Source organism: Psychrobacter sp. 1Y1 (assembly GCF_051847395.2).
Lineage (GTDB): Bacteria > Pseudomonadota > Gammaproteobacteria > Pseudomonadales > Moraxellaceae > Psychrobacter.
In genome coordinates, this window is the sequence record NZ_JBPYDF020000001.1 from 57,672 (window position 1) to 173,014 (window position 115,343).

The 115,343-nt window shown below is 43.4% G+C and carries 76 protein-coding genes, 9 tRNA genes, 9 rRNA genes and 1 pseudogene (2 of these 95 cut by a window edge); 40 read left to right on the top strand and 55 right to left on the bottom strand.

Annotated features, from left to right (window positions below):
- A protein-coding gene (murD, locus tag ACS8FA_RS14245) for a UDP-N-acetylmuramoyl-L-alanine--D-glutamate ligase (protein WP_439264416.1) crosses the window boundary here: on the bottom strand, positions 1-302 show its 5' portion. Its footprint begins 1,123 nt before the window's first position; the window shows 302 of its 1,425 coding nt (coding positions 1-302); it begins with the start codon at positions 300-302; its stop codon lies off the left edge, out of view.
- Between the two features lie 708 nt (positions 303-1,010).
- Here murD and ACS8FA_RS14250 point away from each other — a divergent pair.
- The 4 genes from ACS8FA_RS14250 to amtB all read left to right on the top strand — a co-directional run bounded on the left by ACS8FA_RS14250 (position 1,011) and on the right by amtB (position 5,726).
- Positions 1,011-2,510, top strand: coding sequence for a SulP family inorganic anion transporter (locus ACS8FA_RS14250; protein ID WP_439264414.1), 1,500 nt, complete (start codon positions 1,011-1,013; stop codon positions 2,508-2,510).
- 174 nt (positions 2,511-2,684) lie between these two features.
- The gene (locus ACS8FA_RS14255; RefSeq protein ID WP_057762029.1) at positions 2,685-3,539 is read left to right on the top strand and encodes a universal stress protein; all 855 of its coding nucleotides are present in this window, start codon (positions 2,685-2,687) and stop codon (positions 3,537-3,539) included.
- Between the two features lie 479 nt (positions 3,540-4,018).
- Positions 4,019-4,357 (top strand): P-II family nitrogen regulator, encoded by a 339-nt coding sequence (locus ACS8FA_RS14260; protein ID WP_010197981.1) that lies wholly within the window; start codon positions 4,019-4,021, stop codon positions 4,355-4,357.
- A 106-nt stretch (positions 4,358-4,463) separates the two neighbouring features.
- Positions 4,464-5,726 (top strand): ammonium transporter AmtB, encoded by a 1,263-nt coding sequence (gene amtB / locus ACS8FA_RS14265; protein WP_057762031.1) that lies wholly within the window; start codon positions 4,464-4,466, stop codon positions 5,724-5,726.
- A 201-nt stretch (positions 5,727-5,927) separates the two neighbouring features.
- Here amtB and ACS8FA_RS14270 read toward each other — a convergent pair whose 3' ends face one another.
- The 3 genes from ACS8FA_RS14270 to ACS8FA_RS14280 all read right to left on the bottom strand — a co-directional run bounded on the left by ACS8FA_RS14270 (position 5,928) and on the right by ACS8FA_RS14280 (position 7,753).
- On the bottom strand, positions 5,928-6,311 hold the full coding sequence (locus ACS8FA_RS14270; protein ID WP_261869150.1) for a DUF2147 domain-containing protein: 384 nt from the start codon (positions 6,309-6,311) through the stop codon (positions 5,928-5,930).
- Between the two features lie 261 nt (positions 6,312-6,572).
- Entirely contained in the window at positions 6,573-6,836 is a 264-nt protein-coding gene (locus ACS8FA_RS14275; protein WP_057762038.1) for a hypothetical protein, read from the bottom strand.
- Between the two features lie 71 nt (positions 6,837-6,907).
- A complete protein-coding gene (locus tag ACS8FA_RS14280; protein ID WP_201579519.1) occupies positions 6,908-7,753 on the bottom strand; it encodes a DNA/RNA non-specific endonuclease in 846 nt (281 codons plus the stop codon).
- A gap of 177 nt (positions 7,754-7,930) precedes the next feature.
- Between ACS8FA_RS14280 and ACS8FA_RS14285 the strand changes: the two genes are divergently transcribed.
- Together ACS8FA_RS14285 and ACS8FA_RS14290 are read left to right on the top strand one after the other, a co-directional pair.
- Positions 7,931-8,021 (top strand) — tRNA-Ser (locus ACS8FA_RS14285).
- Between the two features lie 283 nt (positions 8,022-8,304).
- Positions 8,305-9,666 (top strand): tyrosine-type recombinase/integrase, encoded by a 1,362-nt coding sequence (locus tag ACS8FA_RS14290; protein ID WP_439264410.1) that lies wholly within the window; start codon positions 8,305-8,307, stop codon positions 9,664-9,666.
- A 33-nt stretch (positions 9,667-9,699) separates the two neighbouring features.
- Here ACS8FA_RS14290 and ACS8FA_RS14295 read toward each other — a convergent pair whose 3' ends face one another.
- A complete protein-coding gene (locus ACS8FA_RS14295; protein WP_439264408.1) occupies positions 9,700-10,788 on the bottom strand; it encodes a hypothetical protein in 1,089 nt (362 codons plus the stop codon).
- Between the two features lie 482 nt (positions 10,789-11,270).
- Here ACS8FA_RS14295 and ACS8FA_RS14300 point away from each other — a divergent pair, with 482 nt between their 5' ends.
- The 8 genes from ACS8FA_RS14300 to ACS8FA_RS14335 all read left to right on the top strand — a co-directional run bounded on the left by ACS8FA_RS14300 (position 11,271) and on the right by ACS8FA_RS14335 (position 19,976).
- Complete coding sequence (locus ACS8FA_RS14300; protein WP_439264406.1) at positions 11,271-12,149, top strand: YagK/YfjJ domain-containing protein; 879 nt, start codon at positions 11,271-11,273, stop codon at positions 12,147-12,149.
- A 161-nt stretch (positions 12,150-12,310) separates the two neighbouring features.
- Positions 12,311-12,592: a hypothetical protein gene (locus ACS8FA_RS14305; protein ID WP_439264404.1), complete on the top strand. Its 282-nt coding sequence runs from the start codon at positions 12,311-12,313 to the stop codon at positions 12,590-12,592.
- A gap of 49 nt (positions 12,593-12,641) precedes the next feature.
- Positions 12,642-13,634 carry a DUF932 domain-containing protein gene (locus ACS8FA_RS14310; RefSeq protein ID WP_439264402.1) on the top strand — a complete coding sequence of 331 codons (993 nt, stop codon included), beginning with the start codon at positions 12,642-12,644 and terminating at the stop codon, positions 13,632-13,634.
- Between the two features lie 115 nt (positions 13,635-13,749).
- A complete protein-coding gene (locus tag ACS8FA_RS14315) occupies positions 13,750-14,817 on the top strand; it encodes a YqaJ viral recombinase family nuclease (protein WP_439264401.1) in 1,068 nt (355 codons plus the stop codon).
- A gap of 123 nt (positions 14,818-14,940) precedes the next feature.
- Entirely contained in the window at positions 14,941-15,852 is a 912-nt protein-coding gene (locus ACS8FA_RS14320; RefSeq protein WP_439264399.1) for a recombination directionality factor, read from the top strand.
- A gap of 158 nt (positions 15,853-16,010) precedes the next feature.
- Complete coding sequence (locus tag ACS8FA_RS14325; protein WP_439264398.1) at positions 16,011-16,271, top strand: helix-turn-helix transcriptional regulator; 261 nt, start codon at positions 16,011-16,013, stop codon at positions 16,269-16,271.
- Between the two features lie 211 nt (positions 16,272-16,482).
- A complete protein-coding gene (locus ACS8FA_RS14330; protein WP_439264396.1) occupies positions 16,483-17,448 on the top strand; it encodes an AAA family ATPase in 966 nt (321 codons plus the stop codon).
- Positions 17,449-17,459: 11 nt separating this feature from the next.
- Positions 17,460-19,976, top strand: a complete 2,517-nt coding sequence (locus tag ACS8FA_RS14335; RefSeq protein WP_439264395.1) for a S8 family peptidase — start codon at positions 17,460-17,462, stop codon at positions 19,974-19,976.
- Positions 19,977-20,156: 180 nt separating this feature from the next.
- On the opposite strand, the gene ACS8FA_RS14340 is transcribed toward ACS8FA_RS14335, so the two are convergent.
- The 7 genes from ACS8FA_RS14340 to ACS8FA_RS14370 all read right to left on the bottom strand — a co-directional run bounded on the left by ACS8FA_RS14340 (position 20,157) and on the right by ACS8FA_RS14370 (position 31,325).
- Entirely contained in the window at positions 20,157-20,954 is a 798-nt protein-coding gene (locus ACS8FA_RS14340; RefSeq protein WP_439264393.1) for a M48 family metallopeptidase, read from the bottom strand.
- Between the two features lie 6 nt (positions 20,955-20,960).
- The gene (locus ACS8FA_RS14345; RefSeq protein ID WP_439264391.1) at positions 20,961-24,326 is read right to left on the bottom strand and encodes a type I restriction endonuclease subunit R; all 3,366 of its coding nucleotides are present in this window, start codon (positions 24,324-24,326) and stop codon (positions 20,961-20,963) included.
- A gap of 203 nt (positions 24,327-24,529) precedes the next feature.
- Entirely contained in the window at positions 24,530-24,901 is a 372-nt protein-coding gene (locus tag ACS8FA_RS14350) for a hypothetical protein (RefSeq protein ID WP_439264389.1), read from the bottom strand.
- A 148-nt stretch (positions 24,902-25,049) separates the two neighbouring features.
- A complete protein-coding gene (locus ACS8FA_RS14355; RefSeq protein WP_439264387.1) occupies positions 25,050-26,441 on the bottom strand; it encodes a KAP family NTPase in 1,392 nt (463 codons plus the stop codon).
- Positions 26,441-27,607, bottom strand: coding sequence for a restriction endonuclease subunit S (locus ACS8FA_RS14360; protein WP_439264385.1), 1,167 nt, complete (start codon positions 27,605-27,607; stop codon positions 26,441-26,443). Before ACS8FA_RS14360 ends, ACS8FA_RS14355 begins: the two co-directional genes overlap by 1 nt.
- Positions 27,597-29,132, bottom strand: coding sequence for a type I restriction-modification system subunit M (locus tag ACS8FA_RS14365; RefSeq protein WP_439264383.1), 1,536 nt, complete (start codon positions 29,130-29,132; stop codon positions 27,597-27,599). The genes ACS8FA_RS14360 and ACS8FA_RS14365 overlap by 11 nt, the downstream gene beginning before the upstream one ends.
- 1,128 nt (positions 29,133-30,260) lie before the next feature.
- The gene (locus ACS8FA_RS14370; protein WP_439264381.1) at positions 30,261-31,325 is read right to left on the bottom strand and encodes a helix-turn-helix transcriptional regulator; all 1,065 of its coding nucleotides are present in this window, start codon (positions 31,323-31,325) and stop codon (positions 30,261-30,263) included.
- 256 nt (positions 31,326-31,581) lie between these two features.
- Here ACS8FA_RS14370 and ACS8FA_RS14375 point away from each other — a divergent pair, with 256 nt between their 5' ends.
- The 6 genes from ACS8FA_RS14375 (at position 31,582) to ACS8FA_RS14400 (ending at position 40,965) form a co-directional block, all read left to right on the top strand.
- On the top strand, positions 31,582-33,276 hold the full coding sequence (locus ACS8FA_RS14375; protein WP_439264380.1) for a GMC family oxidoreductase: 1,695 nt from the start codon (positions 31,582-31,584) through the stop codon (positions 33,274-33,276).
- A 100-nt stretch (positions 33,277-33,376) separates the two neighbouring features.
- Positions 33,377-35,413, top strand: coding sequence for an alkyl/aryl-sulfatase (locus tag ACS8FA_RS14380; RefSeq protein WP_439264378.1), 2,037 nt, complete (start codon positions 33,377-33,379; stop codon positions 35,411-35,413).
- Positions 35,414-35,500: 87 nt separating this feature from the next.
- Positions 35,501-36,958 (top strand): coniferyl aldehyde dehydrogenase, encoded by a 1,458-nt coding sequence (locus ACS8FA_RS14385; protein ID WP_439264376.1) that lies wholly within the window; start codon positions 35,501-35,503, stop codon positions 36,956-36,958.
- Between the two features lie 175 nt (positions 36,959-37,133).
- Complete coding sequence (locus ACS8FA_RS14390; protein ID WP_439264375.1) at positions 37,134-38,762, top strand: long-chain fatty acid--CoA ligase; 1,629 nt, start codon at positions 37,134-37,136, stop codon at positions 38,760-38,762.
- A gap of 436 nt (positions 38,763-39,198) precedes the next feature.
- A complete protein-coding gene (locus ACS8FA_RS14395) occupies positions 39,199-39,414 on the top strand; it encodes an integrase core domain-containing protein (protein WP_439264373.1) in 216 nt (71 codons plus the stop codon).
- 831 nt (positions 39,415-40,245) lie between these two features.
- A complete protein-coding gene (locus ACS8FA_RS14400) occupies positions 40,246-40,965 on the top strand; it encodes a hypothetical protein (RefSeq protein WP_439264371.1) in 720 nt (239 codons plus the stop codon).
- Between the two features lie 94 nt (positions 40,966-41,059).
- On the opposite strand, the gene ACS8FA_RS14405 is transcribed toward ACS8FA_RS14400, so the two are convergent.
- The 8 genes from ACS8FA_RS14405 to rsmH all read right to left on the bottom strand — a co-directional run bounded on the left by ACS8FA_RS14405 (position 41,060) and on the right by rsmH (position 51,360).
- A complete protein-coding gene (locus ACS8FA_RS14405) occupies positions 41,060-41,371 on the bottom strand; it encodes a hypothetical protein (protein ID WP_439264369.1) in 312 nt (103 codons plus the stop codon).
- A 433-nt stretch (positions 41,372-41,804) separates the two neighbouring features.
- On the bottom strand, positions 41,805-42,752 hold the full coding sequence (locus tag ACS8FA_RS14410; RefSeq protein WP_439264515.1) for a putative RNA methyltransferase: 948 nt from the start codon (positions 42,750-42,752) through the stop codon (positions 41,805-41,807).
- A 139-nt stretch (positions 42,753-42,891) separates the two neighbouring features.
- Positions 42,892-44,010: a phospho-N-acetylmuramoyl-pentapeptide-transferase gene (mraY, locus tag ACS8FA_RS14415; RefSeq protein WP_101205970.1), complete on the bottom strand. Its 1,119-nt coding sequence runs from the start codon at positions 44,008-44,010 to the stop codon at positions 42,892-42,894.
- Between the two features lie 3 nt (positions 44,011-44,013).
- Entirely contained in the window at positions 44,014-45,462 is a 1,449-nt protein-coding gene (locus ACS8FA_RS14420; RefSeq protein ID WP_439264367.1) for a UDP-N-acetylmuramoyl-tripeptide--D-alanyl-D-alanine ligase, read from the bottom strand.
- Positions 45,463-45,544: 82 nt separating this feature from the next.
- Positions 45,545-47,260 (bottom strand): UDP-N-acetylmuramoyl-L-alanyl-D-glutamate--2,6-diaminopimelate ligase, encoded by a 1,716-nt coding sequence (locus tag ACS8FA_RS14425; protein ID WP_439264366.1) that lies wholly within the window; start codon positions 47,258-47,260, stop codon positions 45,545-45,547.
- A gap of 66 nt (positions 47,261-47,326) precedes the next feature.
- Positions 47,327-49,417, bottom strand: coding sequence for a peptidoglycan D,D-transpeptidase FtsI family protein (locus tag ACS8FA_RS14430; RefSeq protein WP_439264364.1), 2,091 nt, complete (start codon positions 49,415-49,417; stop codon positions 47,327-47,329).
- The gene (locus ACS8FA_RS14435) at positions 49,414-49,896 is read right to left on the bottom strand and encodes a cell division protein FtsL (protein WP_439264362.1); all 483 of its coding nucleotides are present in this window, start codon (positions 49,894-49,896) and stop codon (positions 49,414-49,416) included. Before ACS8FA_RS14435 ends, ACS8FA_RS14430 begins: the two co-directional genes overlap by 4 nt.
- 411 nt (positions 49,897-50,307) lie before the next feature.
- Positions 50,308-51,360 carry a 16S rRNA (cytosine(1402)-N(4))-methyltransferase RsmH gene (rsmH, locus tag ACS8FA_RS14440; protein ID WP_414559490.1) on the bottom strand — a complete coding sequence of 351 codons (1,053 nt, stop codon included), beginning with the start codon at positions 51,358-51,360 and terminating at the stop codon, positions 50,308-50,310.
- Positions 51,361-51,724: 364 nt separating this feature from the next.
- On the opposite strand from rsmH, the gene gltX reads away from it, so the two are divergent.
- The 6 genes from gltX (at position 51,725) to ACS8FA_RS14470 (ending at position 55,761) form a co-directional block, all read left to right on the top strand.
- Entirely contained in the window at positions 51,725-53,248 is a 1,524-nt protein-coding gene (gene gltX / locus ACS8FA_RS14445) for a glutamate--tRNA ligase (RefSeq protein WP_414559489.1), read from the top strand.
- A gap of 153 nt (positions 53,249-53,401) precedes the next feature.
- A complete protein-coding gene (locus ACS8FA_RS14450; protein WP_439264360.1) occupies positions 53,402-53,911 on the top strand; it encodes a hypothetical protein in 510 nt (169 codons plus the stop codon).
- 116 nt (positions 53,912-54,027) lie between these two features.
- Positions 54,028-54,393, top strand: coding sequence for a hypothetical protein (locus tag ACS8FA_RS14455; protein WP_439264358.1), 366 nt, complete (start codon positions 54,028-54,030; stop codon positions 54,391-54,393).
- Positions 54,394-54,515: 122 nt separating this feature from the next.
- Positions 54,516-54,591: transfer RNA gene (locus ACS8FA_RS14460), tRNA-Ala, on the top strand.
- A gap of 148 nt (positions 54,592-54,739) precedes the next feature.
- A tRNA-Glu gene (locus ACS8FA_RS14465) sits at positions 54,740-54,815 on the top strand.
- Positions 54,816-55,107: 292 nt separating this feature from the next.
- Positions 55,108-55,761, top strand: coding sequence for a LysE family translocator (locus ACS8FA_RS14470; RefSeq protein ID WP_439264356.1), 654 nt, complete (start codon positions 55,108-55,110; stop codon positions 55,759-55,761).
- 100 nt (positions 55,762-55,861) lie between these two features.
- Here the strand turns inward: ACS8FA_RS14470 and ACS8FA_RS14475 are convergent, their stop codons facing one another.
- Together ACS8FA_RS14475 and ACS8FA_RS14480 are read right to left on the bottom strand one after the other, a co-directional pair.
- Complete coding sequence (locus tag ACS8FA_RS14475) at positions 55,862-58,699, bottom strand: aconitate hydratase (protein WP_439264354.1); 2,838 nt, start codon at positions 58,697-58,699, stop codon at positions 55,862-55,864.
- A gap of 296 nt (positions 58,700-58,995) precedes the next feature.
- Positions 58,996-60,075 (bottom strand): DUF3025 domain-containing protein, encoded by a 1,080-nt coding sequence (locus ACS8FA_RS14480; RefSeq protein ID WP_439264352.1) that lies wholly within the window; start codon positions 60,073-60,075, stop codon positions 58,996-58,998.
- A 126-nt stretch (positions 60,076-60,201) separates the two neighbouring features.
- Here ACS8FA_RS14480 and ACS8FA_RS14485 point away from each other — a divergent pair, with 126 nt between their 5' ends.
- A complete protein-coding gene (locus tag ACS8FA_RS14485; protein ID WP_439264350.1) occupies positions 60,202-60,918 on the top strand; it encodes a metal-dependent hydrolase in 717 nt (238 codons plus the stop codon).
- Positions 60,919-60,977: 59 nt separating this feature from the next.
- Positions 60,978-61,571, top strand: a complete 594-nt coding sequence (locus ACS8FA_RS14490) for a YchJ family protein (RefSeq protein ID WP_439264348.1) — start codon at positions 60,978-60,980, stop codon at positions 61,569-61,571.
- A 3-nt stretch (positions 61,572-61,574) separates the two neighbouring features.
- On the opposite strand, the gene ACS8FA_RS14495 is transcribed toward ACS8FA_RS14490, so the two are convergent.
- The 5 genes from ACS8FA_RS14495 to ACS8FA_RS14515 all read right to left on the bottom strand — a co-directional run bounded on the left by ACS8FA_RS14495 (position 61,575) and on the right by ACS8FA_RS14515 (position 65,714).
- Positions 61,575-62,042, bottom strand: a complete 468-nt coding sequence (locus ACS8FA_RS14495; RefSeq protein WP_238050553.1) for a type II toxin-antitoxin system VapC family toxin — start codon at positions 62,040-62,042, stop codon at positions 61,575-61,577.
- The gene (locus ACS8FA_RS14500) at positions 62,039-63,154 is read right to left on the bottom strand and encodes an AAA family ATPase (protein WP_439264346.1); all 1,116 of its coding nucleotides are present in this window, start codon (positions 63,152-63,154) and stop codon (positions 62,039-62,041) included. Before ACS8FA_RS14500 ends, ACS8FA_RS14495 begins: the two co-directional genes overlap by 4 nt.
- A gap of 73 nt (positions 63,155-63,227) precedes the next feature.
- Positions 63,228-64,148: a class II glutamine amidotransferase gene (locus ACS8FA_RS14505; RefSeq protein ID WP_057762068.1), complete on the bottom strand. Its 921-nt coding sequence runs from the start codon at positions 64,146-64,148 to the stop codon at positions 63,228-63,230.
- Positions 64,149-64,478 carry a hypothetical protein gene (locus ACS8FA_RS14510; protein WP_439264343.1) on the bottom strand — a complete coding sequence of 110 codons (330 nt, stop codon included), beginning with the start codon at positions 64,476-64,478 and terminating at the stop codon, positions 64,149-64,151.
- A 72-nt stretch (positions 64,479-64,550) separates the two neighbouring features.
- The gene (locus tag ACS8FA_RS14515; RefSeq protein ID WP_439264341.1) at positions 64,551-65,714 is read right to left on the bottom strand and encodes a homoserine kinase; all 1,164 of its coding nucleotides are present in this window, start codon (positions 65,712-65,714) and stop codon (positions 64,551-64,553) included.
- Between the two features lie 185 nt (positions 65,715-65,899).
- Between ACS8FA_RS14515 and hisF the strand changes: the two genes are divergently transcribed.
- The 7 genes from hisF (at position 65,900) to glmS (ending at position 73,677) form a co-directional block, all read left to right on the top strand.
- Positions 65,900-66,682, top strand: coding sequence for an imidazole glycerol phosphate synthase subunit HisF (gene hisF / locus ACS8FA_RS14520; RefSeq protein WP_439264340.1), 783 nt, complete (start codon positions 65,900-65,902; stop codon positions 66,680-66,682).
- Positions 66,683-66,867: 185 nt separating this feature from the next.
- Positions 66,868-67,389, top strand: coding sequence for a 6,7-dimethyl-8-ribityllumazine synthase (ribH, locus tag ACS8FA_RS14525; RefSeq protein ID WP_439264338.1), 522 nt, complete (start codon positions 66,868-66,870; stop codon positions 67,387-67,389).
- A 216-nt stretch (positions 67,390-67,605) separates the two neighbouring features.
- Complete coding sequence (nusB, locus tag ACS8FA_RS14530; RefSeq protein WP_439264336.1) at positions 67,606-68,442, top strand: transcription antitermination factor NusB; 837 nt, start codon at positions 67,606-67,608, stop codon at positions 68,440-68,442.
- 8 nt (positions 68,443-68,450) lie between these two features.
- The gene (thiL, locus tag ACS8FA_RS14535) at positions 68,451-69,482 is read left to right on the top strand and encodes a thiamine-phosphate kinase (RefSeq protein WP_439264335.1); all 1,032 of its coding nucleotides are present in this window, start codon (positions 68,451-68,453) and stop codon (positions 69,480-69,482) included.
- Between the two features lie 3 nt (positions 69,483-69,485).
- Positions 69,486-70,067 (top strand): phosphatidylglycerophosphatase A family protein, encoded by a 582-nt coding sequence (locus ACS8FA_RS14540; RefSeq protein WP_439264333.1) that lies wholly within the window; start codon positions 69,486-69,488, stop codon positions 70,065-70,067.
- Between the two features lie 206 nt (positions 70,068-70,273).
- Positions 70,274-71,650 carry a bifunctional UDP-N-acetylglucosamine diphosphorylase/glucosamine-1-phosphate N-acetyltransferase GlmU gene (gene glmU / locus ACS8FA_RS14545; protein WP_439264331.1) on the top strand — a complete coding sequence of 459 codons (1,377 nt, stop codon included), beginning with the start codon at positions 70,274-70,276 and terminating at the stop codon, positions 71,648-71,650.
- 182 nt (positions 71,651-71,832) lie between these two features.
- Positions 71,833-73,677, top strand: coding sequence for a glutamine--fructose-6-phosphate transaminase (isomerizing) (glmS, locus tag ACS8FA_RS14550; protein WP_439264329.1), 1,845 nt, complete (start codon positions 71,833-71,835; stop codon positions 73,675-73,677).
- A gap of 303 nt (positions 73,678-73,980) precedes the next feature.
- On the opposite strand, the gene ACS8FA_RS14555 is transcribed toward glmS, so the two are convergent.
- From ACS8FA_RS14555 to recG, 7 genes and pseudogenes are all read right to left on the bottom strand, one after another.
- Complete coding sequence (locus ACS8FA_RS14555) at positions 73,981-74,511, bottom strand: zinc-binding dehydrogenase (protein WP_228706743.1); 531 nt, start codon at positions 74,509-74,511, stop codon at positions 73,981-73,983.
- Between the two features lie 75 nt (positions 74,512-74,586).
- Positions 74,587-74,808: pseudogene (locus ACS8FA_RS14560) on the bottom strand (alcohol dehydrogenase catalytic domain-containing protein); the annotation flags it as partial.
- A 563-nt stretch (positions 74,809-75,371) separates the two neighbouring features.
- Positions 75,372-76,307: a DMT family transporter gene (locus ACS8FA_RS14565; protein ID WP_439264327.1), complete on the bottom strand. Its 936-nt coding sequence runs from the start codon at positions 76,305-76,307 to the stop codon at positions 75,372-75,374.
- An 89-nt stretch (positions 76,308-76,396) separates the two neighbouring features.
- The gene (locus ACS8FA_RS14570) at positions 76,397-77,107 is read right to left on the bottom strand and encodes a helix-turn-helix domain-containing protein (protein WP_439264325.1); all 711 of its coding nucleotides are present in this window, start codon (positions 77,105-77,107) and stop codon (positions 76,397-76,399) included.
- Between the two features lie 132 nt (positions 77,108-77,239).
- Positions 77,240-80,329 (bottom strand): efflux RND transporter permease subunit, encoded by a 3,090-nt coding sequence (locus ACS8FA_RS14575; protein ID WP_439264323.1) that lies wholly within the window; start codon positions 80,327-80,329, stop codon positions 77,240-77,242.
- Complete coding sequence (locus tag ACS8FA_RS14580; RefSeq protein WP_439264321.1) at positions 80,326-81,618, bottom strand: efflux RND transporter periplasmic adaptor subunit; 1,293 nt, start codon at positions 81,616-81,618, stop codon at positions 80,326-80,328. Before ACS8FA_RS14580 ends, ACS8FA_RS14575 begins: the two co-directional genes overlap by 4 nt.
- Before the next feature lie 531 nt (positions 81,619-82,149).
- Entirely contained in the window at positions 82,150-84,501 is a 2,352-nt protein-coding gene (gene recG / locus ACS8FA_RS14585; protein WP_439264319.1) for an ATP-dependent DNA helicase RecG, read from the bottom strand.
- Between the two features lie 280 nt (positions 84,502-84,781).
- Between recG and ACS8FA_RS14590 the strand changes: the two genes are divergently transcribed.
- The gene (locus ACS8FA_RS14590) at positions 84,782-85,786 is read left to right on the top strand and encodes a patatin-like phospholipase family protein (RefSeq protein WP_439264317.1); all 1,005 of its coding nucleotides are present in this window, start codon (positions 84,782-84,784) and stop codon (positions 85,784-85,786) included.
- Between the two features lie 234 nt (positions 85,787-86,020).
- On the opposite strand, the gene ACS8FA_RS14595 is transcribed toward ACS8FA_RS14590, so the two are convergent.
- Positions 86,021-86,608 carry a hypothetical protein gene (locus tag ACS8FA_RS14595; RefSeq protein ID WP_179799601.1) on the bottom strand — a complete coding sequence of 196 codons (588 nt, stop codon included), beginning with the start codon at positions 86,606-86,608 and terminating at the stop codon, positions 86,021-86,023.
- Between the two features lie 398 nt (positions 86,609-87,006).
- Here ACS8FA_RS14595 and argA point away from each other — a divergent pair, with 398 nt between their 5' ends.
- Entirely contained in the window at positions 87,007-88,329 is a 1,323-nt protein-coding gene (gene argA / locus ACS8FA_RS14600; protein WP_057762129.1) for an amino-acid N-acetyltransferase, read from the top strand.
- A gap of 134 nt (positions 88,330-88,463) precedes the next feature.
- Here argA and ACS8FA_RS14605 read toward each other — a convergent pair whose 3' ends face one another.
- Positions 88,464-89,195: an FKBP-type peptidyl-prolyl cis-trans isomerase gene (locus ACS8FA_RS14605; protein ID WP_439264315.1), complete on the bottom strand. Its 732-nt coding sequence runs from the start codon at positions 89,193-89,195 to the stop codon at positions 88,464-88,466.
- Between the two features lie 456 nt (positions 89,196-89,651).
- Between ACS8FA_RS14605 and ACS8FA_RS14610 the strand changes: the two genes are divergently transcribed.
- A complete protein-coding gene (locus ACS8FA_RS14610; RefSeq protein ID WP_439264314.1) occupies positions 89,652-91,316 on the top strand; it encodes a mechanosensitive ion channel in 1,665 nt (554 codons plus the stop codon).
- Positions 91,317-91,444: 128 nt separating this feature from the next.
- Here the strand turns inward: ACS8FA_RS14610 and ACS8FA_RS14615 are convergent, their stop codons facing one another.
- Positions 91,445-92,896, bottom strand: a complete 1,452-nt coding sequence (locus ACS8FA_RS14615) for a hypothetical protein (protein WP_439264312.1) — start codon at positions 92,894-92,896, stop codon at positions 91,445-91,447.
- Positions 92,897-93,194: 298 nt separating this feature from the next.
- Here ACS8FA_RS14615 and budC point away from each other — a divergent pair, with 298 nt between their 5' ends.
- Positions 93,195-93,977: a meso-2,3-butanediol dehydrogenase gene (gene budC / locus ACS8FA_RS14620; protein WP_179799604.1), complete on the top strand. Its 783-nt coding sequence runs from the start codon at positions 93,195-93,197 to the stop codon at positions 93,975-93,977.
- A 179-nt stretch (positions 93,978-94,156) separates the two neighbouring features.
- Here the strand turns inward: budC and ACS8FA_RS14625 are convergent, their stop codons facing one another.
- The 3 genes from ACS8FA_RS14625 to ACS8FA_RS14635 form a co-directional block, all read right to left on the bottom strand.
- Positions 94,157-94,852, bottom strand: a complete 696-nt coding sequence (locus ACS8FA_RS14625) for a lysophospholipid acyltransferase family protein (protein WP_439264310.1) — start codon at positions 94,850-94,852, stop codon at positions 94,157-94,159.
- Positions 94,853-95,017: 165 nt separating this feature from the next.
- A complete protein-coding gene (parE, locus tag ACS8FA_RS14630; protein WP_102092137.1) occupies positions 95,018-96,904 on the bottom strand; it encodes a DNA topoisomerase IV subunit B in 1,887 nt (628 codons plus the stop codon).
- A 122-nt stretch (positions 96,905-97,026) separates the two neighbouring features.
- Positions 97,027-97,683: a YqiA/YcfP family alpha/beta fold hydrolase gene (locus ACS8FA_RS14635; RefSeq protein ID WP_439264307.1), complete on the bottom strand. Its 657-nt coding sequence runs from the start codon at positions 97,681-97,683 to the stop codon at positions 97,027-97,029.
- Between the two features lie 187 nt (positions 97,684-97,870).
- Between ACS8FA_RS14635 and ACS8FA_RS14640 the strand changes: the two genes are divergently transcribed.
- Positions 97,871-98,131 (top strand): DUF1289 domain-containing protein, encoded by a 261-nt coding sequence (locus ACS8FA_RS14640; protein ID WP_394125003.1) that lies wholly within the window; start codon positions 97,871-97,873, stop codon positions 98,129-98,131.
- Between the two features lie 572 nt (positions 98,132-98,703).
- Here the strand turns inward: ACS8FA_RS14640 and rrf (ACS8FA_RS14645) are convergent.
- The 15 genes from rrf (ACS8FA_RS14645) to ACS8FA_RS14715 form a co-directional block, all read right to left on the bottom strand.
- Positions 98,704-98,817, bottom strand: a 5S ribosomal RNA gene (gene rrf, locus ACS8FA_RS14645).
- A gap of 190 nt (positions 98,818-99,007) precedes the next feature.
- Positions 99,008-101,863 (bottom strand): 23S ribosomal RNA (locus ACS8FA_RS14650).
- A gap of 348 nt (positions 101,864-102,211) precedes the next feature.
- Positions 102,212-102,287, bottom strand: a tRNA-Ala gene (locus tag ACS8FA_RS14655).
- 9 nt (positions 102,288-102,296) lie between these two features.
- Positions 102,297-102,373, bottom strand: a tRNA-Ile gene (locus ACS8FA_RS14660).
- A gap of 75 nt (positions 102,374-102,448) precedes the next feature.
- Positions 102,449-103,987: ribosomal RNA gene (locus ACS8FA_RS14665) — 16S ribosomal RNA — on the bottom strand.
- A 707-nt stretch (positions 103,988-104,694) separates the two neighbouring features.
- Positions 104,695-104,808 (bottom strand): 5S ribosomal RNA (gene rrf, locus ACS8FA_RS14670).
- A 190-nt stretch (positions 104,809-104,998) separates the two neighbouring features.
- Positions 104,999-107,854: ribosomal RNA gene (locus tag ACS8FA_RS14675) — 23S ribosomal RNA — on the bottom strand.
- Between the two features lie 348 nt (positions 107,855-108,202).
- Positions 108,203-108,278 (bottom strand) — tRNA-Ala (locus ACS8FA_RS14680).
- 9 nt (positions 108,279-108,287) lie between these two features.
- A tRNA-Ile gene (locus ACS8FA_RS14685) sits at positions 108,288-108,364 on the bottom strand.
- A 75-nt stretch (positions 108,365-108,439) separates the two neighbouring features.
- Positions 108,440-109,978, bottom strand: a 16S ribosomal RNA gene (locus tag ACS8FA_RS14690).
- 709 nt (positions 109,979-110,687) lie between these two features.
- A 5S ribosomal RNA gene (rrf, locus tag ACS8FA_RS14695) occupies positions 110,688-110,801 on the bottom strand.
- A gap of 190 nt (positions 110,802-110,991) precedes the next feature.
- A 23S ribosomal RNA gene (locus ACS8FA_RS14700) occupies positions 110,992-113,847 on the bottom strand.
- Positions 113,848-114,195: 348 nt separating this feature from the next.
- Positions 114,196-114,271 (bottom strand) — tRNA-Ala (locus tag ACS8FA_RS14705).
- A 9-nt stretch (positions 114,272-114,280) separates the two neighbouring features.
- Positions 114,281-114,357, bottom strand: a tRNA-Ile gene (locus ACS8FA_RS14710).
- A gap of 75 nt (positions 114,358-114,432) precedes the next feature.
- Positions 114,433-115,343 (bottom strand): 16S ribosomal RNA (locus tag ACS8FA_RS14715); it runs 628 nt beyond the window's last position.
- Together the 16S, 23S and 5S rRNA genes with 6 tRNA genes alongside form the textbook arrangement of a ribosomal RNA operon.

Here is a 115,343-nt window from a genome sequence, read left to right on the forward strand (position 1 = left end):
GGAATATTGGCTTGGCGAGCAGCAGCCACAGCGGCAGTCTCAAGAGAAATACCTGGGCTAATAATAATACGTGCCGCTTGCTGTAATAAATCGGCATCTATCTCACCAAACTGACGAATCTCAATCTCGGCTGGCAACTGATCGGCCAATTTAGGGGTAACTTGAGCATCAGTGACTGCGACTTGATAGCCTTGCTTGGCCAGATAATGCGCGACTGACAATCCAGACTGCCCCAAACCCACCACGACTTGTAGACCACTACCCTTATGAAGTAAGGCTTCTGTTGCTATGTTAGTGGTCATATCTATTCCTTCTATTAAACGAGAAAAATTGCATCAAATAAGTCTGCTGTATAGCGACTCTAATCAACGCCGCTAAGATGTGCAGCATCTTAACGCCATCGTTCAGATTTCGGTACTGATTTTTTATGAGTTTATGCTATTATTCGCCTGTTTTTATATTAAGTGGCTAATGCTATAATAGTCAGCTTGATTAATATTTATCAGTATTTTGCTGAGCACATTGCTCAAGCATTTTAGTTTAGCATGTTGTCACATTTATCGCGCTATTGTCACGCCTATTCATTAACGATTCTCGTTGTGATAAGGGTGTATCAGACAATTTTGATAGTTTGACGAGTGATATATCACCTTCTACTACAGCAAGTGATTGCTGACTCTATATATTATTGTAGGTACATCTATCTAGTCGCCTATTTTAAGCAATCTTTTAAAAAATATTTTTAGGTAATTTACTGCCCTTATCATCGTATTGATTATTGATGAGCGTATTTTTGATACCAAAAAAATCAGTAGATATCTTGGTTATTAGTTAGATACTTTGGTTATTAGTTAGATATTTTGGTTATTAATTTCTCACAATCCAACACAGCAACATGACCTAGTGCATGTTGAAGTAAAAGAAAAATGAATAGCTATTATTAGCGACGCGATCATTTTATAAATGAGTAATGATTACTTTTTTTGCCTCTAACCCTATGTAGTTTACTTATGACATCTTTTATTGATAACTTGCGTGACGAGTGGTTTTCCAATGTTCGCGGTGACGTTTTATCGGGTTTGGTTGTAGCCCTAGCCCTTATTCCAGAAGCCATTGCCTTTTCTATTATCGCTGGTGTTGATCCAAAGGTTGGCTTATATGCCTCATTTTGTATTGCGGTAGTGATCAGTTTTGTGGGTGGTCGTCCAGGTATGATTTCGGCAGCGACTGGCGCGATGGCACTGGTCATGGTCGACTTGGTTGCTGACCATGGTCTGCAATATTTGCTTGCCGCAACTTTGCTTTGTGGTGCCATTCAGGTCGTGATGGGCATTTTAAAGCTTGGTAATCTGATGCGCTTTGTCTCCCGCTCAGTGGTTATCGGTTTCGTCAACGCCCTAGCAATATTGATTTTTGCTGCGCAATTACCAGAACTGAACCCAATGACTGAGCGTGTTGGCATGACCGTTTATATCATGACGGCAGCTGGTTTGGCGATTATTTATCTGTTTCCACTTATTCCTAAAATCGGTCGCATCGTTCCTTCGCCGCTTATTTGTATTATAGGTTTGACCGCTGTTGCAATGTATATGAACCTTGATATTCGCAACGTTGGCAGCATGGGTGATTTGCCAGATTCATTGCCAGTATTTTTGTTGCCTGACATTCCATTAAACCTAAATACCTTGTTGATTATTGCACCATACTCTATCGCGCTTGCCATCGTCGGTCTTTTAGAGTCTATGATGACAGCAACGATCGTCGATGAATTGACCGATACACCAAGTGATAAAAACAAAGAGTGTCGTGGTCAAGGTATGGCTAACGTCGTGTCAGGTTTCTTTGGTGGTATGGCAGGCTGTGCGATGATTGGCCAATCAATGATCAACGTCAAATCGGGTGGTCGTACGCGTCTATCTACTTTGATGGCCGGTGTCGTGCTTCTTATTATGGTCGTGTTCTTGAGCAAATGGGTCAGTCAAATTCCAATGGCAGCCTTGGTTGCAGTCATGATTATGGTATCGATTGGTACATTTAACTGGCAGTCTATTCGCGAGTTTAAGACGCATCCAATGTCGTTTAATATCGTAATGCTGGCGACTGTATTGACTACCGTCTTTACTCACAACTTGGCTTACGGTGTCGGCGTAGGTGTCTTACTATCTGCCTTGGCATTTGCTAATAAGATTGGTCAATTCCTAACCATCTTTAGTGAATATGATGACAGCAGCAATACCCGCTACTATTATGTTCAAGGGCAGGTATTCTTTGCCTCGACCACCCAGTTCTTGCATAGTTTCGATACCAAAGAGGCTGTAGATAGTATTCAGATTGATGTGAGCCAAGCACATTTTTGGGATGTCAGCGCTGTTGATACCTTAGACAAGCTAGTGATGCGCTTGCAACGTGAAGGCATTGATGTCAAAGTGGTAGGACTCAACAATGCGAGTCGAACACTGATTGATCGCTTCTCTGTTCATGACCGCCGAGACATTGGCTTGTTAGACTAAGCGACACTGCTAAGCGAATCTACGCGGTTGCCATATGGCTGTATTATTAGTCCATGGCTGATGTATCGGATATTAATAGACAGTTATATTGGTAAAAGGGTTGGATGTATTTTGCATACGCCAACCCTAAACTAAGATAGCAGATTTTTATTATTAAAATGATGTGGTCGTTTTATGAGTAATTTAAAACCAGATAGTGTGATTGCTTGCTTGGACTGTCCTGATCATGTTCAAGCGGTACTAGAGGCCAGTATGTGGGCTTCTATTCGCCTGCGCGCGCCTGTTGGCTTATTGCACTCGATGCCAAGCTTGCAGCAAAAAGCCGCTATTAATTATTCTGGTTGCCTCAATATTGATGACGAAAACGCTTTGCTCGAACAGTTCACATCTAAAGAGCATCTGAGCAACTGTGAACTAAAAGCGCAGGGGCGACTGCTATTATCTCAAGCAACCTCATATTGTGAGCAGCAACGCCATAAGCTAAAGACATACACACTGCATCGTCATGAGAACCTCAACCAAAGCATTGATTACGTCGATGACAAAGCACAAATGATCGTTATAGGTCATCATGTCACCTGCAAATCAACACTAAGTCAACTCATTCGAGTCAGTCACTGCCCCATTTTGGTGACACATGCACCATTTTTGCCCCCTACTACTGCTTTATTTGCGTTTGATAACAGTCCAACGTGCCATAAACTACTAAATTGGCTGTGTAAAACGCCACTGGTGCGTGCACTAACGGTTCATATCGTGATGGTTGGCAAGGAAACTTCTGATAACTGTGATGCGTTGCGTGAAGCCTACGCCAAGCTCAAACAGGCGGGTATCAAATCCAAAAAGACATTGCTAGATTGCCGTGATGTCGCGGCAGCTTTGAACTACTATCAAAACCAACATGATATCGGTTTACTTATGACTGGGGCTTTTGGCCAATCTCGTTTACGCGAATTACTACAAGGTAGCGATACAAAAAAGCTATTGGTCAGCACAAAAACTCCTTATCTACTATTTCCTAAAGCCTAACGACGTATATATAAACACGCCCAAACCCTTTATCTATCTAAGCCCAGGGGTCTGACTACTATGTTAGGCTCTGCCGCTTACCTCTATTCTCTCTCTACCTTCCCGCCATTCACCTTTGATACGCTTGCATGAAAAGGCCAAGCGAACGACCAAACTCAAGTTAGCAAATCGTCACATGAAATAAAGGGATAGCCTCCCCAAGCACTCAAAAAGTTGGTTATAATAAAGTTTTCGTTAACCAAATGCTAAAGATTGATTCACCTTTATTATGCTTGTAGCGATGGCTCTAATCGTTGCATCGTAGCCCATACTCTATGTTACTACTGTTATTACTTTTTAATGAACAACGCCAATTCTACCTCCCCCCTTGAGTAGGTTGGCACAGTTCTTGAATAACTTACAGTAAGCAAGGCAGAGATATGATGATGCACCATAGTACTTCTATCAATCTGCGGCATCACACAAATAAGGAATTTTTTATGAAGCTAATCACTGCGATCTTAAAACCGTTTAAGCTCGACGACGTGCGTGAAGCGCTTTCCGACATCGGTGTTAAAGGTGTCACTGTCACTGAAGTCAAAGGTTTCGGTCGTCAAAAAGGTCATACAGAGCTCTATCGCGGCGCAGAATACGTGGTGGACTTTTTACCTAAAGTAAAAGTCGAAGTCGCTGTGATCGACGAGATGGTTGAGCCTGCTATCGAGGCAATCACTCGTATCGCTAGCACTGGTAAGATTGGTGATGGCAAGATTTTCGTCACTGCACTTGAGCAAGTTATCCGCATCCGTACGGGTGAAACGGGACCTGACGCTATCTAAATTTGAAGACCTACCTACGGGCATAAACTTATAGGTACAGACTCTTACAGCATTTTATCTATCGGTAATGCCGATATCTATATTATAAATTCAAGGGGGAATTTAAATGGAAAGTCAAATCTTTGAGCTCCAATATGCGCTCGATACGTTTTACTTTTTGATATGTGGTGCGTTGGTCATGTGGATGGCAGCAGGCTTCACTATGTTAGAGGCCGGACTGGTCCGATCAAAAAATACAGTCGAAATCTTAACCAAAAACGTCGCACTATTTGCAACGGCTAGTATCATGTATATGGTATGCGGCTATGCGATTATGTATGGTGGCGATCTATTCTTAAGCGGAATTGCAGGCGGTGATACGTTAGTAGAAGACGCCTTAGCAGCCTCTGCTGAAAACGGCTTCGGTGGCGACTCTGTCTACTCTGCCGCATCAGACTTTTTCTTCCAAGTGGTCTTTGTAGCGACCTGTATGTCAATCGTATCAGGTGCCGTTGCTGAGCGCATGAAACTGTGGTCATTCTTGTTATTCGCTGTGGTCATGACTGGTGTTATCTACCCACTAGAAGGTAGCTGGACATGGGGCGGCAACGATGTCTTTGGCCTATTCAACCTAGGCGACATGGGCTTCTCCGACTTTGCAGGCTCTGGCATCGTGCATATGGCAGGTGCAGCAGCAGCTCTAGCAGGTGTATTGCTCTTAGGCTCACGTAAAGGTAAATATGGCCCTAATGGAGAGATACGCGCTATTCCTGGTGCTAACCTACCGTTGGCAGCACTCGGTACACTAATCTTGTGGATGGGTTGGTTCGGTTTCAACGGTGGTTCAGTGCTTAAATTAGGCGACATCGCTAGTGCTAATGCTGTTGCAATGGTATTTTTGAACACTAATGCTGCTGCTGCTGGTGGTGCTGTCGGTGCCTTAATCTTAGCCCGCATCATCTTTGGTAAAGCGGATCTAACCATGCTCCTAAACGGTGCACTAGCTGGTCTAGTAGCCATTACTGCTGAGCCTTCAACCCCTTCTGCATTACAAGCCACTATCTTTGGTGTTATCGCCGGTATCATTGTAGTGTTATCAATCTTAGCCTTAGACAAAATCAAGATTGATGATCCAGTGGGTGCAATCTCAGTTCACGGTGTGGTCGGTCTATTTGGTCTGCTAATTGTACCTATCACTAACCCAGCATCTACCTTTATCGGTCAGATTGTGGGTGCTGCAACCATCTTTGCTTGGGTATTCATTGCCAGCCTAGTGGTGTGGTCTATCATCAAGCTGGTTATCGGTCTACGTATCTCTGAAGAAGACGAGTACGAAGGTGCTGATATTGCAGAATGTGGTATGGAAGCTTATCCAGAATTTATAAGATAAGCGCCTTTCAAGTAAGCTAAAGACTGCTTTTAAATGCGCTGATACTACCTACTGTAGTATCAGCGTTTATAATTTTAGTGTTTAAAGATCTCCCCTATTGAATATATAAAATATAAGCTTGAATCTAAAACGTAAAAAATCCCGCGAGACCTTTCGGTAACGCGGGATTTTTATGTATTACGCTAAAACTAACTCTTTAGTTTATTTCTTTTTCCACTCTTGACTACGAGAGAATGGGCCAATATAGCCTTTTAGCTTCAACGTGTTGCCGCTTAAGCTTGCAGTCATACGATAGTCTTTGCCTTTTTCAGGGTCAGTAATCGTACCACCACTATATTTACCACCACCATCAGCTTGTAGACCTTTAATAATGGTCGTACCAACGTGCTTTTTGCCTTTAGCTGAGTTAGTAGCAATAAGAGTACCGGTCAACACACCATTTGACTCAGTGATTTTTACCGTACCTTTTGGCTTGCCTTCATCATATGTCTGCCAAGTAGTGTTGGCTAATGGGTCAGCGGCGAATGCCATGCTAGCAATACCAATACCAGCAACTGCTAAAGTGGTCTTTGTAAATAATTTCATAGATTGACTCCCTTCATACAATGATTACTCGAAACGTTATGTTTCTGTTGTCCTATGCTTATCCTTTGCTAGAACCTTTCATTACGAGCTTTACGGTTTCGACCTTTTTAAATGATAGTTACCATTACAACTTATAAGCTTTTAGTTAAAGATTCGAGCGACACAAGCGATGTCTTAACTCATTATAAGCAATTTTTAGGTTTTGCCTAGTAATTTTTTTACAGTTTCTTATTTCTATAAAAATAAAACCATATCAAAGACTTATAGGAAAGGATTGTCGATATCTTTATCTAATTGGTCATCATTTTCCTTTGACTTAGCATCGTTCTTACTATATAGATTTTTATCTGCAAATGCTTGTACGATTTTCTCCGACAGCTCATGTAGCTGTTGGGCTTGCTCGTATCCCAACTCGTCAAAAGTGAGATCAATATCACCATATATAATAATCTTGTCTTTTTGATTTTCAATGACAAGATCACCAATCTGCATGCTTTGATGGTCGTTGGCGAATGGCTCAATCATTTGATTATCCTTATTATCAGTAACATTTTATTTTTTTCGAAATGAGGTTATTTTTGGGTCTTACTGCCAAATTAAGCCTGCAACTGTGCAATCAACCATTCTAAAATAGCCCACACAAACAGCATCCACTCAGGCTCTTCTACTGGCGCCTCGGGAGTATCTGAGCTCTCACCTGCTTTCAATGGTAAATCAAATGCTTGAGATTTGGACTGACTATCTAGCATAGGTAATACATCGATGCCAATCTCAGTGGTCAGCTCATCGATACTGATCACATCGATGCGTTCTGACTCATCATTTGGTGCGTAATACACGCCTGCTTGATTGGTTGCTGGGATATATACCGCTTTGAAGAAGTGACTAGGCACAAGGACACGGTTAGCAAGCTGCTTTGTCTTTTTATTGGTAAATGCCACACCTGTGATGGTATACACCTCACCGTATTGCTGCGTTAAATACCGAGTGGCAGACTCAATATTACGCCAAATGTAGCGATTGTTACGTGGTGACTGCGGAGCGATATTGGCTAAACTAAAACTATCATACTGCTGGCTGCGATTGGCCATATTGGCATTGGGTGCCAAATGCCCTCGATCATAGCCAGAGCCTGAATAATCGGATAATGAGGCTCGTGCTGACTTTGGCAGTTTACTCTCTTCGTGAAAGCTATCTTCACGATCGATCTGCTTAGCTTGTTGTAGACGTGTGCGATCGAGATGCTCTGCTGACCAAAGCGGTGTACGCGATACCCCCGAGTACATGACCGCAAAGCCATCCATGCATAGCGCTTGTGTGTCTTTTTTTAGCTTGGTATTGGTAAATTCAGGATAAACACCCCCATAAAAAGACTGGCTACACTGGGTCAAATCATCAGCGTGTGCTTGGGTAATACCCGTCGCGACAAGCAATACTGCCATCAGTGCACTATTCTTACATCCGTACTTAAGCCTACTAAAACTTATCATTCAACTTTCAACCATTTATACTTGCCGTTACATACTTGCTATCCTAGCAGGCGCTTGCCAATAAAGAAAGATAGCGCGCAAGTCGTGACATTCTAAATGGTATCCGCTATACTTAGGCGTTCAAAAAACGGTGAAGTGGGTGAGTGGCTGAAACCGCACGCCTGGAAAGTGTGTATACGTTCATAGCGTATCGAGGGTTCGAATCCCTCCTTCACCGCCAATCTTATAAAACCTTAGTTTTCCTACCTCTTCCCATATATTCCTATATATACCTGTAACCCTTTATAAATAACGCGTCTAGCGTTTTTTTTATGCCTAACGTTTTCCTAATCCATCCGAACATAACCCACCTATCCCATGGCTTGTGTTGGTCTATCTGTTGGTCTATGATTTCATTAGACCTCAAAAAGACCAACATTTAGGCTTTATAATTCAGCTTTAGACCAACGTATTTGTTGTATCGCCTGAATTATATAGCTTACCACCATAGGGAATAGACCAACATGTTAAGCGATAGTAAGATCCGCAAGCTTAAACCCAGTGAGAAATGTACACCTTCGTGTCCTGACAAATATAGTGATCAGCAAGGGCTACAGCTTTTGGTACGTAATACAGGCACAAAGACATGGATAAGCGCCTATCGCTTTGATGGTAAGCAGACTCGCCTCACACTTGGCACTTACCCCATCATGTCACTTGCTGAAGCCAGACAAGCCAATACTGAGATTAAGGCGCTATTAGCAGATGGTATCGATCCAAAAAATAAAAAGCGTCAGGATAAGCTTGCTAATATCCACGCGCAAAAATTCAATGATTACGCGTTAGACTGGCTCGCTGAGCGTAAGCGTAACGTTAAGCTTCGTACTTATCAGCAAGACTATAACCGTATGCATAAAGACGTGCTGCCACACTTTGAAGGCATTGCACTAAAAGACGTGAGCTTTGAAGATTGTCGATCGATGGCAGATGAGATCGAAAAGCGTGTGAACAAAGACGGTGAACCGCCACGCGAGGTAACCAGACGTACTATCGATTTGGTTGCTAATGTTTTAAGACGTGCCAAACGTGAGCGCATCATTGAGCAAAACCCAATCGATGACCTAAAGGAACTCTACCCTAAAGCCAAAAGCCAGCACATGAAGCATGTAGACATCCATGAGCTGCCTGCCCTACTCCAAGCCATCGAGGGCTATCATGGTCATGATCAAACTCGCTTAGGTATGAAGTTTTTGGCTTATTCGTTTTGCCGAACCATTGAGCTACGTATGATGAAATGGTCACATATCGATTTTGCGAATCGCTTATGGCGTGTTGATATCGATAATCTTAAGATTGCGCGTAAGCACGTCGTACCGCTATCAGATCAAATGCTGGCAGTATTAGAAGAGATGAAAGCAATCACAGGGAAATATGAATATGTGTTTTACCACACGGGTATGCATCAGCCGTATAGTGAAGAGTTTATTAATAACGCGCTCGATATCTTGGGTTACGCAGGCAAACAGACAGGTCACGGCTTTCGCCATATCGCCTCAACCAATCTAAACGAACTTGGCTATATGGGCGATGCGATCGAAAAGCAGATGGCTCATGATAAAAAAAGCAGCATTCGCGCGGTTTATAACCACGCGCAGCATTTAGAAGAGCGCCGTAAAATTATGCAAGTTTGGGCAGACTTTTTAGACTTGCTAAGAGATAAAGGTGAGGTAGTAGACTTTCGAACTGCTAGGCAGCAGATTGAAAATTCATTGGATAGAAAAAAGCCTACTACCTTAGAAGATGCTGATAAAAAAGACCTGATTGAAGCACTTATTAGTAAAGGCCTCACTATAGATGAACTAAATGCTTTAGTAAGCATTAACTAAGGGCAAGTTAAGTATCCATGATGCCAACACAGCTTATTCATCGCTTCCTAAAATCTGATTGTATGTATCTTCAATAGCACTATTAATAAATTTGTTTGGGGTTTGTTTAGCATTTTTAGCTAATGCATGTAGCCGTTTTCGATTTTTATCACTGATAGTAAGAACAAGCTTCGCTTTAGAATTACTCGAATCCTGATTTAGCGTCTCCCAAGCTTTCTTCATGTTTTTTATCACATGACCTCTTTCTGTATTCCCTTTACTTTGTGTATCCTCATCTTTAGGATTAGCTTTAAAGCTTGATGCAAGTTCTAAGCATCTAACATCCGAGTTCTCTCTGTTTGACAACCTATCAAGGCTTGCAAGTATCAAATCATATTTATCCCTGACACAATCAGGAAAAAAAATATCCCTGAGGATGATGTATGGACGCTTAACATTATCGAGATAATTATAAGCCCATTCTATCTGTTCCTTGTTAGAAACATTGAGCCACTTCATATCTTTCTCATCAGTACGGTTTTTTAAATAACTATTTTTTACAGAAAGGATGTGAACAGTTCTCCACTCTCCTCTTCTAAAATCAATTCGCTCATAATCAGGGAGATACTCAGAATAGTAACTATTAAACATATGGATATCGTAACGTAAATAATCAGATATTTCTGCGATTAATTCAGATCTGCCTTTAAACGCTTCTCTCTCCAATAATCCCTCTACTAAACTTGCTAAAAAAATCGAAGAACGCAGGTCATTTTTAAACCAACCTAGATAATCCTCGGGTAGATGGTTTTCAATTTTATAATAGATTAAATCATTATATTCCCGCAGAGGAGCTTGGTGATTCCGCAAGTAATCTATTAATAGACTTTTATAATCGTCACTGTCAAAACTTATATTTTCCCAGCTTTTATTTTCTAAAAAATTCTTAACATATAGCAGTGATTTCGCATCATGATTGCTCAGTTTCTTTAAGGCTAAAAAAAAATCTTCAATGGACCTCCTATTTCTTCTGACATCTTTTATGTACTCATCCGCTACATATCTTAAAAGCTGAGAGTTTGCATACCTTACTGAAGCTTCATCAAAAATATCATTGTTCATCACTGTCACTTGTCGATCCATACTTTGCCTCATTTCCAAAAGCGAGATTAATATTGAATATAATTTTGTTTTTTTCTAGTGAATACACTAATTTTTTCTAGTGAAAAAGTGGATTTTAAAGACCTGTAAACCTTGTTGCATATAAGAGTAATACAAAAATATCAGATTAAATAGCTTAATTTCAATGCATTACTTAAAAAGCTAACTCCATTCCTCATGGCACTTCTCGTTTTCAGCAATTTCGTACAAGTGAGCATGAGGATATATGGGCGTTTTTACAGTGCAACTTGGCTATTTACGTAACTCCCCAAATTGAATAATCCCGTTATCGCTGTATAAATGAATTCTAAATCGCCACGATATCAATAGATTTTATAACTCAACAATCCGGTTATTAATATTATTAATAGATATACAACATGCTGTTTAGCTAATTGATGAACTCCAGTAATAAAATACCTAATCGCTTAAGACTATGAACATATAACCTTAGGCAGAATAAAATGACTATCCCATCTTTAAGCCACAACGTAGTCGTGGCTCAAATCGATACACTCGTAAGTGCTATCCTGAGCCCCAATGCTCGAATCAGTATTAAGCAAATTAGTAAACAGCTCAATATATACTATGAGGCAATGGCACTCCTCTCTGATGATGAATTGGACTACTGCAAAACCATAAATTGGTTCATGGGTAGTTGCTACCTTGTTTGTGGCAATCACTATCCGAATGAATTTATTTGGGATAGAGCAAATACAAAAAGGTTTGTAACCGCGCTACGTTCTTACCAATATGAATTTGCCACTGACATTGTTAGCTTTGCTAATCAGGAACGAAGTAATAGCAGATCACTTTACCGCTACATGAGTTATTTCTTAAACAAGTACGCACGCACGTTAATAGTTCGAGTCGATATTAAAATAAAGGCAGAGTTTGCGCATCTTGTGAATATCAAAACCTTTTACGATTTTATGGATGACTTCAATGATAAGGTAGGACGAAAGAGGGGCTGCTTTGAACATCTGAGGGGTCATGCTTGGGCTATAGAACAAGGGGTTGAAACGGGTGGTTTACATTGTCATTTATTACTAATCTATAATGGTGATAAGCGTCAGAATGACTGGTTCTTAGGGGACGCTGTAGGTAAGCGCTGGGTTGAGATAACAGATGGTATAGGTTGTTACTACAACTGCAATACTAAACAACACAAAGCATCCTATAAGCGGAAGGGCACACTTGGCATTGGCAGAATCCACAAAGATAATCCTATAGAGGTAGAGAGTGCTTTGGATACAGGGATGTATTTGGTTAGACCTGAAAAGTATGAGCAGCGTCTCAAAGCAAAGATGTCTGGCAGAAAAAGCTTTGGGCGTGGTATTTAACATTCAGCAAAGCGCAAAGACGTTGAGCGATAGTAAAATAATCTCAAACCTATATTACAGTAATGAGATAGCGCATTAGTCATTAGTAAAGCGCCAAACCCAACATATTAAGGTCTGCCTCGTGCAGGCCTTTTTTATGCCCAAAATAAATAGGAGCCCTTATGAAACCCATCTGTCCATGCTGTCGCTCATCTGCCGTCTACGAGCTGAGTGATGGTGCTAATAACACGCTTATCGAAAGCCTGTTCTCTCCTGCCATGCTAGTCAGTCTTGGCGTCAGTATCTGTAAGACCCTGAAGTTCCATCCAGCTATAGGTGCTGTGGCAGGTGTTGCCTTAGCTGCGGTGATCGAGCTTGCTCAACCAAATAATGCTTTACCACTATTAGCGAACAAGCAGTATCGCTGTAGCAACTGCACTCACGTTTTTAGTAGCTTTAATTAACCAACCAATTCATCCACCTAATTTATTCAACAATAAAAGGAATATCCTCATGGCACATTTAATCGAAACAATGGCATACATCGGCGAAACCCCTTGGCATGGCTTAGGTAATGAGCTGGCTCCCAAGCAGCCTATCGAGATCTGGGCAAAGCAAGCGGGTATGGATTGGCGTATAGAGTCATCGGACGTCAGCTACATGGCGAATAATGACAAAGGGCAGAGTCTGATTCTGCCCTTTGCTGAGCAGAAGGTGTTGTACCGTAGTGATAACTTTGAGCCGCTATCGGTGGTCAGTCAACGCTATCAGGAAGTACAGCCGCGTGAGATTCTAGAGTTCTATCGTGATCTTACCGAGCAATCCGACTTTGAGCTGGAAACGGCAGGCGTCTTAAAGGGCGGTCGTAAGCTATGGGCATTGGCTCGTACAGGCCAGTCAGCAACGCTCAAGGGTAAAGATGTCAGTAATGGCTACTTACTGCTTGCAACCGCTTGTGACGGTACTCTGGCGACCACAGCCCAGTTCACATCGATCCGTGTGGTCTGCAATAATACCCTAGCCATTAGCTTAGCAGATGGTTCAGGTGGCGTAGTGAAAGTACCGCATAGCACCTCGTTTGATGCGGACAAAGTCAAGCAGCAATTAGGCGTATCGGTGAAGCAATGGGATGAACACAGCTATGAGATGAAGCAGTTGTCTGAGCGCCGTGTTACCCAAGCAGAAGCAGCTAATTATCTTAGCCGTGTATTCAATGATCAGGACAATAACATCATTTTATTTAACAGCGCTAAGAAAGAGAAAGATGCTGTGCCTAATGCCAAGGCGATGAATCAGGTGATGAACATGTTTAACGGTCAAGGTCGCGGAGCCGATCTTGATGCTGCCAAAGATACCGCTTATGGCTTGCTATGCAGTATCACTGAATACGTCGATCACGAACGTAGGGCGATGTCGAGAGACCATCGATTAGACGGCGCTTGGTTTGGCTCTGGCGCTAAGCTTAAACAAAAAGGATTAGAGGAATCGCTGCTGATGTTGGCTTAACCAGCCACATTTAAAATCTGACAACACAATTGACCACGCCTTCGAGCGTGGTTTTTTATGCCGTCTTTTTAATAAACAGTGTTAATCAACAACCAATCTAACGAAGGAGTTCATCATGAACACAATCGCTTTAAACCATATCGCTCAGCTAAGACAAACCAAGCGTGCAACCGTTAAGGTAAAAGCGCCCATCAACACCATTCAACCAACCACCGCAAAACGTCTGGTCAATACCAAAACGCTCAGTCATGAGGAATGGCTTGAGGTACGCAAGCAAGGTATTGGCAGTAGTGACGCTGCTGCTGCGTGTGGTATCCATCCTTACTTGTCTATGCTTGAGCTGTGGATGATTAAGACGGGTCGTCTGCATTCTCACCTAGATGATGATATTGATGGCTATTCACCACTCTACTGGGGTAATACGTTAGAACCGATGGTGGCGAAATACTATCAACGGCATACGGGTAATAAAGTGCGTAGAGTAAACGCTATCTTGCAGCATCCTGTTCCTGATAATCACTTTATGCTGGCAAACTTAGACTACGCCATCACGGGTAGTGATGAGGTGCAGATCCTTGAATGTAAAACCGCAGGTGAACATGGTGCCAAGCTGTGGAAGCATGGCGTGCCTTTGTATGTGACTTGCCAAGTGCAGCATCAGCTAGCTGTCACAGGTAAAACGGCTGCGCATATCTGCGTGTTACTCTGTGGACATGAAGCCAGGATATTTAAGGTTGAGCGGGATGAGCGTTTGATTGAGTCCATCATCGAGCATGAGCGGCTGTTCTGGCAGTATGTAGAAACAGATACCCCGCCAACCCCGGATCATAGCGAGTCAGCAGCGAGAGCCTTAAAGTTGCTGTATCCAACCCCTGAGCCGTCAAGCAAGGTTGATCTAACGGATGATGACGGGGCTAATAAACTGTTTGAGCAACTGCTTAGCTATCGTGATTACATGCAGGAATTAGAGCAGCGTCATGATCAGGTAAAGCACCAGCTGCAAACACTGATTGCCGATAATGAAGTCGCTGTGTTTGAAAAAGGCGCTATTTCTTGGAAACGCTCGAAAGACAGCACCAGTCTTGATAGTAAAGCGCTAACCAAAGCGCATCCTGAATTGCTTGAGCAGTTTAGTAAGACACGCCCGGGCAGTCGTCGCTTTGTGATCTTAAATGATAACTAAGCCAAGACGCAGTCATTAATCATAATCCATAAATTAATCCACTCAATCAAATACGTGCATAAACGCCCACCCATCATAGGTGGGCTTTTTTATGGCTAAATAAAACACATAAGGAATATCACCATGATTAAAGGTCTAACTATTACTCCGCCAGTTTTGGGTCGTATCAGCATTGGGCGTGTCATTCAAAAAGATGGCAAGCGTTTACCTGCTAAAGACGATCAATTCACTATTACCAGTCAAGTGCAGAATAAAGACGGCTGGATCAATCATCCACTAGACGAAAAGCTACGTGCAAATAATGAAGGCAAGCTCAGACAAATACCAGTACGTATGCTGTTTAACGATCCCGAATTAAACCTACGAGCTGAGTACACGCTATTTGATAGACAAACTGGACGCCCGCTATGCGTAGGCGACGGTGAGCAATGTCAGCGTCGTACCAATAAAGGCATTGAAAATCATCCGTGTCCATCGCCTGATCGCTGCCCACTGGCTCAAGGTGGCGCTTGTAAACCGTATGGCAGGCTGTATGTGAATTTATCTGAAGACGATGAACTGGGTACGTTTATCTTTCGTACGACTGGCTTTAATAGTATTCGTACGCTTGCAGCACGGCTGAGCTACTTTGCTGCGGTATCGGGCAATAAGCTGTCTTGCTTGCCACTGCAATTAACCCTACGTGGTAAAAGCACCACACAAAGCTATCGCACACCGATCTACTTTGTAGATCTAACGCTACGTGATGGCATTACACTCAAGCAAGCGGTGCAGGATGCAAAAGCGATAGATAGTGAGCTGAGCGAACACGGCTTTGATCAGGCAGCGTTAGAAGAGGCTGCCACACAGGGTTATGTGAACTCTTGCTTTGAAATTAATGGCGATGATTTAGCAGAAGTCGCTGAGGAGTTTTATCCGATGGAAGTAGATGACGTAAGCAATAACCAGCAGGGGAATTATCAGAATGGATTAGCCACTCATAACGTGACTAGCATCGAACAAGGTCTACGGAAAAGTGTGACAGCAGTGAGCTGAAATAGTTTATGCTCATAAGAGGGAGCTAGATGATTCGGCTCCTTTTTTATTACTTCAAAGAAGTGAGGCAGTAGGACTACATGGGATGCAGTAAAAAAATATGGGACTCGGTAAGTATATGAGAGGAAACGCTCTCATTCACTTATAAGGAGCAAATCATGGAAAATTTAAACGCAAACACTCAGCAAAACACATCAACACTAAGCATGTCACAGATACCGCGAATGCTGCCGCTAAAACAGGTCGTACACTACACAGGGCTTAGCAGCACAACGATTTACGATATGCTCGATAAAAGATCGAATCGTTACGACCCCACCTTCCCTATCCAAGTTAAGCTATCAAAGGGGCGCGTGGCATGGGTTGAAAGCGAAGTTTCTCAGTGGATTGGAGGTAAGATAGCTGCCCGGGTTTGCTAAATCCCAATATGAAATAAGCTACTTAGTGTGGCTTATTTTTTTGTCTTTAGCCGATTCTAGCTATTCTTGTCTGTTTTTATGTATTTAGAACATATCAAGATTAGCCTTCAGAAACGACAGAACTATTATGGCACCCCTTTATAATATCATTCTATCATTTGAATTTGCTATAATTGAATACTCAATTAACTAGTATCATCGAGAGTCTAAGATGGCAACCGCTGAACAGATTAAGAACCTGATTAGGGCTCACTATCAGAACGATACTGGCCGATTCCAATCAATTTCATTACAAATTGCCGCTAATGAAGCGCGCTCTGGTCACCATAAACTTGCTAAAGAATTGAAATCTATTATTGACAAAGGCTCACCAGCTCAGAAAAACTTTGACAAAAATGGTATGAGTGCTTCGAATGTCAATGAATTAGATGGTAGCCTCCAACTCAAGTTTACTTCAGTTCGGAAAAATGAAATTGTTTTGTCGTCCTCTGTACAAGAACACTTAGATAAGGTCATTACTGAACATAAAAGCGCTGCTAGCCTTAGAGAATTTGGGCTGACTCCACGTAGGAAATTGTTATTCCATGGACTTCCAGGGACTGGTAAGACAATATCAGCATCAATGCTAGCTACGGAATTAAATATGCCATTCTATGCAATATTACTCGATGGACTTATGAGTAAATATATGGGTGAAACAGCCGCTAAGTTGAGAACTATTTTTAACTTTATTTCTAATAACCAGGCTGTCTACCTCTTCGATGAGTTTGACTCCATAGGGTCTTCTAGAGGTCAAGGGAACGATGTTGGTGAAATCAAAAGAATATTAAATTCTTTTTTAGTTTTTTTTGAAGAAGAACAGTCAAATAGTATAGTAATTGCAGCCACTAATCATGTTGAATCTTTAGATAAAGCTCTGTTTCGTCGTTTTGATGATATTATTGAATTCGACTTACCTAGTGAAGATGAAATAAAACGTCTAATTCAGAATAAATTTCTTTTGTTCAAATTTAAAATACATAAGTGGGACGCTATTTATGATGCTGCACAGGGATTAAGTTACGCTGAGATTGTAAAAGCTTGCGACGATGCCGCTAAACAAGCTGTCTTAAACAACAATAAGATTGTCGATGAAAGCTTTTTACTCCTGTCCCTAAACAGTAAAACAAAACTCTAAAGAGTAATGCAATGAATAATAAGCCTCATCTGTTCTATAGTAAAACTGAAAGACATGATTATTTCGCTAGCTCTGGTGGAGGTTCGCTTTCTTTTACCCCTAAAGAAAGATCAGTACATGGAGAAAAGTTAATATCTCAATACTATGAAGCGTTAAATATAATAAGTAAAAGTCAAAATATATCTCGTGACAACCAAGATGAAGTCAACCTCTTAACTAGCGAAAAAGGTATCTTTCTTAGCATTGTAAGTGATAATGGAACAGAGCTTGATATTAAAAAATTTGATAATCAGTCATTTGAACTTAAAACATTAAAGCTGGAAGAGGATCAGCAAGTCTTAACCTTTTATACAAGTAACGAAAAAAAAGATTTGTTTCGCAGTAGAATTGAGCAGTTTATTGGCGAAGATACTAGCAATGGAAACCCTAAAAACCTTTCAATGTTAAATAATATATTCTTAATAAGACCTTCTACGTTAGAAGACTTATGGACGGACGATATATCTTTACTGCCAAAAAACTCAGAAAGCATTATAAAGTGTGAAGTATGGATATCGTTCTATAATGAAGAAGCGAGAAATAAATTTTTAACGAAAATTAATGAGAAAATATATGATTATATAAACGAAACATATATATCACTGCCAACTGTTACCATCTTTAAAGTTAGTGCTAAAAGAGATCAAATTGAAGGTTTAATAGCTGAACACCCAGATATAGTAGAACTACGAACATCATCAGAAAACCCTAGCGTATTCATTGATATGGACGTACCATCCCAGCACGAATTTACTGATGACTTTAATCAACGAATAAAACTAAAAATTAATGAAAGCAATATTTTTGTTAGCATTCTAGACACTGGTGTCAACTATAATAACCCTCTGCTCCATAAAGTTTGTAAAGCAAGTTACAGTACCTCTTGGGATATGAATTGGGATCATTATACTGATAGCATACTTTCTTCGACAAACGTTTATCATGGTTCTTTTCAAGCTGGCGTGGCTGCTTTTGGTTCTAATATTTTAGATAGTTTAGTGAATAATCAGCCGATTGAGATTACCCATGAAATTGAATCAGGTAGAATTCTACCCCCACGAGGAACTAATCTTGAAGAAATGTATGGAGCAATTACACTGGGTACTATTAGTAACCTTATAATTGACCGGCCTGAAAGTCAAAGAGTGTATAGCCTAGCAGTAACTAATAAAGATTATAAATGTGAAGGGTACCCCACGTCATGGTCTGCAACCATTGATAATTTTTGTTATGAAAATTCAGAAACAAGTTCTGATGTTTTTATTATTTCTGCAGGAAACGCTTTCAATGTCCAGAAAGATTATTGGTCAAATGCGAGATCTGCTCAAGTTCAAGATCCCGCTCAAGCATGGAATGCTATTACGGTAGGTAGCTGCACTAAGCTCTATAACATTACCAATGTCCCTAATCCAAAAATCTGTTCAAAATTCGAAGATATTAACCCAACAACTTCTAGCTCTCATAATTGGGAATGGAGTGATGCTCCTTTTAAACCCGAAATATTATGTGAAGGGGGAAACAGAATAATTTATGATGACGGTACTATAGACTTTCATGAAGATCTATCACTTCTAACTGCTTCAGGTAAAACTCAAAACAATGTTTTTGGTTCACATACCGATACAAGTGCTGCTACTGCTGAGGCTTCCTATATAGCTGCAAAAGTTATGTCAGCATATCCAGAGGCTACCTCTGAAACAATTAGGGGACTAATGATTCATTCATCTGAATGGTCTGATTCTATTTTTGAAGAGTTAAACTTATTAGTTCAACAGCATCCACAAAAAAATATGCTTAAAGAATACAAAGAAAACATACTTAAAGTGTGTGGATATGGGATTCCTGACTTAGGAAAGGCTATTAATAGTAAGAATAATAGACTAAGTCTAGTTATTGAGTCTTCAATAAAGCCGTTTAATGAAGCTGAAAAATTTAAACTAAATGAGTTTAATCTTCATGAGTTACCATGGCCTGAACAAGTTCTAAGAGAATTACCTTTAGACTCTAAGGTTAAAATGACTGTCACTTTGTCTTATTTTATCGAACCCAACCCTCGAGTTTCAAAAATTAAAAGTAAGTATGTTTACAGATCACATGGCCTATCCTTCAATCTTTGTAAATCAGGTCAGAACAAAGAGGATTTTATAGACAGTATAAATAGAAGTAATAAGCGCGGTGAAGAATATACTAGCCATGATACACCACACAAGTGGTTTTTTGGTAGTGGCCTACAGAAATCTGGCTCTATACATAAAGACTATTGGGAAGGAACAGCAGCGGAGCTTTCTGAGTTATCTAGAATAATAGTCAAACCTGTCACGGGCTGGTGGAAACTTAATAAAGATAAGGAGAGATGTTCTAGAACAGTTAATTATTCTTTAATTGTTACGTTAGATGTTGATGATAATGAAGTTGACATCTATTCTGAAGTTGAAAACAAAATAAGAATTCTCACTGAAAATCTAGTACCAGTGGATGTTAAATATTGACTATCTAAAAAATACTATTTGGAATGTTACACTATAAATTAGACTTTCTATAGTCGGAGTATTTTTAAACCGCTATGGTGTTGCTAGCCCTAGATGTACTATCTGCGGTAGATCGCCTTGTAGCGATTTTAAAATTTCTTGACTATATTAAAATTCTAATCGCTTGAATCTAGGCAATTCTCACTCATTCAAATATAGCTCAGCCATCCCATCTAGCCTAGCCTTCACTTCTTTCCAGTTCGGCATCACTTGCGTTAGTAAGCGCCAAAAGCTCTCGCTATGATTATATTCGGCTATATGACATAGCTCATGCAGGATGACATAATCAATGCATTCTCTTGGTGCTTTAACCAAATGAGGATTAAGTATTAGATTGCCTTTTGTAGAGCAACTGCCCCATTGTTTTTGCATTACTAAAACTTTGTATAACGGAACGTCTTTTACCCATGAAGCCTTTGGTAGCAAGGCTTTTAGTCTGGCACTGAAGACAGTTTTAGCTCTATTTTGATACCATTTATCCACCATATTTTTTACTTTTTCAGCTTGTATTTTCTGGTCTATTTTGTTGTGACTTTGCTGCAAAAATACATTCAACTTACCGCGACTGAGCTTCACACTGGGTTCATTCTCAGAATCAGTAATCACTTTTAAAACATAACGACGACCCAGATAAAACTGGGTCTCACCGCTGACATAACGTTTAGGCAATACGTGATCTTGTTGCTTTGCAAACTCTTGTAGACTTTGCCATATCCAGCGAGCACGTTTCATCATAGCGTCATGTATCATCTTATCCGTAGCATCACTAGGCGCGGTGGCGACCACACGCTGATCAGGATGTACCTTGATGACCACTTTCCGAGGTTTGCTCTTTTCATTAATAAGCATATCGTTTTTAGGCTTATTCTTTGTGTCTTTACGCACTACTTCATAATGGATCTTCTCTTCACCATAATAAAAGCTGCCTGTCTCAGTCATTGCCTGCTACCCTCTTGCTGCTCGTGGGCTACTTGTCTCTCTCGACAGCCCAAGTCGGGTAATCTTTAGCACTTCTTCAATGACCTGTTGCGCTTTATCGATACCTAAGTCAGCAAACAGCATTGGCAATAAGCGCCTATTAATCGCATTTTCAATTTCACTGGCATTGATGGAATATTCCGCCACATTGGTTTTGACTACTTCATCAATCTCAAAGGCGTAAGCGACCAGCTTGTCATTATCTAGCTCTTTATCCGCTAAGAAATTAGCATCAAATAAGTGCTTAAATAAACCAAAGTAAGCCTGAGCATGCTTGTTTAATTTGCCATTATCAACGATAAAGTCATTCGGCACATCAGCGACATCACGATCTTTTACCATTTGCTCAAAGTCAGCAAACATCATGTACTGCTTCACCGGTGCATCAAACATCGCCTTAGCTTCTTCAATGGCGTTTTTTAGAAGCTTAGAAAAGTACTCTTGCGCATACGGATCATCAGCCAAATCTTGCTCTATCATCTTGGTCACACGACCTGTAATTTTATCGGTTTGGTTACGTGCTTCATTGTCACTCATTGCTTCAGGCTTAATATTTTTCCCTAGGTTATCGACTAGGTAAACGCCTTTTGCCTCACGAACCTCAAGCCCTGCAATGTGCTTATCAAGTAAGCTACGAATATCCGCTTCATACTCATCATAGTCGATGGTTTCATCAGCATCTTCACGAACTTGCTTACGTAGATTGATAAAGGCTTTTAGATCGGCTTTGTAGCGATCACGCTTGCTATCAAATGATTTATCTTCAAAGAAAGACGCCGATTGCAACGCAATCTTCATGGCGTTAGAAAACTCGGTCAAAGCAGCATAAAAGTCATCACGTTCTTTAAGCTTGGTATCGACTACCCTGCCATCTACTTCCTGCATCTTTGGTGCTAACACTTGTCTTAGCGCTTGCCCATCCTGTTTGTTTTTGACCGATGAAAAAATAGCCCACAGCTCATTATGCAATCTTGGTAGCTGCTTGTACTCAGTATCCATGGCGTTATACAGACCTTTGAGGTCTTCGATATCAAAGCCACCTTGCGTACGTTCCGCTAAGTCTTGATATTTCTCAATGGTGATATCCAGCTCTTTTAGGATGCCACGATAATCAATCAGATAACCAAAGCGTTTTTTCTCATGCAAGCGGTTCACCCGTGCAATCGCCTGAATCAGGTTATGCTGCTTTAGCGGCTTATCGATATAAAGAACGGTGTTCTTGGGTTCATCAAAGCCTGTTAAGAGCTTATCAACGACAATCATAATGTCAGGACCATCATCCTGACTAAATGCTTCAATAATGGCCTTGGTATAGGCTTTTTCATCACCGCCGAAGTCCGCGACGACATTATCTTGCCACCATCTTTGGACGATGTCTTTTGATTCGCCATCGACGGTGTCATGCCCTTCACGGGTATCAGGTGGTGACATAGCGACCACTGAGGTCACTTTGCCAATCTTATCTAATGCCATTTTATAGCGAATAGCTGAGGCTTTAGAATCACAAGCCAATTGACCTTTTAGGTGCTGCTGTTTAAAGTTTTGAAAGTGATCAGAGATGTCATGAGCGATCAGCTCAATACGTCCTTCAACCTGATAGATTTGACCTTTTTGGGAGAACTTACGTTTTAGGTCGGTTTTTTGATCATTGGTGAGCTTTTGGGTAATACGATCAAACCATGCATCGATGGCTTGATCGTTGGTATTCAGCTCAGGGATACGCTCTTCGTAGAGCAATGGGGTGACGGTTTTATCTTTGACCGCTTGCTGCATGGTGTAGGAGTGAATGATGCTACCAAATTTGTTTTCGGTCTTATCGTCTTTAAGCAGTGGCGTACCCGTAAAAGCAATAAAGGCAGCGTTTGGCAGCGCCTGGCTCATGCGAATATTATTCTCACCGTTTTGGCTACGGTGGCCTTCATCGACCATAACGATGATGTTTGGGCTGTCGTTATAGCATTCATCATACTTAACCGCTGAGCCAAACTTATTAATAATAGAGAAAATAACGCGCTCGTTACCATGACCGATTTGCTGCGCTAGACGGCGACCAGAAGTTGCCATGGCATCGGATTTATCGCGATCACTGAGCACACCACCAGAAGCAAAGGTTTGACTAAGCTGAGTTTCTAGATCAACACGATCAGTGACGACAATGACGCGGCACTTGGCGAGTTCTTCTAACCAAATAAGCGCTTTGGAGAAGAACACCATCGTAAAGGACTTACCACTGCCTGTAGTATGCCAAATGACACCGCCTTGCCGACTACCCGACTTACCATCAGAGCCGTCAAAAGTGCTGATACGTTCAATCAGTGCTTTGATACCAAAGACTTGCTGATAACGGGCAACGATTTTGCCCGCCTTTTTATCAAACAAGGTAAACATGCGCGTCATCTCAAGCAAACGCTGAGGTTTTAATAAGCTGATGATAAGACGGTCTTGATCGGTGACGACGAGATCACCAGCATTGATCAGTGACAGATATTCTTTTTTAGCTGCGGCAGGGCGATGATCAAATAGACGACTAAGCTGCTCATCACTGAGATTTTGGTTTTTTAACCCATGAAACTCAGGCTCAGAGATCTCTTCTTCGACCCATTTTGCCCAGAACTTCCTAGGTGTGCCGCAAGTGGCATACAATCCATCATGACCATTCACCGCCAGCAGTAACTGACTATAAGCAAATAGGTGTGGAATTTCTTTTTGATGTTGATTGCGAATATGCTGGGAGACAGCTTGCGCATTGGTCGATTGCCCCTCTTTATTAGAATCAGGACGTTTCGCCTCAATCACTGCCAGAGGTAGACCATTTACAAAGCAGACGATATCAGGAATGACGTTGCCTGTACCCTCAGCATTCTGTACGACAAACTCTTCGGTAAAGTGAAAGCTGTTATTGTCGATGTGATCCCAATCAATCAGACCGATGGTTTGCGAGGTTTTTTTACCATCGATAAACTCGGTCACCGTCACGCCATAGAGCATGGCGTTATATAGTGCCTCATTTGCTGCCTGTAAGCCTAAGTTCATGGCGGGATTTAGCTCATGCATGATTTTATCAATGGCGCTTTTTGATAAAGGATACGCTTTACCTTCAAAGGTAAGTTTTTGCTTTGCTAAAAACGCACGCATGATGGGCAATAACACCACTTGGTTAGTGGCTTTGTTAGCATTCGCCTGATTAGCTAGCAGCTTACTTGTACGCATGGCGTTGCATTGGTTGGGAGAAATAAACTCGTACCCCAAGGTGGTCAGCAAGGTTAAGGCAGGGATTTTTGAGCTGAATTCTTCTTGGAAGTTGATGCTTGCATTGGAATTAGGGTTGGTCATATCTGCCCACTTTAGACATAGCGTTTGTTTAGTTCTATCGATTGTAGCTGATACTGACATAAAAAAGACAACAAAAAACCGCCTTAGTTTCGCGTTACCTAAAGGGCATAGCGTGGCGGTTATATTGAATCTAGATTAGTTAATGATAACCTTTCTATCAACTCCCATTTGTTTGAATATTAAAATGTAATATTGAACTATATTTACTCTAGTGACTTTAAACGTTGATATTCACTTAAAACTTCAACAATGTCTTTTAAGTTCTTCGCGTTATATTCAGCATTTACAGTAAGCACGCTTTCACCAAACTCTCCACTTTCAAGCTCTTGCTCAATATTACTTAAGATGAATTCTGTTTTACTCAAAAGTAACTCAAGATCTTCAAAGTCTTTGACTTCATTTTTACTATAGTATTTAAGCAAATAGTTAAATTCTGTTATGGCTAATCCATTTACGCTGGCGGAACTATATTGCGTATCAAGATCAATACGTTTTTCCTGTGCAAATAACTCACTAGGTGTCATCCTTTTTGTTTTACTTGTAAAAAAACTTGAAATACCCTTGAAAAAACTCATCGTTAAATACCTTTTAGATTGTTATTTGAAATATCTACTAAACATCGTAAATCTGTAAAATTCAAAAAACAACATGTATGTATAGTGTGCTTTTTAACTACCGATTTTTAATTTTCAGAAGTACTGTAAAGTGTACCTTGTACTGCAGTCAATCGAAAGACATTAAGCTTTCAACTTCCAGCAACTTAATTTTAGTTTGACCGTTATGTGGAACATGGCCCATAAAACCTTCTATATACCTTTCCCACTCAATATGCTGATCTTCTGAAGGTGCATATTGCTTAACGTTAACATTACAATCTTTAGCAAGAATAACCATAAGAATTTCAAATGCATTCGGTCTAGCCCTAACTGAATGTCCAGTAGGGCTAGGGCTTTGCTGTTTAATATAACCGTTTTCGAGAGTTGGAGTTTTCTCAACATCTAAAAATCTACCTAGCTCTTTAGCATCGACAGTACCTGCTTTTATTTGACGAAGTATACTTGGTTCAAAGCAGACTAAAGCGACTCCAACTAAATTTAATAAAATTGTGCCAAAGTACTGCTCACTATCAAATGTTCTTAATTCAGAAAGATTTTGAGCAATTTCAATATGCAATATTAAAGTTTCTACTTCTCTTAAAGATAGGTTTAAGGATTTGATCAGATCTTCTACAGCGTTTTCGAAATGTTCCCCACTAAGCTTTTGGGTTGTTACTATTCCCTTTTGACGTGCAAGCTCGAAGAAATGCCTTTTAGCTGCTAAAACAGGAGCGTTGAAGCTTCTATCTGAATGTGGTGATAACTCAAACCTAAACTTTATAAACTTATCTAAATATCTTCGTGCGTCTACTGCTTGACCATAACAATGATTAATCGAAGCTTTAAGTTGCTGAGTATTAGTGATAAGTACAAAACTAACATCTTTGACATCAAAGGTATGCTTTATCATCTCAAGCATATCGATCGCAAAGTTCGGTCTACAGCGATCAAGTTCGTCTATAAAAATGACTATAGGATTTTGAGATGAAATCGCTGTTAGAGCAGCTTGCAATGTTTGCAAATTCTTTTCTGCTTCTACATGTTCTTTTAATATTAATTCAGCCGTAGCATCGATTGCTTTATCAGTCGCTTCTTCAATTTCATTGGTAAAGTCTTCTGCTACATCAGCAAAATCTTGTCTGAGCAAGTGAGAAACACCTGCTTTAGCTAATGCTTTAAGGCCAAACCTAACTGTAGGTAGTACTTTCTTTATGAACTTTTCACGGGCTGATTCGTCAGGTAAAATTTTTATTATTTCTGCGAGTACTGTCATCAAAGGTTCATTAATATGATCAGCTTTAAAAGCATCAATATAAATTACATTGTGCGTATCATTCTCTTTCATTAGGTTGATAAGTTTATGACAAAACTCAGTTTTTCCTGTTCCCCAACCACCATCGATCACCATTGGTGAAATATCTATATCAGACTTCAGAAGCTTAATAGCTTTTTCAGCGATACTTTTACGCTTAAACTCGTCACGATCATCAAACGTTTTCGTTGTGATATCCATTTCCATCAAACAACCTCCCCATCATCAACCAAAACCCGAACCTTACCCGTCAACAACACTTGCATCAGCGCCTTTTTCTCTTGCTGCAAATCCGCCAATTGCTGCTCAAGCAACTCAATTTCTTTATCGGCATTATTTGAAACAGCGGTAATTTTTTGCTGCTCTTCACGACATGGAAGTCCAATTACAATATTAGCGAATATCGAAATCCAGTGTCGCTGATGACCACCAATAGCATAGCTTAGTGCCTGCATAACCTCGAAAATATACTTTATCGAAACGCCATCTTTTGCTACTAACATTTTCATTGCACTAGACTTTGCTTTAAAGGGGAAGTCTACAAACTTACTAGCAGTAGTAAAGTCGTCGAAAATAATTGTAGGAAGATCTTCGCTAAATATTCCAAATTCTTCATCTGTATACCCAAGGATAAAGGTTTTACCCGCCGTTAATACTGGCGTAGGATATTCATCTGAATAATCGGTAGACTTAACCAAATAGGGTGTTGGCTGTTTATAATCTAATAATTTTCCTAACTCTATTCTTTCCCATTTTTTATCAAACGGCCTACCCGACTCATCAAGCAAGCGCTTTTTACCCGTCAGCAATTGCTGCATCAACGCTTTTTTCTGCTGTTTGCTGTTATCAATCAAACGCTCAGTGGTGCTAATCGCTTTATCCCAAGTGGATAGGATTTTGGCGATTTTGTGTTGTTCTGGGAGAGGTGGAGTAAGGACTTCAAGCGGTCTTAATACCTGCAAATTAATATTCTTTTGAGCATTCTGTGTTGCTTGTCCGTCTAGTTCCTTTTGACATGTCTCTAAATAGAAATATAGCCAAATAACATTCGTACCTTCTTTAGGCTGAATAGCTACTAAACTATCAGGGCAAGCAACATCAAACGAAGTGATTGCAACATCACCAATATTTGCTGCAATAGTGATGAGAATAGTATCTTTCGGAAATAAACGACTAACTTTCAACCCTTCTTCATTTAAGGTCTGACTGTAAGATTTTAAGTATTTTTTTGCGCCTGCAATATCGCCAGTTTGAACAAACGGTATTTCACCGCCATAATACTTTGGGTCATTTCTTGGTCTTGCCGAGAACTTTCCTCTCTCAACAGATGCTAAGTCTTCTAGCTTTTTAACCTCCCAACCATTAGGCACCATAACCCAACTCCTTTAAAAACCCTGCCATCTCAGTCTCTAATGTATCTAATTCAGCCTTTAACTCAAGACGCTCAGTACGTACCGCGACCAGATCAATCTCCGCTTCTTCCTCAAAGGTATCGACATAGCGCGGAATGTTTAGGTTAAAGTCGTTTTCTTTAATTTCATCAAAGCTGGCTAAATAAGCATATTTATCAACGCTTTCACGCGCCTTATACGTCTCAATGATCTTAGCGATATTATCTTCAGTCAGCTGGTTCTGGTTTTTGCCTGACTTAAACTCATTGCTAGCATCGATAAACAGCACTTTGTCATCAGTTTTGTTCTTTTTAAACAGCAAAATAGCGGCTGGAATACCCGTACCAAAGAACAGCTTTTCTGGTAAGCCAATCACCGTATCGAGCAGATTTTCTTCAATGAGCTGCTGACGGATTTTGCCTTCGCTTGACGCACGGAACAGCACGCCATGCGGCACGACCACACCCATACGCCCAGTGCTAGGTTTGAGCGTTTCGATCATATGACTGATAAAGGCATAGTCGCCCTTGGTCTTGGGCGGTACACCGCGATGGAAGCGACCATAGGGATCGCTACTGGCATCTTCATGACCCCATTTATCCAGTGAAAACGGCGGATTGGCGGTCACCACATCGAACTGTAATAAGTGCTTGCCGTCTTTGTCGAGTAGCAGCGGATTACGGATGGTATCGCCCCACTCGATACGGTGGTTGTCCTCACCATGCAAAAACATATTCATCTTGGCCAGTGCCCATGTCGAGCCAATGGCTTCTTGGCCGTATAGCGCATACTTCTTAGAATTTGAGTTTTTGCGTACCATCGCCCCGCACTTGATGAGCAGCGAGCCTGAACCACAAGCTGGATCACAAATCTCATCACCTTCGACAGGCTCAAGGATAGTCGCTAGTAAGTTAGATACTTCAGGCGGCGTATAGAACTCACCAGCCGTCGCCCCACTACTGGCAGCAAAATGCTTGATCAAATACTCGTAAGCATTACCGATCACATCGAGGCTACCAACGCGCTCAGCAGAGAGGTTTAGAATGTCTTTGCCAAAGTCTTCTAATAGGTGGCGTAGTAGCTCGTTCTTTTGCTTTTCTTGACCGAGTTTATCAGTGTTAAAACTAATATCTTGGAAAACGTTTTTGAGCTTAGTACCGTTGGCTTCTTCGATAGCGTGTAGCGCCTCGTCAATACGTTGACCATTGCCCGGCTGATGACGCTGCTCGTATAAGTCCCAAAAGCTGGCACCTTCAGGTAAGACAAAACGCTGCTTGGACATCATGGCATGGATCAGCTCAGGGTTGTCACCAAACTGCTCGACCAGTTTGTTGTACTCATCACGATAGACGTCGGATAGATACTTGAGAAACAGCATGGTCAAAATAAAGTCTTTATAGGTATCGGCGCTGATGACCCCGCGAAAAGTGTCACAGGCGTTCCATACGGCTTTGTTGATATCGTCTTGATTGATTTGGCTAGTGTTACTAGTAGTGCTGACGGACATTTATGATTCCTGAATACTTTGAAAGATGGGGATTTTTATAGTGGAATAATGATAGTAAAGTCTAAAGTGCTACGCAGAGGTTATTGCTTAAAAAATTAATTATAGTAACAATGATATAAGCTAATTAGACAAACTAGGGAGTTAACTCATGAAAATCTGGGCCTATGTTTATTAGCCGTTCTCAGCTTAAGGTTTGTGCAACTAGTGTGAATAATAACGCAGCGATGAATAAGTCCAATCAAACTCATAAAGCCATAACCCAATATCTCGTTGTGAATGCCATGCTCAATATCTATACTAAATAACATAGTGAACCATTGGTTGCTATTGTAGATAACCAAAGTACCTCAGCGGACTTTCAAATCCCGTCTAAGGGCCTCATTCAATTCAACAATAAAGCGGTGCAAGATACCGAAGTTAATAAACAAATCACTGATCAGTCAGTCGCTATTAGTTACTTTACCTTAAATCCACTAGTGCTTCATGCTTTTACAGATAGCAAGAGCAAATACTCACTATCAAACCAAACAACCATTATTCCTAAGATAGATTCATATAACCAAGGCTAGTCTCTTACTCGAGATACCAATAATATTGCATGGCTCAGTATAGAAAATTCAAAAAACTTATTACTTAGCTCTGATCCTATAGTCACTTTATCAGAATGCTACAAGATCAATGCTAAAGACGTTATTTTAGCGAGCAAGATGACACTAGGTCAGCCATCTATTAATAGTAGTAAGATAATAAAGTTTGTTAGTCAGTAGTGGTTAACTTTATCTTATAGCCTTTGTTATACAACAAAAAATAGCGCCTCTCGTAAGCGCTATTTTTGTATGTATGTTCATTAATATTAAATTCAAACAAGTGAGAATGCATCTACTAATCGCATGCTGCCACTTTGTAATAAAAGTACTCAATTGTTTATAGCCGTTCAGTGTGTAGGATTGCTCATGCATTCTGATTATGCAGAACTTTATGCACTATAGAGACCTTGACCCGAATTAAGACTATATTCATTTTCCTTGACCTGAATACACCTATCCTCGATAGTTACCATACGATAAAGTTAGTAAATCAAGGATGATCATGCCTTCGTTGCCATAGCTAAAGCATATCCATAACGAACTACGTGTCGCCTAGATAATGTTCTTTATATGCTCTAGGGGTCATCTCAAACCAACCCTTAAAAGCGCCAAAAAATTGGCTGCTAGAATTATAGCCAAGTAAGAATGCCGTATCAGTAGCTGACAACCCTTGTTCTATTAAGTATTTATGCGCTAAATTTTTTCGAACATCTAATAGCAACGCTTTAAAAGAGGTACCTTCTTCTCTTAGGCGTCTCTGCAAGCTACTAACACTCATATTGAGCACCTGAGCAACTTGTTCACGAGTTGGTTCATTTAGCCCCATGATTGTTATGAGTATATGTTGGCAACGTTGCGTATAGCTGGTAAGGGTAAAGTTTTTATCAAGCATATGGTGCAAAGGATTGATAAAAAATGTACTTCCTATCGTATTTTTTGCATGTTCCGATGAGTAATAAATGTGATCAGCCCTATCGATCCGATACGTTAAACTATTAACTGTTTTAGACATCTTTGCTGGAACACCTAAAAACTGTTTATATAGTTCAAACCCTTGGGAAGACTGACGATGTGCCAAGGTGAGTTCTACAGGTTTGAGTGAGTTAAATGTCGATATAATTTTATAAACAGAGAAAATAATACCATCAATTTGATGTTTATTAACCTGTTCAGGCACGCTTGGATTGAACTCAAGACGGATTAAATCTTTTCTCTCAAACAAATGAACCTCGATTGATTCAGTCATTACTTTGAAGTAACGCGAAATTAAGCGGCAGAGAACAATAAGAGGGATATCTATATTAGCGTTTATTAAAGGACTGATACATTGGCTTATTCCTTTATAAAAAGGAAGAGACTTGATCTCAATATAGTTAAAAACTTTTAGCCCTATATAATCATCTTGGAAGAAATAGGTAGCTAAATTGAACTCATTCGTGACGACAGCGAGTGGCATTCTATCGCCTTCAAAATCATCGAGATCACTAAATTGTGACATAATTTTGGGTATATCAGATGAGCGATTTATCTGTATTAGATAAGTTGCTAAGGCTTTTCTATAACAGAGTGCGGTCATTTTATGAACCGTATATTCATTGAGTTCCATAGATTTACTCTGTGTTGAATTTAACTTGATTTAAAACTGCCGCTCACTTTTTGGGTGTATTTAGCATCACGGTTAAAACACTTCTAAGTGATGATAGGTTATACAAAAGTACATGAATGAAAAATATTGATCAGTTTTATCAGTTTTATCAGTTTTATCAGTGTTTTGACTGTTTGACCCGTTAGATTATATATCTAACTTTAGCAAAAAAAGCCTAGTAGTAGCTAGGATAATCCAAGGAAGGAATTAACTAATCATGGAATTTGATTATATTATCGTTGGTGGTGGATCTGCAGGATCCGTGTTGGCAAGTCGATTAAGTGAAGATCCCCAAATTACAGTCTGCCTCTTAGAGTCAGGCGGCGACGGCAAAAGCTTAGTCGTACGTATGCCAGCGGCTGTCATTGCCCAAATGAGAGACAAGCCAATTAAGATAAACAACTGGTGTCTCAGTACTGTGCCCCAAAAGCACCTAAACAATCGTATTGGATATCAGCCTCGTGGCAAGTGCTTAGGTGGCTCATCAGCTATTAATGCGATGGTTTATACCCGTGGTAGTGCAAAAGATTATGACCGTTGGGCTGATGAGGGCTGTGTCGGTTGGGATTACGATTCACTCTTACCATATTTCAAAAAGGCAGAAAACAATGTCCGCGGTGCAAATCATTTTCATGGCGACAGTGGACCTTTGCATGTCGCTGACCCGCTAAGCCCTCGACCTATCACCTCTGCATTTATAGATGCTTGTGTCGCCAATGGTTTAGATAGAAATGACGATTTCAATGGCAAGAAACAAGACGGAGCGGGTCTTTATCAAGTCACTCATTTTCATGGTGAAAAACAAGGTCAGCGCTGTTCAGCTGCCGCCGCTTACCTGCACCCTGTAGAAGACAGACCAAACTTAACCATTATCACAGGTGCCCTCGCCTCTCGTGTTCTGATTGAGAACGGCATCGCATCGGGCATGGTGTATGTCAAGAATAATCAAGAAAATACTATCAAAGCTAACGCAGAAGTCATCTTGTGTGCTGGTGCTTTCGGTTCGCCAAAAATCCTAAAATTATCAGGCATTGGTCCCAAACATGAACTGGAACAACACGGCATTACTGTTGTTTATGATGCACCAAATGTAGGGAAAAACCTACAAGATCATCTCGATGTGGTTTTTGACTATGAAGTCAATACGAAAGACGTGTTTGGTGTAGGCTTTACCGCTGGCCTGAACCTCTTAAAGGGCGCTAGTGACTGGAGAAGAGATGGTACTGGGCTATTATCGACCAACTTCGCTGAAGGTGCGGCGTTCTTTAGTGCTACCAAAGCTACTCCTAATGACTGGCCGGATACCCAGCTTCATTTTGTGATATCTAGAGTGATAGATCATGGTCGCCAAGTTAAGTGGGGTTATGCAATATCTGTTCATAGCTGTTATCTACGGCCTGAAAGCCGCGGGACAGTTAAGCTAGCCTCTGCTGACCCTAGTGCAGCTCCGCTAATCGATCCTAACTACTTAGATCATCCAAAAGATGTTGAGATGATGATGGCAGGTGCGCAGCGTACACGCGACATTATGCAAGAACAACCTATAGCGAAATATATTACTAAAGATTATGCCGCGCCTTTCTTAAAGAAGGATGGCTTGTTAGGTTATATCCGTAATAAGTCAGATACGATTTACCATCCAGTAGGTACCTGTAGAATGGGCTCGGACACTGAATCAGTAGTAGACTTGGACCTCAAGGTTAGAGGTGTTATCGGACTTCGTGTAGTAGATGCATCTATTATGCCTACTCTCAATAGTGCCAATACCAACGCCCCAACGATAGCGATTGCAGAAAAAATCGCTCATGAAATAAAAGCTGAGCGCCTCACTCTAAATCAGGCTGTGAACAATACTGGGAAGGCTAATCCTCATAAGCTAAACGACCAAACACTGGAAATGGCGAAGGTTTAGCAAAACGTGTCTTATCTAAACGATAAGGTGCAGGACCGTTTAGACTGACAACCAGCTTTTCAACGACACTAATGGAATTTTTATGGTAAGGAATACCTCTATGCAAAACTCAACTACAGTCAAATTCATATCAATCAATCCTGGCCGTCTGCTATTGCTAGTAAGTAGTATGCTGCTTGCTGCTTGCACGACCTCGACCGCGCAAGTCAGTCACAACAAAGCAGCTACTGCAACGACGATTGCCGCGAATGCAGCGTCAGTTAGTCAGCTAGACTTAGACGACCCACGAGACTTTGAAGAGGCAACCCGTGGTCTCATCGCAAGCCCTGAAGACTTGCAGATACCATCACTAGCAGATCCTACAAAATACGTATGGGACACCAAAGCATACAATTTTATTAAAGGCGAAGCACCCGACTCAGTGAACCCCAGTCTTTGGAGACAAGCTAAGCTTAATAATATCAAAGGTCTGTTTGAATTTAGACCCGATATCTATCAACTGCGTGGTTTTGACTTATCAAACATGACATTGATTAAAGGCGATACAGGCTGGATTGTCGTCGATCCTTTAACCTCAAAAGAGACGGCAAAATATGCTTATGACTTTGCGATGCAGCACCTCGCAGATCGCTATCCTGATATGTCTACAAATATCAGTGCGGTCATTCTTACTCATAGCCATATTGATCATTTTGGCGGTACTTTAGGGATTATCTCTAAAGAAGAGATTGACAAAAACAACATCCCCGTAATTGCGCCACTTGGGTTTATGGAAGAAGCCACTAGCGAAAACATCTTAGCTGGTACAGCCATGATGCGCCGCTCGTCATATATGTATGGCAAAGATTTGCCCCGTAACCAATACGGACATGTCGGTAGTGGCTTAGGTAAGGGCCCAGCCTTTGGTCAGTTCAGTATCGTTGAGCCCAGTGTTTTGATTGAGAAAACGCCTACCAACTTAAAGGTCGATGGTGTGGATTTTCAGTTCCAATACACACCTGGAACAGAGGCTCCTGCCGAGTTCACCTTTTATCTCCCCAAATACAAAGCTTTAGCTGGGGCGGAGTTGGTCTCTCGTAATATGCATAACCTCTATACGTTGCGAGGCGCAAAGGTAAGGGACGCTCTGCAGTGGAGTAATTATATCGAAGAAGCTCGCAATAAGTTTGGTGATGCAGAGTACTATTTTGCCAGCCATCATTGGCCGATGTGGGGCAAAGAAAACATTCAAACCTTCCTAAAGCAACAACGGGATATGTATAAATTCATTCATGATCAAAGCCTACGTCGTATCAATAAAGGCATGACACCCGGTGAGATCGCTGAAGACATCAAACTACCGCCAAGCCTAGCATCTGAGTTTTCCAACCGTGAATATTACGGCACTGTCAAACACAATGCACGTGCGGTCTATCAAAACTACATCGGTTGGTATGACTCTAACCCTGCCCATCTGGATCCGTTACCAGACCCACAACGTGCCGCTGCCTACGTAAAACTCGCTGGAGGAAGTCAAAACGTCATGGCACAAGCCCAGTCTTCATTTGATGCTGGCAACTATAGATGGGCGGCTGAAATCCTAAACCACCTAGTGTTTGATGATCCCGATAATATGTCTGCCAGAGAGCTGTTGGCCAAAACGTATGAGCAGTTAGGGTATCAAGCAGAGTCTGGCCCATGGCGTGATAATTACTTAACTGGTGCGCAAGAGCTGCGCGAGGGAACACCAGACGTAGGAGTGGAGATGTCAGCGATGCGCGACGTTTTCTTACAGACCCCTGTTCCAAACTTCTTTGATGCACTGTCTGTCCGCTTAAAGTCTGAAGAGGTGAATGGTCTAAATACCAACCTGCAGGTCAATTTTATTGATATAAACGAAAACTATCTGCTATGGATTGAAAACTCGGTGCTACATTACCGTCTCCTTGATGGTTCAAATGCGCCGCAAAACGAAGTGAAAACCACCTTAAATCTAACACAGCCTTTATTCGTCGACCTGCTAATTGGAGAAATAGGGTTTAAAGAGATGTTGACATCGGCAGACTCCAGCGTAGATGGTAACCAAGGTGACTTACTGACCTTCTTCAGCCTATTTGAAACGCCAGACCCCTCTTTTGGCATCGTACTCCCCGAGTAATATTTAAAGAACATAAAAGCCTATTAGGTATGCCTATATGGCATCTTAATAGGCTAACGCAATACAACATATTCCAAGGACGAAAAAATGACTAGTACCCAAACCGAAGCTGACACCAGCTCTTCGATGAGCAAGTCATCCTCAATCATTAGCAACAAAGAGCAACTGCAAACGCAGTTTGCCACCCTCCAAACACTGAGTCGCACCAATCCGATACTCGATTGGCCAACCAGAAAGTCCCAGTTGGATACTCTTGAGCGCTTATTGAGCAAAAACAAAGACAAGCTGACTCAGGCAATCAACGCAGATTTTGGCCAGCGTAGTGAAGGCGAGACCAAGTTCGCCGAGCTATTCTCGAGTTTTACCAGCATCAGCCATGCTAAAAAACATGGCGAGTCTTGGATGAAAACCAGAAAAGCGCCTATCTCAGCAGTCTATCTGCCGGCCCGCAATGAGATTGAGCCACAGCCGTTAGGTGTGGTCGGTATTATGGTTCCTTGGAACTATCCATTATACTTAGCGATTGGCCCCATGATAGACGTGCTGACAGCTGGAAATCGCGTCATGGTAAAAATGAGTGAAGCCGCGCCACAGTTCGCGCAAGCATTTGCTGAAGCGGTGAGCCAGCATTTCTCAGCAGATATGGTCAGTGTCGTGGTCGGCGATGTGGATATCGCGGTGGCGTTTAGCCAATTGCCTTTTGACCACCTTATTTATACTGGTTCTACAGAAGTCGGCAAAAAAGTCATGGCAGCGGCGGCACCAAACCTAACGCCTGTCACGCTTGAGCTCGGCGGCAAGTCACCTGTGATTGTGCTCGAAGACACCAACTTAGAGAGTACAGTAAATAGGATCATGACAGGAAAAACCCTGAATGCCGGACAAACCTGTATAGCTCCTGATTATGTGCTCATCGATCGTAAGCATCATGCGCAGTTTGTGGCGCTGGCAAAGCAATGGATGCGCAAGCATTATCCTAACATCACAACCAATGAAGACTACACTCATATAATTGATAATTCTCAGTTTAATCGAGTTCGAAAGTACTTAGATCAAATTCCAGAAGAAAACATCCATCATACAACCGACGTCCAACCAGATATAGATTCGCGTCTCATGCCGCCCGTCATCATCACAGAGCCTGGCGCAGATAGCGAGTTAATGCAAAACGAAATCTTCGCACCGGTCTTACCATTGATACACTATGGCGAGCTGGATGAGGCGATCACCTTCATCAACGAGCGTCCTAGACCACTAGCGTTATATGTGTTTGGCAACTCAGATGAAGACATCAAACGTGTTCGTTCATACACCGTATCTGGCGGGGTATGTGTAAACGAGATTGTGTTGCATGCGCTGCAGCACGAGCTGCCTTTTGGCGGAGTTGGGCACTCTGGCATGGGAGCTTATCATGGCAAAACTGGCTTCGAACGCTTTAGCCATATGAAACCAGTTTTAGTGCAACCTAAAGTAAACGCTATGAACTTATTGCAGCCACCTTATGGGTTTATTTTTAATAAATTTATGTCTATGTTTATCAAGTAAGTAACTTCATTCATACCTATTAGAGCTCTTACGCAAGTAGTTTCAATACACAAAGAATATACCTAAACCTTAATCATTTAATAAATCTACCAAACATAACCAAGCTATTTGAACTAAATGAAGCAGGCTTTAAGCAGTACATAGATATTCACAAAACCACTATAAGGATATTCAGATGTTAGGAAAAATGATGTATCAACCGCTGCTCATTAGCAGCCTTATCGACCATGCGGCCAAATACCATAGCGATACCGCCGTCTATTCCAAAGAAGTCGATGGCACGATGACTCAGAGCGATTGGGCCACGGTCTCAGACAACTCAAAACGTCTGGCTAATGCTCTGCAAGCGCTTGGTCTTAAAGCTTCAGATCGCATAGCTACTTTAGCTTGGAACAACCGCCGCCACTTAGAAGCTTGGTATGCCATCTCTGGCAGCGGACTGATTTGCCACACTATTAATCCGCGGCTTTTCCCTGAACAGCTCACTTACATCATCAATGATGCCGAAGATCAAGTGCTGCTCTTTGACCTCACCTTCTTACCGCTTATCGCTGCTATTAAAGAGCATATCAAAGGTATCAAGCACTTTATCCTGTTAGGCGAGCGCAACGAAAAAGTGCTAGAGCAACTGCCAAATGCGCTATTTTTTGATGACTTAATCGCTAACGAGGAACCAGAGTTTGACTGGCCAGAGCTTGATGAGACGACCGCTAGCTCCTTATGCTATACCTCAGGCACCACCGGTAATCCAAAAGGCGTTCTCTATTCGCATCGCTCCTCAGTACTACATGCTATGGCGCTGTGTATGCCGGATGTCTCCTCATTATCGGCGCAAGATGTGCTACTGCCCGTAGTACCGATGTTCCATGTCAACGCTTGGGGCACGCCTTATGCCGCGGCCATAGTCGGCTGCTCATTGATCTTGCCAGGACCCAATCTCGATGGTGATAGCTTAGTGTCAGTAATCGACGATTACAAAGTGACTATTGCTCTAGGTGTGCCTACTATTTGGCAAGGCCTACTGGCGGCCGCGAAAAAGAGGGGCAGCACCCTTGAGAGTATGACTCGTACTATCGTTGGCGGCGCCGCTTGTCCACCCTCCGTCATCAGAACCTTTAGAGAGGATTTTAATTGCGACGCTATCCATGGTTGGGGCATGACTGAGACCAGTCCTTTAGGTACCATGAATCAGATTAAAGCTAAACATAAAGCGCTCAGCAAAGAGGAAATCAACGAGCTGCGTAAGTCGCAAGGGCGCCCGCCTTTTGGTGTTGAATTACGTCTGATGGATACCGAAAATCCAGAGCAACCGGTAGCCGAAGATGGCAAATCACAAGGACGCTTGCAGATACGAGGTCATTGGGTTATCGATGATTATTTTACCCATAGACCCGATGCTATTACCGAAGATGGTTGGTTCGATACCGGTGACATTGCGACTATCGATGCTGATGGTTATATGAATATTCGCGATCGCTCTAAGGACTTGATAAAATCAGGTGGCGAATGGATATCTTCAGTTGAGTTAGAAAACATCGCAGCCGGCCATCCTGACGTGAAAATGGCCGCTGCCATTGCTGCTAATCATCAGCAATGGGGCGAGCGTCCGGTGTTGATTGTGGTCAAAGAAGAAGGCTCAAGCGTAGAGGAAGCGCAGATTCTTGACTTCTATCAAGATAAAGTGGCCAGTTGGCAGATCCCCGATAAGGTAGTCTTCGTTGATAACATTGTCTTGAATGGCGCCGGCAAGATGATGAAGAATGACTTACGGGATGAGTATGGTGATGTTTTGCTAGAGTCATAATAATTGATTTGTACAAATAGCTGACCCTTAAACTAGAAATTAGGCCTATAAATTCATCCCATAAGTTTATTTAATTTAAAGGACAGATTTATAGGCCATTTTTTATTTGAGCTTTTAACAGAGGCTTATTAGTTTGTTGTTAATTATAAGCGTCTTTTGAAAAGCCCTTTGTGTTTCTGCTTCAATGGTTTTTTTAGAAAAGGATTGGTAACTCCTCTTAAAAACAAGAACACTAAGCAACAGAAATTAAATGCTGAAATATACCAGTAGGAGATGGTTGGAGTTGACTTCTCACTGCTTGCTCAAAGTTGTAATACGCAGACTGAATCAGCTAGCTTATTAAATGCGAAGCAAACCTATGCAAATAAGGTGTGATAACAAACCTTAGTACATCAGCAATGCACCCAAAGAATAGACGATAGAACAGAGCTTTATCTTGAGCTATATTGAGTCTGGCAACTCGCAGCAAAACGCTTATGGGGAGCGCTATAACAGAACGAAGCAATACGATGGGTTAGATCAGAAGCTGTTCAATAATCCAGATCTAATCCGACATCAAGCACAGAACTGCTTATACCATTACAATCATGAACGCCCGAATTTAGGCAATAACGACTTTACTCCAATTCGAAAACTAATTCAGACAGCTTAATTTTATTTGATTGATGTCTTATGCTTGCGAGGGTTACCGATTTTTTATCTTCTGTAATCAATTCTATTATGATTACTGCAAAATTCTCTTGTAACATTTGCCGCTTAATAACTTTAACTGGAATAATCAATCAATAATACGCGTATAATATTAAATAACTAGTTAGAAATACTTAGTTACAAATCGTTGTGAGATAAATCCTAATATCCATCCTGCATCCAATACCTGAAAGGTGTTGGTCTAATAGTTGGTCTTTAAATAAATTTTTTAATAATAATAATATAACTATCAATAACTTATGATTATAGTTTGACTTCCTCCTTCACCGCCAATCTTATTCTGCTTAAGCAAAACCTTTGTTTTTCATCCTGTTCTACCCTTTCCTAAATATTCTTTATATCTTTTAACAGTTTAACAGTAAGACTTTCAGTCTATACTCATCCTCTACTGCTGTCTGAAATATTTCTGTTTAGCCTTAATTTCATATGTCGTATAAGATTTAATAACTATATATCTAATTGAATACCACGTTTATTGGCCAAGTTCAAAAACTCGTATCATGGACTGAGAGTGACTTATAAAATGAGTAGATACTTTATTACCATTCGTTTTATTATCAGCTTAATTTTATCTCTAGACCCTTATACGAAAAGGCTTTGAGTTTTCCTGTGGCATTCAATCTAGCTTTGTATCTATATTTACCATCATTGCTATACCGTACAAAAATGTAATCACAATAGAGTCACTGATACTCGGCAGATGCCATTGTCCAAAAATTGGATTATAGTAGATATTGGTAATATTTATTTAAATAAACTAAAGGATACAACGATGAAAACACTAGGAATGTGTATCGTAGCAGGACTCGGATTGAGTGCTTGCGCTACTGGCATGGGCGGCATGGCAACAGGTAATACCAATCAAAATAACAACTCTGCTAACGTAGTCACTCAATACCCAGTTGAGACTGCCCTACTCAATATCTATACCAAACAACGTAGTGAAAAACTGATCGCTACTGTCGGCGGACAAAGCGTAGCCGCAGATATTCAAACAACCCCTAAAGGCAGCATGCGTTTTAATAATAGAATGGTACAAGGCGCAGAAGTCAGCACAATCAACACAGTGAATCAGCAGATTACGGATCAGTCCGTCGCTATCAATTACTTTACGCTAAATCCATTGGTATTCCATGGTTTTACGGATAGTACGGGGGAGTATTCAATCGCTAACCAAACAACGAGTATTCCTAAGATAGCTACGGTGGGCGATTCAAGTCAGCTCATCACTGAAAACGTATATGCTGACAGCAGTATGCGTCAGAAAACCGCCACTTATAAGCAGGACTGGTCGCTCACACAAGATACAAATAACACGGCGTGGCTCTGTATAAAAACTTCAGGCAATCTGCTTTTGGCTTCTGATTCTGCAGGTACGTCTTCAGAGTGCTATAAAATCAATGCTAAAGGCAATGTTTTGAGTAGTAAAGTCACACTCACTCAGCCCAGTAAAAATGGTGCAACTAAGTTAATGACGTTTATCAGTCAGTAGCATTTGTTCAACTAGTAACGATCAATAGTGTCATATAAAAATAAAAAAATAGCGCCTCATTAAGGCGCTATTTTTGGATGCTAGGATTGTATTTTTACGAGCGACGGTCATGGTTGTTTCTGTCATGATTGTTTTTGTCGTGGCTATTTTTAGCATTGCTGTTTTTAGCATGGACATTTTTGGCTATTGCTTTGTGCTTAGCTGCCACTACGTTCGCTTTGTGATGTGACTTTGCTGCCTTAGCTTTGGCATGCTTATAGTTATTACTCGCTTTATTGCTGCTGTGTTTTTGTTGCTGTACTTGAGCTGAATGATGCTTATCAAAATTAGGTGCAGCATTGGCTTGACCCACCATCGACAAACAAGCAGTAGCGGCTAAAATCGAACTAACTAGTATCTTTTTCATCATTTTATTCCTTTGAATTCATATTTAGAGTAGTTATAGATAATTCACTTAGTGTTAAATGAACTATCCTGATAAAGCTTTACTCTATCGACAAAGAGAATGATAAATGATTCTAGTATTAAGTAGATTTATGAAACTTGAAGAAAGGTTGCGATTGTTACGAAGGCATGCGCGCTTAAAGGCATGTTAGGTATTGGCGTAATGTATGGTTAAATGACAGCGTATTTATGCTTTATCGGTAAGCATCGTAAACAGGATATTTATAAAAACGCGAATGACTAGCTGATTAATGAAAAATGCAAATACGGAGGCGGTTAAGCTAAACTCTCTATATCGACCTTTCTGCTATTCGAAAAACCTAACTCATTAGAAGTTAATGGCTAATGTTTAAAGCGAACATAGCAATACTCCAGACTGCTATGCTCTAAATGTGCTAAACAGACGTTTTCTGCAAAATATAAACCACAAACTTTGCCTCTGTGCTAAATGCTACTGTTTCTACGGCAGCCAATAGTGCTTGCCTTTTTTCGCTGCGAGCACGGTACGCATAAGGTGTCATCGTCATCAAATCAGCCAAATCCTCTGCGGATAATGTCAGCTCTGTACTGACACGGCAGGTCTCAACCAACGTAAAATATGGTGCCAATTCTTGCAAGAATTTATCAGAATCATGCTCACGCACATCATCAAATAACGCATCACGCATCGTTGCCAAATGCCCGACATCAGGCTTGGCAATGATCAGATAGCCACCATCCATCAATACATTATCAAACGCCTCGGGCAAAATAGGGCTAAAAATACTGCTAATGCCCGTCATACTGTGCGGGCGTAATGGTAGATGTGCAGCACTGGTCACTAATGGATAGACTGCTGTCGTCTTGGCAGTATCTTCTTTGCGCGGCTGATACCATAGACGACCTGCTATTTTACTGACTTTGGCCAGCTCAACCACTGCAGGCTTACTGATGTCAGCGGCTATCAGTGTGTCTATGACATCCGATCCCATTTGCGCCATTGCTTGCGTGTAGTAACCTTCACCGCAGCCAATATCAAGCCAATTGACCGTCTTGCTATCTTGCTTATCTATTAACTCATCGTTAGACAGCAATTCTATCATTTTTTGGCTAATTAACTCTTGGAGCGGTGCATAGTGTCCATGATTCAAAAACCGTTTACGCGCATCGATAGATTCTTGGCTATCCCCAGGTGCTTTGGACTTTTTCTGTTGTACTGGCAGCAGGTTGACATAGCCTTGACGCGCTACATCAAAGGGATGTGAAGTCTGTTTGGAATTCAAACTGCCATCACAGCGCCAAGTATCGGCGGCAGGCTGTAGTGGTGACTGACAAAGTGGACAAATAAATAACGACACGGGCATCTCAAAGTGATAGCAATATGCTTCGCATTCTAACAAAATTCATCTATCTTGAGCGATAAAAAGCCGTCTCAATCATGATTGAAACGGCTTTTTGGATTTTTGCAAATTGATATCCATATAGATATTTGGCGGTTATAGCTTAACGCAGTTTTAGCGTCATTAGCCCAAGGATGACAAGGATAATGGCAATAATCCAAAATCTCGCCACCACTTGCGTTTCTTTCCAGCCAATTTCCTCAAAATGATGATGCAGCGGTGCCATACGGAAGACGCGTTTTTTGCGCAGTTTGTACGAGCCAACTTGCAACATCACCGATAGCGCTTCTGCGACAAACAAACCACCCATAATCGCGAAGGCAATCTCTTGGCGGGTCATCACGGCGATAGTACCTAGCATCGCGCCCAATGCTAGCGCGCCAACATCACCCATAAATACTTGTGCTGGATGCGCGTTGAACCATAAGAAACCAAGGCCTGCTCCGACCATTGAGCCACAGACGATGATGACTTCGGAGTTATAAGGAATATAAGGTACATGCAAGTAATCAGCAAAGCGTACATCGCCTGATACATAGGCCATCGCGCCCAAACCTGCAGCGACGAGAACGACTGGTAAAATCGCCAAACCATCCAAACCGTCGGTTAGATTGACTGCGTTAGAAGCACCATTAATCACAAAATAGGTAAAGATAATAAAGCCAATACCAAATGGCACTGCTGAAAATGGAATCATCCAGTCTTTGAATACTGGCAATAGCAGATCCTGCATCTCACGCGTGGTGTTGATATCGGGTTGTAGCGTGGCAATATAGTACAAAGAAACACCGACAAACAGTGCGCCCATAGACAACCAAAAGTACTTTTTGCGAGCGATTAAGCCTTTTGGATCTTTGTACTTAATTTTTAGCCAATCATCAGCCCAACCGACGGCACCAAAGATAACCATAACCACGAGCAAAATCCAAACATAAGGATTGTTTAGTCGTGCCCATAGTAGCGTCGATATACCAATCGCACTTAGGATCAATACCCCGCCCATGGTTGGCGTACCAGTCTTGGCCAAATGCGACTGAGGCCCATCATTACGAATGGCCTGACCGTATTTGAGCGATCGCAGGTGCCGAATGACACGACCACCAAACATCATGCTAAATACAAGGGCGGTAACAACGGCAAGCAATGCTCGCAGCGTCAACGAAGAAACCGCAGAAAACGGCGTATAATACTGGCCAAGCCAGCCGAACAACCAAACTAACACCGCCTACTCCTCTACTAGCGCATGAATAAGTGTTTCCATTCCCATGGAACGAGAGCCTTTGAACAACACAGTACAAGGCTTAGCTTGTTGCGCTTGCAAATACGGCTGTAAATACTGTAATAAACTGTCTTTATCGGCAAAGGCATGCGCACTGATATCAGACACTTCTTGCGCACCCGCAACGGTATAAGGGGCATATTCGCCAACACAAAGCAGTACGTTGATACCCGTGGTTGCGATAGTACGGCCCAAGCTTTGATGCTCACTAATAGCCGCCTCTCCTAGCTCACCGATATCGCCCAGTACCATAACTTGCGTACCGGTTTGCGCGGCCAATACTTTGGCGGCGGCACGTACCGAATGAGGATTGGCATTATAAGTATCATCAATGAGACGATGCATACCAAGTATCTGGCTATTTAGACGACCTTTAGCAGGACGCGCATTTTCAAGCCCAATGACGATATCACTCACCTCAATATTCAGCGCATGCGCACAGGCAGCAGCGGCCAAGGCATTATTGACATTGTGTTCACCTGCCAATGGTAAGTTGATATCATGGACTTGGTTACCGATATGTAGCTTAAATTCGCTACGCTCAGGCTCTACGTCTAGATGGCTTGCGCTTACATCCGTATTACCAAAGCCAATCACATGTGAGGTGTGCTTTTCAGCGATACGGCGTAGCTGATTGGTAAAATCATCCTTATCAGGAACAATCGCAAACTGCGCGTCCGTCAACGTATGGTAAATCTCTGCTTTGGTTTGGCAGATACCTTCACGGCTACCAAATTCACCCAAATGGGCTGTACCGATGTTTAAGATACAGGCCACGTCAGGCTGAACGATTTCAGTCGTATAAGCAATCTCGCCAATATGGTTTGCACCCAACTCTAAAATAGCATAGCGATGATGATCTGATAGCTCAAGCAGCATCATTGGTACACCCAAATCGTTATTGAGGTTACCACGAGTGATTAAGGTCGGTGCCAATCTACCAAAAATACTGCCTAGCATTTCTTTGCAAGTGGTCTTGCCGCTAGAACCCGTAATAGCAATCACGGTTAAATCTGTATGCTGCTGACGACGATAGGCTGCCAATTGACCTAGTGCCAAACGAGTATCGCTGACTACCAATTGCGGAATAGCATTTGGGCCAGACAACGAGGTAGGACGCGAGACGACAGCGGCAACAGCGCCTTTTGATATTGCTGTCTCGATATAATCGTGACCATCGAAATTATCGCCACTGAGCGCCAAAAATATATCGCCTGGCTTTATCGTGCGGGTATCGGTGGCTACACGTTTACTGGATAAAGCCGTCTGCTCTGCTCCATGGCCTCGTGGTAGTTGCCACTGCCCATCGAGCGACGTGGTCGCTGCGAGCAGATTGTCCATTTGCCAGACATAGAGCCCTTGCGACTGGGCAGTATTATCGGTGTCGGCTGTCATAATGATTACCTTATATGATGATTACTTAATTTTTATATTTAATGATCAATTTTTACTAATGCATGTAACGCGAGCCAACCAATTACACACGTCCCGTCTGATTCAATGCCTGCTGCAAAACAACACTGTCATCGAAATCATAGCGAACGTTATTAATCTCTTGATAGGTTTCGTGACCTTTGCCTGCGATGACCACGATATCATCCACACCTGAGTGACTAACTGCATATTCAATGGCCGTCTGACGGGCAGGCTCGATATGGGTTCGTTGATATTGCTCAGCTGTCATACCAGCCTGCATATCTTGCAAAATTACATTTGGGTCTTCGGTACGTGGATTATCCGCAGTCAAAACAACTTGATCAGCACCTGCCAGACCTGCTTGCGCCATCAATGGTCGTTTGCCTGCATCGCGATCTCCGCCGCAACCAAACACTGCCCAAAGCTGACCTTTACAGTGGGTTTTTAAGCTTGCCAGCACTTGGCTTAGAGCGTCTGGAGTATGCGCATAATCAACGATAAAGCAGCCATCATTTGACGGTACACGCTGCATACGCCCAACTGCACCTTGCAACTGTGCAACAGCAGGCGCAATACGCTCGATATTCATAGCTAAGTCAACATCGAGTGCTACGACAGCTGCTATCGCTGCGAGCAAATTGGCTACATTGAAGCGACCTAATAATGGACTGACAATCTCCATGTTGTCAGTTCTCTCATTACCAAACTCAATACGCAGTTTTATTTTGACGCCTTGCAGACTCGGCGTAATATCAGCGGCAACAAAAGTAGCCGCTTTTGATGAATCCAAACTGTATGTCCATACCGTCAAACCGCTGGCGTTTGCCGTATCTAACATAACCTGAGCGTGCTCATCATCGATGTTGATAATGGCATGGGTCAAATTTGGAAAATGGGCTTTATCAAACAGTTTTGCTTTGGCAGCGGCATATTCTGCCATATCAGCATGATAGTCTAAATGGTCACGACTCAAATTGGTATAAATCGCTACAGTGACTGGCATACCTTGTAGACGTTGCTGATCCAACCCATGAGAGCTGGCCTCTAATGCCAATATTTCTGCCTGCTCTGTTCCCATTTGATATAAGAACTGTTGGACAGCTAAAGCATCTCCCGTGGTATGACTGGCTTGCAACAGAGCACCAAGTCTACCATTACCTGCCGTACCCATCACCGCGCTACTCTGACCCATCAATTGAGTAAGCTGTGCTACTAATTGACTGATGGTTGTTTTACCATTCGTACCAGTTACCGCAACCACAGTCGGTAGAGTCACTGGCTGCTGATATTGGAGGCGCGCTTGAATTAAGCTACCTAAAAAGTCACGAATATTAGGAACATATAAGACAGGGCATGGCAATGCTGCTAGTTGCTGCTGTGCATTAGCAATACTATCTGTCTGCGGTTCACTACTGATATTTGAGGAATTGTTTGCTTCGCTAAGCAAAATACTAGGGTCAATCTCTGAGAGAATAAACGCGGCTTGTTCAGCGGCTTGCAGTAAATAGTCGCGACTTTTTTCAGAATTGGCTGTTTGACTTTTTAAAAGGACAAATACGTCATTCGCTTCCAACTGGCGATTGTCTAAGCGAAACTGTTGAAACGGAATATGGGCAATAGATTGAGCTTGATCTAAACTCGCCTGATTAGATGCTTCCTGAATCGATGTTGCTATCATCGCTGTAAGCTGCTCAGCCAGTTTTTGCTGCTGGCTTTTATTAGCATCTATAAGCTGTTGTAAAGTAACAGTAGCGCTATCTAGCGATGATATAGTCATAGATAAATCCTAAACAGTTAAAACGTGTCAGCTCAGTAGAACTGGACATTTAAAATAATTGAACGCTTACTGCGCTTCCGTTTTTAGTGGCTTATCCAAAGGCACATTATACAATCGCAATGCTTCTTTCATTACATTATGGAAGACAGGTGCGACCGTTAGACCAGCATAAATCTGACCGCGCGGGTCTTCGATAAGCATTACGCCTACCAGCTTTGGATTGGATGCAGGCGCCATGCCAGCAAAGACGTTACGATACTGATCCGTATAGTAACCACCGTCTGGATTGATGCGGCGTGACGTACCCGTCTTACCTGCCACGCGATACCCGTCAATGGCAGCGGCTTTTGCCGTACCACCAGGCTCAGTCACGCTCTCAAGCATCTGTACAATCGACATTGCCTGCTCATGCGCCATAATACGTTTGCTTGGCTGCGACTTGTCATCTTTAATTAAAGTTAATGGATGCATGACTCCACCTGCTGCTAGGGCTGAATACGCCTGTGCAACCTGTGCTAATGTCACTTGTAGACCATAACCATAACTGACCGTCGCGCGGCGCGAGGTTTCTTTCTCTTTTGGCGTAACAATCAGACCACTGCCCTCACCTGGAAACTGCAATGGTGTCTTTGAGCCAAAGCCAAACTGTCGTTGCATATTACTAATAGCATCGGCTGGCAGTGATAGCGCAATCTTGGTCGAAGCAACGTTACTGGATTTTTGTAGTAGCGTGGCCATGTTAATCATGCCCAAATTATTATGATCTCGAATGGTATAGCCACGTACGCGAATCGAACCAGGATTGGTATCAATCAAAGTCGTTGGCGTATACTTTCCCGAGTCTAACGCTGCCGCCACGGTAAACGGTTTCATCACCGAACCTGGCTCAAACACATCTAACAGTGCGCGGTTACGCTGATTTTCACCCGTCATCTCGTTAAGGTTATTCGAGTTAAACGATGGCCATGTCGATAGTGCTAATACTTCACCAGTTTGTACGTCAACGATCATACCCGTGGACCAACGTGCTTTTTGCAAACGCCCAGCTTTTTCTAGCTCTTTATACAGCAAATACTGTAAGCGCGAATCAATCGTCAATGCCACATCTTTGCCGGGTACTTCTGGCTCGATTTGCTTAATTTCTTTTAAGCTGTTTTGTTTGGCGTCTTTTAGAACCAGTACTTTTCCGTCATCACCTGCCAGATCTTTTTCGTACTGACGCTCAATACCAGCACGGCCTTCGTAGCCGCCTTCGGGATCCTTGGCGTTTTGACCCATAAAGCCCAGTAGCTGTGCATTGGACTGTGGCTGTGGATAATAACGCTGAAAGAAATTCTTTTCGTAGACGCCTGGGAAATCAAGTGAGCTGACGCTTTGGGCAATCTCAGGTGTGACCTTATTAAGCAGTGGCAAATAGTGTGAGCCCGCACCAGATGGTAAAGCAGCTTTTACCGCTTTCTCATCGGTCACATCAATACTGTCATCAATAGCAGTGACTTTTTTCAACTCATCGACCGAGATATTGGCAGCAGCGGCTAGCTTTGTCAGGTCCATATTATCTAGACGCTTTTGCATACGCGCTTGTAATTGTGGACTGCTAGGATTGGTAATGATAATGCGCTTTAGCTCGTAATATTCACGAGAATAATCATGCGGACTAAACGAAACTGTCGCGAGCGGCGCACTGACTGCAAGCGGTAGATTATTACGGTCGGTAATCATACCGCGATAGGATTTTTGGGTGCGCTCACTGGTAATGAGCTCATTGCCTTTGTCTTGATAGAACTGTGCATTAGCAACCTGAATATAATAAGCGCGGCTAATCAGTAGCGCTAATATGACCAGCGCTAGACCCCAGACCATACGAAAACGGTTTTTGTCTTGTTCGAAACCACCGAGAGCTGACGCACCTGACGCTTTGCTCGAAAAAACCATTTTACTTTTGCGATTTTTTACACTGGTATAAGCGCCTTGGGTGTCGCTTTTTTTGATGCGTCCAAACAATTTTGCCTTACGATTGCTTGCAGCTTTATCGGGCTTGCTGCTCGTCTGACCAGATTTAGCCGCACTGGCTCGGCGGAGAGGTTTGGTTACCTTGCCGCTGGCTGGTTTTTTACTGGTGTTTTTTGCGGTGGATTTAGGCTTTTTTGCACTCATTGTCCTGCCTCCGTCGCTGGTTCTTCAGGAGAGATGTCGGTAGAGGCACGTGGCCCAACTACGTCAGACATATCTTCCTCTGAGTCTTCCGTAACCACTGGCACCAATGCAGTCGCAACACCAGGCTGGATAATCAGCTTATCCTTTAATGTTGGCGAATACATGCCCAATTCAGCAACCGCTCGACTGGCAATCTGCGGCGTGGCGCTAAAAGTTTGTTGCTCAATCAATAGACGCTGATGCTCTACTTGTAGCTTACGTTCTTGTTTTTTCATATCTTGCAAGGTTTTGTAGTCCTGATGATATTGCTGAACTTCTTCGGCAGTTTTGATACCACTCCATACAATCGTGGCTGCCAATAGCAGTAGCACGACCACATAAATGCTCACCACATTAAACCGGCGCACGAACAGCTCGCCGACATCGGTATTATAAGGTGTAGCAGTGCGGCGATTCGCAGGTTTGTCAGATATTGCCATGACGATCTCAAAAAGGTGAACGTAAACGGTAGAGTAGATAACGGATTGCGAAAGATGAACGTGTCATTATTCGGTCATACCATCGATAAATATAAAACCAAAGACACTTATAAATGTACAAACTAAACTCAAAAAACCGAATGTAAAAAACACATTCAATAGCTAATATATTTAGGAGCCATAAGTCATCACAACTCATGGCTATCAATAGGTCATACCACAACCAAACACATTGTATGGCTATACTACATATAAATCCGTGCAACTATCATGCAGATAAAAACCAACTGCTGAGCCTAACAGACAATATTTACAGATTTTTAACAGTGGCGTAGCCATTAGGACATTTGCGCATCATTTAGACAAACATTAGCAATCTTATTCGACTATGGCTTGTGGCATCATGTTGTTCTATGATTTTGTTGTCTGCTCATAAGCTGTGTCGGTGCGAGTTGCCATACGCAGCCATGCACTACGCGCGCGCGGATTCTGACTCGTCTCAGCTTTGCTTGGGCCAACACGTTTTGGCTTGCTAAAATAGCGCGGACGATTCGGCGGCATCGGCAAGTTTTCATCTTCTGGATATTGCCCTTTGCTATGACGCTGCAAAAACTGCTTGATGCGGCGATCTTCTAATGAATGAAAACTAATGACCGCTAGCTGTCCACCTGACTTTAAGATAGCAATACTTTGCGCTAAAAAGTCGTCAACATCGCCCAGCTCATTGTTAATGAAAATACGCATAGCCTGAAAGCTTTGTGTGGCTGGGTGCTTGCCACGTTGCCAATTAGGATGGGCTACTTTGATCACTTCTGCCAGCTCAAGCGTAGACTCGTAGCTTTCCATCTGTTTGATAGCGCGCGCAATACGCCGACTATGACGCTCTTCACCAAACTCATAAAGCACATTGGCCAATGTCTCATCGTCAACCTGCTCAAGCCACTCAGCAACTGACTGGCCACGGCTGGTATCCATGCGCATGTCCACTGCCCCATCGCGCATAAAACTAAAGCCGCGACTACCGTCATCAATCTGCGGTGATGAAATACCCAAGTCCGCCATCAAGCCATCCACTTGCGTAATACCCATAGCAGCCAGACTGTCTGTCAAAGTCGCAAAGCTGTCATGAACCACACGCACACGGCTATCTTTACTTGCCAACTCTTGCGCCACGCTAATGGCTGTCGGATCTTTGTCAAAGACAATCAGTGTGGCGTCATCGGCAAGCTGACTTAATAGTAACCTGCTATGACCGCCACGACCAAAGGTCGCATCAACGTAGATACCGCTTATATTTAAGCCATTTTGGTCGTTATTGCTTTGAGTATCATTGCCTGTTTGCTTGGGCAAGGATTTTACGCCGAGTACTGCAGCGACAGTCTCTTGCAACAGTACCGCATCATGGACAAAACTTAATTCATCAGACGTGATATCGCCCTCATGACTGGCGTGAGTAACATCCAGATCGACATCTTGCGTAGACGCATCCTTTATAGCAGAAGGACTAGACACTGACTCAGAGAAATCAGCGGCGGCAGAAGGACTGGCTTTCGATTTTGGCTTAGACTTTGATAGGGACACAAACAACTCAATAGATGACGACCGTACTGGCCAGTAATTAGATGAAAATAAACAAGTTATGACTTGCTTAGCATTATTATCGCAAGGATACACCTGTAGTCAAGCACTAGAAGTGCTTTTCATTAAAAATATCACATGTCTCTGTTATACTAGCGCTATATTTTACGCTATTTCTTAACATCGACTTCATATCTTTCATCGCTATTTATACTAATAGCTTATATCGATAGCAAACTTTGAGACTTTTATCATGCAAACCTCTACTGACAGCAAGCGCCCTGTGCGCACGCGTATCGCCCCATCACCAACTGGCTTCCCACACGTAGGTACTGCCTATATTGCCCTATTTAACTTGGCCTTTGCCAAAGCACACGGCGGTGAATTCATCTTACGTATCGAAGACACTGATCAGACTCGCTCAACTGAGCAATCAGAACAAATGATTTTGGACGCTTTACGTTGGGTTGGTCTGGATTGGAGCGAGGGCCCAGATATTGGCGGCCCACACGCCCCTTATCGTCAGAGTGAGCGTAGCGATATCTACAAAAAACACGCCGAGATACTCATAGAAAAAGACCATGCGTTCCGCTGTTTTTGTACCCCTGAAGAGTTAGATGCTATGCGTGCTGAGCAAATGGCCAATGGCGAGACCCCTCGTTATGATGGTCGCTGTGCTCATCTTGCTCCAGAAAAAACTGAGCAACTGGTAAGCGAGGGCAAGCCGCACGTGATTCGTATGCGTGTACCGGCCGAAGGCACTTGTCAGGTACAAGACATGCTACGTGGCACCGTTGAGTTCCCTTGGACTCAAGTCGATATGCAAGTACTGCTAAAAACAGACGGCATGCCAACCTATCATTTAGCCAACGTCGTTGATGATCACTTGATGGAAATCACTCATGTGATGCGCGGTGAAGAGTGGCTGAACTCTGCGCCTAAGCATCAACTGCTATATGATTATTTTGGTTGGGAAATGCCGACCCTTTGCCACATGCCGCTACTGCGTAACCCTGATAAGTCAAAACTGTCTAAGCGTAAAAACCCAACCTCTATCACCTACTATCGTGATGCAGGCGTGCTACCTGAAGCATTGCTAAACTATCTCGGTCGTATGGGCTACTCAATGCCTAATGATGCTGAGCAGTTCACACTAGAAGAGATGATTGCCAGCTTTGATATTCAGCGTGTGTCGCTTGGCGGCCCTATCTTCGATATCGAAAAGCTAAACTGGCTTAATGCAGAATGGCTACGTGCGCTTACTCCTGAAGAATTGAAGAACAAAATCCTTGAATGGGCCAGCAACAGTGACAAGCTAACTGCTATTGCAGCGGCGATTCAGCCACGTATCGAGCTATTGTCTGATGCGGTGAATTGGGGTGGTTTCTACTTCCAAAATCTACCTGATATCACAGCTGAAAGCTTCACTCATAAATCGCTCACCCCTGAGCAAATTATCGAAATGCTGCAATTAGCGCTTTGGCAGCTTGAGACCCTACCAACGTGGTCAGAAGAAAATATCTACGCCACGCTAAAAGGCCTAGCCGCTCACCTTGATATTAAGATGCGTGACTTTATGGCGCCGTTCTTTATCGCTATCGCTGGTAGCACTTCATCGACGCCAGTCATGAACTCTATGGCGATTATCGGTGCTGATATGACCTTGACTCGCTTACGTCACGCCGTTGATGTACTGGGTGGTCTCGGTAAAAAGAAATTGAAAAAACTTGAGAAACAAGCAGCAGAATTGCCAGACTTCTTAGCTGCTGAATAGTTTATCGAGATAGACTAGTGTCAATAATGTAAAGGCGTGGACTCTGTTATTACAGAATCCACGCCTTTTTTTTAGAAGTTAAATTCTCTAAAAAACAAACTATTGTATACTATATAATTATTAATCTAATTCGACTAAATTGGAGATAGGGACTTGAATATTGCAAAGATATTTATACCACTATTCGTGAGCATTTTTTTCAGCTTATCAAGTCATGCAACAGGTTTTCAAATGCCCTTCTCTTGGGCAGAGCGTGAAAACGGAAGCGCTGCAGTCATATATACAAGTGACTACGATAATGATCCTAAATATTTTGAATCAGAAATAGGTCATTCGAGATCTGGACAGCAGGGGATCTACTTCCGAAATTATTATGTAGAAGATATGAATACATGTAGTTATGAAAGCTCACTACCTAAAAATACGACTATGATATTCAGTGGACAGGCTGTTAAGATGTTGAGTTGGTGTAAGAAATTCTCAGATACAGATCGTTATTATTTAGAGCTAACTCCAGCAACAGAACGTGGTGATCACTATGTCATAAACTTATTTAAAGTTGCTATCTTACCTATCGAGATTATGTATGATAATGACACGATAAGCTTCCCAGTAACAGGTTTTACTAAAGCATGGAGTAGTGCTGGTGGTAATGCTATCTAATAGTCTATTTCGAATGGTATTTTTATAAAACTCACAAGTTCTAGATAAGAACCTATAAAATAGTTGGACTATATATTTTATAGCTCGCTAAACCTTCTTATGAACTGGAAATAAACATGTCCGCCAAAACCGTCACAATAGAAAGCAAAGATTATGTCTTTAACACCCTAAAAGAAGCACAGAAATACTATGATGCCATCGTAAAGGAGCTGTTTAATGCAATTTTGACCCTGACCAAGGGCCAGGATTTTGAAGATTTAAAATGGATATACAGCACTTACTGCGGTTATACCAAACATAATCTAGATAAATTGGGCGAATATGACATCATTGGCGTCAAAGGTATCAGAACGATCCGAGAGAAAGGTGGTCAATATATGCCAACGGAATGCTGTGCGATTATTTTTTCTGATGGCAGCGAAGCAGAGTTTTATACCGATAAAGCCATCAAAGAGATTGCACTTAAGCAAAATCCACGCTAATTTGGGCTTATTGAGCCTTTAAAATAGGCGAAATCGCTTTTTTTTGCATATTTATGAATTATTTTTAAAATAGTTATTGACAAGACTGCCGCTCTTACATAAAATACGCACACTCTTAGCGAGGGGCTATAGCTCAGTTGGTAGAGCACTTGCATGGCATGCAAGGGGTCAACGGTTCGACTCCGTTTAGCTCCACCATACTTATTTATAGCAACGCTCAGTATTACTGAAACGTAATCATAAATACTCGCTAGTAGGACGATATCAGCACCTAGGCAATGCTTATTTACTAAGCTATCTGATATTGTGAAGTACCGTTGTAACCACTGGTTATAACACTCTATGCGTCCCCATCGTCTAGAGGCCTAGGACACCGCCCTTTCACGGCGGTAACGGGGGTTCGAATCCCCCTGGGGACGCCACTATTCGGCGTCACTTATTAGCACTTTTGCTTAGCATTAGATTAGACTAATAAGCGAACAATAAAAAAGCCCAGTCATCATACGGTGACTGGGCTTTTTTATGTCTGTCATTTCTCAAAATCCTCTATTCTATTGTCGTTAGCTTATTATTAATAGCTGCTAGCTTACTGTTAATAGCACTATTGCCAACCTATCTAATACTCGTTAATATCGACCTGACAAGCGTATTTATAAAGTGCAGCCACATACTATAAATGATGGGGCTTGGCGTGATTAAAGGGAAGTGATTGCGATGTTTGGTATCGAGAATTATCTAGGGTTTGTCTTGGCGGCGATTTTGTTAAACCTAACGCCAGGTACGGATAGCATGTACATCATCACCCGTAGTATTTCACAGGGGCAAACAGCAGGGTTTTATTCTGTTCTTGGCATTACTTCGGGTATTTTGGTACATACGTTATTGGCAGCACTAGGATTGTCCGTATTACTTGCCAACTCCCCTACCGCTTTTATGATTGTCAAATATGTTGGGGCCAGCTATTTGTGTTATTTAGGCTTTAAGATGCTGACGAGCAAAAACTCGAACTCGATTGCAAACAATTTATCCAAGGATCAAGACGTGACTAGCCAAAAGGCTGTAGATGGTTGGCAAATATATAAGCAAGGTGTGTTGACCAATACTTTTAACCCAAAAGTCGCTTTATTCTTCTTGGCGTTCTTTCCTCAGTTTATCGACGCTAGTTATGCTTATGGCACGCTGTCATTTTTGATGTTGGGACTGACTTTTGCCACCACTGGCTTTATATGGTGCTTATGTTTGGCGATGTTGGCGTCAAAGTTCAGCAAAAAACTAAGAGAGAATCCAAAAATTGAATCCATGATGAATAAAATAAGTGGTGTCGTATTTATGGGGCTAGGAATTAAGCTGCTGACTGAAAAGGCTTAAAAGGTAAAGTAACAGGAAGAAGAAACGTCTTCCATAGAAAAGCCCAATCCCCTACTTTGACGGAGATTGGGCTTTTTATCATATAAAGCTTAACTAACTACTAGCCTGCTTCTTTGCTCTCAGCTGCCAGTTGACGTAGTACATAGTGCAATACGCCGCCATGACGCACATATTCGCGCTCTTTTGGCGTTTGTAGACCGACATTTACCTCAAAGGTTTCTGCCGAACCATCAGCACGTGTAGCCGTAACCGTGGCCGTTTTACTCTCGCCATTATCTAGACCCGTGATGCTCAGCACTTCAGAACCATCTAGTTTATATGTTTCTGCATTTTGACCGTCTTTAAACGTCAATGGCAGCACACCCATACCGACTAGGTTTGAACGGTGAATACGCTCAAACGAGCTGGTTAACACGGCTTTTACGCCTAGCAGGATTGTACCTTTGGCTGCCCAATCACGGCTAGAGCCTGAACCATACTCTGCCCCGCCCAATACTACTAGCGGACGCTTGTCTTCTTTATACTTCATCGCTGCGTTATAGATAGGCATTTCTTCGCCATCTTGTAGCGTAGCGCTGTCATCTTTGAAATAATAGGTATAGCCACCTTCTTTACCGCCCATCATCGTGTTTTTGATACGGATGTTGGCAAAGGTGCCACGAGTCATGACTGCATCGTTACCACGGCGCGAGCCATAGCTGTTGAAGTCTGCTTCCATCACACCGCGCTCTTGCAAGTACTTACCTGCTGGTGAGTCTGGATCGATATTACCTGCTGGTGAGATATGATCGGTCGTGATTGAATCACCAAATAGACCTAAGATACGCGCGCCTTCGATATCAGGGATACCTTCTGGTTCCATGGTCATACCATCAAAGAACGGTGGATTTTTAATATACGTTGACCCTTCATCCCATGGATATAATTGGCTATCCGCTGAACTAATTGCGTTCCATGCGGCACTACCGTCAAATACTTCACCGTAGTTCTTGCGGAACATATCAGCATCGATATTGTTGGCAATCAGCTCGTTAATTTCTTCCGAGGTCGGCCAGATATCTTTTAGGAATACATCATTGCCATCTTGATCCTGTCCTAGCGGATGAGTGGTCAGATCGATATCAACTGTACCGGCTAGCGCATAAGCAACGACCAACGGTGGTGATGCTAAGTAACTGGCTTTGACATGCGAGTGAATACGACCTTCAAAGTTACGGTTACCAGACAGTACCGCCGCCGCGACTAAATCATTTTCTTCAATGCCTTTTTCGATCTCTTCTGACAATGGTCCTGAGTTACCGATACAAGTCGTACAACCATACCCTACTAGATAGAAGCCTGTTTTCTCTAGCTCATCCATTAGATGGGTTTTTTCTAAATAGTCAGTGACCACTTTAGAGCCTGGCGCGAGCGATGTCTTAACCCAAGGCTTGGCTTTAAGACCTTTGGCAGCCGCTTTTTTGGCCACTAGACCTGCACCAATCATTACCGCTGGATTGGAAGTATTAGTACAAGAAGTAATAGCAGCAATAACTACCGACCCGTCTCGTAGTTTGTGCTCTTTGTCATCGATGCTGACATTTGAGAAGACATTGTTAGCTGGCGCATAACCTGCATTATCATCACTCGTATCAACTTCGATATTCGGTTCAGCTGCCAAGTGTTCCGCTTGCTCTTGCTCACCGCCTTCTTGATCAAAGCGTACTTTACCTTCTACTTCTGACTTGCGATCTTTGGTCATTTTTTCGAGTGTTTCGCCAAACTTCTCATGCATATCAGACAAATTGATACGCTGCTGTGGCAAGTTTGGACCAGCAAGTGCTGGCTGTACTGACGACAGATCCAGTTCTAATTTGCTTGAATAAGTCGCCGCAGGTGTATCTGCATCGTGCCATAAGCCTTGCGCCTTAGCATACTTTTCAACCAGTTCAATCTGCTCTTCATCACGGCCTGATAGACGCAAGTAATCAATCGCCATTTGGTCAATTGGGAAAATACCACAAGTCGCGCCATACTCTGGTGACATGTTGGCAATAGTAGCGCGATCCGCTAGCGGCATGCTGTGTAAGCCTTCGCCATAAAATTCGACGAACTTACCGACCACACCATGTGCACGTAGCATTTCAACGACACGTAATACCAAATCGGTTGCCGTGACGCCTTCGGTTAGCTTTCCTTTTAACTCAAAACCGACTACCTGTGGAATCAGCATCGAAGACGGTTGACCTAGCATCGCAGCTTCAGCTTCGATACCGCCCACACCCCAACCAAGTACACCGATACCATTAATCATCGTGGTATGACTATCTGTACCAAACACTGTATCTGGATAAGCTGTCAGCTCGCCATCGACGTCCGCTGCCATCACGACACGGGCTAAATACTCAAGGTTCACCTGATGCACGATACCTGTCGCTGGCGGTACCACGACGAAGTTTTCAAAGGCTTGCTTGCCCCAATGCAAAAACTCATAGCGCTCATTGTTACGCTTAAATTCAATCTTCTCATTCAAATCTAGCGCATCTTCGCGGCCATAAGCATCAACCTGTACAGAGTGATCGACGACCAGCTCACTAGGGATAAACGGATTGATCTGCTCAGCCTTTCCGCCAAGCTCGACCACTGCATCACGCATCGCAGCCAAATCGACAACCGAGGGCACACCCGTAAAATCCTGTAATACCACACGCGCTGGCATAAAGGCGATTTCTTTTGACGCTTCAGCCCCTGCATCCCAGTTAGCAACTGCTTCGATATGGTTTTTACCAACTGACTGGCCGCCGTCTTCGTTACGCAATAGGTTTTCTAATACCACTTTCATACAAAATGGTAGTGTCTTGATATGCTCATAAGTTTCGGTCAGCTTTGGCAGGCTGTAGTAGGCATGTTCCTTGCCAGCAACCGAAAGGGTGTCTTTTACATCAAAAATATCACTCATGATAGCTTCCTTATCGTTGTTATAAATCCTGGACATAAATTATTATAAGTTTATGTATGACTGGTGGCTCAATAAATGATTGATCTGTCTTGAATCAATATCGCAGTTTCGCAAAACTGTCTGATATAAATCTTTGTTAACAAAAGAGATAATCATATCTGTAGTGATTAACAGAAACTCCCTTTTACCATAACAAACATATAAGGCTTTGTTAACGTCTGGACGTTGTCGAATCGTGGCACAATCGTAAACGTAACAACGGTTTAGCGAGCTATTGTTAAATGACTTATTCCTACTCAATTTTTATCTTTTTTACGTCGCCCACTGCGGAACACGTAGCTGTCTTCATAAAAGTCAGTATCTGCATTCTCTGCCCAAAAATGCGGCACTCCTAAAATCGGTAACGGCGCAAGCTGGCGCGGTTTGACGTCATCATTTGATAATAATGTGTCCATGTATTCGGCAACTCTGTCATCCAAATAGCGCATACGTTCAGCTAAGGATAAGGTAAAGAATTCTGGTGCAACGTGAATGACAATGCTGTGAGCGCATAGAGGTTTGCGTGGGTGTACCAACTGCTCAAGCAGGGCATGGCCAAAGATATAAACTGCTGCTTGAGCACTTGTATTCGGTTGTGCTGGGTTGTCCCATTTAGCACGTGGTTTCACCAAACTTGCCTGCCAGTCAAAATCAACCAATGCCTCACCGATACTAGCATCAGAAGTCACTAGCACTGCGCCATTCTCATCAAAGACAGTAATAGTGTCGCGCACACGCCCTCGACGCTCACTAATACCCTGCTTAGCGATTTCTAGCATATGGTAGTAATTGAGCATAGCTTTGGTCTTTGGAAAGGTCAGCCAGATACTGCCGTTAAATAAGTCATGTAAGTTATCACGCGTCGGGATATTGCCAGTTGTGCCGATAAATTGTTCATAGGCCTCCCCTTCAGGCAATGCATTTTGAGAGACGAATTGTAACGTCTGAGATTTGTGGTCATGAGCAGGTTTGGTATGCGGTAACGGCTGCTCTAAATGATTGGCCTGCTGCGTCATCGCTGTTTTTAAGACTTTGGCAATCGTGTCAGGCGTATTGATGCCAGAAGCATTTATATCGTGCTTACTTGGGCTTTTCACATTATCCAAACTTTCTGAATCACCCAAATTACTTAAACTATCCAAGCTATTTCTCTGTGATTTCGAGCGACTAAGCCGCTCAATCGTGTTGCTGATATAACTCAATTGAGTAATATGCGACAACCAAGGCACTTGCCAGTCAATGGTAGCAAAGCTGTGATCGAGCTGACCTTCTACTACAGGTAACTGCTTAGTATGAGTATCAGAGTTAAGTGTGGCGGGTAAATCATTGGCAGGCATAGAAGCTCTCTCTTACAGGCTATCTCTGTTAGACGTATGGACGGTCTATGGTATCATGGTGCGCTTTTTTACGGCTAGATACACCGCTCGAAAGGTCTTTTTGAGCGCTATGGATGAATGAGTTTTATGGCAAATTTTAATACCCACCTAAATGTCGCTTTTATGGTAAGCGGCACCCTGAGTTTGACGGTTTATAAAGCAGGATTGATTGATGATTCAGGGTTTTTAGTATGTGTGGCGCTTGGTACCATCGGTGGATTGCTACCAGATTTGGATTCGGATAACTCAACACCGATTAAGCTGGGTTTTAATATTACCTCGTTTGTCTTTGCCTTTGGCCTGGTCATGCATTGGCGTAGCGATCTGAGCTTACTGGCATTGATCGCATTATGGCTAGCGGGCTACAGTTTTATGCGTTATGTCGTTTTTCATATTTTTACTACGATGACGGTGCATCGCGGCGTCATCCACTCTGTGCCGTATATGGCGATACTGGGATTGGGTCTGACGTGCCTAAGTTATTATGGCTTGCACCTACCACTGACAACCAGTTGGTTTTATGGGCTGTTTTTATTTGGTGGCGCGATAGTGCATTTGTCATTGGACGAGCTGTATAGTGTCAATTTATCCAATATGAAAATGAAGCGCTCATCGGGTACGGCGATGAAGTTTTATCAGCCAAAAGACAAATGGTGGTATTTGCTTCTATACACTATCCTTGCGCTACTGGTATATGCCGCCCCGCCTTTTGAGATGTTTTGGTCACGATTGAGCGACCCTTCTGCATGGGCTCAGCTCAAAGTCGGCATATTGCCAGAATTAATAAAAAGCATGCTGCAATAAAGTTATCAAAAGACCATTAAGCCTAAACGAATAAGCCCCAACAAAAATTAGAGTAAAACATGCAATCTTACCCAGATACCTGCCCTTGCCAAATCAATCCAACAGCAGAGACGACAGACGCTCCACTATCCTATCAAGACTGCTGCCAGCCTTATCATGATGCTTTTTATAATGGTGCTTTTTATAATGATGAGGTTGACAAAGCAGGTGGTATAAAAGCGGAGACAGCCGAACGGTTGATGCGTACGCGCTATAGTGCCTTTGCATTGGTGAAACCAGAGTATATCGTCAAGACCACAGTACCTGCGCAGCAAGCATTACTTGATGTTGTAGCGATTGAAAGTTGGGCTAAAGAGACAGATTGGGCAGGATTAGAGATTGTAGAGCACACACCCAAGCTGGGCAAACGTCATGCACAGGTTGAGTTTGAGGCTTATTTTAAAAGTCCTGAGGAAACATCAGGTGGTTTAGAAGAAAAAACACAAGCGCATCATGAACTGTCCACCTTCGTAAAGGTTAAAAACAAGGCTAATAACGATGCGCACTGGTATTTCTTAGACCCGACGGTTGCGATGACTGTCAGCCAAAAGCAACCGTGCATTTGTGGGTCGGGTGAAAAGTTTAAACGGTGTTGTGGGGAGTATTTAGGTTAGTTTCTAGAGTATTTTGTCTAATTCATAGAGTTTATATAAATCTTCAAGTTGTGGTAAGTGCTTGTCATTGGATAATAGTTCTATACCATTTATCTTAGCTGTAGCAAAATGAAATATATCAAACTGACGTTTATCAATATTCTTGTTTATATTTTTTTTGCTAGCTTCGAATTTATCTAATCGATATAAATCTGCAGCCAAATCTGCTACATCTTGGCTAATGTCTAAAGTAGTTAGTCCATTCATGACATCAATATATTTTTTGATATCACTTTCTTGAGTTTTCCAAAGAAAATAGCGTAAGAACTCATAACGGATAAGTGGAGTTATGACTACCTCTACATTTTCTGATTTTATTTCATTGCGCAAATCTTTCAAATTCTGTAAAAGCTCAGTATCATCTCCATCACTTTTGCCTTCGAGCAGACCAATCAGATAGTTTGTGTCTAACAGTTTCTCTTTCTCTTTCATGATTGCCCTACCTCTAACTGCTTAATTTTTTCATCTAATAAGCTTAGTAATGCTTGTTTCGCCTCTGTTTGCTGTGGAGCATTGTCACGAGCCAGCTTAAGCTTGTTGATATCAATATCAAAAGCATCTTTTAGCAGGTCTACAAATGCAGCATTATTTGGATGTTCTATCAGCTCTGTTTTGACCACGCCGTCTTCTTTATCACGGTACAACTCATAGGCTTCGCCATGTTGTAACTGACTCAAAATAATAGCGGAATGGGTGGTAATATAAAACGTCGTATTCGGAAATAAACGCTTTAAAGTAGGAATAATAGTCGCTTGCCACTTGGTATGTAGATGGCTTTCGATTTCATCGATAAATACCACTCCTTTGACATGGGCGATATTAGTTTCGTTGGTGAAGTAGCTATAACCTGCGATGATAGATTGCATGATTTTAAGAATTGAAGCAAAACCGCTAGAAAGCTCGGATAGTTCGGTTTTTTTATCAGCAACTTTTATAAATACGCGGTTGTTTCCTGAGATTTCGAGAAATTTACTGTCGATTCGTTCGTCTACTTTGTTAAGTAAATTTAGCAGTGTAGTGATTTCAACTTCGCGATTATCTTCGGCGGTTTGGTAAGGGTTAGCAGATTGAGCACGCTGAATTATCCATTGGTTTAATAGTTCACCCATTCCTAAACTGTGCATTTTTTCATTATTCAAAGTCGAAAAACTTTCATCAATATATTTTTTTAAACGAGTATCCCGAGTACCAATGTTCTTATTTACATCTACTTCTTCATAATCAATGGTTCCACGGTTCAAAGCACCAATCATAACTACAGCTGAATTATGACTTTCAAAGCCCTTTAAGCTTTTATCGGAGATATCATTAAATGTACGTTCATCAGAAATTATATTGTTAAATGCAAATAGTTCGTCACTCATAATACTTGCATAAAGGAGTCCGTTGGTAGTGAAGCATAAAGTAAACAAAGCCTCCAAACACTTAGTCTTACCAATACCATTTTCACCAATCAGGCAATACACTCTTTGATCAGGTTGAAAACTGAGATGTACATCACCGACACCTACTAGCTGTTTTATTTGAATGTCATTGCCTAACATGGCTACACCTAATTTTTATTAAACTATTAGTTTGATAATGAAACAGCGAGTTTAGAAATACAAGTCAATTACCCTAAACACTCGCCCCAACGGCTCGTGCAATCGCAATGCCTTCGTCCACTGTCAAAAACTTGCGCTGGCTTGGGCTGTCTTTATAAATGACATCACCGTCTTGAAAGATTAAGCATTCATTGACAGCCAATTGCTGCCATTTCTCATTTTCAGTAAGTGGCACAGTGACCAAAATCGTGACTTTATCTGTGTCTGTAGTCACATCACCAAAGTTAATCGCCATATCATCATCAGCCAGTTTGGCTTCACCAAATGGCGCTTTACGTGTGAGATAAAACAGCAAGCTACCCGCATAAGCCAGTTGCCACCTACCATTTGATATTAAGCAATTAAATAACCCATTGGCAGAGAGATAACGACATTGCGTGGTCAAAAAATTAAACAGTGTTTTGTCATCAGGACGCGATTTAAAGCTACTTTTTAGACGATTGACCAGATAGCAAAATGCCATCTCAGAATCAGTTGAACCAACTGGTTGACAGTGTGAGGCATTGCCGTTGTCTTGCAGGCGTTGACAGCGTTTGATAAATTCGCTATTCATCTGCCCATTGTGCGCAAATACCCACTGTTCGCCCCATACTTCACGGACGAATGGATGAGTGTTGGCCAAGCAGTTCTGCCCTTGCGTCGCTTTACGAATATGCGCAATGACATTCATGGCTTTGATTGGGTAGTTATTGACCAAATCGGCGACTGGCGACAGATGGCTTGGACGATTGTCATGAAACAAACGCAGACCCGTTGAGTCATTTGCCGTCTCATCGTTGGTTTTGTCGTTATTGCTGCATTCGCTGCGCTCAAAAAATGCAATACCAAAGCCATCTTCATGACTGTCCGTCATACCGCCGCGCTTGCGAAACCCTGCAAAGCTAAAGCCAATATCCGTTGGGGTATTACAGTTCATTCCTAAGAGTTGACACATTTAATCATTACCGCCGTTATTGTCGTCTATTATCGAGTTGCCTTGAGGAGCATTGCTTTGAGTGGCAGATAGCGCATCAAAGTCAGCATCACTCATCTCATCTAGTAAGGCTGCACCATCGGTTGGAATGGTCGCTAAGATACGCTGAGCTTCTACCAAATCCGTATCCTCTACCCAGAGAACGATACCCGAGTTCATACCTGGAATAGCGCTTAGCGGCTGCAAGGACACGGTAATGCCGTTATTACGTAGTAGGTTGGCGTGCAGCTCACCTTGCATATTGGTATCGTAGCGCGCCAGTTTGTGCCAGTTATCAACTTGATCGGTCATGGGGTCGCCTCTAAGGTTTCGGTGCTAAAATTAGTACTAGCATTAGTACTAGAATAAATGAATAAGCAATTCTTACGATAATTGATCGAGCCTATATTCTTTGATTGCGAACTCACTACTATTTAATGTTTCCTGCGCTTGTTCGGCTTGGGTGATACTGCTAAACACGCCGACTATTTGATTATCTGGTTTGCTTAGTAGTACAAATACGGTATTTTGCGACTTTTCAACATGCGCCCAATGGTAAGCGGCCAGACGTTTCATTAAGTCAGGGTTTTTGACCATGATGTTATCACCCGTACGGCCTTCGGTACGGTTGTAGTGAATCACATTTAGGCGTAATAACCAGAAAATCACCGCTGCTTTTGCTAGCATAACAGGTAGTGCACGGTTTTCATCACTGTTTAGCGGGCGTATCGATTCATAACCTTGTAAGAACGCTGCCATTTTACTGCGATCAAAGTTAACGGATTCGCCTTGCTCTGCAACGCCCCACGTGGTGCAAAAATCATTGATGGTAATAGCAATATCCATCACATAATGCTCGACACTGACTTCGGTAAAGTCCAACAGGCCCGTCAAACGCGCTTCGCCTTTTTGTAGATTCCATAAAGTATTGTCAGCAAACATGTCTAGATGACACAGGCCTTTTGGCAAGGTTGCCAGTGGTAATTCCGAATAAGAGCGCCAGATATCGCTCATCAGCTTGGCTTCGTCACCTGGCATAAACTGCATTTCACGGTCGCGCACATCTGCCCATGGGTACAAAGGCACGCCATATTGCTCACTTGGTTGTAGTGCTTGTAGCGTTTCATGCAGCATCGCTAATGCCGCGCCAATATCATGACACATTGCTTGCGTGGTTTGATCTGGATGTGAACCTGTTAGACACGGCACTAGCGTAATCGCTTTGTCTTCATAATGGATGACATAACGCTTATCATCGTTATCCGTTTGCGAACCATTTGATTCAAAAACGGCTAGCGGCGCGGCAACTGGTAATTTGCCATTTAATTGATTAAGAATAACGGCCATTTTTTCGATATCAGCAGGTGGACGCTCTTCAAATAAAGTGAATACGTAAGAGTATGTACCATCTACATCGTCAGTCGTTTGAATAAACCAGTTTGAGTTTTTAATACCTTGAGTGATCGGAATCGCGCGGGCAAACGACACGCCAAAGCTTTGGCAAAAGGTGGCAAACTGATCATCGGTTAACTGGGTATAGACGGACATGACATCTCACTTTTGGCAATTGAATAACAAGTTAAATAGGATAGATTTATGCGGTAATGACAGCAATTGTACCGCGCATGATCAAACGATAATGAAAAGCGTAATAATCTTGCGAAAACCTGCCTGAAATAGCAGTGATTTTGCTAGACTAGCGCCTATGAATTGATTATAAGGTGAAAGACCCTATGTTAGCAAAGCGTATCATTCCTTGCTTGGACGTTGACAATGGCCGCGTGGTCAAAGGCGTGCAGTTTGTCGACATCAAAGACGCAGGCGATCCTGTCGAAGTAGCTAAACGCTACAACGAACAGGGCGCTGATGAGATTACTTTTTTGGATATTACTGCGACCAATGATGAGCGCGATACCACTTATCATACTGTTGAGCGCATGGCAGAAACGGTATTCGTTCCGCTGACCGTTGGCGGCGGCGTACGTAAAATCGCTGATATCCGCAATTTGCTCAATGCTGGCGCGGATAAAGTTGCCATTAACTCAGCAGCCGTATTTACACCGGAGTTCGTTGGTGAAGCCGCGCAGAAATTTGGTAACCAGTGTATCGTCGTTGCTATCGATGCCAAACGCGTCGCTGATATCAAAGTCGATGGTATTGCCGTACCACGTTGGGAGATTTTCACCCATGGTGGCCGTAAGCCAACGGGTATCGATGCCGTTGCTTGGGCGAGCAAAATGGCAGAGCTGGGCGCTGGTGAATTACTGGTCACCTCGATGGACGGTGACGGTACCAAAAAAGGCTACGACTTGGCGCTCATGCAGCAAATTACGAGCCGCGTTAATGTACCAGTTATCGCTTCAGGCGGCGTCGGTAACCTGCAACATTTAGCAGAAGGCGTACTAGAAGGCGGCGTCGATGCCGTACTTGCCGCCAGTATTTTTCACTTCGGTGAGTATACGGTATTGGAGGCCAAAGAGTATATGGCAGCACAAGGAATACAGATGCGTCTTTAGCACGCTCGTAATATACAAATAAAACCTAAAAAAATGCTATCATAGCGCTAACCATTTATTTTCGTTCAATTAACTAGGGCAACGCCAAAATAATAGGCGACCGAATCGATTGAACGCATCAGACTATTTAGCTATTTATTGACGCCTATATTTCAATTGAACGCTTATTAAGCAAAGGATTTTTTATGTCGAATATACAACAGCAGCGCAACGACGTGACTCATATCGATGGTAACCTACATCAAAACGCTGATGCTCGCATTGGTATCGTTGTTGGTCGTTTTAACGGTTTTGTCGTTGAGTCATTGGTTGATGGTGCAATCGATGCCCTACTCCGTCATGGTGTATTGGGTAGCAACATTACCGTGGTCCGCGTTCCTGGTGCATTCGAGCTACCACTTGTTGCCCAACGTGCTGCTGAATCAGATCGTTTTGACGCTATTGTGGCACTGGGTGCAATCATCCGTGGCAGCACGCCGCATTTTGATATTGTAGCTAGCGAGTCGGCCAAAGGTTTGAGCGCTGTGGCAATGGATTATAATATCCCTGTTGCCAACGGTATCATCACTACTGATAGCATCGAGCAAGCCATTGAGCGCTCTGGTACTAAAGCGGGCAACAAAGGCTCTGAAGCTGCGATGGTCGTACTAGAAATGATCGCTGTTTTGTCACAGCTAGATATTGATGACAGCATCGATGAAGCATAAGCTTTAAAGCTCAAATTTATTAGTTTAACTGGTGCTGCTATCTAGTAATAACAGCACCTTATAGCACTAGCCAGCTATCGAAACAATTGGCTATTTTTTGAATTTTCGCCTTATTTCTATACCCTTTAAAAATTTAAATAAGCATAGCTAAAAAGCTACTTTGTTAATTTATATTTTGACTGGGTATCATCTCAAAAATTTAGGTACAGACCCCCTATGACTGACCAACTCAAGCGCGCTATCAGCGCTGCGAAAACCGCACAAGCCAATCAAGCTGAAGCTACCCGTATAGCGAGCAGTAGTGCAGGTGATCAAACCTTCGATATGAGTGAGTCTTCTTATAAGACCAGTCACACTGCTATCCGTAAGGCGCGCCGCTTTGCCATGCAAGGTCTATACGAGTGGCTCGTCACCGACCGCCGCTTTGATGTAGATGGCAAGCTTGGCTGGAAAGACAATGCACCGCACGATATTGCTGCTCGCACGCGTGCAACCAATGCCATGCATACCGTCCATATCGGTTATTATCATGAAATGATGCGCGACATCCCAGAGCAAATTGAAGCTCTCGATGCGCTTATCAGTCAGCATCTCGATCGTGAGGTTGATAAGCTAGATACCGTTGAGCACGCTATCTTGTTGATTGGCGCGTATGAGCTACAAAACCGTGTAGAGATTCCTTACAAGGTCGTGCTTGATGAAGCAATGAAGCTAAATAATCACTTTGGGGCGACTGACGCTCACAAACTGATTAATGCGGTACTGGATAAAATGGCTGGTGAGCTGCGTGCTTTAGAGGTACAAGCAGATACTAATGCCAATCTACGTACGTCACAAAAAGCGGCGGCTAAACAGCCTGAAGTAAGTTCAGCCGATAGCATCGAAACTGCTGCTGAAACAGAAAGCGCTATCGTCGATGAGCCGACTGCATCAAATAAGCCGCGTATCAGTGCTAACAAAGCCAACGTTAAACGCAGTAGTGCCAGTAAAGCCAGTGCAAATATCAATGACTTTAAGGCGAGCAAGAAAAGCGCTAACGATACCAAAGACTAAGACTAGCCATGAACGAGTTTGAGCTGATTGAGCGTATATTCTCACAGATGCAGGCCACGCATGCACCATCAACTGGTATCGAAAAAGGTATCGGTGACGACGCGGCTGTGATGGCATTACCAGCAGGCTCACGCTTGGTTAGCTGTATTGATACACTGGTTCAAGGTCGTCACTTTCATGCTGACTGGCAAAAAGTTGATGAACTAGCATTTGCCATTGGCTATAAAGCCGTGGCCGTTAATGTCTCAGACATCGCTGCTATGGGTGCATCGCCACATAGCATTATGCTAGCGTTGGCATTACCTGAACGTTTGGCAAAACACGAATGGCTTACTGAATTTGCTAAAGGGATGTTTCATGCGTGCCAGCTGTTTGGCGTGACGCTGATAGGGGGTGATACCACGCGCAGTGAGCGTTTAATACTCAGTATCAGTGCTCAGGGATTGCTGTCCGCAGATACACCTGCCATTTACCGCTCAGGTGCGCAAGTGGGTGATAAGGTTTATGTTTCAGGCACCCTTGGTGATGCCGCTTTCGCCTTAAAGTATCCTGAAAGCGCACAAGGTATCGAGTTGGCGCATCGTCTACATATGCCAACGCCGCGTATTGCACTAGGTGCAGCGTTGGCAAAGCTCGGTGCAACAGCGATGATAGATATCTCCGATGGTCTTTACCAAGATCTTGGCCATATCTGTCAGCAAAGCTCTGTATGCATGCGCATCCATTTAGACAAGCTACCGAGTAGCGAGTTATTATCTACTGTCGATTTGTCTGATCGCTTGTTAGGTCAACTAGCGGGCGGCGATGATTATGAACTGGCATTTACTTTGCCTGCGCATATCAAACCGCCTACTGGCAACACACCTGTCACTTGTATCGGTGAGGTAACTGCACTATCAGATCCTATAACGATAGATACCAAGTCTTCTAATAACTCACGTCTTGAACTGTTCTATCAAAATCAACCAGTGACGCCTACTCAGCCCGCACCGTTTTCAATATGGCCCAATCTTACTGGTTACCAACACTTTACAGGCTAATCCATGACTGATCACGATTTATCTAAGCCTGACATCCGTAAAGCGAATGACTGCCCACCATTACCGGTTGGTGCTAATATTCTTGACCGTATGGTTTATTGGCTTGGGCTAGGTTTAGGTAGTGGTCTGCCGCGCCGTGCACCTGGCACTTGGGGTACCGTTGGTGGGTTAATTATTGCCATACCATTGTTGAGTTTGGGCTTTATACCTTTTCTCATTTTGACAATTCTATCTTGTATTTTGGGCGTTTGGATTTGCGGACGCACTGCTGAGCTGATGCAAGGTCATGATGATCCGCATATCGTTTGGGATGAGTGGGCAGGTATTTGGATTACCCTACTACCCTTGTCTTATATGGGGATTGCTGACGATAACTTCTGGAAAAATGTGTCTCAAGAGCTTTCTATTTTCGCCATTGTTTTCGCTTTTATCTTATTTCGATTTTTTGATATCGTTAAGCCGCCACCGATTGGATGGGCTGACAAAAGAGTTGCTGGAGGGTTAGGCATTATGCTTGATGACATCATCGCCGGTATCATGGCAGCAGTAGTATGGGTAGTGGTTATGTTTGGTGTGCTGTTATAAGCTACCCTAACTACTATGATGCTGAATTGGCTACTCTACAACCGCTAATCCTAGCAACGTTATCAATTTGAACGCTACTCTTCTGCATAGATGATTGATTTATTGTCAGCAGGTTGCATTACAAAGCCTGCACATCACAGTGTTTTTCTAACTGAACATTTGCGCTATAATCCAATATTATATTTTGTTACATTTGCGAGCCTATTATGACATCTCCTCTTTCTGTAATTATTTTAGCTGCCGGTAAAGGCACACGTATGCAATCGGCAAAGCCAAAGGTATTGCAGACATTGGCTGGGAAGTCTTTATTAGGCCATGTACTAGATACGTGCCATCAGCTCACTGTTGATGAAACCATCATTGTTCATGGCTTTGGTGGCGATCAAGTAAAGTCAGAAATTACCAATCAATATACACAAGCATCAATTACTTGGGTTGCTCAAACTGAGCAATTGGGAACTGGCCATGCGGTCAAGGTGACACTGTCTGATTTACCCAAGTCAGGACAAAGTCTCATTCTTTACGGTGATGTGCCATTGGTCAGCTGTGAGACGCTAACGGCATTAAAAACTGCCAATACTAATGGTATGTCGATGCTGACGTTGACTGTCGATAATCCATTTGGATTGGGTCGTATTAAACGCGACCAAGCAGGTAATATTGAAGCCATCGTTGAACAAAAAGATGCCGATGCTGAAGAGCAAAGTATTAAAGAAATTAACAGCGGTATCTACTGCGTCGATAATGCATTACTGCACAAATATTTGCCTGAGCTTTCTAACGACAATGCACAGCAAGAATATTATCTGACGGATATCGTCAAAATGGCTGTTGCCGATGGTATTACTATCGCGGCAATTGAGCCTGAGCATACGTTTGAAATTGAAGGGGTTAATAATCGTCAACAGCTTGCTAGTCTAGAACGCACTTGGCAACGTAAGCTAGTTGCTGACTTACAAGAAGCTGGCGTACAGTTTGCCGACCCTACTCGTGTCGATATCCGTGGTACGTTAACCGCTGGTCAAGATGTGTTTATTGACGTTAATGTGGTATTTGAAGGTGACTGTACCTTAGGTGACAACGTCTATATCGAAGCAGGCTGTGTTATTAAAAATGCCAAGATTGGTAATGCCTGCTACATCAAACCTTACTGTGTGATCGATCGCGCTGATATTGGTGCTGGTGTTGATATCGGGCCTTTTGCGCATTTGCGTCCTGATACCATACTATCTGATAACAGCAAAGTTGGTAACTTTGTCGAAATTAAAAAATCAACTATTGGTCAAGGCAGTAAAGTAAATCACTTAAGCTATGTCGGTGATGCAACTGTCGGTACAGGCGTGAATATCGGTGCTGGTGTCATTACTTGTAATTATGACGGTGCTAATAAATCGCAAACCATCATTGAAGACAATGCTTTTATCGGCTCCAATGCTAGCTTAGTCGCGCCAGTGACGATTGGCGATACAGCTACCGTTGCCGCTGGTTCTGTGATTACCAAAGACGTTGATTGTAGTGCCTTAGCGTTTGGTCGTGCGCGTCAAGTACAAAAAAACGACTTCCAACGACCCACTAAAAAATAATTGCTCATTGGTGGTTTAGCCAACCTCAGTCATTGTTGAATAAACCTAAGCAGTACGGCAATCTTTGTGGTGCTGCTTCATCATATTTATCTGTTGATGATTCATCATTAGTGACCAACCAAATTTTTTGATCTTGCACCACTATATATTGAACTACTAAAATTTAAATCTAAGGAATAGCCATGTGTGGAATTGTAGGCGCCGTTGCTGAGCGAAATATCGCTAATATCTTACTTGAAGGCCTAAAGCGTTTAGAATATCGCGGCTATGACTCAGCTGGTCTGACCGTTATTCGTGATGGTGAACTACACCGTGAGCGCCAAGTGGGTAAAGTACAGGCACTGGTTAATGCCGTCGCTATCAATCCAGAGTTTTTTGATGGTCATATCGGTATTGCTCATACGCGCTGGGCAACCCATGGCGAGCCAGCACAACGTAATGCGCATCCACACGTGTCAGGCAAAATTGCGGTCGTTCATAACGGTATCGTCGAAAACTACGCTGAACTAAAAGAAGAGCTAATAGCCAAAGGCTACGTGTTTACTTCACAGACAGATACTGAAGTTGTGGCGCATCTAATCCATGATATCTACAAAAAGACACCTGACTTGTTAGAAGCAGTACGCACTATTATCCCGCTACTGCACGGTGCTTTTGCATTGGGTATCGTCCACGTAGATTGCCCTGATGAGCTCATTACTGTACGTCTAGGCTCACCTTTAGTGATTGGTGTTGGTATCGGTGAGAATTTTATCGCATCAGATCAGTTGGCTTTGCTGCCAGTGACTAACCGCTTTATGTATCTAGAAGAAGGCGATATCGCCAAATTAACTCGCAATAGCATTCAAGTTTATGCAGATGGTGTTGAAATCCAACGTCAGATACATGAGATTGATGCAACCCAGCATAATGCAGATAAAGGCGAGTTCAAGCATTATATGCTCAAAGAAATTTACGAGCAGCCAGATGCCGTCGCTCGTACGATCGAGATGGCTTTGGACAATGGTGAAACGACTAAACTACGCGACGATTTTTTACAGCGTCATGAGACACTGTTGTCAGGTATTCGTCATGTACAAGTGATTGCTTGTGGTACCAGTTATCATGCCGGTATGGTCGCAAAATACTGGTTTGAGAACCTTATCCGTATACCTTGTTCCGTCGAGGTTGCCAGCGAATTCCGCTATCGCAATCCTGTCGTGGTCGATAATACTTTGGTCATCTGTATTTCTCAATCTGGTGAAACGGCTGACACCTTATCAGCATTACGTGATATCCAGAAGCAAACACCAGCAGGCTTAGTCAGCTTGGCACTATGTAATGTACCGACGTCATCGTTGGTACGCGAAACAGATATCTTCTTGCCAACGTTAGCAGGGCCTGAGATTGGCGTTGCCTCTACCAAAGCATTTACCACTCAGCTTGTGGCCTTGATATTGTTGATATTAAAAGTTGGTGTCACGCAGCAGCGCATGACTGACGAACACTTAAATACGTTATTAAGTGAGTTACATCAATTGCCAGGACAACTCTACGCCAGCTTAAACCTTGATGCTCCTATCAAAACCATGAGTGAAAGCTTTGAAGATAAGAAAAGCTGTCTATTTTTAGGTCGCGGGCTACAGTTCGCGATTGCGCTAGAAGGCGCGTTAAAGCTAAAAGAAATCTCTTACATTCATGCAGAAGGTTATGCCGCAGGCGAGCTCAAACACGGTCCATTAGCATTGGTCGATAAAGACATGCCCATCGTCGTATTGGCGCCCAAAGACAGTATGTTTGATAAATTAAAAGCCAACATGCAAGAAGTGCATGCGCGTCATGGCGAGCTATTTGTATTTGCTAGCGAAGCCAGTCAAATGGTCGCGGAAGATAGACTACACTTAGTATATGTACCCGATGTTTGCGAGACGCTTGCCCCTATTGTCTACAGCGTGCCTGTGCAGCTGTTGTCATACCATGTAGCAGTAATGCGTGGCACAGACGTCGACCAACCACGTAATTTGGCAAAATCAGTCACGGTAGAATAAGAAAAATTACTCTACGACAGCTCTGAAAAAGATAATTATTTACCCCTGCTATTGTGAACTCAGTAGCAGGGGGTTTTTATAATTTTAGAACGACCTACTAGCAGTTTAGAAAAAATAGTAATAATTGCCTGAGCAAAAATTAAATAAAAATACTTAGATCCAGTTCCAAATAATTCGCATGTATTAAAAACTGGTAGAAAGTAGAATTTCAATACAAAAAAATAGTGACACTCTATCTATTAATTAGAGTATCACTATTATTGCGCTTATTTGGTGGCTACATTAAGTTGCCTGTAACGACGTTTAGTCTCTCTCTAGCACCACTCTATAGCGAGCATTACCACTCTCTAATCGCTCAAACGCTTCATTAATCTCAGACATTTTATAAGTTTCAGTGACTGGCTGAATATTATGGCGCGCAGCAAAATCTAGCATTTTACGCAGCGTCGCTGGTGAGCCAACTGGCGAGCCTGATAGACTGTTTTGAGCCATAATCATTGGTGCAGCCGATATCTCTAGTGGCGCTTCTAACAGTCCAACAAAATGCAGCTTACCTTTTGGTCTTAGCGTCTTGATCACGACATCCCAGTTCATATCAACGTTCACTGTTGAGATGATTAAATCAAAAGAACCTGCGGCTTTTTCAATTTCGCTATCGTCTCTTGAGTTTAGTGAATGGTGAGCGCCCATCTCTTTTGCTTCCTCCATTTTTGATTCACTGGTAAATGCCGTCACTTCACAGCCCCACGCATTGGCAAACTGCAATGCCAAATGACCCAAACCACCAATACCAATTACAGCCACTCTAGAAGTTGGTTTGATGTCGTACTGCATAAGTGGGTTGAACACTGTGATACCGCCACATAACAGTGGTCCTACCGCGTTAAAATCAAGTCCTTCAGGTATCTTGATGACGCTAGTATCTTTTGCGCGTACTTTATCTGCAAAGCCGCCGTGGTTACCAATGATCGTACCTTCTTGCTCAGGGCATAGGTTATGGTCTCCATCGATACATAGATCGCAGACGTTACAGTACCCTTTATGCCAACCAAGTCCGACTTTGTCGCCCAACTCTAAATGCTTGACGTGCTTGCCTTTATTGAGGACTTTACCTGCAACCTCATGCCCACCGACAAACGGATATTAAGTCATACCCCATTCATTTTGCCACATTGATAAATCACTATGGCAAATACCGCAGCTATGTATTGTCAGTTCAATATAATTTCGATACAAGGAAACGGAGTGCAAGTTATACATTAGTATGCTTAGCGAGGATGACGCTGTAGCGGATTTATATAGACTTGACTATACTTCGATTTCTACTTCGTGATCGCCTAGAGCACCTGGGTCATATTCATAAGGCTCAAACTTGCCACCTTTTTCTTTTGCTGCGTATGCATTAATCATAGTTATTCCTTATTTTCTAGTTTTTTAGAGATTAGTTTGTAGAGATTGGTTTATCGTTCTAGCAGCTACTCACCTATTAGTAAAATTAAAATAGTGCTATAAGATATAAACAATTTCTTCAATTAATTTGATTGGACAGACTATAGAAAAGACTAACCCAACTAATCCATTCAACTTACCAGTTTTAGACTAACGTCATACAAAGAGTCATACTTAATAGGCAGTAACTCATCAAAAATACTGCTTATCGTCAGAAATATTGCTTTGTTACTTATATTGCTTTGTTACTTGTACAGTGCACGCCTTCCTCGATAACCTGTCAGTTTTGGCGTCTTTATTACTTGCAGCAAGAGAAAGATTATCATGAGTGACATTCCTAGCCAGCCGATAGGAGAGAATGTTTCACCGATTATAATGATAGCCAATATAGTGGCTACAATAGGTTCTAATAACGTAATAAGCGTCGCTTTGCTCGCCTCAATCACTCTCAACGCTTGACCAAAAAGTAAATAACCAAAGAACATCGGCGCAATTGCCAAATATAGGGCAACGCTTATATGTTTTGCATCTAAAAACAGGTTTTCCCCTGTTAATAATAATGATGGCAACAATAAGATTGCAGACAGACCAAACATACTGGCCATCGCTGATTTTGAGTTTACCCCGTTCTCTATCATTTGACGTGCTGTCCATGAGTATGTGGCATAGGTCAATCCTGCAACTAACCCTAACAACACGCCTAGTATTCGATTATTTGCTTGTGCGTTTATATCTAAAGATTGGGTTTTACCTAAAGTCAGCAAAATGACGCCCACCACACCAAATATAAAACTTATCACCCATCGACTAGTGACTCTTTTATTGCTAATCAGACGCTCCATGATAACAGTGAAAAATGGTGCGCTAGCAATTGAGATCACTGTACCAATAGCGACACCTGCCAACCTCATAGAGGAATAAAAAGCTAAAGGATAGATAGCAACGCATAGGCTACCGATGAATAAGAGACTGGGCTGAGAAAGTAGTTTCTGTCTATCGCTTAGTAAATTATTCTTAGCATTCAATACTAGCAATACACCACCTACCCCCATAGAAAACGCACCAACGGCTAATGGACTAACCTCAGGTATAAAAGCAGAGGCTGTACCTGTCGTTCCCCAAAGGACACTGGCAGCTATCACACATAGAACAGCACTGAAACTAGATTTATTCTGCAGCATAGTAGCTACCTCTAACGTTATAATGAATAACATTATTATAGAGGGTTACAGAATAGTATTTTTGCAGATTAGACGGTTTGTATGTCTGGTTAGACGTGTTTTAATTTGGAAGGGGCAATACCAAAATATTTAGAAAAGCGGCGGCTAAAAGCACTAACATCCGTATAACCAACCAGTTCGGCTATGATAGCGATAGGTGAATCAGTATGCAGTAACAGAGCTTGCGCCTTTTGCATTCTGATCCTTGTGATGTACTCAGTGACGGTCTGGTTTGTTTGCGATTTGAAGTTCTTTTTAAACTGTGTGGCACTGAGACAAGAGATATCCGCCAATACTTCAACAGAAAGGTTGTTAGAAAAATTGTGGTGAATATATGCGACGACTTCTCTAATTCGAGCGTCGTATTGCACAAATAGATTTTGTTGTTCTAGAAGCTTATAAAAGGTATCAAACATCAGTCTCTCAACTTCAGGATTGATTTGATACCTTAACTGACTTTCTGAAAACTCCAAAAATGCCAACAATGGCGAACTGATAGAAAAGACAATTTGTGATGAATGAAACACATTTTCTGGCAACAGATCTGTATCTACAACGATAAACTTTGCATTCTCCTCAGCGCTAAAGTAGTGTTTTTCATTTGCCTTGACCACAACACATTCGCTCGGAATAACTTTTCCAGTATAGCTTCCAACTTCGATATTGATTGCCCCTCGCAAGGGCAAAACAATCTGATGAAAGTCATGAGAATGTCCTCTAGTCTGACGAGTGTATGACCTAATTGAGAGCATGTTAATCATACATCGTTTTCCAGATTGCTATTATTGTGTCGTGTCTTAGCTAACTATTTGGTTAGCTATTTGCCTCACTATTTGCCTCACTATTTGCCTCACTATTTGGCTCACTATTTGGCTCTCTATGAGAAGTGACTATTAGAAGTCACTAGGTTTACCATGTGGAGCTAGCCACTTAGCAAACCATCCAGATAAATCATCCATCAAGGTATAGACGACAGGAATAACAACCAAGCTCAATAGCGTAGAAGTTACTAGACCACCCAATACCGCTGCTGCCATCGGTCGTCTAAAGGTAGGATCTGCATCGCCCCAACCAAATACTAATGGCAGCATACCTGCACCCATCGCAATGGTCGTCATGATAATAGGCCGTGCACGCTTGCGACACGCATCTACAATAGCCTCAAAGCGTGCCAGCCCTCGGCGCTGGGCAATCAACGCGTAATCGACCAATAGAATAGAGTTTTTGGTCGCAATACCCATGAGCATAATAAAACCAATCATCGACGGCATCGATAAGCTACTATTGGTAATAACCAAGCCGACAAACGCCCCACCAATCGACAGAGGTAACGCCATTAAAATGGTAAAAGGCTGCAACAAACGACCAAATAGTAGAATCAGCACACCTAAAATACAAACCACACCGACGGACATCGCAATGATAAAGCCACTAAAGAGGTCTGCCATGTTTTCGGCTTGGCCTTGATCAATGATGGTAATCGAAGGCGGCAGTTGCTGCATGGTCGGTACTGCTTTTACCGCCTGTACCAAATCGCCAAGCTCGCCACTAGCAGGTTGTACCGTGATACTAATAGCACGCTCTCGATCCAGTCTGCTAATTTGTGCAGGCCCAGTGCCAAAGTCTAGCGTAGCAACCTCACCGACGCGCACGCCTTGACCTGCAGGCATGGTAGTCGGCACGTACAAACCTTCTAGTTGGCTAACATTTTGCTTAGCCACATCAGGTAAACGTACCACGATTGGTACTTGACGCGTATCAAGATTGAGCTTGGACAATTGCTGTTCGTAGTCGCCTACGGTCGCCACACGTAAAGTCGTAGCGATATCTTGCGTGGTGACCCCTTTATCCGCCATTGCCAACCTATCTGGCGTTACCGTTAGCTCTTGACGTGGCAGACTGCGATCGCTGGTCACAGCGCCTGCACTTGATAGCCCTCGAATCTCAGACATGATTTTTTGTGCAGTTTGTTCAAGCAATTGCGGGTTAGTACTGGTTAATGAAAAGTTATAGCCACTTTCACCACCACTCGATAGCCCAACTGTAAACCGTGCTCCTGGCACTTCTGTCATTAGTTTGCTAATTTTGCGTTCTATCTCTTGCTTAGTGTCTCGTTCTGCACGCGGAGCAAGCACGATATCCAAACCTGCGATGTTTTCAGCCTTGCCGCCACCACCATCTGACGCACCCATCGATGCCTGTGCCTCTCCCACTGAGGTAAAGATATTGGTCACCTCAGGCATGGCCAAAATACGAGCACTTGCTAGCGCCGCCACGCGCTCAGTATCTGCCAACGATACGTCAGGTGTCAGCTCAATAGCCACTCGAGTTTGATCGATATCATTATCAGGGATAAATGACGTGGGTAGCAGCTTAATCAGAGCTAATGAGGCTACAAATAAAACAAGTGTTGCACCCATGGTTATCCAGCGATGATGTAGGGTCCAAGACACAATCTTAAGATAGTACTTCATCATCGCGCTTTGTTTTTCGACATGCTTTTTCTCAGGTCGCAATATATAGGCCGCCATCATCGGTGTAATCAGGCGAGCTACCATCAGCGAGGCAAAAATTGATAAGGCAGCCGTCCAACCAAACTGACGGAAAAACTGTCCAACGATACCGCCCATAAAGGCTGTTGGTAAAAACACCGCAATCAAAGTAAAAGTGGTGGCGACGACGGCGAGACCGATTTCATCAGCGGCTTCCATCGCCGCTTCATAAGGTGTTTTACCCATGCGTAGATGGCGTATGATGTTTTCGACTTCAACGATTGCATCATCGACCAGCACCCCAATGACTAATGATAATGCCAGTAATGAGATAATATTAAGACTGAAGCCAAATAAATACATGCCCAAAAAGGTTGGAATCACTGATAACGGCAAAGCGACCGCGGCAACAATAGTCGCTCGAATATTGCGCAAAAACAGGAAGACTACCACTACAGCCAACAGACCACCCTCGATGAGCATTCTTAATGAGGCTTCATAATCTTCTGCAATGGGTGTCGCTCGGTCATAGACTTTTTCAATACTGATATTACCGACATCCGCTGTCAGCTTGGCAAGCTCCTCATCAACCAGCTCCATCACATCGACTTCACTGGCACCGCGCGAGCGAGTGATGTTAAATGCCACCACGGTTTGACCGTCCAGCTTAGCAATCGAGCTTGGATCTGCTGCGCCGTCAGTGATTTCTGCCATACGACCTAAAGCTTGTGTGCCCCCCGTAGGAACAGCCACTTGCAAATCGTTTAGCTCATTTGCTCGCTCAACAGCACCGAGAACACGGATGGTCTGAGTCGTATTGCCAACTTCCGCCTCCCCACCAGAACTGTCTTGCTGGATACCAGCGATTTGCTGCGATAATTGCGAAATAGAAAATTTCAAACCACTTAACGCAATCGGGTCGGCAGCAACCGTGATTTCACGCTGCAACCCGCCAACACGGCTCACGGTACTAACGCCTGGTATGTCTGATAGCCGCTTGGTAACGGTATCATCAACAAACCAAGATAAATCCTCCACGCTCATATTCTCAGCAGCGACAGAGTAAGTAACCACTGGAAACCCAGCAGTAGATACTTTGGTAATAATAGGATCATTAGCCGCAGCTGGTAGATCACCACGTACTTCACCGACTGCTGACCGCACATCGTCTACCGCTTCTTGAATGTCTTTTTCTAAGGTAAATTCAGTGGCAATGGTTGCCGCACCCGTCTGTAGCGTGGTGCGAATATGACTCACGCCTTCGATACTGGTCAGTTTATTTTCAATCTTTTTGGCGATATCGTTTTCGAGCTGTGAAGGCGCAGCACCCGGTAGCGTCACCGTGACTACCACCGCTGGCAAGTCTATATCCGGAAACTGCTGGACTTTCATTTTCATGAAACCGTAAATGCCGCCCAACGTCAGCAGCACAAATAGCAAGATAGCAACGAGCGGGTTCTTTATCGAATAAGCGGAGACGTTTAAGCTCATGGCTGTGCCTGCACTGGCTTACTAGTTTGAGTTACACCATCAACAACGCGCACTAGGTCACCATCATTTAAGAAGCTACCGCCCTGTTTTACGATACGACTGTCACTTGGCAAAGGCTCTAGCACTGCTACGCTCTCGCCCAATCGCTCACCCAATGTGACTCGCTGCTGCTTGATACGTCCCATCGAGCGATCGTCTCGAGTAGTCGACTCGGTAACGAGCATCACATAATCATAACCATCATTGCTGACCACGGCGCTATTAGGAATCGTTTGCGTACTGGTACTTCCTAATAGGAATTCACCTGTCTGATACATGCCTGCACGTATCTTTGAGTTGGCAGCTAGGCTAGCATAAATCGTAATTTGGCGGTTGTTGTCTGCGGTGGGTGCGATGCGATTTACTTGCCCCATCACTGTATCACCACCCGGCAGACTGACTTGTACAGGCGTACCGACGTTTATATCCCCGATAAGCTTAGGATCTATATCTGCTCGCCATTCCAACACACCGCCTTTGATAATCGTAAATAGCGGATCTCCGCCTGCCACTTGACCGACTTCTACCATTTTTTCACTGATAATACCACTGACAGGAGCGACGACTTTTGCGTTCTCTAATGTCAAACGCTGATTGCTCAAACGGGCTTTGGATGCTTGCAAAGCGGCTCTGGCACGTACTTCCGAGGTACGGTAGCGATCAGCCTCTTGTTTGCTGATGGCATCGATATCGATCAATGGCAACACACGTGCAGCGTCGGCGCTGGCATTGGCAAGGGTGGCTTCCGCTTCTGCGACATCTGCTTGCGCCTGTAGCACTTGCTGCTCCATGGCATCAGTATCGAACACGGCTAAGACTTGACCTGCTCTAACGCGGTCGCCTTCTTCGACCAAAATACGCTCGATAGCCACACCATTGACTTTTGCACTGACATTCGCAGTATCTTTAGCATTGATGGTTCCATCGGCACTGAGGGTGCTGCCGATATCATTTTGGCTTGGACTAACTGTTTCTACTGAGAGTACTGATTGCTCAATACTGGCGTCACTGCCGGTTGCTTGATCGTTTGCGACAGAATTAGAAGTTGCTGACTCATCTGTAGCTGCATTACTATCATTGCCCCAGTACTTCCCAAGCAGCACCCCAATCACTAGTACGGCTGCTAACACGGGCCACAACCATATTGGTGGTTTCGCAGATGGCCTTTGAGATACAGTGTCAGTTTGACGATATGGCGGCAGCTCAGATTCAGCTGACGGCTTAGAATGGGTTTCTTCAAAATCGCTCATGATAACTCTCTGTAGGTACAGTCAATATTGAAATACTCGATATAGAATGACTAAAAATATCAATCAGTCACAGCAATAATAAAAAGTGACACGCAATTGAAGCAATGTTTGGATAGCCTGATATAGGGCTATGAGCGTTACTTACAGAGAGTATTACGATGTTCTCTAAAGCACTGTTTATTATTATAATAGTTCATCAAACTATCGAGAATAGCATATATTTAGCCATCATCTTATTTATATATATAGGGTCTAGCGTTCATAAATTTAATTGAAACTTAGACCGAATATCTGTGCAATGTTCAAGGCATATCGACCAATTTAAAGAAATAAGAGCGCATGTAGTCAATCGCTGAATCTCTGATGTATTCAACGGCTGACTATGGATGGAGTGTTGTCTATAAATAATTTTAACCTTGCGGCTATACTGTTTGATTATATCCAGAGCTAGGTTCGATGACGCAATGAACCTATTTGCCAATACCGGTACTACACACTAAGCACTGATTACTAGACACTGGGTACTAAACGCTAGGCATTGGTATAGCGACTTGCCTCAGGCATCCAGCGATGAATCAATTGGCTGACATCTGCTTTTCGCGCAGGGTCTGCTATCAAATGCTTCGCTAATCGCTGAGCAATGGCAAATAATTGCTCATCACGGATCAGATCGGCTAGATAGTAGCCAACGTTACCCGTTTGACGTTTGCCTAACAGCTCTCCTGGCCCACGTAGCTCTAAGTCTTTTTGAGCAATGACAAAACCATCAGTACTATCGCGTAGGACATTTAGTCGCTCAGTACCTGTCTCTGATAGCGGTTTTTGATATAACAGTACACAGAAACTTTTGGTCGAGCCACGTCCGACTCGCCCGCGCAGCTGATGCAATTGTGAGAGTCCCAAACGCTCCGCATTTTCGATAACCATTAACGATGCATTGGGCACATCAACCCCTACCTCGATGACAGTCGTCGCAATCAGCAAGTCCAAATTACCTGCTTTGAACTCCTGCATGATGGCTTGCTTATCAGCAGACTTCATCTTGCCATGTACCAGTCCAATACGAATATCTAGACGTTCATTTAAATCCTCATAAGTGGCTTCGGCTGCCTGCGCATCCAAGACACTAGACGCTTCTACCAGTGAGCATACCCAGTACGCTTGCCTGCCCGCTTCGCAATTAATCGCAATACGTTCTATGACTTCATCGCGTCGATTGCGATCGATAGTTACCGTTGTAATTGGGGTACGCCCCGGTGGCAATTCATCAATGATTGAGGTATCCATATCGCCATAGACACTCATCGCTAAGGTTCTTGGAATCGGTGTTGCGGTCATGATTAGCTGATGCGGGGTACTGTTAGCCACGCCTTTATTGGTCAATGCCATGCGTTGCTCAACACCGAATCGATGCTGCTCATCAATGATAACCAAACCTAACTTAGCGAACTGAACTTGCTCCTGAAACAGTGCATGAGTACCGACCACCACTTGCACGGTATTTTCTGCAACCGCTTCCAAAGCTTCACGGCGCTGTTTGGCCGTTTGCTTACCGGCGAGCCAACCGACACCAATGCCCAATGGCTCAAACCATTGCTTAAAATTCAGTAGATGCTGCTCTGCCAAAATCTCAGTCGGTGCCATTACCGCGACCTGCCAGCCACTATCGAGCGCATAACCCGCTGCCCCTGCTGCCACCAACGTCTTGCCAGCACCCACATCTCCCTGTACCAGTCGTAGCATCGGAATTGAGGTCGCCATATCCGCAGTAATGTCTTTCATCACTCTTTTTTGCGCACCCGTTAGATCAAAAGGCAATGCAGAAAACAACTTGTCAGCAAGAGGACTATTGGTAGTGCATTTGGGCGCTTTATGCTGATGTAGCTGCTGGCGACGATATAGCAAACTGAGCTGATGCGCAGTCAACTCTTCAATAATCAAGCGCTGGCAAGCAGCATGCGTACGGGCACTGAGTTGAGTGAATAGTTTGTATTGCTGAGACGCGCTGGTATAAGTAGGCGGCGTATGCAGCAGTACCAATGCTTCAAATATCGTTAAGTTATAGACATTGTGCTGAGCAATACTGGCAGCGACGTTATGTATGTCATTATCTGCCTGATAGTTAGAGGGACTGGGCTTGTATACGCTATTGCCAATCGCGTTATCAGGTACGCTGCGTGCTAACGTCGAAAAAATATCTTCGGTATATTCGGCCTCTGACACCGCTGATTTAGATGGCTCAAAAGGCACTAATGCCAAATCAGATACAACTGCAAAATCTTCAGCCGTAAACAATGTCATCGGCAGACCTTGGCTCCGAACCGTTTGCAATGCCAGTTTAATTAAAGTACGCAGCTTGTTTTGATGTAAGCCTTTGACAGTAGGATAAATAGGCTGCAACCCCGTATCAGTCATGACTGTATTGTCAGTGATGACTTGATATTCAGGATGATGTATCTGCTTGCCGTAGCGGCTGACTTTGACCTCACCAAATAGCTGTAAGCGTGTTCCTAAATTCATAGTCTGTACCAGACCACGATAGACCTTGAAAAACCGCAATGATATCGTACCCGTATCATCGTCCACCGTCACAGTCATCCCACTGCGCTTGGTATCGACATGGACGATATGACCAGTAATTAGCGCTGACTGTCCATGCTCTATATCGGCGATTGATACCAGTCGACTACGATCTTCATAATCACGGGGCAAATGTAATAGCAAATCGAATATCCGCTTGATATTCAATTGCGCCAACTGCTCTGCGACTTTTACCCCTACACCTGCTAGCGCAGACACTGGCATATCTAGTGCTGACAGCGGCATATCAGATCTAAAGTGATCTAATGAGTTAGATGAGGCATGACTCTCCGATATTGGCATTAAAGATCCTAACAATATTATTTTTAATTTTTGTATGCTAAATCGAGCATTTTTAATAGGCTGTACATGATGACTTGTACCACAGAATAGCCATAACGATAGTACGTATAACAAATTCGACTCATTTCATTATAGCTGACAATACAATTGCTTATGCTAGGCTATTTAGTAAAATAGCATCTATACAGTCCATCTACTATAGATAAACCGCTTCTTCTCATCATATCAATAACTGATGTCTTATTTTTTGAATTCTGGCAATTTCGTAAGGTGTTTTTCTATGCTTATTTCTATTTTGCCTCGTCAGTTTCGTCACAATCTGATTCGTCATAATCTAAAACTACTGAGGTTGGGCTTAATACCAATTCTCGGTTTGTATATTAGTGCGTGTAGCACGTTGCCATCGACTACTCCTGCTACACTAGAGCCTGTTATTAAGGCTCCTACTGTCGCACTGGTTTTGGGTGGTGGCGGTGCGAAAGGGTTTGCCCATGTGGGGGTCATCAAAGCTCTAGAGGAAAATGGTATCAAACCAACATTGGTGGTCGGTACGAGTGTGGGTAGCTTGATTGGTAGCTTATACGCCAGTGGTTACACGCCTGCACAGCTTGAGCAATTGGCATTGACCACTACTGATAGCCAGCTCACAGACTTTACCTTGTCCAATCAAGGATTTATCGAAGGTATTAAGTTAAAAAACTTTATTAATAACAAAGTGAATGCGCGTGCCATAGAGGATTTCCCCATTGCTTTTGCGGCAATCGCAGCAGAAAAACACACTCTAAAAAAAGCGGTCTTTACCACTGGCGATGCTGGGCTTGCCGTACAAGCATCCTGTAGTGTACCCAATATTTTTATTGCCCCGCGTATTCCTGAAAAGGTTGGTAAAAAATATATCGATGGTGGTGTGGTCAGTTTAGTACCAGTAGATAGCGCCTATGACTTGGGTGCTGACATTGTCATTGCTGTAGATGTGACGGGAGCTCAAGGCAATGGTAGTACTAATAATCAAATACCGACTATAAACTCATTGAGTGACTTTTGGGGCTTTCTAGAAACCAATATTCTAGCTACCAACCTGACTGCTAATCGCGCCGCATCAATTCAAAGTGAGCGAGATCGAGCGGATATTATTATTACTCCTAATATCGGTCATAACAGTTCGATAGATACTAGGCAGCGACGCAGTCTAATACAAGCAGGTGCTCAAGCTACAACGCCGCAAATCAATGCAATTAAACAACTTATCCAAGAGAAATCTAATAGCAAATATGCCACGCTATAATTGAGTATTATTAATTACTTATCAGTAAAATTATCAAACGTCCTGTCACACCATAAAAAAGCACCGCAGCTATAAACTGTGGTGCTTTTTTATTGATAGCTTTCAGTACTAAATTGATAGTTTTCAGTGCTAGCTACATCAATACTAGCTAAGTTCTGATCCAAAAATTCAGGACTATTTAACGCGCGCGCGATATTTTACTAGGCACAGCGGCAAAACCAACAACGTAAGCGACTATTTAACGCGCGCGCGATATTTTACAGCGACAGTATCATTTAGGCCTACACCTTCTAAGTCCCAACGTACCGCTTTATAATATTTAAGCGCGACATCTTGTAGTTGATTATCTACCTTGGTACGTAATGGCATACGAGCAAAATTATTGCCATCTACACTGCCATATGGGAATTCAGGAGCAACGGTTTTTAATAGTTCTACCTGCTCTGGAATGCTCATCGTGACGGTCATTTTACGGACGCGATCTGCATTGGTATTGGTAAAGTACCCTTGATATTCCAATACATTACCTGACTGCAAACGAGTATTGGTATCTACAGGGACGAGTACTTCTTGACCATTGGCATCAACGCTGACCAACGACGCTGTAATTCTGCTGTTAACGGCTTGAGCACTTGAGTTGCTGTTCTTGTTGGCATTTGTCTGAATAGCCATTGAGCTATCAACCGCTTGCTCTGGTGTTGGTAACATCGCTGAGGCTTGTGTAACTACCATTGCACCGATGAGCGTACCGGCAACAACGTGAAATAAGCGGTGGCCGCTCCAAGCACTGAACGGGCTAGCAAACTGGTTACTTTTTTTCATGATTTTCATTATCCCTGGTTGATATATCGGTAAAACACAGATGGTGCAACTTAAGTTATTTTTATAATCTGTTCAACAGATAAAAAGCATTACGATGTATATAAGATATCTCTGTGAAATAGTTCATGCAATCTATGAAACACATGAACTCACTTATCTAACCTGATTATCTTCGCTCAGCATCTGTAAAGCAATAGCGCTTAGCATAACAAAAAGCATTTGTGCGTACATTAACCCAGTGTTGAGGTTGTGTATATCAGCGATTGGCAATCAGAATGCTTGAATACAGCTGAAATAAAAGATAGCTCATAACCGCGTTTTTTGCTATGGTAAATCTTTAGCGTTAGGCATTTTTTTGCTGCGCCCTTTTTCTTATTCTAACGACTACTGCTCCCATTATGACTACTAGCTCCATGCCCCAGATTAACCCTGAATACGTCCATTGGTTCCGTAACTCTGCACCCTACATTAATACCCATCGCGGCAAAACTTTCGTGATCATGTTTGGTGGTGAAGCGGTCAATCATGCGAACTTCAGCACACTTATTCATGATTTTGCCTTGTTGCATAGCTTGGGTATCAAGCTAGTACTGGTACACGGGGCACGACCGCAAATCGAGAAGAACTTAAAAGACGCTAATATCGAATCTCCGCTACATCAAGACATCCGTATTACGCCACGTGCAGCGATGCCATCTATCTTACAAGCCGTTGGTGCTATTCGTTTACAGATTGAAGCTCAGCTATCCATGGGGCTGGCCAATTCTCCGATGTATGGTTCGCGTATCGATGCGATTTCAGGTAATTTCGTGACAGCGCGCCCATACGGTATCCGTGAAGGTATCGATTACCAAATGACGGGTGAAGTGCGTTCTATCGATGTAGAAGCCATCAAAAACAATCTACTTCACGACCATATCGTTGTACTAGGCTCGATGGGCTATTCTGCGACTGGCGAAGTATTTAACTTATTGGCTGAAGATGTGGCTCTAAGCGCTGCCGTAGCACTGGGTGCTGATAAGCTTATATTCTTAGGTGAAGAAGCAGGTATCAACGACGACGATCGTTTATTACGTGAAATGATTCCTAATGAAGTTGATCGTTTCTTACGTGATCGCGATTTAAATTGCGAAATTAATTATTTCTTAAACTGTGCAAGTTTGGCCTGTCGTCAAGGCGTGCATCGCACGCATATTATTTCGTATGCCAAAAACGGCGCATTACTAGAAGAACTATTCACACGTGATGGTTCTGGTACGCTGATTAGCCATGATCCTTATGAAGAAATTCGCCGTGCTAATATCGATGACGTGGTTGGTCTGATTGAGCTGCTGTCACCTCTAGAAGAACAAGGCATCTTGGTCAGTCGTTCACGTGAGCGCTTGGAGCAAGAGATTGATAATTATAGTGTAATTGAGCGCGATGGTATGATTTTGGGCTGTGCAGCATTGCATACGCTAGACTCAGAGTCAGCGGAAGTTGCCTGTGTTGCCGTACGTCCTGAGTATCGTAGTGGTAGCCGCGGTGCAGATTTATTGGCATTTCTAGAGCAGCAAGCGCGCAGTCATGGTTTGTATAAGCTGTTTGTTTTGACCACTCGTACCGCACATTGGTTCGTCGAGCAAGGCTTTGCTGAAGTTGAAGCCAGCGCTTTACCTGAAGCACGTTTAGAAAAATACCATAATGGCCGTAACTCTAAAGTCTTTCAAAAGAATCTATAATTTATCGCCAATTTGATATTTGCTTTGTAAGCTCGGTATCAGTCTGAGATAAAATATTAGTCGTAAAAAAGCCTTCATAACTATATGAAGGCTTTTTTTAAGTTAAGTACCTAAACAATATTTGCTTTAGATACTTATTTTACTTTTAATAGCTCAACAGTAAAGATAAGCGTGCTGTTAGGCTCGATACCAGCGTTACCCGCTTCGCCATAAGCGATGTCTGATGGGATATAGAACTCGTATTTTCCGCCTTCTTTCATCAACTGTAGACCTTCCGTCCAGCCAGCGATTACTTGGTTTAGTGGGAACTCGATTGGCTCACCGCGCTCATAAGAGCTGTCAAATACCGTACCATCAAGCAATTTACCTTCGTAATTTACTTCAACCACGTCAGTTGCTTTTGGTGATTTACCAGTACCTGCTTTGATAACTTTATACTGTAAACCAGACTCTGTTTGCTTAACGCCTTCTTTTTTGGCGTTTTCTGCTAAGAACGTAGTACCAGCGGCTTTATTTTCTGTCGCTTTGGTTTCCATGTCTTTAACAAACTGCTCTTCTTGCTCTTTTTGATAGTCCATCAATACTTGTTGCATCTGCTCTTGGGTCAATGCTGATTCATTGCCTTCGTAGCCATCACGGAAGCCTTTTTCAAAAGTATTTAGGTCTAGATCTTTGACAGCGTCTTTATTGCCTTCTGCCATCATGAAACCTAAGCTATAACCTACTTTTTCACTAGCTGAGCTTTGTTCAGTAATGGAAACGCTTTGAGCGGCTGTTTCTTGATTGCCATTGTTGGTGCTACAGCCTGTTACTAACAACATAGCGCTAGCAAGTGCACTAACGCCTAAAGTAGTGATTTTTTTCATAAAGTACTCTCTAATTGTAAGAATAGTGGCGAGATGTCACATTCCTCTATAATAACAAATCTTAGTTTTGGGAACCACGCTTTGCACGAAATTATCGGGTCAATGTATAGTCTATGTTAATATCTTCTATCATAATAACAAGTTATCACACAAATATAGTAACAGGTAAAGCTTTCTGTCTTTAAATCCATCAATACATCAGCTAAGCTGATTTAGTTAAGGAGATAAGTAACCGAGCGTTAATTTTTATCAAAAATAAGCAGATAACGATAGCGAAGTCACTGTAATATAAATAAGAGATACTGCTGATAATAATTTATGCTCAAAAACGATAATATCTCTATATAACTGATTCTAAAAATACTATTTATGACAACCATCTGTATGTCTTGCTCACTAATCGCTGTATGAACATTGTTTTTGGCGAGTTATATAAGATGCTTCAAGGAGGATAAGATGAACCCAATGTACACATCTTTTAACGGCTATCTTGGTGGACCTATCGGCTCCATCATTGGTGCTATTTTGATATTCGTTATTGGTTGGCTAATAGCCCTTGGTATCGCAGCACTGGTACGCGGCGTACTCTCTAAAGTTAATCTCAATCAGCGTATGAACTCTTCAACTGGTAAGACCTACGACCTTGAAGGTATCATCTCCAAAATTGTTTTCTGGTTTATTTTCATCATTGCTATCTCAGGCGCACTTAGCCAATTAAACTTAAACTCTATCTCAGCACCATTCGCAAATATGGTTAATCAAGTATTGGCATTTATCCCTAATCTTATCGGCGCTATCGCACTTGGTGTGATCGGTTGGGTCGTGGCTACTGTCGCACGCACAGCGATCAACGCTGCACTCGCGAAAACCTCTATGGATGAGCGTTTAAGTGCACAAGCTGGTGTAAAACCAATGAGCAGTACGATTGCTGATATGGTTTACTGGTTCATCTTATTGGTTGTGTTGACCATGGTACTTGGTCAATTAGAGCTTGATGGTTTGTTCGCCCCACTGACTAATATGGTCGACAAAATCTTTAGCTTTATCCCTAATATCTTGATTGCTGGTGTGGTCTTCGTCGTTGGTTATATCATTGCCAAAGTCGTACGCGGCATCGTCACCAATCTTGTTTCTACTTTTAATGTACAAGAATTGGCGTCAAAAGCAGGTTTAAGTGAGCAAAACAGCTTACCTAATATTGCAGGTTCATTAGCATTTCTTGTGGTTATTATTCCAACCATTATTGCTGCTCTAAATGCATTAAAAATCGAAGTGATTGCTCGCCCTGCGACTAATATGCTTAACAAAATTATGGAAGCCTTGCCAAACATCTTTATGGCAGTCGCTATCCTAGTAGTAACTTTCTATGTTGTACGCATGGTTGCCAACATCATCAAAGGTCTGATTGAGAACACTCAAATCAATCAATTACCTGCGAAAGTTGGTCTACAAGAAACCATGGGTGACAAGAAAATCTCTGACCTAGTTGGTTATGCGATTATCTTCTTCGCTATGCTATTTGCTGCCATTGCAGCTGCTGACTTGTTAGGTTTCGAGCCTATCTCAGCTATTATCACGATGTTTATCGCATTCGGTGCAAACATCATCCTAGGCGCAATTATCCTATTCATTGGATTCTGGCTTGCCAATATCATTGCAGGTGTGGTTGAACGTTCAGAGCAAGGTTCACAATTCCTAGCAAACATCGTACGTGTATTGATCATGGGCCTAGTATTAGCAATGGGTCTAAAAGCGATGGGTATTGCCGATTCGATCGTTAACCTAGCATTTGGTCTAACACTAGGCGCGGTAGCCGTTGCCTTTGCCCTATCATTTGGTCTTGGTGGTCAAGAAGCTGCAGCTCGCTTCCTACGTAAAATGCAGGATAAGATGGATCATGAACGCACTGAAGCGAAAGCAAAATCTGCGCTACAGCCAAGTTCATCAACTCAAGAAAAAGTTGCTGATTCAGTTCGTGAAAACACGCCCTCTGCTGCTAGCACACCTACCACTGATTTACGTACCGATGTAGTTGATACACCACGTGTTGATACTAATGACATCTACAACAGTGATAACGTACTTCCTGGTAGCGGTCTCAATGACGATATCAATAAATAAGTATTTTTGATTGTTTAGTTTAGATACGAAAAAGACAGCCTAGGCTGTCTTTTTTTATGTCAGTAAATATATTAATAAATCTATGGCTCTTCTTATTAATAAACGGGTAGAAAGCTAACTACGTCTATCTACTGCTTATCTTTACGCGCTGGAATCGTTAAGCTCATTTGTACTTGAGGCAATTTTTCTTTTTGTGCCTTCGCAGGTTTACTATCTTCTACGCTACTAGCAGGTGGTGTATTTTGCTTATTCATCTCTTGTTGTTTTAGTTTCTGCATTTGCTTAGTAAGTTGGCGCTCCCTTTGAGTCATCGCATCAACTGGCTGAATCCACAAATCAATATCGAAAAAATTCTCATTATTCTCAGTGATAAAGTCGATACCAAGCACGACTACATGATGTAGCTCAATAATTGGCAAACGTGTGGCAACGTCCTGTGCGATCTTTGCTAGCTTTGGTTGGACAGCGGCTTTACTATTAGGCCCTTTTGACTCCTGACCATAAAAAACCAGTACATAATGACGGCCCAAACTTTCATAAGAATGTTGATGTACCACATAGCCATCTTTTTGCAGCGCTGCGCTTTGTTTAGGGTGTCTATATAGCGTACGGATAAGCTCGTGACGTGAAAACAAAGACTCATCTAGCAGTTGTTGTTGCCAGTGAGCGAGCGGTATTGCTGTTTGGTCGTCATTATTAGCTGCGTGCTTTTTACCATACGTATCTATCATCTGCATACTTAGCTGAGACCATATCGTGGCCGCTTGTATCATATGCTGATGGTACATTTGAGCAGTTGAACTTTGGTTTTTGTAGGCAAGTGTGATGGCGACCAGTGCTGAGTTAGGTTCGTCTTGTACTTCATTTTTGATGAGCGCATTGTCAACTACAATGGCAGGAGCAAACAGGTCTGGGCTTTGCAAAAAGCGCTTAACCAAAGCATCTTCCGATTCAAAACTTGGAATATGATTTACAGCCGACTGCTGAAGCTGCTCCAGATGATAAGCTAAGAAACGCCACAACTCACATGGGGTGCGTACTGCTGCTGCTATTGAGTACCAATCATCCCAGCTAAAGACCTGCAGCTGCTGCATGCTTTCGCTCATGTCGACAACTAAGTCTTCTAAAAAGTAACGAACACCAAAATTGTGTTTAAGTCGCTGTAGAGCACTGTTTGAATGGTTTGCACTGTCATTGTTATCATATTGATTAAGACTGCTACTTCCTCCGACAAGCTGAATATCAAAAATCATAGCTTCGTAACCAACTGAAGCATTTTCTTCATTTTGAGACGATAATGGCTTGTACCATGTAAGTGCTGACTTGACCGCAGTCATGCGTACAGCCTCAATATCAACTGACTCTGTATCATAGGGTAGATATAGTGTCAGCTCCAACAGCTGTAGCTTGCCAAGTGGCAACTGATATTGATAGTGACGAGCGATATACTGAGCATTGTATTCATGCTCAATCGTATGCATGCCTGCTAAAGTCACTGCCATAGCATCTGCTTGTAAATAACTGACTAGCTCGGTCGTCAGGTAGCCCCAGTCGGGCATGGTAGTAATCGAATGGGACACAAGTTCCAACCTTCTATTATCGTATGGTGAATATCGCACATGCCAGCTCGTAATGATAACAACATCATTATCGCGTATTACAAATATTTGAATGATGCAAAATTATGCTACATAAGCACTATCAGAGACAGTCGCTTTCAAAGCGATCACTTGTTATGATGATATCAAAGCAGTATTGCTTGCGTGCAAGTTTATGGATGACAAACTGTACTTAGTTGTATTTATCGAAACCGTAGTCATTGAAATTTTAATCATCGAATTTTTAACGACTATTATATAATAATAAGGATTAAACATTATGAAGCGTTTTAAAGAAAAGACCGTCGTTGTAACGGGTGCAGGCTCTGGTATTGGCCGTGCAACTGCTATTCGTTTTGCCGAGGAAGGCGCTAGCGTGGTTCTAGTAGGACGTACGGCAGCAACACTAGAAGAAACTGCCAAAGAATTACCACAAGATCGTACTTGGATTCATACCGATAATTACCTCATTATTACATGCGACATTAGTGTCCAAAGCCAAGTACAAGAGATGGTTGAGCGCGCTATCGACAAATTTGGCAAAATTGATATCTTGGTAAATAATGCAGGTAAAGCAACCCAAGGTAAAATCACAGAACTATCTGCTGACGATTGGCGCTCTGCTATCGATGTAAATCTAAACGGGACTTTTTACGTCTCTCAAGCGGCTATGCCTCACTTGATTGCATCAAAGGGTAATATCGTCAATATCTCATCGCTTTCAGGCGTGGGTGGTGACTGGAATATGGCTGCTTACAATGCTGCTAAAGCAGGTGTGACTAATTTAACCCGTACATTGGCATTAGATCATGGTTCGGATGGTGTTCGTGTTAATGCGGTTAATCCAAGTGTCACCAAAACCGATATGACTACGGCTATCCAAGACAATGAGTCTAAAACGGATAAGTTCTTAGCTCGCTGTCCGCTTGGACGTTTGGCAGCTCCAGAGGATATCGCCGCCGCCATTACCTTCCTAGCGAGCGATGACGCCTCTATGATTACTGGTGTAAACCTACCTGTCGATGGCGGTGTTAGTGCCTCTAATGGACAGCCACAGTTCTAAATTGTTAAGCTGATAGGTATCTAAATATTATTCAAAAAAAGCCCCTGATACCATCATATCAGGGGCTTTTCCAATAACAATCATTAGAACTTAGTTATAGACAGCTTTGAGTTTTCGTACCTGTCATACAACCAATGATTTTAACTTAACTAATTGAACTAATATTTATACTATCTAGCTTATTCAGCTGTATTATTTATGTCTTGTAGTGGCTTCGACAAACGCTCAAGGTGTCTTGGTAGCACCCCTTTATACTGAGAATATATTTTTGGTAAATCTGCTTCGATATCACCTGTAGGATAAACCAGCGACATAAACCGTATTTCTTTAGTATTGTAGTCCATCGCTACTGGCAAAATCGGTACACCAGCACCCACCGCTAAATAATAAAAGCCTGTCTTCCACGACTCAGTATATTGCCGTGTTCCCTCTGGTGATAATCCTAAAAATAATGGTTCACCAGTTTTGAACTTATCTATACTGGCTTGCAGCACAGAGCCTTTATTACCACGATCGATAGGAATAACCCCTATCCAATTTAATAATTGCGCAAACACAGGCACTTTAAATAGTGTGTGCTTGCCCATAATGCTGATTTTGATATCTAATGCAAACAGACTTGGAATCGCATAAATACCATCCACATTAGAAGTATGTGGCAGAGCAAGCACTACAGCTTGTGAGATATTTGGAATCTCGCCTACCGTACGCCAACCTGACGCCTTTAACAGCGCGGATGCAATAACAGGCGCAAACTTGTTGCCACGCTTTGGAACCTTGTCTCCCAAATGCTTTTTGCTAAGTTTTGGGAGTACTTTGGAACGCGCAGGTTTAGAAACAACAGACTTAGAACGGTTAAAAATCTTCGGTATCATGACAGCACAATATAATGAAAGGTACTGACATAATACCATTAAGCCTTTGTGGCTAGGCTGAATTTTGCGTGCTTTTATTATGTGATAGATCGTTTAGCCATAAATATAAGTAATGACCTATTTCGATATTCTGCACCCATATTTCTTTAGATTCATTGCTAAGTGTTAAGAAATATCGGCCAAATCACCTTTGCTCTCAAGCCACGACTTGCGATCAGAGGCACGTTTCTTAGCCAATAGCATATCCATCACGCTATTGGTCAGTACCATGTCATCCATATCTAACTGTACTAAGCGGCGTGTATCACGGCTCATCGTTGTCTCACGTAGTTGCTCAGCACTCATTTCACCAAGCCCTTTAAAACGTGTAATCTGAGCTTTTTTATTGCCCGGTACGTTAGCCAAGATATGTGCAAGCTCTGGCTCATCCAATGCATAATGAACTTCTTTACCCACATCCACTCGGTATAATGGCGGCATGGCCACAAACAAATGACCCGCATCCACTAGTGCAGGGAAATGCTTCACAAACAAAGCACAGATCAATGTCGCGATATGGAGTCCATCAGAGTCAGCATCTGCTAAGATACATATCTTGTCGTACCGCAGCTCGGACAAATCGTCAGAGGCAGGATCGACACCGATAGCAATGGCAATATCATGAATCTCTTGGCTTGATAGCACCGTATCTGATGATACTTCCCATGTATTTAGGATTTTACCACGCAGAGGTAATATTGCCTGATAATGACGATCTCTTGCTTGCTTAGCACTACCACCCGCAGAGTCACCCTCTACTAAGAACAACTCAGCGCCATCACGCAAATCACCACGGCAATCTGCCAACTTGCCAGGTAATGCTGGACCTTGAGTAATTTTCTTACGAGCGACTTTTTTGGCAGATTTCAGACGACGACCTGCTTTATTAATCGCCAATTCAGCGATTTGCGTGCCCATTTCCGCATGCTGGTTTAACCATAGGCTAAAGGCATCTTTTGCCAATGTCTGTACAGCGCCCGCCGCTTCGCGGCTAGATAAACGCTCTTTGGTCTGTCCAGAAAACTGTGGCTCAGAGAACTTCAGAGACAGAATATAGTTCACCCCATCCCAGACATCTTCTGCGGTTAGCTTCACACTACGTGGTAGCAAATTATGAATATCACAGAACTCACGCAATGCCTCTAAGATGCCCGTACGCAGTCCGTTGACATGCGTACCGCCTTGAGCTGTTGGGATAAGATTGACATAGCTTTCTTGAATCGGCGTGCCACCATCAGGCAACCAAGACAAGGCAAAGGTAATAGCCGCTCGTTCGCCTGCTTTCGCATCGTAATTATAATAAAACGGTGCTTCAGGTAATGTTTCCAAACCATCTAGTTGTTCGCTTAGATACTCGACTACCCCATCCGTAAACTGCCAAACGACCTTTTCATCATTGATATCATCAGTAAATTCAATCGTCAGTCCGGCGGCCAAAACAGCCTTTGCTTTTAGATTGTGCTTGAGCTGTTTTACATTAAATTTGGGCGTATCAAAGAAACTACCATCTGCCCAAAAATGTACTCTGGTGCCACGTTTGCGCTTATTTGAGCTAACTGCTTCCGTCAATGGCGTAACTGGTGCACCATTTTCAAATGCCATATCAAACTGTGTGCTATCACGCCATACCGTAACTTCAACGCGAGTTGATAACGCATTGACGACAGAGATACCCACTCCATGTAGACCACCTGACACTTCATAATTAGAAGTCGAAAACTTTCCACCTGCATGCAAGCGGGTCAAAATCAGCTCAATACCAGATTGACCAAACTCAGGGTGAATATCAGTTGGCATACCGCGCCCGTCATCTTCGACAGACAACGATCCATCACTATGCAATTGCACCTTGATGGTTTTAGCATAACCAGCTAACGCTTCATCAACTGAGTTATCAATGACCTCTTGCGCCAAATGGTTCGGGCGCGTGGTATCGGTATACATACCTGGACGACGACGGACTGGCTCAAGACCTTCTAAAACTTCTAACGATTGCGCATTATATTGACTCACAAATGCATCCTTAACTGTTCGCGTGCGTTTAATTCTATTAAACCATTATAACGAAAAATAGCGACGTTAACGTCAATACTCCATCGCTTACGTCATATAATGTCGTCTATTTAAGGTTGTACTCACCTCTGTAAGATATTCATCACCATCGGTAGCTGCTCATCAAAGTCACTGAACCGATGATCGCCACCCTCTTGCACCGTTACCGATGCGCCCTTACCTTGATAAAAAGCTTTAGACAATTCAGAATTTAACAGCTCGTCGCCCTCTTTTAGCAGTACAGCAACTTTATCAGGATAATTTACTGATAAAAGTTGATTATCTGAAAACCACTGTAAATCTGCAGGCATAATACTCCAGCCACCCGCTGTCGTATGCAGGACTTTGCTAGTAGATGACTCATTTAAGTTATCTTGATTTGATACTGATTGATTAGAGAAACGCTGTAAAGTGATATGGGGCTGGATACTAGGGTTAAGCAATAAAACTGGGCAGCCTATCTGGTTGCTTATCAAAGTAGAAAAATACCCACCTAGCGAGCTGCCGATTAATACCGTATTTGATAACTCAGTCTGTTTATCTGCTGATTTTCCATCTTCAGTATCATTTAGCGCTTTGATTAAAGACAGTAGTTGCTCACACACTTGCGCAGGGGTTTTATTTAAATCAGGACGCAGCACATCAATATCAGGATAATGAAGCTGGCAATATTTTTCTAACAACACCCCTTTGGTCGAGTTGGCATCACTGTCCAATCCATGGATATAAATCAAGTTCACGTATCATCTCACTTATTAATTTTGTTATGATTATCTTATAAAGGCTATCAAAGCTAAGCATAGCACCCGCTAGACGGAAATAATAATAATAAAATGGCACACTATTAGTCAGTATTTGCGACATAATAATGTTGTACAGTGATTTTATGCAGGTCAAAGGAATGACGGTAGTCATTATGGAGGAGTCATGAATCAACAGTTTGAGCTGTTCGAGATTGCCAATCCATGTATTGGTCTTTGTCAAAGCAATAAGAAGGGTTATTGCTTTGGTTGCCTGCGTAGTCGAACTGAGCGCCAGCGATGGCATGATATGACGACAGAGCAGCAGCGCGAGGTGCTACGGCTTATCGCAGGACGGAAGCTGCGTATAGAACAAATGAAACAGCGTAAAGATGAACAGTTAGGTTTTGATTTTGAAGAGATACCTGAGATAGGTGAGTTGTTTTAAGAAGTAATTAATCAGGCCAGACATGCCAACAGTATCCTCAAAATGTGTTAAATTTCGCTAAAATATATGCCCAATAACCTAACAGTAGAATCAGTAGTACCCACGGTATGGCGAAACACCAATAATATAAATCGCTAGTAGTAAATACGTAAAAATAAACAGCCATTCCAACACTGATTACAAGCGAAGCTGCATATCCAATCAGCAAGGTAAAGAGAACATTATTCTCAGTTTTGGTTAAGCTTGGGCTTCCCTCTGCACACATATAGAAAAGAAACCCGAAGGCAAAAGCCCCGCCAATAGTAATATGCATAAATGATATTAGAACTAGCAACCAAATTGACACGCATACTTCCTTATTAGTCTAATGATGGCTTTGTCTTTAATACAGTGCTTTTTACAAGTTAGAAGCGCTTTCAATAAAAAATAGCATACCTTCAAGTTTTTCTATAATCAATACTGAAATACGCTTGCTAGAATAAATTAGACTGAAATCAGTAGATCTGCCACCAACCCGCACACAAAGAAAATCCCCCGACAAGCTAATGTCGGGGGATTTATCTAGAATAGAGAGCTGACGATGACCTACTCTCACATGGGCGAACCACACTACCATTGGCGCTACGATGTTTCACTTCTGAGTTCGGGAAGGGATCAGGTGGGGCCATCGCGCTATTGTCGTCAGCAAAGGGGGTTAGATATGAGTCTGTTGTTGTTATTGTTGACTTCAAGTTTAAGCTTGTTGTCGATCAACTTGTAACCTAACTGAATCAAGGTTAAAGGTGATATCGAAATATTCTTTCTTTATTCTATAAGCCACTACAGCTTATACAAGATAGATTAATTAGACTTGTATACAAACCACTTGGGTGTTGTATGGTCAAGCCAAACGAGCAATTAGTACAGGTTAGCTACACGCATCGCTGCGCTTCCACACCCTGCCTATCAACGTCCTAGTCTTGAACGGCTCTTTAGGGAAATCTAATCTTGAGGTGGGCTTCCCGCTTAGATGCTTTCAGCGGTTATCCCATCCGAACGTAGCTACCGGGCAATGCCACTGGCGTGACAACCCGAACACCAGAGGTTCGTCCACTCTGGTCCTCTCGTACTAGGAGCAGATCCTCTCAAATTTCCAACGCCCACGGTAGATAGGGACCGAACTGTCTCACGACGTTCTAAACCCAGCTCGCGTACCTCTTTAAATGGCGAACAGCCATACCCTTAGGACCTGCTTCAGCCCTAGGATGAGATGAGCCGACATCGAGGTGCCAAACACCGCCGTCGATATGAACTCTTGGGCGGTATCAGCCTGTTATCCCCAGAGTACCTTTTATCCGTTGAGCGATGGCCCTTCCATACAGAACCACCGGATCACTAAGACCTACTTTCGTACCTGCTCGACTTGTGGGTCTCGCAGTTAAGCGCGCTTTTGCCTTTATACTCTTCGACCGATTTCCGACCGGTCTGAGCGCACCTTCGTACTCCTCCGTTACTCTTTAGGAGGAGACCGCCCCAGTCAAACTACCCACCATACATTGTCCTCGGTATTGTTATACCTGAGTTAGAACCCCAACATGACCAGGGTGGTATTTCAAGATTGGCTCCACCAAGACTAGCGTCTCGGCTTCAAAGCCTCCCACCTATCCTGCACAAGTCAGGTCAAAGTTCAATGTAAAGCTGTAGTAAAGGTTCACGGGGTCTTTCCGTCTAGCCGCGGGTACACAGCATCTTCACTGCGATTTCGATTTCACTGAGTCTCTGCTGGAGACAGCGCTGCCATCATTATGTCATTCGTGCAGGTCGGAACTTACCCGACAAGGAATTTCGCTACCTTAGGACCGTTATAGTTACGGCCGCCGTTTACTGGGGCTTCGATCAAGAGCTTCGCTTACGCTAACCCCATCAATTAACCTTCCAGCACCGGGCAGACATCACACCCTATACGTCCACTTTCGTGTTTGCAGAGTGCTGTGTTTTTAATAAACAGTTGCAGCAGCCTGGTATCTGCGACTGCCAACAGCTCAAGGAGCAAGTCCTATCACCATCAACAGCGTACCTTCTCCCGAAGTTACGGTACCATTTTGCCTAGTTCCTTCAGCAGAGTTCTCTCAAGCGCCTTGGTATTCTCTACCTGATCACCTGTGTCGGTTTAGGGTACGATTCGTTTATAACTATTGCTTAGAAGCTTTTCCTGGAAGCATGGTATTTGCCACTTCGCTGTACAAGTACAGCTTGCTATCAGATCTCGGTATAGAATAGCCCGGATTTACCTAAGCTATAAACCTACATCCTTTCACCTGGACAACCAACGCCAGGCTGACATAACCTTCTCCGTCCCTCCATCGCATTATAAACAAGTATCGGAATATTAACCGATTTCCCATCGACTACGCCTTTCGGCCTCGCCTTAGGGGTCGACTCACCCAGCCCCGATTAACGTTGGACTGGAACCCTTGATCTTCCGGCGTGCGAGCTTTTCACTCGCATTATCGTTACTCACGTCAGCATTCGCTCTTGTGATACCTCCAGCATGCTTTACAACACACCTTCACAGGCTTACACAACGCTCCCCTACCACTTGAAAACAAATTCAAATCCGCAGCTTCGGCTCCTAGTTTGAGCCCCGTTACATCTTCCGCGCGGGCCGACTCGACTAGTGAGCTATTACGCTTTCTTTAAAGGATGGCTGCTTCTAAGCCAACCTCCTAGCTGTCTATGCCTTCCCACCTCGTTTCCCACTTAACTAGGAATTTGGGGCCTTAGCTGGCGGTCTGGGTTGTTTCCCTCTCCACGATGGACGTTAGCACCCACCGTGTGTCTCCCGGATATCACTCATCGGTATTCGGAGTTTGCATCGGTTTGGTAAGTCGGTATGACCCCCTAGCCGAAACAGTGCTCTACCCCCAATGGTGTTCGTCCGAGGCGCTACCTAAATAGCTTTCGGGGAGAACCAGCTATCACCGAGTTTGATTAGCCTTTCACCCCTATCCACAAGTCATCCCCTGGCTTTTCAACGACAGTGGGTTCGGTCCTCCGGTGCCTGTTACGGCACTTTCAACCTGCTCATGGATAGATCACTCGGTTTCGGGTCTATACCCTGCAACTAAACGCCCTATTAAGACTCGGTTTCCCTACGGCTCCCCTAAACGGTTAACCTTGCTACAGAATATAAGTCGCTGACCCATTATACAAAAGGTACGCGGTCACCCAACAAGTGGGCTCCCACTGCTTGTACGCACACGGTTTCAGGTTCTATTTCACTCCCCTCACAGGGGTTCTTTTCGCCTTTCCCTCACGGTACTGGTTCACTATCGGTCAGTCAGGAGTATTTAGCCTTGGAGGATGGTCCCCCCATCTTCAAACAGGATTTCTCGTGCCCCGCTCTACTTAATATGTTAACGCTAATGTTTCGAATACAGGACTATCACCTACTACGGTCAGCTTTCCCACGCTGTTCTTCTACATTAGCATTAATCGGCTTCTCCCCGTTCGCTCGCCGCTACTAGGGGAATCTCAATTGATGTCTATTCCTAAGGGTACTGAGATGTTTCACTTCCCCTCGTTCGCTTCCTAATAAATTAGGATACCTACCTTATGGTAGGTGGGTTTCCCCATTCAGAAATCTCCGGATCACAGGATATTGCCGCCTCCCCGAAGCTTATCGCAGGCTGTCACGTCTTTCATCGCCTCTGACTGCCAAGGCATCCACCATGTGCGCTTCATTACTTGACCATACAACCCCAAGTAGTCTTTCGACTTCTAAGTGTCATACAATCTAATTATGATAACGATATCACCTATGTTTATACGCTTGATTCAGTTCTCTTTACTTTTTTTAGTAATCAACCCCTGGGATAACAACTGATGTCGTTAAGAGGTTAATTACTAAGGTTAAGAAGTGCGCGTGAACACGCTCTTCTTAACCCAGACTCATATCTATGTTTTTAAATAGTCTCTATGCTCTCGTCGAGTCACAGATTCTGTATAAAACAGAAAGAAGTAATCAATCACAATCACTTGTTTCTATTTGATACCTATTTTATTTATTAGCATCTAAAGCTTACTTAACCGTCTTAGTAGTGGTGGAGCCAAACGGAGTCGAACCGTTGACCTCCTGCGTGCAAGGCAGGCGCTCTACCAACTGAGCTATGGCCCCATTGTAAAATGGTGGGTCTAGGTGGACTTGAACCACCGACCCCCGCGTTATCAACACGGTGCTCTAACCAGCTGAGCTACAGACCCTAATACGTTTGTTAAAAACGTAAGCTTAAACTAAAGAACAACTTGTTGTGAATTCTTGCTGACCGAATGCGTCTATAAGGAGGTGATCCAGCCGCAGGTTCCCCTACGGCTACCTTGTTACGACTTCACCCCAGTCATCAACCACACCGTGGTGAACGCCTCCCCGAAGGTTAAGCTATCCACTTCTGGTGCAATCAACTCCCATGGTGTGACGGGCGGTGTGTACAAGGCCCGGGAACGTATTCACCGCGGCATTCTGATCCGCGATTACTAGCGATTCCTACTTCATGGAGTCGAGTTGCAGACTCCAATCTGGACTACGATAGGCTTTTTGAGATTCGCATCACATCGCTGTGTAGCTGCCCTCTGTACCTACCATTGTAGCACGTGTGTAGCCCTGGTCGTAAGGGCCATGATGACTTGACGTCGTCCCCGCCTTCCTCCAGTTTGTCACTGGCAGTATCCTTAGAGTTCCCGGCTTAACCCGCTGGTAACTAAGGACAAGGGTTGCGCTCGTTGCGGGACTTAACCCAACATCTCACGACACGAGCTGACGACAGCCATGCAGCACCTGTATTCTAATTCCCGAAGGCACTCCCGCATCTCTGCAGGATTCTAGATATGTCAAGACCAGGTAAGGTTCTTCGCGTTGCATCGAATTAAACCACATGCTCCACCGCTTGTGCGGGCCCCCGTCAATTCATTTGAGTTTTAACCTTGCGGCCGTACTCCCCAGGCGGTCTACTTATTGCGTTAGCTGCGTCACTAAGTCCTCAAGGGACCCAACGACTAGTAGACATCGTTTACGGCGTGGACTACCAGGGTATCTAATCCTGTTTGCTACCCACGCTTTCGAGCCTCAGTGTCAGTATGATGCCAGGAAGCTGCCTTCGCCATCGGTATTCCTTCAGATCTCTACGCATTTCACCGCTACACCTGAAATTCTACTTCCCTCTCACCTACTCTAGCCTAACAGTTTCAGATGCAGTTCCCAGGTTAAGCCCGGGGATTTCACATCTGACTTATCAAGCCACCTACGCTCGCTTTACGCCCAGTAATTCCGATTAACGCTTGCACCCTCTGTATTACCGCGGCTGCTGGCACAGAGTTAGCCGGTGCTTATTCTGCAGCTAATGTCATCGTCCGTGGGTATTAATCACGGAGTCTTCTTCACTGCTTAAAGTGCTTTACAACCAAAAGGCCTTCTTCACACACGCGGCATGGCTGGATCAGGGTTTCCCCCATTGTCCAATATTCCCCACTGCTGCCTCCCGTAGGAGTCCGGGCCGTGTCTCAGTCCCGGTGTGGCTGATCATCCTCTCAGACCAGCTACAGATCGTCGCCATGGTAGGCCTTTACCCCACCATCTAGCTAATCCGACTTAGGCTCATCTAATAGCGAGAGCAGTAAACTGCCCCCTTTCTCCCGTAGGTCGTATGCGGTATTAATACGAGTTTCCCCGTGCTATCCCCCACTACTAGGTAGATTCCTAAGTATTACTCACCCGTCCGCCGCTCGACGCCTGGTAGCAAGCTACCATCGTTTCCGCTCGACTTGCATGTGTTAAGCCTGCCGCCAGCGTTCAATCTGAGCCATGATCAAACTCTTCAGTTTAATCTTGCTATGAAGCTCTTTAAAGAAGCTTCTAAACTTGGCTCATCTAATCTGGCAAAATCGCTAAAAATTATGTTCGTAATGAATTAACTTTGAGTTTTTCTGCTGTCTTAAATGATAATTTTTATAGTTAATAATCTTCCCGAAAAGAAAAGATAGTCAACTTTATTTTTTAGCATTCTGAATCAGCAAAAATCCACACAAGTTGTTCTTTAGTTATGCTTTTAAATAATGTCTGACACTGTCGTCCAGTGCTAGTATTTCAAACTAAGTAAGTCGGCCAATGTGGCTTATCCTATTTAGCGTGCTGACCATCATATCATGTTTTAATAGTCTGTCAACTTCTTTTTTTAATTTGTTTCAACAAGTTAACTGGGTTATTAATGTGTAATCTACACATCTCTCACTGCCAGTCCGTCTGATGAGGGCGTATTATAGACGCTATATTTATTTAGTCAAGAAGTATTTGCTATTTAATTTAAACAATTTGCATTGCTCGAACCTGTAACCTACTTCCCTTTCGACTGGGTGGCATTATACGCTTGTTTGAGACTGGGTCAAGGTTAATTGAGCTTTTTTTATGATTATTTTACTGTATGAGATTATTGGCTGTTGATCGAAGCATCCAGCACCTAGCACTGGCACCAAACCGAGCACAAAGAAAATCCCCCGACAAGCTAATGTCGGGGGATTTATCTAGAATAGAGAGCTGACGATGACCTACTCTCACATGGGCGAACCACACTACCATTGGCGCTACGATGTTTCACTTCTGAGTTCGGGAAGGGATCAGGTGGGGCCATCGCGCTATTGTCGTCAGCAAAGGGGGTTAGATATGAGTCTGTTGTTGTTATTGTTGACTTCAAGTTTAAGCTTGTTGTCGATCAACTTGTAACCTAACTGAATCAAGGTTAAAGGTGATATCGAAATATTCTTTCTTTATTCTATAAGCCACTACAGCTTATACAAGATAGATTAATTAGACTTGTATACAAACCACTTGGGTGTTGTATGGTCAAGCCAAACGAGCAATTAGTACAGGTTAGCTACACGCATCGCTGCGCTTCCACACCCTGCCTATCAACGTCCTAGTCTTGAACGGCTCTTTAGGGAAATCTAATCTTGAGGTGGGCTTCCCGCTTAGATGCTTTCAGCGGTTATCCCATCCGAACGTAGCTACCGGGCAATGCCACTGGCGTGACAACCCGAACACCAGAGGTTCGTCCACTCTGGTCCTCTCGTACTAGGAGCAGATCCTCTCAAATTTCCAACGCCCACGGTAGATAGGGACCGAACTGTCTCACGACGTTCTAAACCCAGCTCGCGTACCTCTTTAAATGGCGAACAGCCATACCCTTAGGACCTGCTTCAGCCCTAGGATGAGATGAGCCGACATCGAGGTGCCAAACACCGCCGTCGATATGAACTCTTGGGCGGTATCAGCCTGTTATCCCCAGAGTACCTTTTATCCGTTGAGCGATGGCCCTTCCATACAGAACCACCGGATCACTAAGACCTACTTTCGTACCTGCTCGACTTGTGGGTCTCGCAGTTAAGCGCGCTTTTGCCTTTATACTCTTCGACCGATTTCCGACCGGTCTGAGCGCACCTTCGTACTCCTCCGTTACTCTTTAGGAGGAGACCGCCCCAGTCAAACTACCCACCATACATTGTCCTCGGTATTGTTATACCTGAGTTAGAACCCCAACATGACCAGGGTGGTATTTCAAGATTGGCTCCACCAAGACTAGCGTCTCGGCTTCAAAGCCTCCCACCTATCCTGCACAAGTCAGGTCAAAGTTCAATGTAAAGCTGTAGTAAAGGTTCACGGGGTCTTTCCGTCTAGCCGCGGGTACACAGCATCTTCACTGCGATTTCGATTTCACTGAGTCTCTGCTGGAGACAGCGCTGCCATCATTATGTCATTCGTGCAGGTCGGAACTTACCCGACAAGGAATTTCGCTACCTTAGGACCGTTATAGTTACGGCCGCCGTTTACTGGGGCTTCGATCAAGAGCTTCGCTTACGCTAACCCCATCAATTAACCTTCCAGCACCGGGCAGACATCACACCCTATACGTCCACTTTCGTGTTTGCAGAGTGCTGTGTTTTTAATAAACAGTTGCAGCAGCCTGGTATCTGCGACTGCCAACAGCTCAAGGAGCAAGTCCTATCACCATCAACAGCGTACCTTCTCCCGAAGTTACGGTACCATTTTGCCTAGTTCCTTCAGCAGAGTTCTCTCAAGCGCCTTGGTATTCTCTACCTGATCACCTGTGTCGGTTTAGGGTACGATTCGTTTATAACTATTGCTTAGAAGCTTTTCCTGGAAGCATGGTATTTGCCACTTCGCTGTACAAGTACAGCTTGCTATCAGATCTCGGTATAGAATAGCCCGGATTTACCTAAGCTATAAACCTACATCCTTTCACCTGGACAACCAACGCCAGGCTGACATAACCTTCTCCGTCCCTCCATCGCATTATAAACAAGTATCGGAATATTAACCGATTTCCCATCGACTACGCCTTTCGGCCTCGCCTTAGGGGTCGACTCACCCAGCCCCGATTAACGTTGGACTGGAACCCTTGATCTTCCGGCGTGCGAGCTTTTCACTCGCATTATCGTTACTCACGTCAGCATTCGCTCTTGTGATACCTCCAGCATGCTTTACAACACACCTTCACAGGCTTACACAACGCTCCCCTACCACTTGAAAACAAATTCAAATCCGCAGCTTCGGCTCCTAGTTTGAGCCCCGTTACATCTTCCGCGCGGGCCGACTCGACTAGTGAGCTATTACGCTTTCTTTAAAGGATGGCTGCTTCTAAGCCAACCTCCTAGCTGTCTATGCCTTCCCACCTCGTTTCCCACTTAACTAGGAATTTGGGGCCTTAGCTGGCGGTCTGGGTTGTTTCCCTCTCCACGATGGACGTTAGCACCCACCGTGTGTCTCCCGGATATCACTCATCGGTATTCGGAGTTTGCATCGGTTTGGTAAGTCGGTATGACCCCCTAGCCGAAACAGTGCTCTACCCCCAATGGTGTTCGTCCGAGGCGCTACCTAAATAGCTTTCGGGGAGAACCAGCTATCACCGAGTTTGATTAGCCTTTCACCCCTATCCACAAGTCATCCCCTGGCTTTTCAACGACAGTGGGTTCGGTCCTCCGGTGCCTGTTACGGCACTTTCAACCTGCTCATGGATAGATCACTCGGTTTCGGGTCTATACCCTGCAACTAAACGCCCTATTAAGACTCGGTTTCCCTACGGCTCCCCTAAACGGTTAACCTTGCTACAGAATATAAGTCGCTGACCCATTATACAAAAGGTACGCGGTCACCCAACAAGTGGGCTCCCACTGCTTGTACGCACACGGTTTCAGGTTCTATTTCACTCCCCTCACAGGGGTTCTTTTCGCCTTTCCCTCACGGTACTGGTTCACTATCGGTCAGTCAGGAGTATTTAGCCTTGGAGGATGGTCCCCCCATCTTCAAACAGGATTTCTCGTGCCCCGCTCTACTTAATATGTTAACGCTAATGTTTCGAATACAGGACTATCACCTACTACGGTCAGCTTTCCCACGCTGTTCTTCTACATTAGCATTAATCGGCTTCTCCCCGTTCGCTCGCCGCTACTAGGGGAATCTCAATTGATGTCTATTCCTAAGGGTACTGAGATGTTTCACTTCCCCTCGTTCGCTTCCTAATAAATTAGGATACCTACCTTATGGTAAGTGGGTTTCCCCATTCAGAAATCTCCGGATCACAGGATATTGCCGCCTCCCCGAAGCTTATCGCAGGCTGTCACGTCTTTCATCGCCTCTGACTGCCAAGGCATCCACCATGTGCGCTTCATTACTTGACCATACAACCCCAAGTAGTCTTTCGACTTCTAAGTGTCATACAATCTAATTATGATAACGATATCACCTATGTTTATACGCTTGATTCAGTTCTCTTTACTTTTTTTAGTAATCAACCCCTGGGATAACAACTGATGTCGTTAAGAGGTTAATTACTAAGGTTAAGAAGTGCGCGTGAACACGCTCTTCTTAACCCAGACTCATATCTATGTTTTTAAATAGTCTCTATGCTCTCGTCGAGTCACAGATTCTGTATAAAACAGAAAGAAGTAATCAATCACAATCACTTGTTTCTATTTGATACCTATTTTATTTATTAGCATCTAAAGCTTACTTAACCGTCTTAGTAGTGGTGGAGCCAAACGGAGTCGAACCGTTGACCTCCTGCGTGCAAGGCAGGCGCTCTACCAACTGAGCTATGGCCCCATTGTAAAATGGTGGGTCTAGGTGGACTTGAACCACCGACCCCCGCGTTATCAACACGGTGCTCTAACCAGCTGAGCTACAGACCCTAATACGTTTGTTAAAAACGTAAGCTTAAACTAAAGAACAACTTGTTGTGAATTCTTGCTGACCGAATGCGTCTATAAGGAGGTGATCCAGCCGCAGGTTCCCCTACGGCTACCTTGTTACGACTTCACCCCAGTCATCAACCACACCGTGGTGAACGCCTCCCCGAAGGTTAAGCTATCCACTTCTGGTGCAATCAACTCCCATGGTGTGACGGGCGGTGTGTACAAGGCCCGGGAACGTATTCACCGCGGCATTCTGATCCGCGATTACTAGCGATTCCTACTTCATGGAGTCGAGTTGCAGACTCCAATCTGGACTACGATAGGCTTTTTGAGATTCGCATCACATCGCTGTGTAGCTGCCCTCTGTACCTACCATTGTAGCACGTGTGTAGCCCTGGTCGTAAGGGCCATGATGACTTGACGTCGTCCCCGCCTTCCTCCAGTTTGTCACTGGCAGTATCCTTAGAGTTCCCGGCTTAACCCGCTGGTAACTAAGGACAAGGGTTGCGCTCGTTGCGGGACTTAACCCAACATCTCACGACACGAGCTGACGACAGCCATGCAGCACCTGTATTCTAATTCCCGAAGGCACTCCCGCATCTCTGCAGGATTCTAGATATGTCAAGACCAGGTAAGGTTCTTCGCGTTGCATCGAATTAAACCACATGCTCCACCGCTTGTGCGGGCCCCCGTCAATTCATTTGAGTTTTAACCTTGCGGCCGTACTCCCCAGGCGGTCTACTTATTGCGTTAGCTGCGTCACTAAGTCCTCAAGGGACCCAACGACTAGTAGACATCGTTTACGGCGTGGACTACCAGGGTATCTAATCCTGTTTGCTACCCACGCTTTCGAGCCTCAGTGTCAGTATGATGCCAGGAAGCTGCCTTCGCCATCGGTATTCCTTCAGATCTCTACGCATTTCACCGCTACACCTGAAATTCTACTTCCCTCTCACCTACTCTAGCCTAACAGTTTCAGATGCAGTTCCCAGGTTAAGCCCGGGGATTTCACATCTGACTTATCAAGCCACCTACGCTCGCTTTACGCCCAGTAATTCCGATTAACGCTTGCACCCTCTGTATTACCGCGGCTGCTGGCACAGAGTTAGCCGGTGCTTATTCTGCAGCTAATGTCATCGTCCGTGGGTATTAATCACGGAGTCTTCTTCACTGCTTAAAGTGCTTTACAACCAAAAGGCCTTCTTCACACACGCGGCATGGCTGGATCAGGGTTTCCCCCATTGTCCAATATTCCCCACTGCTGCCTCCCGTAGGAGTCCGGGCCGTGTCTCAGTCCCGGTGTGGCTGATCATCCTCTCAGACCAGCTACAGATCGTCGCCATGGTAGGCCTTTACCCCACCATCTAGCTAATCCGACTTAGGCTCATCTAATAGCGAGAGCAGTAAACTGCCCCCTTTCTCCCGTAGGTCGTATGCGGTATTAATACGAGTTTCCCCGTGCTATCCCCCACTACTAGGTAGATTCCTAAGTATTACTCACCCGTCCGCCGCTCGACGCCTGGTAGCAAGCTACCATCGTTTCCGCTCGACTTGCATGTGTTAAGCCTGCCGCCAGCGTTCAATCTGAGCCATGATCAAACTCTTCAGTTTAATCTTGCTATGAAGCTCTTTAAAGAAGCTTCTAAACTTGGCTCATCTAATCTGGCAAAATCGCTAAAAATTATGTTCGTAATGAATTAACTTTGAGTTTTTCTGCTGTCTTAAATGATAATTTTTATAGTTAATAATCTTCCCGAAAAGAAAAGATAGTCAACTTTATTTTTTAGCATTCTGAATCAGCAAAAATCCACACAAGTTGTTCTTTAGTTATGCTTTTAAATAATGTCTGACACTGTCGTCCAGTGCTAGTATTTCAAACTAAGTAAGTCGGCCAATGTGGCTTATCCTATTTAGCGAGCTGACCATCATATCATGTTTTAATAGTCTGTCAACTTCTTTTTTTAATTTGTTTCAACAAGTTAACTGGGTTATTAATGTGTAATCTACACATCTCTCACTGCCAGTCCGTCTTGATGAGGTGCGTATTATAGACGCTATATTTATTTAGTCAAGAAGTATTTGCTATTTAATTTAAACAATTTGCATTGCTCGAACCTGTAACCTACTTCCCTTTCGACTGGGTGGCATTATACGCTTGTTTGAGACTGGGTCAAGGTTAATTGAGCTTTTTTTATGATTATTTTACTGTATGAGATTATTGGCTGTTGATCGAAGCATCCAGCACCTAGCACTGGCACCAAACCGAGCACAAAGAAAATCCCCCGACAAGCTAATGTCGGGGGATTTATCTAGAATAGAGAGCTGACGATGACCTACTCTCACATGGGCGAACCACACTACCATTGGCGCTACGATGTTTCACTTCTGAGTTCGGGAAGGGATCAGGTGGGGCCATCGCGCTATTGTCGTCAGCAAAGGGGGTTAGATATGAGTCTGTTGTTGTTATTGTTGACTTCAAGTTTAAGCTTGTTGTCGATCAACTTGTAACCTAACTGAATCAAGGTTAAAGGTGATATCGAAATATTCTTTCTTTATTCTATAAGCCACTACAGCTTATACAAGATAGATTAATTAGACTTGTATACAAACCACTTGGGTGTTGTATGGTCAAGCCAAACGAGCAATTAGTACAGGTTAGCTACACGCATCGCTGCGCTTCCACACCCTGCCTATCAACGTCCTAGTCTTGAACGGCTCTTTAGGGAAATCTAATCTTGAGGTGGGCTTCCCGCTTAGATGCTTTCAGCGGTTATCCCATCCGAACGTAGCTACCGGGCAATGCCACTGGCGTGACAACCCGAACACCAGAGGTTCGTCCACTCTGGTCCTCTCGTACTAGGAGCAGATCCTCTCAAATTTCCAACGCCCACGGTAGATAGGGACCGAACTGTCTCACGACGTTCTAAACCCAGCTCGCGTACCTCTTTAAATGGCGAACAGCCATACCCTTAGGACCTGCTTCAGCCCTAGGATGAGATGAGCCGACATCGAGGTGCCAAACACCGCCGTCGATATGAACTCTTGGGCGGTATCAGCCTGTTATCCCCAGAGTACCTTTTATCCGTTGAGCGATGGCCCTTCCATACAGAACCACCGGATCACTAAGACCTACTTTCGTACCTGCTCGACTTGTGGGTCTCGCAGTTAAGCGCGCTTTTGCCTTTATACTCTTCGACCGATTTCCGACCGGTCTGAGCGCACCTTCGTACTCCTCCGTTACTCTTTAGGAGGAGACCGCCCCAGTCAAACTACCCACCATACATTGTCCTCGGTATTGTTATACCTGAGTTAGAACCCCAACATGACCAGGGTGGTATTTCAAGATTGGCTCCACCAAGACTAGCGTCTCGGCTTCAAAGCCTCCCACCTATCCTGCACAAGTCAGGTCAAAGTTCAATGTAAAGCTGTAGTAAAGGTTCACGGGGTCTTTCCGTCTAGCCGCGGGTACACAGCATCTTCACTGCGATTTCGATTTCACTGAGTCTCTGCTGGAGACAGCGCTGCCATCATTATGTCATTCGTGCAGGTCGGAACTTACCCGACAAGGAATTTCGCTACCTTAGGACCGTTATAGTTACGGCCGCCGTTTACTGGGGCTTCGATCAAGAGCTTCGCTTACGCTAACCCCATCAATTAACCTTCCAGCACCGGGCAGACATCACACCCTATACGTCCACTTTCGTGTTTGCAGAGTGCTGTGTTTTTAATAAACAGTTGCAGCAGCCTGGTATCTGCGACTGCCAACAGCTCAAGGAGCAAGTCCTATCACCATCAACAGCGTACCTTCTCCCGAAGTTACGGTACCATTTTGCCTAGTTCCTTCAGCAGAGTTCTCTCAAGCGCCTTGGTATTCTCTACCTGATCACCTGTGTCGGTTTAGGGTACGATTCGTTTATAACTATTGCTTAGAAGCTTTTCCTGGAAGCATGGTATTTGCCACTTCGCTGTACAAGTACAGCTTGCTATCAGATCTCGGTATAGAATAGCCCGGATTTACCTAAGCTATAAACCTACATCCTTTCACCTGGACAACCAACGCCAGGCTGACATAACCTTCTCCGTCCCTCCATCGCATTATAAACAAGTATCGGAATATTAACCGATTTCCCATCGACTACGCCTTTCGGCCTCGCCTTAGGGGTCGACTCACCCAGCCCCGATTAACGTTGGACTGGAACCCTTGATCTTCCGGCGTGCGAGCTTTTCACTCGCATTATCGTTACTCACGTCAGCATTCGCTCTTGTGATACCTCCAGCATGCTTTACAACACACCTTCACAGGCTTACACAACGCTCCCCTACCACTTGAAAACAAATTCAAATCCGCAGCTTCGGCTCCTAGTTTGAGCCCCGTTACATCTTCCGCGCGGGCCGACTCGACTAGTGAGCTATTACGCTTTCTTTAAAGGATGGCTGCTTCTAAGCCAACCTCCTAGCTGTCTATGCCTTCCCACCTCGTTTCCCACTTAACTAGGAATTTGGGGCCTTAGCTGGCGGTCTGGGTTGTTTCCCTCTCCACGATGGACGTTAGCACCCACCGTGTGTCTCCCGGATATCACTCATCGGTATTCGGAGTTTGCATCGGTTTGGTAAGTCGGTATGACCCCCTAGCCGAAACAGTGCTCTACCCCCAATGGTGTTCGTCCGAGGCGCTACCTAAATAGCTTTCGGGGAGAACCAGCTATCACCGAGTTTGATTAGCCTTTCACCCCTATCCACAAGTCATCCCCTGGCTTTTCAACGACAGTGGGTTCGGTCCTCCGGTGCCTGTTACGGCACTTTCAACCTGCTCATGGATAGATCACTCGGTTTCGGGTCTATACCCTGCAACTAAACGCCCTATTAAGACTCGGTTTCCCTACGGCTCCCCTAAACGGTTAACCTTGCTACAGAATATAAGTCGCTGACCCATTATACAAAAGGTACGCGGTCACCCAACAAGTGGGCTCCCACTGCTTGTACGCACACGGTTTCAGGTTCTATTTCACTCCCCTCACAGGGGTTCTTTTCGCCTTTCCCTCACGGTACTGGTTCACTATCGGTCAGTCAGGAGTATTTAGCCTTGGAGGATGGTCCCCCCATCTTCAAACAGGATTTCTCGTGCCCCGCTCTACTTAATATGTTAACGCTAATGTTTCGAATACAGGACTATCACCTACTACGGTCAGCTTTCCCACGCTGTTCTTCTACATTAGCATTAATCGGCTTCTCCCCGTTCGCTCGCCGCTACTAGGGGAATCTCAATTGATGTCTATTCCTAAGGGTACTGAGATGTTTCACTTCCCCTCGTTCGCTTCCTAATAAATTAGGATACCTACCTTATGGTAAGTGGGTTTCCCCATTCAGAAATCTCCGGATCACAGGATATTGCCGCCTCCCCGAAGCTTATCGCAGGCTGTCACGTCTTTCATCGCCTCTGACTGCCAAGGCATCCACCATGTGCGCTTCATTACTTGACCATACAACCCCAAGTAGTCTTTCGACTTCTAAGTGTCATACAATCTAATTATGATAACGATATCACCTATGTTTATACGCTTGATTCAGTTCTCTTTACTTTTTTTAGTAATCAACCCCTGGGATAACAACTGATGTCGTTAAGAGGTTAATTACTAAGGTTAAGAAGTGCGCGTGAACACGCTCTTCTTAACCCAGACTCATATCTATGTTTTTAAATAGTCTCTATGCTCTCGTCGAGTCACAGATTCTGTATAAAACAGAAAGAAGTAATCAATCACAATCACTTGTTTCTATTTGATACCTATTTTATTTATTAGCATCTAAAGCTTACTTAACCGTCTTAGTAGTGGTGGAGCCAAACGGAGTCGAACCGTTGACCTCCTGCGTGCAAGGCAGGCGCTCTACCAACTGAGCTATGGCCCCATTGTAAAATGGTGGGTCTAGGTGGACTTGAACCACCGACCCCCGCGTTATCAACACGGTGCTCTAACCAGCTGAGCTACAGACCCTAATACGTTTGTTAAAAACGTAAGCTTAAACTAAAGAACAACTTGTTGTGAATTCTTGCTGACCGAATGCGTCTATAAGGAGGTGATCCAGCCGCAGGTTCCCCTACGGCTACCTTGTTACGACTTCACCCCAGTCATCAACCACACCGTGGTGAACGCCTCCCCGAAGGTTAAGCTATCCACTTCTGGTGCAATCAACTCCCATGGTGTGACGGGCGGTGTGTACAAGGCCCGGGAACGTATTCACCGCGGCATTCTGATCCGCGATTACTAGCGATTCCTACTTCATGGAGTCGAGTTGCAGACTCCAATCTGGACTACGATAGGCTTTTTGAGATTCGCATCACATCGCTGTGTAGCTGCCCTCTGTACCTACCATTGTAGCACGTGTGTAGCCCTGGTCGTAAGGGCCATGATGACTTGACGTCGTCCCCGCCTTCCTCCAGTTTGTCACTGGCAGTATCCTTAGAGTTCCCGGCTTAACCCGCTGGTAACTAAGGACAAGGGTTGCGCTCGTTGCGGGACTTAACCCAACATCTCACGACACGAGCTGACGACAGCCATGCAGCACCTGTATTCTAATTCCCGAAGGCACTCCCGCATCTCTGCAGGATTCTAGATATGTCAAGACCAGGTAAGGTTCTTCGCGTTGCATCGAATTAAACCACATGCTCCACCGCTTGTGCGGGCCCCCGTCAATTCATTTGAGTTTTAACCTTGCGGCCGTACTCCCCAGGCGGTCTACTTATTGCGTTAGCTGCGTCACTAAGTCCTCAAGGGACCCAACGACTAGTAGACATCGTTTACGGCGTGGACTACCAGGGTATCTAATCCTGTTTGCTACCCACGCTTTCGAGCCTCAGTGTCAGTATGATGCCAGGAAGCTGCCTTCGCCATCGGTATTCCTTCAGATCTCTACGCATTTCACCGCTACACCTGAAATTCTACTTCCCTCTCACCTACTCTAGCCTAACAGTTTCAGATGC

Bases quoted from the DNA above. Each gene is read 5' to 3' on its own strand.
- ACS8FA_RS14250 (WP_439264414.1), top strand. From the start codon at position 1,011: ATGACATCTTTTATTGATAACTTGCGTGACGAGTGGTTTTCCAATGTT.
- ACS8FA_RS14255 (WP_057762029.1), top strand. From the start codon at position 2,685: ATGAGTAATTTAAAACCAGATAGTGTGATTGCTTGCTTGGACTGTCCT.
- ACS8FA_RS14260 (WP_010197981.1), top strand. From the start codon at position 4,019: ATGAAGCTAATCACTGCGATCTTAAAACCGTTTAAGCTCGACGACGTG.
- amtB (WP_057762031.1), top strand. From the start codon at position 4,464: ATGGAAAGTCAAATCTTTGAGCTCCAATATGCGCTCGATACGTTTTAC.
- ACS8FA_RS14270 (WP_261869150.1), bottom strand. From the start codon at position 6,311: ATGAAATTATTTACAAAGACCACTTTAGCAGTTGCTGGTATTGGTATT.
- ACS8FA_RS14275 (WP_057762038.1), bottom strand. From the start codon at position 6,836: ATGATTGAGCCATTCGCCAACGACCATCAAAGCATGCAGATTGGTGAT.
- ACS8FA_RS14280 (WP_201579519.1), bottom strand. From the start codon at position 7,753: ATGGCAGTATTGCTTGTCGCGACGGGTATTACCCAAGCACACGCTGAT.
- ACS8FA_RS14290 (WP_439264410.1), top strand. From the start codon at position 8,305: ATGTTAAGCGATAGTAAGATCCGCAAGCTTAAACCCAGTGAGAAATGT.
- ACS8FA_RS14295 (WP_439264408.1), bottom strand. From the start codon at position 10,788: ATGGATCGACAAGTGACAGTGATGAACAATGATATTTTTGATGAAGCT.
- ACS8FA_RS14300 (WP_439264406.1), top strand. From the start codon at position 11,271: ATGACTATCCCATCTTTAAGCCACAACGTAGTCGTGGCTCAAATCGAT.
- ACS8FA_RS14305 (WP_439264404.1), top strand. From the start codon at position 12,311: ATGAAACCCATCTGTCCATGCTGTCGCTCATCTGCCGTCTACGAGCTG.
- ACS8FA_RS14310 (WP_439264402.1), top strand. From the start codon at position 12,642: ATGGCACATTTAATCGAAACAATGGCATACATCGGCGAAACCCCTTGG.
- ACS8FA_RS14315 (WP_439264401.1), top strand. From the start codon at position 13,750: ATGAACACAATCGCTTTAAACCATATCGCTCAGCTAAGACAAACCAAG.
- ACS8FA_RS14320 (WP_439264399.1), top strand. From the start codon at position 14,941: ATGATTAAAGGTCTAACTATTACTCCGCCAGTTTTGGGTCGTATCAGC.
- ACS8FA_RS14325 (WP_439264398.1), top strand. From the start codon at position 16,011: ATGGAAAATTTAAACGCAAACACTCAGCAAAACACATCAACACTAAGC.
- ACS8FA_RS14330 (WP_439264396.1), top strand. From the start codon at position 16,483: ATGGCAACCGCTGAACAGATTAAGAACCTGATTAGGGCTCACTATCAG.
- ACS8FA_RS14335 (WP_439264395.1), top strand. From the start codon at position 17,460: ATGAATAATAAGCCTCATCTGTTCTATAGTAAAACTGAAAGACATGAT.
- ACS8FA_RS14340 (WP_439264393.1), bottom strand. From the start codon at position 20,954: ATGACTGAGACAGGCAGCTTTTATTATGGTGAAGAGAAGATCCATTAT.
- ACS8FA_RS14345 (WP_439264391.1), bottom strand. From the start codon at position 24,326: ATGACCAACCCTAATTCCAATGCAAGCATCAACTTCCAAGAAGAATTC.
- ACS8FA_RS14350 (WP_439264389.1), bottom strand. From the start codon at position 24,901: ATGAGTTTTTTCAAGGGTATTTCAAGTTTTTTTACAAGTAAAACAAAA.
- ACS8FA_RS14355 (WP_439264387.1), bottom strand. From the start codon at position 26,441: ATGGAAATGGATATCACAACGAAAACGTTTGATGATCGTGACGAGTTT.
- ACS8FA_RS14360 (WP_439264385.1), bottom strand. From the start codon at position 27,607: ATGGTGCCTAATGGTTGGGAGGTTAAAAAGCTAGAAGACTTAGCATCT.
- ACS8FA_RS14365 (WP_439264383.1), bottom strand. From the start codon at position 29,132: ATGTCCGTCAGCACTACTAGTAACACTAGCCAAATCAATCAAGACGAT.
- ACS8FA_RS14370 (WP_439264381.1), bottom strand. From the start codon at position 31,325: ATGGAACTCAATGAATATACGGTTCATAAAATGACCGCACTCTGTTAT.
- ACS8FA_RS14375 (WP_439264380.1), top strand. From the start codon at position 31,582: ATGGAATTTGATTATATTATCGTTGGTGGTGGATCTGCAGGATCCGTG.
- ACS8FA_RS14380 (WP_439264378.1), top strand. From the start codon at position 33,377: ATGCAAAACTCAACTACAGTCAAATTCATATCAATCAATCCTGGCCGT.
- ACS8FA_RS14385 (WP_439264376.1), top strand. From the start codon at position 35,501: ATGACTAGTACCCAAACCGAAGCTGACACCAGCTCTTCGATGAGCAAG.
- ACS8FA_RS14390 (WP_439264375.1), top strand. From the start codon at position 37,134: ATGTTAGGAAAAATGATGTATCAACCGCTGCTCATTAGCAGCCTTATC.
- ACS8FA_RS14400 (WP_439264371.1), top strand. From the start codon at position 40,246: ATGAAAACACTAGGAATGTGTATCGTAGCAGGACTCGGATTGAGTGCT.
- ACS8FA_RS14405 (WP_439264369.1), bottom strand. From the start codon at position 41,371: ATGAAAAAGATACTAGTTAGTTCGATTTTAGCCGCTACTGCTTGTTTG.
- ACS8FA_RS14410 (WP_439264515.1), bottom strand. From the start codon at position 42,752: ATGCCCGTGTCGTTATTTATTTGTCCACTTTGTCAGTCACCACTACAG.
- ACS8FA_RS14420 (WP_439264367.1), bottom strand. From the start codon at position 45,462: ATGACAGCCGACACCGATAATACTGCCCAGTCGCAAGGGCTCTATGTC.
- ACS8FA_RS14425 (WP_439264366.1), bottom strand. From the start codon at position 47,260: ATGACTATATCATCGCTAGATAGCGCTACTGTTACTTTACAACAGCTT.
- ACS8FA_RS14430 (WP_439264364.1), bottom strand. From the start codon at position 49,417: ATGAGTGCAAAAAAGCCTAAATCCACCGCAAAAAACACCAGTAAAAAA.
- ACS8FA_RS14435 (WP_439264362.1), bottom strand. From the start codon at position 49,896: ATGGCAATATCTGACAAACCTGCGAATCGCCGCACTGCTACACCTTAT.
- ACS8FA_RS14455 (WP_439264358.1), top strand. From the start codon at position 54,028: ATGTCCGCCAAAACCGTCACAATAGAAAGCAAAGATTATGTCTTTAAC.
- ACS8FA_RS14470 (WP_439264356.1), top strand. From the start codon at position 55,108: ATGTTTGGTATCGAGAATTATCTAGGGTTTGTCTTGGCGGCGATTTTG.
- ACS8FA_RS14475 (WP_439264354.1), bottom strand. From the start codon at position 58,699: ATGAGTGATATTTTTGATGTAAAAGACACCCTTTCGGTTGCTGGCAAG.
- ACS8FA_RS14480 (WP_439264352.1), bottom strand. From the start codon at position 60,075: ATGCCTGCCAATGATTTACCCGCCACACTTAACTCTGATACTCATACT.
- ACS8FA_RS14485 (WP_439264350.1), top strand. From the start codon at position 60,202: ATGGCAAATTTTAATACCCACCTAAATGTCGCTTTTATGGTAAGCGGC.
- ACS8FA_RS14490 (WP_439264348.1), top strand. From the start codon at position 60,978: ATGCAATCTTACCCAGATACCTGCCCTTGCCAAATCAATCCAACAGCA.
- ACS8FA_RS14495 (WP_238050553.1), bottom strand. From the start codon at position 62,042: ATGAAAGAGAAAGAGAAACTGTTAGACACAAACTATCTGATTGGTCTG.
- ACS8FA_RS14500 (WP_439264346.1), bottom strand. From the start codon at position 63,154: ATGTTAGGCAATGACATTCAAATAAAACAGCTAGTAGGTGTCGGTGAT.
- ACS8FA_RS14505 (WP_057762068.1), bottom strand. From the start codon at position 64,148: ATGTGTCAACTCTTAGGAATGAACTGTAATACCCCAACGGATATTGGC.
- ACS8FA_RS14510 (WP_439264343.1), bottom strand. From the start codon at position 64,478: ATGACCGATCAAGTTGATAACTGGCACAAACTGGCGCGCTACGATACC.
- ACS8FA_RS14515 (WP_439264341.1), bottom strand. From the start codon at position 65,714: ATGTCCGTCTATACCCAGTTAACCGATGATCAGTTTGCCACCTTTTGC.
- hisF (WP_439264340.1), top strand. From the start codon at position 65,900: ATGTTAGCAAAGCGTATCATTCCTTGCTTGGACGTTGACAATGGCCGC.
- ribH (WP_439264338.1), top strand. From the start codon at position 66,868: ATGTCGAATATACAACAGCAGCGCAACGACGTGACTCATATCGATGGT.
- nusB (WP_439264336.1), top strand. From the start codon at position 67,606: ATGACTGACCAACTCAAGCGCGCTATCAGCGCTGCGAAAACCGCACAA.
- thiL (WP_439264335.1), top strand. From the start codon at position 68,451: ATGAACGAGTTTGAGCTGATTGAGCGTATATTCTCACAGATGCAGGCC.
- ACS8FA_RS14540 (WP_439264333.1), top strand. From the start codon at position 69,486: ATGACTGATCACGATTTATCTAAGCCTGACATCCGTAAAGCGAATGAC.
- glmU (WP_439264331.1), top strand. From the start codon at position 70,274: ATGACATCTCCTCTTTCTGTAATTATTTTAGCTGCCGGTAAAGGCACA.
- glmS (WP_439264329.1), top strand. From the start codon at position 71,833: ATGTGTGGAATTGTAGGCGCCGTTGCTGAGCGAAATATCGCTAATATC.
- ACS8FA_RS14555 (WP_228706743.1), bottom strand. From the start codon at position 74,511: ATGCAGTACGACATCAAACCAACTTCTAGAGTGGCTGTAATTGGTATT.
- ACS8FA_RS14565 (WP_439264327.1), bottom strand. From the start codon at position 76,307: ATGCTGCAGAATAAATCTAGTTTCAGTGCTGTTCTATGTGTGATAGCT.
- ACS8FA_RS14570 (WP_439264325.1), bottom strand. From the start codon at position 77,107: ATGATTAACATGCTCTCAATTAGGTCATACACTCGTCAGACTAGAGGA.
- ACS8FA_RS14575 (WP_439264323.1), bottom strand. From the start codon at position 80,329: ATGAGCTTAAACGTCTCCGCTTATTCGATAAAGAACCCGCTCGTTGCT.
- ACS8FA_RS14580 (WP_439264321.1), bottom strand. From the start codon at position 81,618: ATGAGCGATTTTGAAGAAACCCATTCTAAGCCGTCAGCTGAATCTGAG.
- recG (WP_439264319.1), bottom strand. From the start codon at position 84,501: ATGCCAATATCGGAGAGTCATGCCTCATCTAACTCATTAGATCACTTT.
- ACS8FA_RS14590 (WP_439264317.1), top strand. From the start codon at position 84,782: ATGCTTATTTCTATTTTGCCTCGTCAGTTTCGTCACAATCTGATTCGT.
- ACS8FA_RS14595 (WP_179799601.1), bottom strand. From the start codon at position 86,608: ATGAAAAAAAGTAACCAGTTTGCTAGCCCGTTCAGTGCTTGGAGCGGC.
- argA (WP_057762129.1), top strand. From the start codon at position 87,007: ATGACTACTAGCTCCATGCCCCAGATTAACCCTGAATACGTCCATTGG.
- ACS8FA_RS14605 (WP_439264315.1), bottom strand. From the start codon at position 89,195: ATGAAAAAAATCACTACTTTAGGCGTTAGTGCACTTGCTAGCGCTATG.
- ACS8FA_RS14610 (WP_439264314.1), top strand. From the start codon at position 89,652: ATGAACCCAATGTACACATCTTTTAACGGCTATCTTGGTGGACCTATC.
- budC (WP_179799604.1), top strand. From the start codon at position 93,195: ATGAAGCGTTTTAAAGAAAAGACCGTCGTTGTAACGGGTGCAGGCTCT.
- ACS8FA_RS14625 (WP_439264310.1), bottom strand. From the start codon at position 94,852: ATGATACCGAAGATTTTTAACCGTTCTAAGTCTGTTGTTTCTAAACCT.
- ACS8FA_RS14640 (WP_394125003.1), top strand. From the start codon at position 97,871: ATGAATCAACAGTTTGAGCTGTTCGAGATTGCCAATCCATGTATTGGT.